The organism is [Brevibacterium] flavum, from assembly GCF_019317305.1.
Classification (GTDB): domain Bacteria; phylum Actinomycetota; class Actinomycetes; order Mycobacteriales; family Mycobacteriaceae; genus Corynebacterium; species Corynebacterium glutamicum.
On sequence record NZ_CP079240.1, the window covers coordinates 3,276,612 to 3,362,281 of the forward strand.

Annotated in this window: 79 protein-coding genes and 1 pseudogene (1 of these 80 only partly in view); 41 read left to right on the top strand and 39 right to left on the bottom strand. The window is 54.4% G+C overall.

Annotated features, from left to right (window positions below):
* A protein-coding gene (locus tag KW808_RS15805; protein ID WP_004567933.1) for a YbaN family protein crosses the window boundary here: on the top strand, positions 1-423 show its 3' portion. It extends 9 nt beyond the left edge of the window; the window shows 423 of its 432 coding nt (coding positions 10-432); its start codon lies beyond the left edge, outside the window; the stop codon is at positions 421-423.
* On the opposite strand, the gene KW808_RS15810 is transcribed toward KW808_RS15805, so the two are convergent.
* The 5 genes from KW808_RS15810 to KW808_RS15830 all read right to left on the bottom strand — a co-directional run bounded on the left by KW808_RS15810 (position 356) and on the right by KW808_RS15830 (position 4,952).
* Positions 356-721: a HigA family addiction module antitoxin gene (locus KW808_RS15810; RefSeq protein ID WP_011898106.1), complete on the bottom strand. Its 366-nt coding sequence runs from the start codon at positions 719-721 to the stop codon at positions 356-358. The genes KW808_RS15805 and KW808_RS15810 overlap by 68 nt on opposite strands.
* A 536-nt stretch (positions 722-1,257) precedes the next feature.
* Positions 1,258-1,983, bottom strand: a complete 726-nt coding sequence (gene nagL, locus KW808_RS15815; protein ID WP_004567935.1) for a mycothiol-dependent maleylpyruvate isomerase NagL — start codon at positions 1,981-1,983, stop codon at positions 1,258-1,260.
* Entirely contained in the window at positions 1,984-2,823 is an 840-nt protein-coding gene (locus tag KW808_RS15820) for a fumarylacetoacetate hydrolase family protein (protein WP_004567937.1), read from the bottom strand.
* A gap of 5 nt (positions 2,824-2,828) precedes the next feature.
* Positions 2,829-3,956 (bottom strand): cupin domain-containing protein, encoded by a 1,128-nt coding sequence (locus KW808_RS15825; protein WP_004567939.1) that lies wholly within the window; start codon positions 3,954-3,956, stop codon positions 2,829-2,831.
* A 219-nt stretch (positions 3,957-4,175) separates the two neighbouring features.
* Positions 4,176-4,952 (bottom strand): IclR family transcriptional regulator, encoded by a 777-nt coding sequence (locus KW808_RS15830; RefSeq protein WP_004567940.1) that lies wholly within the window; start codon positions 4,950-4,952, stop codon positions 4,176-4,178.
* Between the two features lie 64 nt (positions 4,953-5,016).
* On the opposite strand from KW808_RS15830, the gene KW808_RS15835 reads away from it, so the two are divergent.
* Positions 5,017-6,351, top strand: coding sequence for an MFS transporter (locus KW808_RS15835; RefSeq protein WP_034983387.1), 1,335 nt, complete (start codon positions 5,017-5,019; stop codon positions 6,349-6,351).
* A gap of 37 nt (positions 6,352-6,388) precedes the next feature.
* Complete coding sequence (locus KW808_RS15840) at positions 6,389-7,717, top strand: 3-hydroxybenzoate 6-hydroxylase (RefSeq protein ID WP_004567943.1); 1,329 nt, start codon at positions 6,389-6,391, stop codon at positions 7,715-7,717.
* A gap of 552 nt (positions 7,718-8,269) precedes the next feature.
* Here the strand turns inward: KW808_RS15840 and KW808_RS15845 are convergent.
* Positions 8,270-9,508: a dicarboxylate/amino acid:cation symporter gene (locus KW808_RS15845; RefSeq protein ID WP_004567945.1), complete on the bottom strand. Its 1,239-nt coding sequence runs from the start codon at positions 9,506-9,508 to the stop codon at positions 8,270-8,272.
* A 305-nt stretch (positions 9,509-9,813) separates the two neighbouring features.
* Between KW808_RS15845 and KW808_RS15850 the strand changes: the two genes are divergently transcribed.
* From KW808_RS15850 to trpA, 8 genes are all read left to right on the top strand, one after another.
* On the top strand, positions 9,814-10,326 hold the full coding sequence (locus KW808_RS15850; RefSeq protein WP_003855171.1) for an SdpI family protein: 513 nt from the start codon (positions 9,814-9,816) through the stop codon (positions 10,324-10,326).
* A 42-nt stretch (positions 10,327-10,368) separates the two neighbouring features.
* Positions 10,369-10,422: a trp operon leader peptide gene (gene trpL / locus KW808_RS15855; RefSeq protein ID WP_020948662.1), complete on the top strand. Its 54-nt coding sequence runs from the start codon at positions 10,369-10,371 to the stop codon at positions 10,420-10,422.
* Between the two features lie 198 nt (positions 10,423-10,620).
* Complete coding sequence (locus KW808_RS15860; protein WP_004567947.1) at positions 10,621-12,177, top strand: anthranilate synthase component 1; 1,557 nt, start codon at positions 10,621-10,623, stop codon at positions 12,175-12,177.
* Positions 12,174-12,800 (top strand): anthranilate synthase component II, encoded by a 627-nt coding sequence (locus tag KW808_RS15865; RefSeq protein ID WP_004567948.1) that lies wholly within the window; start codon positions 12,174-12,176, stop codon positions 12,798-12,800. Before KW808_RS15860 ends, KW808_RS15865 begins: the two co-directional genes overlap by 4 nt.
* An 18-nt stretch (positions 12,801-12,818) precedes the next feature.
* On the top strand, positions 12,819-13,865 hold the full coding sequence (gene trpD, locus KW808_RS15870; RefSeq protein ID WP_004567950.1) for an anthranilate phosphoribosyltransferase: 1,047 nt from the start codon (positions 12,819-12,821) through the stop codon (positions 13,863-13,865).
* The gene (trpCF, locus tag KW808_RS15875; RefSeq protein WP_004567952.1) at positions 13,858-15,282 is read left to right on the top strand and encodes a bifunctional indole-3-glycerol-phosphate synthase TrpC/phosphoribosylanthranilate isomerase TrpF; all 1,425 of its coding nucleotides are present in this window, start codon (positions 13,858-13,860) and stop codon (positions 15,280-15,282) included. The genes trpD and trpCF overlap by 8 nt, the downstream gene beginning before the upstream one ends.
* Positions 15,283-15,298: 16 nt before the next feature.
* A complete protein-coding gene (gene trpB / locus KW808_RS15880) occupies positions 15,299-16,552 on the top strand; it encodes a tryptophan synthase subunit beta (RefSeq protein ID WP_499652352.1) in 1,254 nt (417 codons plus the stop codon).
* Positions 16,549-17,391 carry a tryptophan synthase subunit alpha gene (gene trpA, locus KW808_RS15885; RefSeq protein WP_004567954.1) on the top strand — a complete coding sequence of 281 codons (843 nt, stop codon included), beginning with the start codon at positions 16,549-16,551 and terminating at the stop codon, positions 17,389-17,391. The genes trpB and trpA overlap by 4 nt, the downstream gene beginning before the upstream one ends.
* A gap of 135 nt (positions 17,392-17,526) precedes the next feature.
* Here trpA and ulaA read toward each other — a convergent pair.
* Both ulaA and KW808_RS15895 read right to left on the bottom strand, forming a co-directional pair.
* Positions 17,527-19,067 (bottom strand): annotated as a pseudogene (gene ulaA / locus KW808_RS15890) (PTS ascorbate transporter subunit IIC).
* A 24-nt stretch (positions 19,068-19,091) separates the two neighbouring features.
* Positions 19,092-19,904 (bottom strand): PTS sugar transporter subunit IIAB, encoded by an 813-nt coding sequence (locus tag KW808_RS15895; RefSeq protein ID WP_004567958.1) that lies wholly within the window; start codon positions 19,902-19,904, stop codon positions 19,092-19,094.
* 165 nt (positions 19,905-20,069) lie between these two features.
* On the opposite strand from KW808_RS15895, the gene KW808_RS15900 reads away from it, so the two are divergent.
* From KW808_RS15900 to KW808_RS15910, 3 genes are all read left to right on the top strand, one after another.
* A complete protein-coding gene (locus tag KW808_RS15900) occupies positions 20,070-20,978 on the top strand; it encodes an ABC transporter ATP-binding protein (protein WP_004567959.1) in 909 nt (302 codons plus the stop codon).
* Positions 20,975-22,561, top strand: coding sequence for an ABC transporter permease (locus KW808_RS15905; RefSeq protein ID WP_004567960.1), 1,587 nt, complete (start codon positions 20,975-20,977; stop codon positions 22,559-22,561). The genes KW808_RS15900 and KW808_RS15905 overlap by 4 nt, the downstream gene beginning before the upstream one ends.
* Positions 22,562-22,634: 73 nt before the next feature.
* The gene (locus KW808_RS15910; protein WP_003855195.1) at positions 22,635-22,985 is read left to right on the top strand and encodes a Rieske (2Fe-2S) protein; all 351 of its coding nucleotides are present in this window, start codon (positions 22,635-22,637) and stop codon (positions 22,983-22,985) included.
* A gap of 49 nt (positions 22,986-23,034) precedes the next feature.
* Here the strand turns inward: KW808_RS15910 and KW808_RS15915 are convergent, their stop codons facing one another.
* Entirely contained in the window at positions 23,035-24,147 is a 1,113-nt protein-coding gene (locus KW808_RS15915; protein WP_004567961.1) for an NADH:flavin oxidoreductase/NADH oxidase, read from the bottom strand.
* 302 nt (positions 24,148-24,449) lie between these two features.
* Between KW808_RS15915 and KW808_RS15920 the strand changes: the two genes are divergently transcribed.
* Positions 24,450-25,424 (top strand): bile acid:sodium symporter family protein, encoded by a 975-nt coding sequence (locus tag KW808_RS15920; protein ID WP_003855200.1) that lies wholly within the window; start codon positions 24,450-24,452, stop codon positions 25,422-25,424.
* Positions 25,425-25,607: 183 nt separating this feature from the next.
* The gene (locus KW808_RS15925; protein ID WP_004567963.1) at positions 25,608-26,384 is read left to right on the top strand and encodes a DUF1684 domain-containing protein; all 777 of its coding nucleotides are present in this window, start codon (positions 25,608-25,610) and stop codon (positions 26,382-26,384) included.
* Positions 26,385-26,399: 15 nt separating this feature from the next.
* On the opposite strand, the gene KW808_RS15930 is transcribed toward KW808_RS15925, so the two are convergent.
* Complete coding sequence (locus tag KW808_RS15930) at positions 26,400-26,738, bottom strand: ArsR/SmtB family transcription factor (RefSeq protein ID WP_004567965.1); 339 nt, start codon at positions 26,736-26,738, stop codon at positions 26,400-26,402.
* A 101-nt stretch (positions 26,739-26,839) separates the two neighbouring features.
* On the opposite strand from KW808_RS15930, the gene KW808_RS15935 reads away from it, so the two are divergent.
* The gene (locus KW808_RS15935) at positions 26,840-27,961 is read left to right on the top strand and encodes an NADH:flavin oxidoreductase/NADH oxidase (RefSeq protein ID WP_004567966.1); all 1,122 of its coding nucleotides are present in this window, start codon (positions 26,840-26,842) and stop codon (positions 27,959-27,961) included.
* Between the two features lie 12 nt (positions 27,962-27,973).
* Positions 27,974-28,624 carry an SDR family oxidoreductase gene (locus KW808_RS15940; RefSeq protein WP_004567968.1) on the top strand — a complete coding sequence of 217 codons (651 nt, stop codon included), beginning with the start codon at positions 27,974-27,976 and terminating at the stop codon, positions 28,622-28,624.
* A 54-nt stretch (positions 28,625-28,678) separates the two neighbouring features.
* On the opposite strand, the gene grtC is transcribed toward KW808_RS15940, so the two are convergent.
* The 3 genes from grtC to grtA form a co-directional block, all read right to left on the bottom strand.
* Positions 28,679-28,834 (bottom strand): type I toxin-antitoxin system antitoxin GrtC, encoded by a 156-nt coding sequence (grtC, locus tag KW808_RS15945; protein WP_004567969.1) that lies wholly within the window; start codon positions 28,832-28,834, stop codon positions 28,679-28,681.
* A 121-nt stretch (positions 28,835-28,955) separates the two neighbouring features.
* Positions 28,956-29,114: a type I toxin-antitoxin system antitoxin GrtB gene (grtB, locus tag KW808_RS15950; protein WP_004567970.1), complete on the bottom strand. Its 159-nt coding sequence runs from the start codon at positions 29,112-29,114 to the stop codon at positions 28,956-28,958.
* A gap of 231 nt (positions 29,115-29,345) precedes the next feature.
* A complete protein-coding gene (gene grtA / locus KW808_RS15955) occupies positions 29,346-29,516 on the bottom strand; it encodes a type I toxin-antitoxin system antitoxin GrtA (RefSeq protein ID WP_003855210.1) in 171 nt (56 codons plus the stop codon).
* Positions 29,517-29,943: 427 nt separating this feature from the next.
* Between grtA and KW808_RS15960 the strand changes: the two genes are divergently transcribed.
* Both KW808_RS15960 and tatA read left to right on the top strand, forming a co-directional pair.
* Entirely contained in the window at positions 29,944-30,699 is a 756-nt protein-coding gene (locus KW808_RS15960) for an SDR family oxidoreductase (RefSeq protein WP_004567972.1), read from the top strand.
* A 76-nt stretch (positions 30,700-30,775) separates the two neighbouring features.
* Positions 30,776-30,958, top strand: a complete 183-nt coding sequence (gene tatA / locus KW808_RS15965) for a Sec-independent protein translocase subunit TatA (RefSeq protein WP_003855212.1) — start codon at positions 30,776-30,778, stop codon at positions 30,956-30,958.
* A gap of 78 nt (positions 30,959-31,036) precedes the next feature.
* Here the strand turns inward: tatA and KW808_RS15970 are convergent, their stop codons facing one another.
* From KW808_RS15970 to KW808_RS15990, 5 genes are all read right to left on the bottom strand, one after another.
* A complete protein-coding gene (locus tag KW808_RS15970) occupies positions 31,037-32,563 on the bottom strand; it encodes a peptide MFS transporter (protein WP_003855213.1) in 1,527 nt (508 codons plus the stop codon).
* A 393-nt stretch (positions 32,564-32,956) separates the two neighbouring features.
* A complete protein-coding gene (locus KW808_RS15975; RefSeq protein WP_004567976.1) occupies positions 32,957-33,514 on the bottom strand; it encodes a TetR/AcrR family transcriptional regulator in 558 nt (185 codons plus the stop codon).
* Positions 33,515-33,683: 169 nt separating this feature from the next.
* A complete protein-coding gene (locus tag KW808_RS15980; RefSeq protein WP_004567977.1) occupies positions 33,684-34,589 on the bottom strand; it encodes a dioxygenase family protein in 906 nt (301 codons plus the stop codon).
* 26 nt (positions 34,590-34,615) lie between these two features.
* On the bottom strand, positions 34,616-35,707 hold the full coding sequence (locus tag KW808_RS15985; protein ID WP_004567978.1) for a maleylacetate reductase: 1,092 nt from the start codon (positions 35,705-35,707) through the stop codon (positions 34,616-34,618).
* 67 nt (positions 35,708-35,774) lie between these two features.
* Positions 35,775-37,301, bottom strand: a complete 1,527-nt coding sequence (locus KW808_RS15990) for a sugar porter family MFS transporter (protein WP_004567980.1) — start codon at positions 37,299-37,301, stop codon at positions 35,775-35,777.
* Positions 37,302-37,724: 423 nt separating this feature from the next.
* Between KW808_RS15990 and ihtR the strand changes: the two genes are divergently transcribed.
* The 6 genes from ihtR (at position 37,725) to KW808_RS16020 (ending at position 44,855) form a co-directional block, all read left to right on the top strand.
* A complete protein-coding gene (gene ihtR, locus KW808_RS15995) occupies positions 37,725-39,209 on the top strand; it encodes a transcriptional regulator IhtR (protein WP_004567981.1) in 1,485 nt (494 codons plus the stop codon).
* Positions 39,210-39,360: 151 nt separating this feature from the next.
* Positions 39,361-40,440 carry a Gfo/Idh/MocA family protein gene (locus KW808_RS16000; RefSeq protein ID WP_004567983.1) on the top strand — a complete coding sequence of 360 codons (1,080 nt, stop codon included), beginning with the start codon at positions 39,361-39,363 and terminating at the stop codon, positions 40,438-40,440.
* 12 nt (positions 40,441-40,452) lie between these two features.
* On the top strand, positions 40,453-41,334 hold the full coding sequence (locus KW808_RS16005; RefSeq protein WP_004567985.1) for a sugar phosphate isomerase/epimerase family protein: 882 nt from the start codon (positions 40,453-40,455) through the stop codon (positions 41,332-41,334).
* A 22-nt stretch (positions 41,335-41,356) separates the two neighbouring features.
* Positions 41,357-42,364 (top strand): inositol 2-dehydrogenase, encoded by a 1,008-nt coding sequence (iolG, locus tag KW808_RS16010; RefSeq protein WP_004567986.1) that lies wholly within the window; start codon positions 41,357-41,359, stop codon positions 42,362-42,364.
* Positions 42,365-42,398: 34 nt separating this feature from the next.
* Positions 42,399-43,484 carry a Gfo/Idh/MocA family protein gene (locus KW808_RS16015; RefSeq protein WP_004567988.1) on the top strand — a complete coding sequence of 362 codons (1,086 nt, stop codon included), beginning with the start codon at positions 42,399-42,401 and terminating at the stop codon, positions 43,482-43,484.
* 354 nt (positions 43,485-43,838) lie between these two features.
* Entirely contained in the window at positions 43,839-44,855 is a 1,017-nt protein-coding gene (locus KW808_RS16020) for a hypothetical protein (RefSeq protein WP_034983401.1), read from the top strand.
* Positions 44,856-44,934: 79 nt separating this feature from the next.
* On the opposite strand, the gene KW808_RS16025 is transcribed toward KW808_RS16020, so the two are convergent.
* The 3 genes from KW808_RS16025 to KW808_RS16035 all read right to left on the bottom strand — a co-directional run bounded on the left by KW808_RS16025 (position 44,935) and on the right by KW808_RS16035 (position 48,767).
* Positions 44,935-46,449: an MFS transporter gene (locus tag KW808_RS16025; protein ID WP_004567991.1), complete on the bottom strand. Its 1,515-nt coding sequence runs from the start codon at positions 46,447-46,449 to the stop codon at positions 44,935-44,937.
* A gap of 530 nt (positions 46,450-46,979) precedes the next feature.
* A complete protein-coding gene (locus tag KW808_RS16030) occupies positions 46,980-47,774 on the bottom strand; it encodes a hypothetical protein (RefSeq protein WP_144290598.1) in 795 nt (264 codons plus the stop codon).
* Positions 47,775-48,029: 255 nt separating this feature from the next.
* Entirely contained in the window at positions 48,030-48,767 is a 738-nt protein-coding gene (locus KW808_RS16035) for a slipin family protein (RefSeq protein ID WP_004567995.1), read from the bottom strand.
* A gap of 412 nt (positions 48,768-49,179) precedes the next feature.
* Between KW808_RS16035 and KW808_RS16040 the strand changes: the two genes are divergently transcribed.
* On the top strand, positions 49,180-49,500 hold the full coding sequence (locus tag KW808_RS16040; protein ID WP_004567997.1) for a nucleotide pyrophosphohydrolase: 321 nt from the start codon (positions 49,180-49,182) through the stop codon (positions 49,498-49,500).
* On the top strand, positions 49,487-51,232 hold the full coding sequence (locus KW808_RS16045) for a DUF2075 domain-containing protein (RefSeq protein ID WP_004567999.1): 1,746 nt from the start codon (positions 49,487-49,489) through the stop codon (positions 51,230-51,232). Before KW808_RS16040 ends, KW808_RS16045 begins: the two co-directional genes overlap by 14 nt.
* A 333-nt stretch (positions 51,233-51,565) precedes the next feature.
* On the opposite strand, the gene KW808_RS16050 is transcribed toward KW808_RS16045, so the two are convergent.
* Positions 51,566-52,594 (bottom strand): ABC transporter substrate-binding protein, encoded by a 1,029-nt coding sequence (locus KW808_RS16050; RefSeq protein ID WP_004568001.1) that lies wholly within the window; start codon positions 52,592-52,594, stop codon positions 51,566-51,568.
* Between the two features lie 176 nt (positions 52,595-52,770).
* Between KW808_RS16050 and KW808_RS16055 the strand changes: the two genes are divergently transcribed.
* The 3 genes from KW808_RS16055 to KW808_RS16065 all read left to right on the top strand — a co-directional run bounded on the left by KW808_RS16055 (position 52,771) and on the right by KW808_RS16065 (position 55,410).
* A complete protein-coding gene (locus KW808_RS16055) occupies positions 52,771-53,748 on the top strand; it encodes a zinc-binding dehydrogenase (protein WP_499652362.1) in 978 nt (325 codons plus the stop codon).
* A gap of 44 nt (positions 53,749-53,792) precedes the next feature.
* The gene (locus KW808_RS16060) at positions 53,793-54,179 is read left to right on the top strand and encodes a DUF1304 domain-containing protein (protein WP_004568004.1); all 387 of its coding nucleotides are present in this window, start codon (positions 53,793-53,795) and stop codon (positions 54,177-54,179) included.
* 196 nt (positions 54,180-54,375) lie between these two features.
* On the top strand, positions 54,376-55,410 hold the full coding sequence (locus tag KW808_RS16065) for an IS630 family transposase (protein ID WP_034983405.1): 1,035 nt from the start codon (positions 54,376-54,378) through the stop codon (positions 55,408-55,410).
* An 87-nt stretch (positions 55,411-55,497) separates the two neighbouring features.
* Here KW808_RS16065 and KW808_RS16070 read toward each other — a convergent pair whose 3' ends face one another.
* Together KW808_RS16070 and thiD are read right to left on the bottom strand one after the other, a co-directional pair.
* The gene (locus tag KW808_RS16070; RefSeq protein WP_074495354.1) at positions 55,498-55,707 is read right to left on the bottom strand and encodes a hypothetical protein; all 210 of its coding nucleotides are present in this window, start codon (positions 55,705-55,707) and stop codon (positions 55,498-55,500) included.
* Positions 55,708-55,802: 95 nt separating this feature from the next.
* On the bottom strand, positions 55,803-56,603 hold the full coding sequence (gene thiD / locus KW808_RS16075; protein WP_003860932.1) for a bifunctional hydroxymethylpyrimidine kinase/phosphomethylpyrimidine kinase: 801 nt from the start codon (positions 56,601-56,603) through the stop codon (positions 55,803-55,805).
* A 75-nt stretch (positions 56,604-56,678) separates the two neighbouring features.
* On the opposite strand from thiD, the gene KW808_RS16080 reads away from it, so the two are divergent.
* Positions 56,679-57,023, top strand: coding sequence for a hypothetical protein (locus KW808_RS16080; protein ID WP_003860935.1), 345 nt, complete (start codon positions 56,679-56,681; stop codon positions 57,021-57,023).
* Between the two features lie 109 nt (positions 57,024-57,132).
* Entirely contained in the window at positions 57,133-57,339 is a 207-nt protein-coding gene (locus KW808_RS16085; RefSeq protein ID WP_003860938.1) for a heavy-metal-associated domain-containing protein, read from the top strand.
* An 83-nt stretch (positions 57,340-57,422) separates the two neighbouring features.
* On the opposite strand, the gene KW808_RS16090 is transcribed toward KW808_RS16085, so the two are convergent.
* Entirely contained in the window at positions 57,423-58,724 is a 1,302-nt protein-coding gene (locus KW808_RS16090; RefSeq protein ID WP_003860939.1) for an MFS transporter, read from the bottom strand.
* A 419-nt stretch (positions 58,725-59,143) separates the two neighbouring features.
* Positions 59,144-59,875, bottom strand: a complete 732-nt coding sequence (locus tag KW808_RS16095) for an isochorismatase family protein (RefSeq protein ID WP_003860943.1) — start codon at positions 59,873-59,875, stop codon at positions 59,144-59,146.
* A gap of 464 nt (positions 59,876-60,339) precedes the next feature.
* Here KW808_RS16095 and KW808_RS16100 point away from each other — a divergent pair, with 464 nt between their 5' ends.
* Positions 60,340-64,182 carry a hydantoinase B/oxoprolinase family protein gene (locus KW808_RS16100; RefSeq protein ID WP_003860944.1) on the top strand — a complete coding sequence of 1,281 codons (3,843 nt, stop codon included), beginning with the start codon at positions 60,340-60,342 and terminating at the stop codon, positions 64,180-64,182.
* Between the two features lie 68 nt (positions 64,183-64,250).
* On the opposite strand, the gene KW808_RS16105 is transcribed toward KW808_RS16100, so the two are convergent.
* The 5 genes from KW808_RS16105 to KW808_RS16125 all read right to left on the bottom strand — a co-directional run bounded on the left by KW808_RS16105 (position 64,251) and on the right by KW808_RS16125 (position 68,373).
* Positions 64,251-65,000, bottom strand: coding sequence for an IclR family transcriptional regulator (locus KW808_RS16105; protein WP_003860946.1), 750 nt, complete (start codon positions 64,998-65,000; stop codon positions 64,251-64,253).
* Positions 65,001-65,236: 236 nt separating this feature from the next.
* On the bottom strand, positions 65,237-65,584 hold the full coding sequence (locus KW808_RS16110) for a branched-chain amino acid transporter permease (protein ID WP_003860950.1): 348 nt from the start codon (positions 65,582-65,584) through the stop codon (positions 65,237-65,239).
* Positions 65,577-66,290, bottom strand: coding sequence for an AzlC family ABC transporter permease (locus tag KW808_RS16115; protein WP_003860951.1), 714 nt, complete (start codon positions 66,288-66,290; stop codon positions 65,577-65,579). Before KW808_RS16115 ends, KW808_RS16110 begins: the two co-directional genes overlap by 8 nt.
* A complete protein-coding gene (locus tag KW808_RS16120; protein WP_003860953.1) occupies positions 66,291-66,896 on the bottom strand; it encodes a YqgE/AlgH family protein in 606 nt (201 codons plus the stop codon).
* Complete coding sequence (locus KW808_RS16125; protein WP_003860955.1) at positions 66,889-68,373, bottom strand: CCA tRNA nucleotidyltransferase; 1,485 nt, start codon at positions 68,371-68,373, stop codon at positions 66,889-66,891. Before KW808_RS16125 ends, KW808_RS16120 begins: the two co-directional genes overlap by 8 nt.
* A 427-nt stretch (positions 68,374-68,800) precedes the next feature.
* Between KW808_RS16125 and KW808_RS16130 the strand changes: the two genes are divergently transcribed.
* The 7 genes from KW808_RS16130 (at position 68,801) to KW808_RS16160 (ending at position 79,269) form a co-directional block, all read left to right on the top strand.
* Entirely contained in the window at positions 68,801-69,769 is a 969-nt protein-coding gene (locus tag KW808_RS16130; RefSeq protein ID WP_011015620.1) for an NUDIX hydrolase, read from the top strand.
* Positions 69,766-72,279, top strand: a complete 2,514-nt coding sequence (locus tag KW808_RS16135; protein WP_003860959.1) for a hypothetical protein — start codon at positions 69,766-69,768, stop codon at positions 72,277-72,279. The genes KW808_RS16130 and KW808_RS16135 overlap by 4 nt, the downstream gene beginning before the upstream one ends.
* A gap of 52 nt (positions 72,280-72,331) precedes the next feature.
* Positions 72,332-75,676, top strand: coding sequence for a lipid II flippase MurJ (locus KW808_RS16140; RefSeq protein WP_003860961.1), 3,345 nt, complete (start codon positions 72,332-72,334; stop codon positions 75,674-75,676).
* Positions 75,677-75,860: 184 nt separating this feature from the next.
* Positions 75,861-76,535, top strand: a complete 675-nt coding sequence (locus KW808_RS16145; protein WP_003860963.1) for a sigma-70 family RNA polymerase sigma factor — start codon at positions 75,861-75,863, stop codon at positions 76,533-76,535.
* 104 nt (positions 76,536-76,639) lie between these two features.
* A complete protein-coding gene (gene trxB, locus KW808_RS16150; RefSeq protein WP_003855300.1) occupies positions 76,640-77,593 on the top strand; it encodes a thioredoxin-disulfide reductase in 954 nt (317 codons plus the stop codon).
* Positions 77,594-77,678: 85 nt separating this feature from the next.
* Complete coding sequence (gene trxA, locus KW808_RS16155; protein ID WP_003860964.1) at positions 77,679-78,002, top strand: thioredoxin; 324 nt, start codon at positions 77,679-77,681, stop codon at positions 78,000-78,002.
* Between the two features lie 76 nt (positions 78,003-78,078).
* A complete protein-coding gene (locus KW808_RS16160) occupies positions 78,079-79,269 on the top strand; it encodes an N-acetylmuramoyl-L-alanine amidase (RefSeq protein ID WP_003860966.1) in 1,191 nt (396 codons plus the stop codon).
* Here KW808_RS16160 and KW808_RS16165 read toward each other — a convergent pair.
* From KW808_RS16165 to rpmH, 8 genes are all read right to left on the bottom strand, one after another.
* Complete coding sequence (locus KW808_RS16165) at positions 79,266-79,886, bottom strand: N-acetyltransferase (RefSeq protein WP_003860970.1); 621 nt, start codon at positions 79,884-79,886, stop codon at positions 79,266-79,268. The two genes, KW808_RS16160 and KW808_RS16165, sit on opposite strands and share 4 nt — an antisense overlap.
* A 16-nt stretch (positions 79,887-79,902) precedes the next feature.
* Positions 79,903-81,042: a ParB/RepB/Spo0J family partition protein gene (locus KW808_RS16170; RefSeq protein WP_003855307.1), complete on the bottom strand. Its 1,140-nt coding sequence runs from the start codon at positions 81,040-81,042 to the stop codon at positions 79,903-79,905.
* 59 nt (positions 81,043-81,101) lie between these two features.
* Positions 81,102-82,025 (bottom strand): ParA family protein, encoded by a 924-nt coding sequence (locus tag KW808_RS16175; protein ID WP_003855308.1) that lies wholly within the window; start codon positions 82,023-82,025, stop codon positions 81,102-81,104.
* A 105-nt stretch (positions 82,026-82,130) separates the two neighbouring features.
* Entirely contained in the window at positions 82,131-82,760 is a 630-nt protein-coding gene (gene rsmG / locus KW808_RS16180) for a 16S rRNA (guanine(527)-N(7))-methyltransferase RsmG (RefSeq protein WP_003855311.1), read from the bottom strand.
* A 188-nt stretch (positions 82,761-82,948) separates the two neighbouring features.
* Positions 82,949-83,902 (bottom strand): membrane protein insertase YidC, encoded by a 954-nt coding sequence (gene yidC, locus KW808_RS16185; protein ID WP_003860973.1) that lies wholly within the window; start codon positions 83,900-83,902, stop codon positions 82,949-82,951.
* Positions 83,903-83,957: 55 nt separating this feature from the next.
* Positions 83,958-84,257: a membrane protein insertion efficiency factor YidD gene (gene yidD / locus KW808_RS16190; RefSeq protein WP_003860975.1), complete on the bottom strand. Its 300-nt coding sequence runs from the start codon at positions 84,255-84,257 to the stop codon at positions 83,958-83,960.
* Positions 84,238-84,639, bottom strand: a complete 402-nt coding sequence (gene rnpA / locus KW808_RS16195; protein WP_003860977.1) for a ribonuclease P protein component — start codon at positions 84,637-84,639, stop codon at positions 84,238-84,240. The genes yidD and rnpA overlap by 20 nt, the downstream gene beginning before the upstream one ends.
* A 39-nt stretch (positions 84,640-84,678) precedes the next feature.
* Positions 84,679-84,822 carry a 50S ribosomal protein L34 gene (gene rpmH / locus KW808_RS16200; protein WP_003855320.1) on the bottom strand — a complete coding sequence of 48 codons (144 nt, stop codon included), beginning with the start codon at positions 84,820-84,822 and terminating at the stop codon, positions 84,679-84,681.
* Between the last annotated feature and the right edge of the window lie 848 nt (positions 84,823-85,670).

Below are 85,670 nucleotides of genomic sequence, written 5' to 3' on the forward strand. Positions count from 1 at the left end.
CCACTGCTTATCGCCGTCGGACTGCTCAGTCTTGTCTGCGGAGCAATCGGCGTTGTATTGCCAGTTATCCCCACGACTCCGTTTTTATTGTTGAGTGCTTTCTGTTTCGCACGCAGCTCAGAGCGGTTACACAACTACCTGATCTCGCACCGAATCTTTGGCGAGTACATCTCCAATTACTACAACCACGCGATGACCCCGAGGCATAAATTCCGCACACTTTTGACACTGTGGTGCGGAATCATCCTTTCCTGCATCCTCATCGGGGCAACCATTCCGTGGATCATTTTGCCGTTGATTGCCACCGGCGTGAGCATCCACATCATTCGTTTGAAGCCCCGACCAGAGGCGACTCCTACTGCGAGCTCTCCTGAAGCGGATTCAGGGTCCGAGCCACATTTTGCTGACGATCATAAGGCTTGATCGCTTCCAACAGCGTGCGCGTATCTAAATACGTCACCGACAGGTCGTAGTGGGTCTGCAAGTTGAGCCAAAACTGCGGATCGGGACCTAAATAAGCAGCTAAACGCAGTGCTGTGTCTGCTGTGATTGCACGTTTGCCGTGCACGATCTCATTAATCCTGCGTGGCGGCACTCCTATTGCCCGCGCCAAGCCGTTTTGGGACAGCCCCAAAGGCTCCATGAATTCCTCACGGAGGATCTCTCCCGGCATCACTGGCCGGTCATTGTTGTTGCGTTCGCCTGCGTCCTGCACCGGCATATCGCCCCCAGTCATTTTCTAGTTGAGATTCATTATCATAACGCTTGACAGTACAACTGTGTCGCATGGGGTACATTCAGCGTGTTAACTGCAAAATGACGCATTGCGTCATACCCTAAAATCACCTTCCCTACCCATGACGCAATACGTTATGAGTAAGGGAATCACGCCTTGGAACACCTAGTAGCGAAAGTGATTTTTACAGGTTTACATCCCGAAAACCGACCCAAAAAAATTCCGAGAAAATCCCATCCTTGATCCAGTCATGGATACGGCACCCCCCTTTTTTTAAGGTGCCTTTGAACAAGTTCCCGCCCGCGGTTTAAAATTCCCCAACCCAAAATTTTTTAGAAAAATAAGCCAAAAAGTAACCCCTCAGTTTCGCCCCTGCCACCCAAACAGAGACCAACCCACGCCAATAGTCATTTGATGGATCCCAAAGCCTTAAAACGCCAATGAAGGCCGATTTCAGTAAAAGAGATAAAAAATGACCACATTCCCGCACAGGAACATGGTCATTTAAGAATGTGTGGAAACTACAGCCAGCGCGGTGGCTCTGGAACCTCTCCAGTGGAAGAAGTGACTCCATCGGAACCGCGGCCAGCGGCGTAGCGAACAATGCCTGCAAGGCTGCCGGACACTACTACCTCGTCCTGCCCTGGGGCGGCGGGGTAGCGAGTGCTGGAGGGCTCGTCGAGAAGCACAAGTCCCTCGCCGGTTCCTTGGCTTGTCCACTTTTGTGTGATTTCTGCAGCTAAGGTGCGCAGGATGACCTCTGGGATGTCGCCAAAGGTTGCCACTGCACCGAGGTCAACTGCGTGGATCCAGACTTCGCGGGAACGCATCCACAATGTTTCACTAGCTGGGACAGTGCGTCCCTGAGCTGTCAGAACCTCGTGTGACCAAGCATCTTCAGACGTTTCACGCCAAGCCACGTCCAGGCGTGCGACGGAGTGTTCATGCAGGTTACGCAACGCATCGGGATTGAGCGTGGAACCGTAGGCAATTTCCTCGTTGCGCGCTTCTGGCGACACGTACATTGGGGTTTCCTCACCAGTATTTGCCCAGTGCATGAGGTTGCACAGTGCGATGGCGTTGTACGCCACGTGGGCAATGAGGTGGGAACGAGTCCACCCTTCTAGCAGGGAATGCTCGCCGAACTCAGCGTTGTCCACGAGGGAGAGCTGACGGGAGTAGTGGGATGTGCCCAACCTTGCCAGTGTCAGCCGCTCCTCCAGCGGAAGATCGTGGAAAGTTGTCATTTACTCAAACACCGTCTTGTTTTCAATGAAGCCGAGGCCCGCAATCTCAACCTTTACGGTTTCGCCGTCACCGATGTAGCGCTGTGGGTTACGTGCGTGGCCAACGCCGCCTGGGGTACCGGTGACAATGACGTCGCCAGCATCCAATGGGTAGATGTGGGTGATGTATTCGATGAGCTTTTCTGGGCTAAAGACCAGGTCATTGGTAGGGGTGGACTGTACCTTCTCGCCCTCGAGGTAGGTTGCCAGCTCGCCGCCGAACTCAAAAGAATCTGGGGTAGTCATCCAAGGCCCGAAGCCAGCGGACTTTTCCAAAGACTTGCCCTGGTGCCACTGTGGAGTCTTTGCAGGTGCTGCGTACTGGAAATCGCGGGTGGTGTAATCGTTCATCACTGCGTAGCCAGCGATGTACTCAGCAGCATCGGCCTGCTTGACACGGCGTGCGCGCTTGCCAATGATAACTGCCATCTCGCCTTCCCAGTCGAGAGCCTTGTTAGCCCACTCTGGAACGACAACATCATCGAAAGGTCCGATGAGCGCGTCAGGGAACTTAACAAAAAGGGTTGGGGTATCAGGGAGGTCGCGGCCCATTTCTTTAATGTGGTTGGCGTAGTTAAGGCCGACGCACACAATCTTCTTAGGTGCTGGAACTACTGCATCTAGCTCCTTGTTTTCAAAGGTCACAGCCTCACCAGCAGCGTTTTCTGCCAGCTCGCGCCAGTTGGATTCCTGGAGTAATTCACCGACGTTGGCAAAGCCCTCGATGGTGGTAGCGGTGTTTTCAGATTCAACACGAGCAGCAATGGTGGTGCCGTTGGTGCGGATTGTTGCAAGACGCATAAGTTCTAGATTCCTTCCGGAGTAAAAGTACGTGCGAGGTTAAGGGCCTCGAAAATTGGTGTATCAGAGAAGCAGAACAAGTCGACGCCGTCAGAGCCAGCGACGATATTCCACTTCTGCCACGACGGTACATTGATCACATCGCCGTGGTTAGCTTCAAAGGTTTTATCTCCAACATTGATTGTTGCGGAACCCTCAAATACCTGGAAGCAACGGTTTCCTACCTCGTGAATGGGGGTAGTGGATGCTCCTGGCCGCAGGCGGTGGAACTCTGCGCGGATGGTGGTCATGACATCGCCACCGGTAGTTGGGTTGGAAAAGCGAATCGCAGCATGTCCCGGCGCGACTGTTCCTGGGTATCCTGCTTCTTCCAATGCCAGCTGATCGTTGAGTGCTGCGTCGGTGTGCTCCCAGGCGTAGCGCCCAATTGGTGAGTAGGAAGTTTTTCCTGGGAAGGAGACTGGGCGAAGTCCTGGGTGGGCCCACAGGCGTTCTGAACGGGAGAGGTCTGGGGTGGATTCGTCAGTGAGTTTTTCGGTGCCATACTCAAAGAATCCGGTGTCCATTTGGTACGCAAATGGGATATCGAGCCCGTCTAGCCAGGCCATTGGCTCGGTAGCGATGTTGTGGTGGCCGTGGTAGTTCCAGCCTGGGGTAAGCAGGAAGTCGCCGCGTCGCATTGGTACTGGATCGCCGTTAACGACAGTCCACACGCCTTCGCCTTCGATAACAAAGCGGAATGCGTTTTGTGAGTGGCGGTGCTCTGGCGCGTTTTCACCTGGTGCGAGGTACTGAATCGCTGCCCACAGAGTAGGGGAGATGTAGGTATTGCCGTCTAAACCTGGGTTTGCCAGGCCAATGGCACGGCGTTCGCCACCGCGCCCAACTGGAACGAGTTCACCGGAGCGCTGCGCGAGCTTCAGGAGTTCCGCCCAATCCCACTTGTGTGCCACAGCTCGTGGTTCCGGGTGGTTTGGCATCAACCCACCGATTTGAGTCCACAGGGGCTTTAGATGCAGGTCATCCATGCGTTTGTACATGGTGTCCAGCTCTGCCTGCTCTTCTGGAGTTGCGGGTGGGACTTCTTGCTTGACGTGTTCAGTTGCGTAATCGTTTTTACCTGGGGCGCCCATTGTTGGAGTCCTCCTTTACGGATGTTGTAGATGCGTATGAAGGGTGTGATTGCCCTTGAGATAAGCAATCCCCAACACCTGCATACGTCTAGCCCTTGAAGTGTTTGTGACTTCGAACATATTGGTCTTTGAAAGGTGACTCAAGATAATTCCGCTATGTGGAATCTAAGTATTCCCCTCAGGAAACGGGGGTGTGACAGCTCTGAAAATTCCCCCCATTCACCCTTTTTCGGGCACTCGGTAATCAGCTAAAGCCTTGTTCAGATCCCGCATATGTCGTTCCAAAACCTGCACCGCCTTCGGATAGACCTCCCGGAACCGATTCGACGGCACAGCCACTGTAATTGCACCTAAAACATCACCCACATCGTTGAGTAAAGGCTCCGCAACTGCACTAACGTCCTGCTCAAAGAAGCCAAAGTTTGCGCCATGGCCTCGATCCCGGGTCCTGCGAAGACGCTTTCTTAAATTCTCAAATTCCTCATCGCCCAGGCTGGAATACAGTGCTCGAAGCTCCCGGGCTGACATCTCTGCAAGCATCACTAATCCACCTGAATTTTGGATGGCGGGCATGACTTGACCTCGGCGATTGCCCACGCGCACCGGCAGGGAACCTTCAACACTGTGAATAAAGTGAACGCTATCTCCCTGCAGAATCACCAAGTGGGTTGTTTCGCCAGTTTCCTTGCCGATTGATTCCATGTAGTGACTGCATTTTTTCGTCAAGTCAGCGCCAAGGCCTGGCTGCAGCGCGGAGGTCGCCAATGCAGAGCCTGGAAGGTAGGTGCGGGACTCGCTTCTGACTGCAAAACCCCGGTAGACCAGCATTGACATGGATCGATGAATGGTAGACGCGCCCACTCCAAGGGTTTCGGCGGCACCGGAAATGGTCAAACTTCCAGAGTCACGGAGCAGCAAAATGAGCTGCAATGCAATGTCGACAGAGCTTAGAAATTCTTTCGGGGGTAACCCCTGGGTGGGGGCGACGTTATCCATAATCACTCTTTCCAGATAGCGGAATCCCTTTGATTGTAACTTGCCTCACCTCGATTATGTGTTTATGACATCACACTCACCAGAATCGGGAGGACTTGTGACAGAGTCAACTCTCGGAGCATCGAATAGCTCCCAAACAATTGAAAACAAAGGCCTCACCATCTTGGGCATCAGCGGCCGACGCTTGGCTGCGGTGCTCATTGGCTGGTTTTTTGTCATTTTCGACGGCTACGACCTCATTGTGTACGGCACCGTCCAATCAGCCCTGGCTAAGGAGTGGAACTTAAGCTCTGCAACGCTGGGCACCATCGGCTCCACCGCGTTCTTTGGCATGGCGATCGGCGCTGTGTTCATTGGTCGACTGTCAGACCGTGTGGGCCGAAAAGCAGCGGTGATTGGATCCGTGCTGATTCTCTCTGTCTTCACCATGCTGTGTGCATTTGCTCCAAACCCATGGGTGTTCGGCGCTTTCCGTTTCATCGCAGGCCTAGGTCTGGGCGGCTTGGTGCCTTCAGTTAATGCGATGACCTCTGATTTGGTTCCACGTAAGACCATGTCAGCGTGGGCAACGGTGATGATGTCGGGCGTTCCCATTGGTGGTTCCATAGCGGCAGTGCTGGCACTTGTGGTTGTTCCTTCCTCAGAGGAGTGGGGCTGGCGCTTCATGTTCCTCATCGCGTTGATCCCACTGGTTGTCGGCCTGCCGATCGCCATGAAGGTCATTCCTTCCGATAAGGCCATCAAGGCGGATCACGAGAGTCGAGAAGGCCACGATGATCCCGCAGGTTTCAAGGATCTGCTTGTCGATCGCTACCGCTGGATCTCCATTTGGTTCGCGCTCGCCACATTTGTCACCCTGCTCGCGTGGTACGGCCTAGGCACATGGTTGCCTCGCCTCATGGAAACTGCAGGTTATGAGTTCGGCCATGCATTGATGTTCACCCTGGCCCTGAACCTCGGCGCAGTGATCGGATCCGTGGTTACAGCGTGGGCTGGCGATCGTTTCGGACCAATCCGTTCCGGTGTCATCGCTGCAGGTATCGCCGGTATTGCACTGCTCCTGCTGCTCACTTACCCGCCTGTCACCGCAGTTTATGTCATTCTCATTTTGGCTGGCGTGGGCACCCACGGCACTCAGATCCTCATCATTGCAGCTGTCGCCAACTTCTACCCAAGCAACCTGCGTGGCACGGCACTGGGCTGGGCGCTAGGTGTAGGTCGTATTGGTGCGGTTGTGGCCCCGCAGCTCGCTGGCCTGCTGCTCGCATGGAACTTGGGCGTGAACTCCAACTTCATCATGTTCGGCACCGCTGCGCTGCTCTCTGCGCTGGCTCTCAGCGTGTTGCTGCGCCTGCAAAAGACCTACAGCGTCACCCACAAAGTCGAAATCCAAGGCTAAACCCCCTTTTTCAACTCACAGTTAGGAAACTTCACCCATGTCTCTTCCACATTCTGATGAACTCCGCGGCCAAAAGATCATTATTTCCGGTGGCGGAATTGGTGGCGCAGCCGGAGCTCTTGCGCTTGCTTTGCGCGGCGCCGATGTCACTTTGTACGAACGCGCAGCTGAGTTCAAGGAGGTCGGCGCTGGCCTCCAGATCGGTCCGCACGGCTGGCGAATGCTGGAATCCTGGGGTCTGCTCGACCAAATTGTCGCGGCCGGCTACCTCCCAGAAGACATGCAGTTCCGCGACGCCGTCAACCGCGAAACCATCCTGACCATGCGTTTCGATGAGGAATTCCAGCAACACTACGGCGGTCGCTACCTGGTGATTCACCGCTCTGACCTGCTCAACATCCTGGTCACCAACGCCGAAGCAGCGGGCGCGAAGCTCCACAATGGCGTCCTGGTCACCGATTCCCGCACCGTCGACGGCGGTATCGAGGTTGACATCGAATCCTCCATCAACAAGGGCGAAGATAACAAGACTTTGCTTGTCGACGCCTTCCTCGCCTTCGACGGCATCCACTCGGTCATGCGCAAAAAGCTTGTCGACGACGCCCCCGTCGCCTCCTCCTACGTCGCCTACCGCGGCACCTCCAAGCTGGCAGAAGACGCCGAAATGAAGGACCTGAAATCCGTCATCGGCTACATCGGACCACACGTACACTTCATCCAATACCCACTGCGCGGCGGAGAACTCCTCAACCAGGTCGCCGTCTTTGAATCCCAGCGTTACCTCGATGGACGCACCGCCGGCGACATCCCAGAAGACTGGGGCAACCCCGAAGAATTAGACCGCGCCTACAACCACTGCGACCCCTTCATCCAGGACCGTCTGGACACCCTGTGGCGCAACAACTGGTGGCAAATGTCCGACCGCGAGCCTCTAGAGAACTGGCGTATCGGCCGCATGTTGCTGCTTGGCGACGCCGCCCACCCACCCCTCCAGTACCTCGCCTCAGGCGCGGTCATGGCCATGGAAGACGCCGAGGCTGTCGCCCTCTTCGCTGCCGACGCTGCGCGTGCTGGCAACCTCGATTGGGAAGAGGTACTCGCAGAGGTGGAAGCTGAACGCCGACCACGCTGCAGCCGCATCCAAACTGTTGGCCGTTTCTGGGGAGAGCTCTGGCATGTGGAAGGCACCGCACGTCTCATCCGCAACGAAGTTTTCCGCCAAGCAAACCGCAACGGCTGGTTCATCTACGCAGATTGGCTGTGGGGTTACGATGCATCCAAGCGTGCCCACATCGCCAACCCTGAGCTCGGCGAAATGCCACAAGCACTGAAGGAATGGCGATACGCCCTCCTCGAGCAGAACTAGAAGCCTCACCTGTTAAGGGAAAATTGTGTGCTTTTCCCAGGCAGGCTCTTTAATGTCGAGTTCTTAAGTTCGATTTCTTAACAGCGATTTCAGTCGGAAAACCGGGGAAAACCGAGCGAAATCGCTGTTGAGAAATTGAGCTTGAGGTATTGGAACCATGAACTCGACACCGTGAAATCGCAGTTAAGAAACAACCGCGAAATATGGGTGTTTAAGGCGTCGAGATTTCCATATGGGTGTGAGTCTAGGGAGAGCCAGTTAAGGCTCTTAGAAGCGATTCTGTGAGGTCAAACTTTTAGGGATCTCGGTCGTGAAATCACCCTTTTCGAGGCAGACCAGACAGGCGTGCCAAAACCTGGCGAAAATCCAGATTCTTGTCACGCCTGTCTGGTTTCCCCTTTTTAGCGGCCCGAACTGGCCCGAGATACGCCGAACTACGCCCGAACCACCGTTACACAGCCCCCCACGAACCCTCAAGACAGAGAAAATCGCACCAGCCGCATCGAGCTGGTGCGATCAAACCGCAGTAAAAACTACAGAAAATGCGGGTTTCTACTTGTGGTGTTCCACATCCGATGGAGTGATGTCGAAGGCAACGCGGTCGTCTTCTTCCATTTCATCTGGGGAAGTGGTGTGCAGCTGGCCCTTGGCGAATTTGTTCACGATGACTGCGATTGCGCCGTCGCCGGTGACGTTTGCTGCGGTGCCGAAGGAGTCAATCGCGATGTAGGCGGCGATCATGAGGGCGACTTGCTCGGTGTTGAATCCGAGCATGGAGGCCAGCATGCCGGTTGCTGCCATGATGGCTCCGCCGGGAACGCCTGGTGCGGCGATCATGGTGATGCCCAGCATGAGGAGGAATCCGATGGAGAGGCCGACGCCTACTTCCAAGTCGTACATGAAGACAACAGCGAAGGTGAAGAGGCCGATCTTCATCATCGATCCAGCTAGGTGGATGGTGGCGCACAGTGGGACAACAAAGCCTGCGACGTTGACATCAACATCGTTTTTCAGGGTCTGCTGGTAGGTCACTGGGATGGTTGCCGCTGAAGAGGAGGTGCCCAGTGCAGTGAAGTATGCAGGGAGCATGTTTTTGAACAGTTTCCATGGGTTCTTCTTGGATACTGCACCAGCGATAATGAACTGGATGGTTAGGAAGAGCAGGGTTCCCACGACGGCGAGAATCAGTACCTTGCCAAAGGCGGACATGATCTCCAGGAGGCCACCGTTCATGCCCATGCCGAGGAAGATGCCGAAGATGAAGAGTGGCAGCAGTGGGATGACAAAGGCGGTGATGGTCTTCATGACTACGCGCTCGAGGTCGCGGGTTACCTTGAACAGGGTGTCTGATTTAATTACAGCCATGCCCAGGCCGAGGCAGAATGCCAGCAGCAGTGCGGTCATCACTTCAAATGGTGGTGGCATCTCGATGTTGAAGTAGGGCTGGAGGGCACCTGTATCAAGGTCGATTTCGGTGACGCTTTGGTGGTCTTTCAGCAGCCATGGGTAGAGCGCTTGGGATGCTCCGTAGGCGATCAGACCGGAGAAGACGGTGGACGCGTAGGCGATTGCTGCAACAATGCCGAGCCATTTGCCAGCGCCTCGGCCGAGCCCTGCGATAGCGGGGGCGATGAGGGAGAAGATCAGCACTGGGATGAAGAAGCCCAGAAAGTTGCTGAATAGGCCGTTGAAGGTGGTGAAGATCTCAGCGAGCCACACCGGGAAGAAGAGGCTGCAGATGATTCCGAGGATGATGGCAACGATCACTCGGAACAGCAGCGACGAGCTCATGCTCTTTATGTCCATGGTTGTTCCTTATTTCTAATCAGGTGCTGTCTGAGCAATGCTCGGCAGCGCGTGATGGAATTTTGTGTGCGGCTTGGAAGTGACGGGTCACAAGGACAGCTCGTGTAGACCCTGCCTGGAGCCTTGACAAACTCCACCAAACAACTGCGACGTGTGTCAGATTACTGCAGGCTTGTGGTCAAACCTAGTTCTTTGGGGCGGAGCATCATACCTTTTAATGTCAGGATCGTGCAGTGAAGAATTCAGGATGAATTACTCGCTGGAATATTGGTGGGGATAGAGTTGTTGTTATGACGGTGATCGGAATTATTCTTGGTAGCCTTTTTGGCGTTCTTGCAGTCCTTCTCATCGTGGTTGGTGCTTTGGGGTGGGCGGCTAAGCTCCCTGGCAACCCGGTTGTGGGCATTCGTGTCCCTGAGGTGCGTAAATCCCAAGAATTGTGGGATATGGCGCACCGTGTCGCTGGCCCGTTGTGGGTGCTGTCGGGAGTTTCCTTTGTTATTGCCTCGCTAGTTGCGTTTGTGGCTTCTGGTTGGATGTGGCTGGTCGTGGCATTGGGTGTTGTCGCTGCCATCGTGTTCATTGGCATGGGTGCGGGTATGGCTGCGCATACTGTTGCGATGGTTGACGCGAAGCGCAGTCGCGAAACCCCGCAGGCGCCTGTTTCCGCTGAAATTGAAGAGGCCGGTGGTGTGACTATTACCTCGCCGATTATTAACAAAACTCCGCTGAATGCCCCCAAGATTGACTTGGATGCAGTGCGTAGAGCTGCGGAAACTACGCAAGAACCCAAAAATGATTAATAATTGAGACAAGCTTCCCACTATGTGATAAAGTCCCATTTTGTGAATAACTCTTGTCTCAGTCAAAGCACCCAGTGGTGGTGGCGCGCTAACTAAGCGAGCCTGACACCTCAAGTTGTTTTCACTTTGATGAATTTTTTAAGGCTCGTACTTCGTTCGACGAAGAAGCGGGCCTTTTGTGGTTTTTAGCCCACAACCGGCAAGCCCTGGATCGAATGAAGCTCGCAGCGAGTAATTATTTGATGTTTCCCAGAAAGGCTTCAGCCCCACAATGATTTCCTCGGTAGGTGCCCCATGAGCACGAATCCCCATGTTTTCTCCCTAGATGTCCGCTATCACGAGGATGCTTCTGCGTTGTTTGCCCACTTGGGTGGCACAACCGCAGATGATGCAGCCCTGTTGGAAAGCGCTGATATCACCACCAAGAATGGTATTTCTTCCCTCGCGGTGTTGAAGAGTTCGGTGCGCATTACGTGCACGGGCAACACGGTGGTAACGCAGCCACTGACGGACTCGGGTAGGGCAGTGGTCGCACGCCTGACACAGCAGCTTTCCCAGTACAACACCGCAGAGAATACTTTTAGCTTCCCGGCCTCCGATGCTGTTGATGAGCGCGAGCGCCTCACCGCACCAAGCACCATCGAAGTGCTGCGCAAGTTGCAGTTCGAGTCCGGCTACAGCGACGCGTCCCTGCCACTGCTCATGGGCGGTTTCGCCTTTGATTTCTTAGAAACCTTTGAAACGCTCCCCGCTGTCGAGGAGAGCGTCAACACTTACCCCGATTACCAGTTCGTCCTCGCGGAAATCGTCCTGGACATCAATCACCAGGACCAGACCGCCAAACTCACCGGCGTCTCCAACACCCCAGGCGAGCTCGAGGCCGAGCTCAACAAGCTTTCATTGCTTATCGACGCCGCCCTCCCCGCAACCGAACACGCCTACCAAACCACCCCTCACGACGGCGACACTCTTCGCGTTGTGGCTGATATTCCCGATGCTCAGTTCCGCACCCAGATCAATGAGCTGAAAGAAAACATTTACAACGGTGACATCTACCAAGTTGTCCCGGCGCGCACTTTCACCGCACCATGTCCTGATGCATTCGCTGCTTATCTGCAGCTGCGTGCCACCAACCCGTCGCCGTACATGTTCTATATCCGTGGCCTCAACGAAGGCCGCTCCTATGAACTTTTTGGCGCATCCCCTGAGTCCAACCTCAAGTTCACCGCTGCTAACCGTGAGCTGCAGCTGTACCCAATCGCAGGTACCCGCCCCCGTGGACTCAACCCAGATGGCTCCATCAACGATGAGCTAGATATCCGCAATGAGTTGGATATGCGCACTGATGCCAAAGAGATCGCGGAGCACACCATGCTTGTCGATCTCGCCCGCAACGACCTGGCCCGCGTCTCGGTCCCAGCGTCGCGCCGGGTTGCGGATCTTTTGCAGGTGGATCGCTATTCCCGCGTGATGCACTTGGTGTCCCGTGTGACGGCGACGTTGGACCCAGAGCTTGATGCTTTGGACGCCTATCGGGCGTGCATGAATATGGGCACGTTGACCGGCGCTCCGAAGTTGCGCGCTATGGAGCTGTTGCGCGGCGTCGAAAAGCGCAGGCGTGGTTCTTATGGTGGGGCAGTGGGGTACCTGCGCGGCGATGGCGATATGGATAATTGCATTGTTATTCGTTCGGCGTTTGTCCAGGATGGTGTGGCTGCTGTGCAGGCTGGTGCGGGTGTGGTCCGCGATTCTAATCCTCAATCTGAAGCCGATGAGACGTTGCACAAGGCGTATGCCGTGTTGAATGCCATTGCGCTTGCTGCTGGTTCCACTTTGGAGGTCATCCGATGACACACGTTGTTCTCATTGATAATCACGATTCTTTTGTCTACAACCTGGTGGATGCGTTCGCTGTGGCCGGTTATAAGTGCACGGTGTTCCGCAATACGGTGCCAGTTGAAACCATTTTGGCAGCCAACCCGGACCTGATCTGCCTTTCACCTGGACCTGGTTACCCTGCCGATGCGGGCAACATGATGGCGCTGATCGAGCGCACACTCGGCCAGATTCCTTTACTGGGTATTTGCCTCGGCTACCAGGCACTCATCGAATACCACGGCGGCAAGGTTGAGCCTTGTGGCCCTGTGCACGGCACCACCGACAACATGATCCTTACTGATGCAGGTGTGCAGAGCCCTGTTTTTGCAGGTCTTGCCACTGATGTTGAGCCTGATCATCCAGAAATCCCAGGCCGCAAGGTTCCAATTGGCCGTTATCACTCACTGGGCTGCGTGGTTGCCCCAGACGGTATTGAATCACTGGGCACCTGTTCCTCGGAGATTGGTGATGTCATCATGGCGGCACGCACCACCGATGGAAAGGCCATTGGCCTGCAGTTTCACCCTGAGTCAGTGCTGAGCCCAACGGGTCCTATCATTTTGTCCCGCTGTGTCGAACAGCTTCTCGCGAACTAATAAAAAAGGATTTGATTCATGACTTCTCCAGCAACACTGAAAGTTCTCAACGCCTACTTGGATAACCCCACTCCAACCCTGGAGGAGGCAATTGAGGTGTTCACCCCGCTGACTGTGGGTGAATACGATGACGTGCACATCGCAGCGCTGCTTGCCACCATCCGTACTCGCGGTGAGCAGTTCGCTGATATTGCCGGCGCTGCCAAGGCATTCCTCGCGGCGGCTCGTCCGTTCCCGATTACTGGCGCAGGTTTGCTAGATTCCGCTGGTACTGGTGGCGACGGTGCCAACACCATCAACATCACCACCGGCGCTTCCCTGATCGCAGCATCCGGTGGAGTGAAGCTGGCTAAGCACGGCAACCGTTCAGTGAGCTCCAAGTCCGGTTCCGCCGATGTGCTGGAGGCGCTGAATATTCCTTTGGGCCTTGATGTGGATCGTGCTGTGAAGTGGTTCGAAGCGTCCAACTTCACCTTCCTGTTCGCACCTGCGTACAACCCTGCGATTGCGCATGTGCAGCCGGTTCGCCAGGCGCTGAAGTTCCCCACCATCTTCAACACGCTTGGACCATTGCTGTCCCCGGCGCGCCCGGAGCGTCAGATCATGGGCGTGGCCAATGCCAATCATGGACAGCTCATCGCTGAGGTCTTCCGCGAGCTGGGCCGTACACGCGCGCTTGTTGTGCATGGCGCAGGCACCGATGAGATCGCAGTCCACGGCACCACCTTGGTGTGGGAGCTTAAAGAAGACGGCACCATCGAGCATTACACCATCGAGCCTGAGGACCTTGGCCTTGGCCGCTACACCCTTGAGGATCTCGTGGGTGGCCTCGGCACTGAGAACGCCGAAGCTATGCGCGCTACTTTCGCGGGCACCGGCCCTGATGCACACCGTGATGCGTTGGCTGCGTCCGCAGGTGCGATGTTCTACCTCAACGGCGATGTCGACTCCTTGAAGGATGGTGCACAAAAGGCGCTTTCCTTGCTTGCCGACGGCACCACCCAGGCATGGTTGGCCAAGCACGAAGAGATCGATTACTCAGAAAAGGAGTCTTCCAATGACTAGTAATAATCTGCCCACGGTGTTGGAAAGCATCGTGGAGGGTCGTCGCGGACACCTGGAGGAAATTCGCGCTCGCATCGCTCACGTGGATGTGGATGCGCTTCCAAAATCCACCCGTTCTCTGTTCGATTCCCTCAACCAGGGTAGGGGAGGGGCGCGTTTCATCATGGAGTGCAAGTCCGCATCGCCTTCTTTGGGAATGATTCGTGAGCACTACCAGCCGGGTGAAATCGCTCGCGTGTACTCTCGCTACGCCAGCGGCATTTCCGTGCTGTGCGAGCCGGATCGTTTTGGTGGCGATTACGATCACCTCGCTACCGTTGCCGCTACCTCTCATCTTCCGGTGCTGTGCAAAGACTTCATCATTGATCCTGTCCAGGTACACGCGGCGCGTTACTTTGGTGCTGATGCCATCCTGCTCATGCTCTCTGTGCTTGATGATGAAGAGTACGCAGCACTCGCTGCCGAGGCTGCGCGTTTTGATCTGGATATCCTCACCGAGGTTATTGATGAGGAGGAAGTCGCCCGCGCCATCAAGCTGGGTGCGAAGATCTTTGGCGTCAACCACCGCAACCTGCATGATCTGTCCATTGATTTGGATCGTTCACGTCGCCTGTCCAAGCTCATTCCAGCAGATGCCGTGCTCGTGTCTGAGTCTGGCGTGCGCGATACCGAAACCGTCCGCCAGCTAGGTGGGCACTCCAATGCATTCCTCGTTGGCTCCCAGCTGACCAGCCAGGAAAACGTCGATCTGGCAGCCCGCGAATTGGTCTACGGCCCCAACAAAGTCTGCGGACTCACCTCACCAAGTGCAGCACAAACCGCTCGCGCAGCGGGTGCTGTCTACGGCGGGCTCATCTTCGAAGAGGCATCGCCACGCAATGTTTCACGTGAAACATCGCAAAAAATCATCGCCGCAGAGCCCAACCTGCGCTACGTCGCGGTCAGCCGTCGCACCTCCGGGTACAAGGATTTTCTTGTCGACGGCATCTTCGCCGTACAAATCCACGCCCCACTGCAGGACAGCGTCGAAGCAGAAAAGGCATTGATCGCCGCCGTTCGTGAAGAGGTTGGACCGCAGGTCCAGGTCTGGCGCGCGATCTCGATGTCCAGCCCCTTGGGGGCTGAAGTGGCAGCTGCGGTGGAGGGTGACGTCGATAAGCTAATTCTTGATGCCCATGAAGGTGGCAGCGGGGAAGTATTCGACTGGGCTACGGTGCCGGCCGCTGTGAAGGCAAAGTCTTTGCTCGCGGGAGGCATCTCTCCGGACAACGCTGCGCAGGCACTCGCTGTGGGCTGCGCAGGTTTGGACATCAACTCTGGCGTGGAATACCCCGCCGGTGCAGGCACGTGGGCTGGGGCGAAAGACGCCGGCGCGCTGCTGAAAATTTTCGCGACCATCTCCACATTCCATTATTAAAGGTTTAAATAGGATCATGACTGAAAAAGAAAACTTGGGCGGCTCCACGCTGCTGCCTGCATACTTCGGTGAATTCGGCGGCCAGTTCGTCGCGGAATCCCTCCTGCCTGCTCTCGACCAGCTGGAGAAGGCCTTCGTTGACGCGACCAACAGCCCAGAGTTCCGCGAAGAACTCGGCGGCTACCTCCGCGATTATCTTGGCCGCCCAACCCCGCTGACCGAATGCTCCAACCTGCCACTCGCAGGCGAAGGCAAAGGCTTTGCGCGGATCTTCCTCAAGCGCGAAGACCTCGTCCACGGCGGTGCACACAAAACTAACCAGGTGATCGGCCAGGTGCTGCTTGCCAAGCGCATGGGCAAAACCCGCATCATCGCAGAGACCGGCGCAGGCCAGCACGGCACCGCCACCGCTCTCGCATGTGCGCTCATGGGCCTCGAGTGCGTTGTCTACATGGGCGCCAAGGACGTTGCCCGCCAGCAGCCCAACGTCTACCGCATGCAGCTGCACGGCGCGAAGGTCATCCCCGTGGAATCTGGTTCCGGCACCCTGAAGGACGCCGTGAATGAAGCGCTGCGCGATTGGACCGCAACCTTCCACGAGTCCCACTACCTTCTCGGCACCGCCGCCGGCCCGCACCCATTCCCAACCATCGTGCGTGAATTCCACAAGGTGATCTCTGAGGAAGCCAAGGCACAGATGCTAGAGCGCACCGGCAAGCTTCCCGACGTTGTGGTCGCCTGTGTCGGTGGTGGCTCCAACGCCATCGGCATGTTCGCAGACTTCATTGACGATGAAGGTGTAGAGCTCGTCGGCGCTGAGCCAGCCGGTGAAGGCCTCGACTCCGGCAAGCACGGCGCAACCATCACCAACGGTCAGATCGGCATCCTGCACGGCACCCGTTCCTACCTGATGCGCAACTCCGACGGCCAAGTGGAAGAGTCCTACTCCATCTCCGCCGGACTTGATTACCCAGGCGTCGGCCCACAGCACGCACACCTGCACGCCACCGGCCGCGCCACCTACGTTGGTATCACCGACGCCGAAGCCCTCCAAGCATTCCAGTACCTCGCCCGCTACGAAGGCATCATCCCCGCACTGGAATCCTCACACGCGTTCACCTACGCACTCAAGCGCGCCAAGACCGCCGAAGAGGAAGGCCAGAACTTAACCATCCTCGTCTCCCTATCCGGCCGTGGCGACAAGGACGTTGACCACGTGCGCCGCACCCTCGAAGAAAATCCAGAACTGATCCTGAAGGACAACCGATGAGCCGTTACGACGATCTTTTTGCACGCCTCGACACGGCAGGGGAGGGCGCCTTTGTTCCCTTCATCATGCTGAGCGACCCTTCACCAGAGGAGGCTTTCCAGATCATCTCCACAGCAATCGAAGCTGGCGCAGATGCACTGGAACTTGGCGTACCTTTCTCCGACCCAGTTGCCGATGGCCCCACCGTCGCGGAATCCCACCTCCGCGCACTCGACGGCGGCGCCACCGTAGACAGCGCACTCGAGCAGATCAAGCGCGTGCGCGCAGCCTACCCAGAGGTTCCCATCGGAATGCTCATCTACGGCAACGTTCCTTTCACCCGTGGCTTGGATCGCTTCTACCAAGAGTTCGCTGAAGCTGGCGCAGACTCCATCCTCCTGCCAGACGTCCCAGTCCGCGAAGGCGCACCGTTTTCTGCAGCAGCTGCAGCAGCCGGAATTGATCCCATTTACATCGCTCCGGCCAACGCCAGCGAGAAAACCCTCGAGGGTGTCTCCGCCGCATCAAAGGGCTACATCTACGCCATCTCCCGCGACGGCGTCACCGGCACCGAACGTGAATCATCCACCGACGGCCTGTCCGCAGTGGTGGACAACATCAAGAAATTTGATGGCGCACCCATCCTCTTGGGCTTCGGCATCTCATCCCCTCAGCACGTGGCAGACGCAATTGCAGCGGGTGCTTCCGGTGCGATCACGGGTTCCGCGATCACCAAGATCATTGCTTCCCACTGCGAAGGTGAGCACCCGAACCCGTCCACCATTCGAGATATGGACGGTTTGAAGAAGGATCTCACTGAGTTCATCTCTGCGATGAAGGCAGCGACCAAGAAGGTTTAGACCTTTAAATGTGGCAATGTTTCACGTGAAACATTCTGAGAGAATGTAGAAACATCAAAGAAGCCGCCTCCTAGCTCTCGGGCTGGGAGGCGGCTTCTTTGTTTGCGGTTCAGGAAATCTCAGGTTTTGGAGATCTTAGCTTCGAGCCGGTGGGGTAGGAGCGCCCGCCGGAGGAGCAATCTTAGGGTAGGTCCGAGCCCCAGCCGTTGGAGTGGCATCAGCTTCCGCCTTCTCCACGCGCTCACGGTTGGGAGCTGGATCCCAGTGCCCATTCACGACGCGCTTCTGGAAGACCATCGCGCCACCCAGAAGAACCGCTGCGATGATGAGCAACAAGATGAGCCCGCCAACACCTTCCACCTTGGCTGCAGAACCAACAACGATTCCGAACCAACCAAAGTCCGCATCACCGAAAGTGGTGTTCTCTGACCCGAAGGAACCAAGCACACCAAGCAGGAAAGCAGGGAGGAAGGTAATCAGAAGACCGTTGGCAAAGGCACCAAATACTGCTCCTCGACGACCACCCGTGGCATTACCGTAAACGCCCGCCGCGCCACCAGTGAAGAAGTGGGGGACCAAACCAGGCAGAATCAACGCGACACCAAAAGCTGGGTTCAGCCACGATGCAAGAACAGTCAGGCCAACCAAGCCACCGACGAAGGAAGACAAGAAACCGATAAGAACGGCGTTCTGCGCGTAGGGGAACACGATCGGTGCATCCAATGCGGGGATAGCTCCGGGAACAACCTTCGCAGCAATACCTTGGAATGCGGGGACCAGTTCACCAAGAATGGTGCGGACACCAAAGAGAATCACGGCAACTGCAACGCCGAACTGCAGACCTTGAGTGAAGGACTGCATGATGTAGTTGCCTACGTTGGTGGCGCCATTGGGGAATGCAGTGAAGGCTTCTTGTTCTCCTGCGCGCACCAGGAACAAAATAGCCAAAATGATGTACATGATCGCCATGGACAGAGCTGTAGAAACCATGGAGTCGCGGAGGAAGCGCAAGCCTTCCGGAACCTTCATATCCTCAGTGGAAGGGCTGGCCTTCTTGCCCTTGCCACCGACCAGTCGGCCGACTGCACCGGCAGCAACATAACCTGCGGTGCCGAAGTGTCCAATGGCAATGGAATCATCGCCAGTGATTCGGCGAGTCCACGGATGCGCGAACGCAGGCAACGACACCATGAGAATACCGAGCAAGAGAGCACCCACACCCACCACAATCCACGCATCAAATCCGGCGGTGGCCAAGATGATGGTGAGCATGGTGGACATGAACAGCACGTGGTGTCCGGTGAGGAAGACATAACGCAGGTTGGTGAAACGAGCCAACACCAAAGAGATGGCGAAGCCCAGAATCATCAGCCACGCCACCTGCGCGCCGTATTCAGCCTGTGCGATTCCGGCGATGGCTTCATTCGTTGGGACAACACCACGCATGCCTGTGGCACCCATGATCATCGCACCCAGTGGCTCCAGGGAGGCAGTGACCAACGTGGCACCCGCACCAATGAGCAAAAAGCCCAACGTTGCTTTGATTGCTCCACCGATAACCTGACCGACGGAACGCCCATGGCACCCAATCCCACGGCAGTGATGATACCGATGAGGAAAGCCGGAACCGCAAGGATTTCATTAACGAGGAAAAGAGGAATGGTTAACCAGTCCATAATGTTTTCGTCCTTTTAAAGTAGTTAGATGTCGTAGCGTTCACGAAGCGCAGCATCGATTTCATCGGTGCTCGTGAAGTCATTGATCACGTGAACCGGGATTCCAACATCACCCAACGTGCGGGCGATTTCACCAGAGGTCATGATGAGATCAGCTTCCTTGGCTTTGCCCTTGGCGGAGATAGTGTCGGTTGCCTCCACCGTCATGTATGGACCCCAACCCCAGGTGTCGAAAACTTGCTCAAGGGTGTTTTTGAGGAAGAGGGAGGTACCCAAGCCGTTGCCACAGACGGTGAGGATCTTGTCGTGGGTTGTGGATTGGACTGAGGCTGCAGGAGCGTCAGTGGGTGTTACAGCAGGCGCCACAGCAGGAGCCTTCTGCTTCACCGGCGCTGCTGCCTTCTCTAAGATTGCTTGAATCTCCTCGGGACTTTGTGCCTCGTCGAGATCCTTTCGGTATTTTCCTAAAGCTTTAGCCAATGCCGCCATCGCTTGGGTATGTGCGGTGGCATCTTTGGCAGCGAGAGCAACGATGAGATTGACGGGATCATTCTTACTGTGACCGAAGGAAACAGGGGAGGCCAGGCGCACCCACGACATAGCGGTCTCGTGTACTGCTCTGCTGGGGCGGGCGTGCGCGAAAGCGAAACCTGGAGCGACCACAATGTAGGGGCCTTTTTCTTCCACGCTGGCGATCATGGCATCGGTGTAGGCGGAATCAATGCTGTTTGTCTTTTCTAGGAGTACACCTGCGGCGCGGATGCCTTCACGCCAATCGGTGACCGTGCGGTCGAGTTCTATGCGTTCTGCCTTTAGCAGATCTTTGAGTACAAACATAAGTAGATGTTAATTCACTGCATGTTGATTCGGATAGGGTCAAACATAAAGCCACACTTGCTAGATCTCCGTACGCCCCACGAAGACACCTCGAAGTTCCCACGCGAGATGTTTCACGTGAAACATCTGCTGATTTTTGTCTCCAAGTGGAGTTGAATGAGAGTTATGAACACTCCGGCAGTTCAGGTTCAAAATCTAAGTTTGAGTTTTGGCTCGTTCACAGCCGTCAACGGCCTCAGCCTCACAGTGGAGCAGGGGAGCATTCACGGCTTCCTCGGCCCCAACGGGGCAGGAAAGTCAACAACCATCAGGGCACTCATTGGAGTGCTAAAACCCCAAACAGGTTCAGTCGCTATTCTCGGCCAAGATCCTGTTGCTCACCCCGATGTCCTTCGAAGAGTTGGTTACGTTCCAGGAGATGCCACACTGTGGGACAACCTCACTGGGGCGGAAGTTTTCAGGGCACTCGAATCACTCCGCAAGACTCCATCCAACCGAGCTCTTGAAAACGAGCTTATCGATGCCTTCCAATTGGATCCCTCGAAGAAGATCCGCGAATACTCGACAGGTAACAGAAGGAAAGTCAGTCTCATCGCGGCGCTCAGTCATGAGCCCGAGCTCCTCATCGTTGACGAGCCCACCGCAGGCTTGGATCCCATCATGGAGCAAGTCTTTGTCACCTATGTCCGCAAGGCACGAACCAACGGCGCGTCCGTGTTACTCAGCAGCCACATTCTCAGTGAGGTGGAGCAGCTGTGTGATTACGTCACGGTCCTTAAAGAGGGACGAGCAGTTGCGTCCAATGAGGTGAGCTATCTGAGGAAGATCTCCGCTCACCGCATTACTGCCACGATTCCGGCGGTACCTCAACACCTTGCTGGCAGGGGAGAAGTGGATTTCGATGCTGGCCATCTCAGCATCACCTGCGATGCCTCCGAGGTTCCCGATATTTTGCGCATCATCATCGACGCTGGCGGCCAGGACATCATCAGCACCGCGGCGTCGCTGGAGGAGATCTTCTTGCGTCACTATGGAGAAACCGTGAGTGGTTCAGAAAGCAAGGCATCACAATGATCCGTCTTAATCTACGTCTTCGTCGGATGCTCATTCTGTGGTGGCTGCTTGGCATCTGGGTATTTCTCATCATCACCCCGCCGTCATATGTTGCCACCTATCCGGACCTTGCGAGCCGTGGGCCGGTTGTCTCAAGTGTGCAAAATAATGTGGGCACTCAAGCAATGTATGGCCATCTTCCATCGCCTGGCACCATTGGGCAATTAAGCGCCTGGGAAACTGGAGCATGGTTATGCGTGTTGTCGTCGGTGATGATGGTTTTGCTGTTTAGCTCGCTTCATCGCAAACCTGAAAGCTCGGGTCTCGTCGAGTATGTGTATGCCTCGGGGCGCAGCGGTTCTTCCCGTTTCGGCGCGGCGATCGCCACAGGCACGATTGTGTCTGTCCTCAACGGTGCGGTGTGCGCCTTCATCCTGCTCGCTTTTCGATATCTAAGCATTGATGAAATCACGGTCGCTGGCAGCATAGCGTTCGGCGTAACCATCACTCTCACCATGCTCGCTACCATGGCCATCACGAGTATTTTACAGAGCTTGTGGGGGAGGGGAACCAACTTCAACCGCCTTGGCCTCCTCAGCGTGGGTGCCGCATTTTTGATCAGAATGTTCGCTGACACATCGTCGTCAAGCTGGGCAACTCACCTCAACTGGGTGTCACCGCAGGGCTGGCGCACAGTGATCGCACCCTTCACGGAAGACAGTTGGCTGAAGGCTTTGGTCTTGGCCATCGTGTGCGCGGCGCTCATCGGCGTTGCATTTACCCTCGATTCCCGGCGCCCCTTCGATGAAAGCCTGCTTCACCTTCGAGGTTCGAAGCGCTACCGCGAGCGAAAAATCCGAAGCCTGTACAGCCTGAACATGGTGCTTCACAGAGGAAATCTGATCACTTGGTCGATCGTCATCGGCTTGGTTCTGCTGATTTTCCTTCCCCTCATCGACTCACTCCTGCCGTCGCTGCAAGACGATGCCGCGACGATGCAAGCCGTCGAAGCCTTCTTGCCAGCGGGCGAATTGCAGATCACCTTCATCGTCTACGTCTTCCAAATCGCGTCTATTCTGCTCAGCATCGCAGTGGTCTTGCCCGTCATCGGGTTCATCGGCCAAGAGCGCGAAGGCCTCATCGACGCGGTCCGCAGCACGGGCGTGCGCCGCTGGTCGCCCCTATGGGGCTGCGTTCAAGCATGCTTATCGACGCTAACCTCCTGCACCATTTTCGCCATTCTATGTGCTCTCCTGGGTTTGTATCTCCAACCGTCGACAGTGGAAGACGGGACCTCCCTCATGGTGCTTTCCGGCCTCTCAATTGCCGTCCATGCACTGTTCTTCCTAGGAATCGCAATCGCAGTAGCGGGACTTGCACCGCGCGTCATCCACCTTGCCTGGCTCCCCATTATTGCGGCGTCGGTAGTGACTCTCCTCGGCCCATTGTTCTCACTCACCGAGCAGCAAATGGAATTCTCGCCACTGACACATTCATGGGCAAACTCCGATGAAGCAGTGTGGCCGTTGCTCACATTCGCGATTATTGGTGTCGCTCTTGGGGGAGTAGGCCTACTTGGGGCGCAGCGAAGGAACCTACTTTAGCAACTGGCCAAATAAGATTCTCTGGACGATACTAGGCATTATGACTCAACCAGCCCCCATGTGTAGCCGCCGCATGTTTCTTCTTGGAACAGCAACAACCTTCGCAGGTGCTTTTCTTGCAGCCTGTGGTACTGAACCAGATCAGGAGGTAGCGGCTACTGAAGTCCCCGTCGGAAGCTCTGTCATCTTGGGTTCCGTAATCATTGCGCAGCCAACCGAAGGCAACTTCGTGGCTTACTCTTCTGCATGCCCACACCAGGGATCACGCATCACCAAGGTAGAGGGAGACACTGTTATTTGCACGAACCATAAGTCAGTCTTCAACATTTCCGATGGTTCAGTTGTGTCCGGCCCAGCCCAGAACGGACTCACCAGCGCTAATCTCAAGCAGGACGGCGACACTCTGAGCGCGTCCGTGCAGTAGAAAAACAGACAAAAAATGGCGATGTTTCACGTGAAACATCGCCATTTTTCTACCACGCACCTCGCGCATAGGAAGGTGGGTAGGGGATCTCATCGCGAGTTTTCCCCAGTTCATGCGCAGCAAATAGTGGCCAGGAAGGGTAGCGGAGGGCAGCTCGACCCAGCGAAATAATGTCCGCATCTCCACGATCAAGATGCCCCTGCGCCTGACCCACATGAGTAATTAATCCAACCGCGGAGGTAGGGATACCCACCTCTTGCTTCACACGACGAGCAAATTTCACTTGATAGCTGGGCTCCACAGGGATTGTCGCAGGTACTGCACCTCCGGTGGAAATATCGACTGCATCCACACCCAGCTTTTTCAGATCTGACACAAGCGAGACGGTTTGATCGTCATCCCACGAAGGTTCATCATCAATCCAGTCCGTGGCAGAGATCCGGGCAATCAGTGGCATCGAGTCAGGAATCACTGCACGGATCGCCTGGGCTACTTCCCTAAAAAGTCGAGTGCGATTCTCAAACGAACCTCCATAAATATCAGTACGTTTATTTGCGAGGGGAGTGAGGAACTGATGCAACAGGTAACCGTGGGCACCATGGACCTCCACAGCATCAAACCCTGCACGCACCGCGCGCTCTGCAGCAGCAGCGAAATCCTGAATAACCTTTTCAATACCTTCGCGGGTCAATTCGGTCGGATCTGCAAGCCCCGGCTGAGCGACAGCACTAGGTCCAAAGGTTTCCCATCCACCCTCGTCAACTGATTGAGTACCAGTAGGGAAGTTAGGAAGGGCCGGATATGTGCTCGCTTTGCGGCCTGCATGGTTAAGTTGCACACCGATCAGTCCACCTTGAGCGTGGACAAAATTTGTAATTCTCTCCCATGCCTCAACTTGGGCCTCATTCCATAGGCCAGTGCAACGCGATGAGATTCTTCCCTCTGGACTAATGCCGGTGGATTCCGCGATGAGGAGTCCGAAGCCGCCAACAGCTCGGGCTCCGTAATGCACGAGGTGCCAATCAAGTGGAACCCCATCGAGGTTATTGGCTTGGTACTGGCACATGGGCGCGAGCCACATCCTATTGGGAATTTCTAATCCACGGATTGCAATGGGAGTAAGGAGGGAAGTCATGGTGTCGAGAATAGTCCAAAAATCCACAATCCTTGCGCTGATTCATCCACACAGGAAATCAATTGATTAACGACACAGTGACGAAACTAAATAGAACGATAAAATTAATGGGTTAATCCCACTATTTCATTTCAAGTAACTTGATTCGCTGAGCATCAGGGGAACCAATATTGGGTTCACCTAAAACTGCTGGTCATTTCCAACGCCCATGCCCCCACGCGATGTCTTCTCACAGTACCACCCACAAGCCACAAGCAGAGCATGCAGGTGGGCGTCTAAAGCCAAATTTTTCCCGGTGTTTGAGGCGATTGCACCGTACACTAATGTGCATGCTTGAACGCCTCAAACGCTTAGATCCGCTCATTGTCCTCATTGTGCTGGCTGTCATTGTGGCGATCATCATTCCAGTTCGCGGGGTTGCTGCGGATTGGTTTGATGTCGCCGTCAAGATTGCCATTGCGCTGCTGTTTTTTCTTTATGGTGCCCGCCTATCCACCCAAGAGGCGCTGAATGGTCTGAAGCACTGGAGGCTTCACCTGACTATTTTGGCGATCACCTTCGGAATATTCCCACTTATCGGCATTGGGCTCGAGCCGATGACTGCATTTGTGTCGGAAGATATTTATCGGGGAATTTTGTTCCTCACGCTCGTTCCGTCCACCGTGCAGTCATCGGTGGCGTTTACCTCGATCGCTAAAGGCAACGTAGCTGGTGCGATTGTGTCGGCATCGCTCTCCAACCTTGCGGGTGTTTTCCTCACTCCGCTGCTGGTCATGCTCGTCATGTCTGCGGGCGGGGGAGTTCACGTGGATTCCCAGGTCTTCCTCGACATTGCGATTCAGCTTCTGCTGCCGTTCATCCTCGGCCAGGTATGTAGGCGTTGGGTGAAGAATTTTGCGGCCAACAAAGCAACAAAAATCGTGGACCGCGGCTCGATCGCGATGGTCGTGTACTCCGCGTTTTCTGCCGGCATGGTGGCTGGCATTTGGTCCACTGTGAGCGTTCTAGAGATTATCTACCTCATTGTTTTCGCTATTCTGCTGGTGATGGCCATGCTGTGGTTCACGCTGTTCATGGCTACACGCCTTGGATTTAATCGGGCAGATTCCATCGCTATTCAGTTCTGCGGAACCAAGAAATCCCTGGCCACAGGCCTCCCAATGGCGGCAGTCATCTTCGGTGGCGCCAATATCGGCCTGCTCATCTTGCCGTTGATGATCTTCCACCAAGTCCAGCTGATGATTTGTGCATGGCTTGCAGCTCGTTATGGTCGTGATGCGCAGGAACAGAAAGCCAACGCCTAAAAGTCCTCAATAGCTAGCCAAGCTGGTCAAGCAATGAAAGTGGTCACCTTCCGGGGGCCACTTTTTTGCATTCGAGGCAGTTCGGGCCGGTGTGAATAAAACACCTTCCCCAAATAGACAGCATGGTCTAGATTAGCTTGAAACGAAAGCGTACATTCGCAGCAGCTAACGGAAAGCACACTCATGACTCACACTCTGCAGGCAACTAATCCCCTTGATCAAACCGCTTGGCACGCTTGGCATTTTTCCCGAAACAAAGAGGCTATCAGCCGCACTGGCGCCACCAGCCTGAGCGCCACTGAGTGGATTAGCGCCACCACACTCAAAGACGCACACACTTTTCCTTCACTTCCCGGGCGATGGTATCAACGAGGCGGCGGGGTAGTGGGAGCACATTTACCACCAGCTTTCGCAACAACTGGAACGGTGCAACTGCGCCCCGGTGAGCTCTTGATAGCGGAAGATTTCACCCTCACCGTCATTGAACGGCTTGGACAGTTTGCACTTCAGATTTTTGATGCACGCAATCCGAAGCGTTTTGAATTCCACTCCATCGCAGCTTTCCCACCGTCCGAGGAATGGCGGATTGAGGCTCGCTTCTTCCCGGAACCTGACACTGTTAACACCGCTGCAGCTGATGGAGTTATCGTTGCCACGCCTACTGCGGGTTGGGTGCACTTTTTGAAGGGCCGTCTGGATTACCGTCTTCGCGTAACCGTTCAGAAAAATAATCTACGGGCACTATTTAGCGACAATTCCTCGACGTTGGGCGTGTATCAGCATCGTTTTGTCGACATCCCACGCCCTGATGCCGAGGGAAACACCATCATTGATTTCAACCGCGCTTATCTTCCCCCAAAGGCATTGAACCGAAAGTTCCTGTGCCCATCGCCCAGCCTGAACAACCACCTCAATCTCACCGTGGAGGCAGGGGAGAAGTGGGTGGTTGCTGGAGGATAATACTTGCTAACCGTCCTAAACGGGCAAGTCAGCTGCGTTGCGCTCTTCCACTTCCGCTCGCATGACAGAAGTCAGCAGTCCCGGAAAACGCGCTTCCATATCTTCGCTGCGCAGCGCACTTAGAATGGCAGTTCCTTCATAGCGCTGAGTAATCAGACCCGCCTCACGGAGTACGCGGAAGTGGTGCGTTGAGGTGGATTTAGATACTGGAAGCTCGAAGGCAACACATGCCTGATCATTATGTCCGCACGACAGCTGCGACAGGATTTGTCGCCTAATAGGATCCGACAGCGCAGACATAATGGCAGTTAAATTCATCTCGGCCAAAGATGGATGTTCCAATTTGCGGGCCATGACACCCTCCAAATGATCTCATAAAACAGTATTGAATTTAGGTACGACTCTAATCGTACCTTGCCCTTAAGCCAAGCTAGTTGTACGATCAAACTCGTTGTATGGCAAACGTCGTACTAGTCGATCGAATGGAGCCTTTGGTGTCCAAGCTGTTTACCCCAATTCAAATCCGCGACATCACCATCCCCAACCGCGTGTGGATGTCACCGATGTGCACCTACTCTGCAGCCACCGGTTCAGGTCTTCCCACCGATTTTCACCAGGCTCATTACGCAGCTCGCGCAGCAGGTGGTGTCGGATTAGTCATGGTTGAAGCAACTGGAGTGAGCCCCGTAGCTCCCATCTCCCCAGTCGACCTTGGACTTTGGAGCCATGACCAAATTGAACCATTCTCCCGAGTGACAGCAGCTATTCGCGCCGGTGGGGCAGTACCGGCCGTTCAATTAGCCCATGCTGGCCGCAAGGCATCCACCGATGCTCCGTGGAATGGTGGCGGATATGTTGGACCAGAAACCAATGGATGGGAGACTGTCGGCCCCAGCCCTCTGGCATTCCCAGGTTTGCCTGCTCCGCGCGAGCTGACGGTTTCAGAAATCCAAGAGGTTGTGCAGCAGTTCGCTGGCGCCGCCGTTCGTGCCGACCAGGCTGGTTTTGATGTCGTGGAAATTCACGCAGCACACGGCTACCTTTTGCATAACTTCCTTTCTCCGATCTCCAACAAGCGCACCGATTCATACGGCGGATCTTTAGAAAACCGCGCTCGCATCGTGCTCGAAGTCATTGATGCAATCCGCGCAGTGTGGCCAAAGGAAAAGCCTGTATTCATGCGCATTTCCACCACCGACTGGGTGGAGGAAAACCCACAGGATGATCGCGAGTCCTGGACGCTAAGCCAAAGCAGGCAGCTGGCTTTGTGGGCATCCGAGCGCGGAGTTGATTTGATCGATGCCTCTTCTGGCGGCCTCGACATCGTCCCCATTCCGCATGACCGCGATTACCAAACCGCGAAGGCCGCAGATCTTCACGCAAGTACCGGAGTGACAGTCGCTGCTGTGGGGCGCATTGATGACGCCCAAACTGCGCACAGTTTGGTTGATTCTGGCGATGTCAATGCAGTTTTCCTCGGCCGTCCACTGCTCAAGGATCCTTCCTGGGCAAACCAAGCAGCCCTCGCGCTAGGTGAGGAACCCAGGTATGTTCGCCAATACGACTACGTACTTTAAAGGAGTGTTGACATGAAGGTTTTCATCATCGGCGCTGCGGGTGGCATCGGCAATCGACTTTCCAGCCTGCTTCACGCCAGGGGAGATGCAGTTAGCGGCATGCACCGCAATCCTGAGCAGGCCTCAAAAATCACAGACACTGGGGCAACTGCCGTACTCGGGGATCTCATCCACAACAGCACGGAGGAGCTTGCGGAGCTTTTCTGCGGTCACAATGCCATCGTATTTTCTGCAGGCGCCCACGGAACAGGGCAAGAAAATACCACGCTTATCGACGGCGCCGGCCTCCGTAAAGCCGCCGACGCTGCCAGCGCGGCCAACGTTTCACGCTTCATCTTGGTCTCTGCGTTTCCGGAATCCTCCCGCGGGGAGAACACCACCGAGAACTTTGAGCACTATATGAAGGTGAAGAAGTCCGCCGATGTCTACCTCAGTCACACTGACCTGGACTGGGTTATTGTCCGACCAGGCGTGCTTCAAGATGAGGCAGGGGATGGTTTAGTCACTGCTGGCTTAGCGATTAATTACGGCAATGTTGCTCGCGATAATGTCGCAGCGTTCATTGATGAAGCTCTGCATCAACCGCAGTTGTCGCAGATCATTGTTGAACTCACCGACGGTTCAACTCCGGTGGCGGAAGCCGTAGAACGCCTCATCAAGTAAAGACGAAAAGAGGGAGAATGTTTCACGTGAAACATTCTCCCTCTTTAGCTACTTCTAGGAAGAGAGTGAAGAAGTGTAGTGCTGTGGCTCGACTGCTTCAGGTCGCGCCCATCCCTGGAAGTGCTGGAACTGCTCTTGGATCTGAGCGCCCCACTGTGCTGGCTTGAAGTTCTGTGCGATGTCAGTGAAGTGCTGGATCTGATCAAACATAGTGATTTCCTTTGCTGAGGTTGAATAAGTTCGGGGAGTAAAAACAGCTGCGCTGCGATTCTCAAGGGGAGTAGGGCTCCTCGGTCAATGTTTCACGTGAAACATTGACCTTAAAGAGCGACTAGGAGCTGAGGGAGAAAGCACTCTTGGCTGGCTCTACAGTTTCGGTGTTAAACCAATTCTGGAAGTGCTGCTGGAACTGCTCGTGAATCTGGACACCCCACTGTGCGCCCTGGAAGTTCTGTGCAATGTCGGTGAACTGCTGGAACTGATCAAACATGGTGATCTCCTTAAAGTGATTGTTGTAAAGAAGCAAAAACGTCTGTTGTAAAAGGTTTAAAAAAGCTTGAGGTATCGCTAGACTTGCCACGATGAGGCTTTACCTCCAACCGCAGCCCTCCCAGAACATCGGTTACCGATGGCGTCTCTCTGGCAGCTGAGTTGGCAGCAAAGCTAATCATTCCGGATCGCATTGGGGGATGTTTCACTTGAAGCGTCCCCTCATGTGTTCTTAGGAAGAGAGGGAAGAGGTACGCTCCGGCAGGGGAGCAGCCTCAGGGCGAACCCACTGCTGAATCTGCTGAGGGAAGTGCTGCTGGAACTGCTCCTGAATTTGAGTGCCCCACTGTGCAGGCTGGAAGTTTTGTGCAATGTCAGTGAAGTGCTGAATCTGATCGAACATGTTGAACTCCTTTTAAGTGGTTGAGTGAGATTTAGGAAGAAAGAACGACTGCAGAGAAGATGTCGGAAACGCTTCCCAGGACAGTGTTGAAGATGTTGACGATGTATCCCATGAAAAGAACTCGCTTTCTCGTGTACTTGCAAGGTGTGCCAGCGACGGTGTGTTCCGTTGCTGTGATTTGAAGTTAACACCGAAAAAATTTTTCCTACAAGCAGCGGTCAGACCAAGTTTCAACTCCGTGACCTGCACAAATGCAAAAATACTGAAGTTTATGGGAATTCCCCCATCACCATGATCTAGCTGCAGAAATGGCATATCACCATGGCTAACCAACAAAGGTCATCTCAACCGGCTTAAGAAAATTCTGCCAGCTTTCTGCTGATTGAATCGTGCCAGCTCAGGGCACATCTCACCTAAAGTAAACACCATGAAATCAATCTTCATTTCCGGTGCGGCGAACGGAATTGGCAAAGCTGTGGCGTTGAAATTTCTTCACGAAGGTTGGCTCGTTGGAGCCTACGACATCGCGGAAATCACCTATTCACACCCCAATCTTCGCTGGGGCTACCTCAATGTTCGACAGTCCGAGTCGTGGGACAAAGCCCTAGAAGACTTTGCGACGCACACCGGAGGCACCATCGATGTGGTGGACAATAATGCCGGCGTGATTATTGAGGGACCGCTGCAGGACGCAGAGGAGGGGAGCGTCGACAAGCTTCTTGCAATCAACGTCAATGGCGTGACTCTTGGTGCCCGCGCCGCTCATCCTTATTTGGCGCGCACGCCGGGCGCCCAGTTGTTAAACATGTCCTCGGCGTCGGCGGTGTACGGGCAGCCCCAGATCGCGGTGTATTCGGCTTCGAAGTTTTACGTCGCAGGTCTTACTGAGGCGCTGAATTTGGAGTGGCGGAAAGACGATATTCGCGTGGTCGATGTTTGGCCTTTGTGGGCGAAAACCGATTTGGTGAACGGCGTGAAGGCTAAGTCACTGAAGCGTTTGGGCGTCCGGATCACTCCGGAACAGGTGGCACAGGCGGTATGGGATGCGGTGCATCCGAAATCTCGGTGGGCGAAGGGAAAGGTGCATCACGGGGTGTCAAAGTTGGATAAGGCGCTGTATCTCATGAAATCTCTGTCGCCTGATCGGGTAGCGATGTGTTTTGCGCGACTAATCGCCGGATAAATGAATTGATTATTTTAGGCTCCCAGGGATTAAGTCTAGGGTGGAATGCAGAAATATTTCCTACGGAAGGTCCGTTATGACGCCTGCAGGTCCAGCACAATTACTCATTGTTGCTCTTGTAGTAATTGTCCTCTTTGGTTCCAATAAGTTGCCTGATGTTGCTCGGTCCGTTGGCCGTTCGATGCGCATTTTCAAATCTGAGATCAAAGAGATGAACAAGGATCAGATCGAAAGCTCCGATCAGACCTTGAAGAACTAAGGTTCCTCGCATCTAAAAACCGCCTGCCTTCTCTGTTTAGAGAAGGCACGCGGTTTTTATTTTGAGTCTTTGTGAGGCCTATCGGACGTCGATGAACTTCTTCAGTACCCAGCCCTTGGCTGCAATGACGATTGCACCAAGAACGATGGCTGCAACGCCAACGGTAATGAAGAAGACCTTTTCAGATCCTGCATCGGTTGGATCGTAGTAACCACCCAGGGTGCCGGACAGGGACGTACCCATGGAGACAGCCATCAGCCACACGGCGAACATGCGGGACTGGAATGCCTCGGGTGCGACCTTGGTTGCAAGTGAGTTGCCGACAGGGGAGAGCAGAAGCTCAGCGATGGTGAAGAGGAAGTAGACCCAAATGATCAGTGCCATTGGGGTAGAGTTCTCTGCACCGCCGGCGAACGGCAGGAAGAAGAACAGCGCGCAACCAATGACAATGTTGGCGACACCGAACTTCACTGCAGTAGACCACTGCTTTGCTCCGAGTTTTGTCCACAAGGTGGCAAAGATTCCGGAGAAGATGATGATGAAGATTGGGTTGAAGGAGTTGATCAATCCTGGAGGAAGATCAATGCCGAAGAAGTTACGGTCCAGGCGGGTGTCGGAGTAAACCGCGAGGACGGTGAACTGGGTTTGGAAGATCGCGAAGAAAAGCACGCCACCGATGAACATTGGGATGAATCCCAACAAGCGGGACTTTTCCGCTGCGGTGGTCAGTGGGGAAACGTACATCTGAGCAAGCAGAGCAATAGCCGCAATCAGTGCGATCGCTGCGGTGATGTTGGACAGCCATTCCAGCTTGATGATGCCCGTTGCGATGAGAGCGACAACTGCTGCGACAACCACGACTGCGCCGATAATCCAGCGCGCATATTCATTCTTAGGCAGTGGGTTAGGAACAGTATGCCCTGCCGCACCGATGGTGGTTTTACGCATCGCCACGTATTGGATGAGACCCAAAGCCATGCCGACTGCGGCGATACCGAAGCCCCAGTGGAATCCTCCCCATCCCCACAGAGCGTTGGTGATCAGCGGGCCAAAGAGGCCACCGAGGTTGACGCCCATGTAGAAGATGGAGAAGCCTGCGTCTCGACGCGTGTCCGTGCGTGAGTACAGCTGGCCCAGCACAACCTGCGCTGCCGTCTTCACGCCACCTGAGCCAAGGCCGATGAGGACCAAGCCGATGGACAGTCCCGTATATCCTGGAATCAAGGCCAGGGCAATGTGGCCCAGCATGACGATGATCGCGGAGTAGAAGAGTGTGCGTTCAGAGCCCAATACTCGGTCTGCAATGAACGAAGCCACGAGGGAGGTCATGTAGACGAAGCCGCCGTAGGCGCCCACAATGGACAGTGCAGCTGTCTGATTCATACCAAGTCCGCCATCGGTGACGGAGTAGTACAGATAGAAAGCAAGGATGGACTGCATGCCGTAGAAGCTGAATCGCTCCCACATCTCCACGCCGAAGAGGTTTGCCAGCCCCCAAGGCTGGCCGAAGAATTTCTTTTCGCGGTGAGTTTCCGCCACTTCAGACCCTAGGTGGGGGTCGGAAGGTTCAGGACTCACACCGTCTTGAGTTGTGTCGGTGTTCATAACTTCTATGATCCTCCACCTAAAAGGACAACTCCAATTAGGCACCCAACGATCCCGCAACTGAAACACAGTTGAAAATAGCTAGAGGCTTAAGTTGATCACAGGGGATTGAACGGCAAATGAGGGAAATGTTTCACGTGAAACATTGAAAGAAGTCAGATACGGCTTCACAATTCCCTAAATCCCACAAATGCCCCTCGCTTGAAAAGCACTTTCGGACACCATGTGCTCAAAAAGGAACAAAATGGGGGTAAAGAAGTGTGCGCGAAGAATATTAAGCGTTCCACAATCTCCAGCGCGACCACCCAAACAGGCTGCACGCCATCAGTGGACTTCCACACAAACGGCCCCCAATTTGAAATAATTCACAAATAGGGGATTGGGGCGCATTGCCTATTGGAAAACTGCCAACCATTGGCGAGCCACAGCCAACTGTAGCAATTCCTCATCAACATCTTGCCCTCGGACATAGAGGAAGTAAAAGTTTCTATCCATGCTCATCAAACTAGCCAGGAACTGAACTCGACGCTCTTCATTCTCAACCAATTCGGGCACCGATTGGCTCAACCTCTGCATCATTGAAAGCCACTCATCGGCCACCGCAGCATCTTCGACCATCGCTTGTTCCATCGCCCCGAACACTTTGGCATTCGCTTTCCACATCTCCGTCATGGAGTCCAGCCATCTAAGAATGGACTCCAAAGTGTGTTCAGAGAGATCAAAAACTTTTAGGACAGGGGTGCGGACCGCGGGTTCAAGTTCCCGCATTTTAGCCATCATGAGATCGGGCTTGTTACGGAAATGAAGGTAAAGGTTTGCCCGGCTACCACCCGCTGCCTGAGCGATCTGATTCATGGAGGTGGAACCATAACCGTGCTCCAAGAAGAGTTCGTGGGCTACATCGATAAACCTTTGACGGGTCTCTGCGGCCTTGAGATCTTTCAGATTCATTGGTGTTGCTCTTCTTGTTGAGGGACGGGCTCTGATCAGTGTAGAACAACGCAATCGTTTTCGGTTCGCTTCGCCTGTGAATTGATGGAGATCGGTCTGGAATCCAAAGAATGCCAATGTTTCACGTGAAACATTGGCATTCTGGAGGGTTGCGTCGAAAAGCGAAATCCTACGCGCCCGGCGCGAGCACGATGTCGAAGCGCGTGCGCGCCCACGTTTGATCGCCGAGATCCCGACCATCTGGGGTAGGAGTGCCTGGCGCCTGCTCCTCAAACTTCTTGATCAACGAGTCCTTGACTCCGAAGACGGAATCGCCGATTTCTAGCTGCGGATCACCCTCAACGAAAATGTGAGTGACCAAGGTGCGCAATTCAGGAGCGGTCACCATGAAGTGAAGGTGGGCGCAGCGCACCGGCGAACGACCAACCGCCTTGAGCATGTTGCCCACGGGGCCATCGTGGGGGATTGGATAAGGAACCGGAGTCAGACCCCAGAAGCGGTAATCGCCATTGGCGTCGGTGTGCATATACGCGCGACCCGCCATGCGCTCATCGGCATATTGGACATCGTAGAGTCCATCTTCATCGCACTCCCACACCTCGATACGAGCATTCGGAACGGGATTGCCTTCAGTGTCGGTGACGGTTCCTTCAATCCACGCTGCCTGCCCCTGGGCGCCGCCGGCGATATCTCCACCCAGCTCAACCTCAGGAGCGTCATCGAGGAAGAATGGACCAAAGACTGTAGCTTCCGTTGAGTTTTCATACGCTTCGTTGTTCACCGCGATGGTCTGCATCGAGGCGCCCAAGGTATCGGAAAGCAACACAAACTCTTGGCGCTTGTCATCAGTAATGTGGCCAACCGCTGTGAGGAAATCAATGGCGTAATTCCACTCATCCTCGGTGAGGCGCACATCCCGGATGAAATCGTGCAGATGCACAACCAGCGATTCCATCAGCTGCTTGAGGCGCGGGTTTTCACACGCATCAAAAGACTGGAGGACACGGTTCACCAGATCTTCTTCAACAGCCTTTTGCTGCACGTTGATGTTGTGGTCTGCGGTGGTGGTTGTCATGATTTTCTCCTTGAAAAATCGCCGGGTTAGTTGCTGAGTACTGCGCTAAGAACTGCCGGATCCTCACCGTTGAGTGCTGCTTCGAGCAATCTGCTGAGGTTTTCCCGGGTCACTGGGCGAGGATTGTTGGCGGGAACTTTCTCCAACGTGACGTCCACTGCCTCAGCAATTCCTGAAGCCTCGAAGCCGTAGTCGGAAAGTCGTTTTGGTGCGTTCACTGCCAAGCGGAGGCGTTGCAGGCCTTCTAGTGCGGTGTCAGTTCCAAAGGCTGCGGCTGCGCGGCGTTCAGCTTCTGGTGCGTCGCCTGCGTTGAATGCCAAAACATACGGCAGGACGGTTGCGTGGGTTTGGGCGTGGGGGAGGTTGAAGGTGCCTCCCAAGGTGTGGCAGATTTTGTGGTGCAGTCCGGAGCCTGCGGAGGCGAAGGATACTGCTGCGAGGTAGGCGCCGTAGAGGGCTTCGTCGCGTCCTTCGATGCTGTGCGGGTTCGCAACAATTTTCGGCAGTCCCTGGTTGAGTGCGCGGATTCCTTCGGCTGCAAGCGCTGCGTTGATGGGATCGGCGTTGGGCCCCCACAAAGAATCAATGCAGTGCGCCAGGCCGTTGAGTCCGGATGCCACGGACATCTCCACTGGAAGCGACATGGTGAGTTCGGAATCGTAAATGACTGTTTCGGGGAGCACCTTCAGATCAACACCGGTTGTTTTGCGCGCTGCTTCCGTCAGACCCCACACGTTGGTTGCTTCCGATCCTGCGTAGGTGGTGGGGATCGCGACGATGGGCAGGGCAGTGGTCATGGCAATTGCTTTGGCCAAACCTATGGTGGATCCGCCGCCAACACACACCAGCAGATCAATCTCATTGTCGGTTGCCACTGCACGCGCACGTTCGGCTACTTCGATGGGCACGTGCATGACAACTTCGTCGTGCCAGATCGCCACCTCAATTTCTGAGGCCACCTTATGGGCGATCGACATTTCTCGTTCACCCGCAATGACCATGACCTTGGCTGAGCCGCGGCGTTCAACTTCCTGCTTTAAGAATGCACTGGACTTGCCATATCCAAACATGACTTTCTGTGGGAGGGTGTCGTGGTTGAATGCGAGTGAGTTGTTCACGGAAAGATTCACTTTCTAAAAGGTGTGGTGGTTTTTAAAGAACTAGCCATCGAGATCGGAGGAGGGTTTAAGCCTTCTTGAAGATCTGGCCGGTGAATGCTGCGTGGTCGAGTTCTTCAAGTGAGCGGCCACGGGTTTCAGGAACAAACTTGGTGACGAACGCCAGGGCAATGACTCCGACGACTGCGAAGATAAGGAAGGAGAAGGTGATACCCACGCCGGAGACCAGAGCCGGGAAGAACAACGCTAGGACGCCATTGATGCCCCAACCGCAGAATACCGAGATACCGGTGCCGATACCCTTCATTCGGACTGGGAAGATTTCCGCCAGCCACACCCACACTGCAACGTTGAGGAAAGTCTGCATGGAGAGCACGAACCCAACAACAAGGATCATGATGGCGAATGGTCGAATGGAGTTACCTTCTGGAAGGAGAGTGCCAGCAGCTGCGATCAAAAGGTGGAAGGTGGTGGTCAGTGACAGGCCGATGATGAAGGTGGTGCGGCGATCCAGGCGGTCCATGTTGCGCAGTGCGATCAGTCCACCGATGACGGCAACGGCACCGAAAGCAATGTTGGCAACCACAGCCATTTCTGCGCTCATGCCGGATTCCTCGAGGACGCGGGTTCCGTAGTACATGATGGCGTTGATGCCGGTGAGCTGCTGGGCAACTGCAACACCGATGCCGGCGATGAGCAGACGAACCAGCCATTTGTTGCTGAGGACTTCGCCGATGGACATGTGGGTGTGCTTGCTAGAAACCTGGCCTGAAGCCTGGCCAGAAGACTGCTTAACACCAGGAAGTGCCGCATTGTTTTCAGAGTGCACCGCGATGATTTCATCCATTTCGGCTTTCGCGCGCTCAGGGGTACGGACGGTCTCCATGACGCGGCGGGCGTCGTCGTAACGCCCCTGGTTGACCAGCCAGCGTGGTGATTCCGGCATCCGCAGCATGCCGAGGAAGAGGGCGACGGCAGGGAGGGCACAGACGGCGAACATGATGCGCCAGATTCCATCAATAACTCCGTGTAGGGTGACCGCGATAAGCGCGTTGATCACGAAGGCAAGCAGCTGGCCGGTGACGATAGCAAGCTCGTTTCGGCCGGTCAGGGAGCCGCGGATTTCTAGTGGTGCGAGTTCAGCGAGGTACACCGGAACTACTGTGGAGGCGCCGCCAACCGCGAGACCCAACATGATGCGCCCGGTGACCAAGGCGGCAAATCCTGGTCCGTAGAACTGCCCCAGCTCACCGGCAGGGGAGAATACGACGAGGATTGATCCGAGGAAGAACAGCACGGACAAAGTGATAATTGCTTTTCGACGCCCGATTTCGTCCGAGATACGCCCAGCGAACAGCGCGCCAAAGGCTGCAGCGAAAACCAGTGAACTGATGACAACGCCGAGTTGCAGCACGTTGAGTCCGAGTTCTTGTGCCATGTGGCCTTCGGCGCCGTTGGCGACACCGGTGTCATAGCCGAAGAGGAGTCCGCCGAGACAGGCGACGAGGGAGATTTGTCCAAGTCGACGCGCTGGTCGGCCTGCTGTTGGTGCTGTAGTGGCCGATGTACTTGATGTGGCCTTGATGTCCGTCATGTTGTGTCCTTTTATCTTTGATGAAGTCACAATTGTTGCTATATGCAGCTCTTAACCGATCCAGAAAGCAGAGTTATGGAAAAGGGTTTGGAGCATTTAGCCCTGTGCACTTGTAAAGCTTGTTCAAACGACTTAAAACAACCGGGAAGGTGGCCGGCCTACGCTTTTAGGAGAAGGAGGGACGAAGGTGTGAGTCCCATTTCCTCGCTAGTTCAATGATTCTGGTTCTTTCATTGGGGTTGCCCCCGATTTCGAACTATCATCTACCGGACATCTTGTTCGTAAGATAAGCTTTTGTCAAGACTTTTTGTGTTGTGGGTTACTTTTCGTCGATATAGTTACCCAAGACAACCTGTTTAGCCGCCACAAAACACCCCATGCGGGGGCAAAATCAAAAACAACCTTTAGAAAAACGGATCAAATATGCAAACCATTCAGCTACTCACCAAAGCAGGACTTTTAGTAGACGCACTTTCGGCAGGGCCAAATACTCATTCTGAGCTGGCAAAACAGTTAAATGAGCCGAGATCGTCGATCTATCGAATAACGTCTTCGTTAGAGGAAGTCGGGTACGTCAACATCACCAGCAGTGGCTTACTTGGGCTTGGCGTAAACATCCTCCACCTGGGCGAAAGTGCCGTTGACGCCCTGCTTAACAGAACTTTATTGCGGGAAAAATTAGGCTGGCTCCGCGATCAGCTGGGCATGACCGCTTTCTTTTGCACCCTCCAAGATGACCGCATCATCAGTCTGGATTGGCAGGAGGGCGCAGATATTGATCTGATTTACCTCGCCCCTGGCCGCACGCTCCCGTCCCAAAAAGGTGCAGTCTCCCATGTTCTCCAGGGCAAAGACCTGCGCAAAGGGTGGAGTATTGATCACGGCGAGCTCACCGTTGGAGTGTCATCCTTAGCTGTCGCGGTGAAAAACGCTAACGGCGACGTCTTAGGTGCAGTGGCGGTAGCTGGGCTAAGTGCAAGCGTTGAGAGCAAAATCGACACCATCCGGGACACGTTGAAGGAAACTGCGTGCGCAATCGCAAACATGCCGCCAGCCAAAACGCAGGAATTCGATCCATCACGAATCAAGGAACCCAATTCACCTTCGGTGATCACCAAAGCGGCAACGCTCATGGATGTCCTCCGCACTGAAGGGCCCACCAACTCCGCTCGCCTAGCCGAGGTGCTGGGGGAGCCGATCAGTTCGGTGTACAGAATGCTCCACACCTTAACCGCGATCGGGTGGGTTGAGCAGGACGGAAAGCGCGGCTCCTATCGCGTTGGCCTAGCCATGCTCACACTTGCCGAATCGCAATTGCGCCATATGGATCTCCGCAAGATCGCCGCACTGACCATGCGGAAAATTCACGCACTCACTGGTGAAACCACATTTTTGTGTGTCCGCCACGGCATTCGCGCGGTGTGCATCGAGCGAGTTGATGGCGATCGCGTGAATAGTCGAGTTCTCCAATTGGGAACCTCGCTGCCCCTTCATGTCGGTGCCGCACCGCGCGCGCTTCTCGCTTTTGAGGGACGCCGGGCCTGGGAAACGTATGCCACAAACTTAGGATTCGAGGGCCACAACTGGTCTAAAGGTCCGTCCAGGGCCGAGCTGTTCCAGCACTTGGATGAGGACCGTGACAAGGGATTTTGCCTGGTAGACAATGAAATTACTCCCGGAATCGCTGCTGTGGGAGCACCCATTTACAACCACCGTGGTGAAGTCGTGGCAAGCCTGTCCATGAGTGGCCTGCGGGACGGCATCCTCAGCGATACCGCCGACTACTCGGCCGTGGAACTAATCCTGCAGGGGTCTGCGGAGATTTCCCAAGCGCTGGGAGCGACCATTGAGCACAACGGGGGCAACCAAAAACTACCCCAGGTAACCCCTCTGAGCATTGTGGTTTAAGCAATTCATTGACGTTCAAAGTGATGCGTGTCATGATTGAGACACTTGTCCGGTAGGTGAGTCTTCGTGAGATACCCCGGCCAGTCATACAGTTCAACCAAGCTCCACCACCCAGATAAAAACCTGCGGGTTGCGTTTTAGGAGAATTCCCATGAGTGATCAAAAAATTGTTGTTGGCCTGCTAGGCATCACCCACCCGCATGCGTCGGCGCGGGTGCGTGCCCTCCGTGAAATTGATGGGGTAGAGGTCGTCGCCGCCGCGGATACTGATTCCCGCCTCCAGTACTTCACCGACAAATATGATGTTGAACCCCGCGAGATCGATGACGTCCTGAACGACGATCGCATCAACGCCATCATGGTTCACTCCAAGAGCAAGGACATGGTCCCTCACGCCAAGCGTGCGCTCGCGGCCGGAAAATCCGTCGTCGTAGAGAAGCCCGGCGGGGGAACAGTGGCGGATCTTGAGGAGCTCCTGGCCCTCAAAGAAGCTGCCGATCCTCAGCGAATCGTGCAGGTCGGGTACAACGTCCGCCTGTCTGAATCGGTTCAGAGATTAAAAGAGCTTCTCGACGCCGGCCTCATCGGCGAAGTCGTCAGCGTGCAAGCACGCGGCGCCGCAAAAGTAGGTGAGCACATCACCGAGCACCTCAACCAACCCGCAGACATGGGCGGTGTGTTGTGGATTCTTGGCTGCCACATGCTCGACGCTTTGGTGGAAGTCTTCGGAGCTCCAGAATCCGTGAACGCCCGAGTACATAAGACCGCAAAGCTCTCTGACGACACCAGCCGCGAAGACTCAGCCTCCGCACTGCTGTACTACCCAGATTTCTCCGTCAGCTTCAGCTTCGACGGCCACGATGATCTGGAGTGGTTCGAAAGTTCCCGCCTCACGGTCTATGGAACCAAGGGAATGATCGAAGCCGGAATCCTCCCTCAGACACTGCGCGTATACCTCAATGAATCCAGTCAAGGATGGCCACAGGGTTGGACCGAGTGGACCCAGAGCTACTTCACCCCACCGTTTGCTCGCACAGAATCCAACAAATTCTCAGAGCTTCCAGAGCTAGAAAACATCAGCAACTTCCGCACAGAAATGCAGGGGTGGGTGAATTCCATTCGCACTGGATCCCGCAATGTGGCGCCAGTTGAGGATGCTCTCACAGTCGCTCGCATTGTCAGTGCATGCTACGAATCCGACAACAACCAGGGCATTTCCGTAAACATCTAAGAGGAGCACTCCATGAAACCACAACTTATTGCATCTTGCTGGACCAGCGCGGGAGACGCCGCACCCGATCGTGACGATCTCAGCAGCCCAGTAGCAATCGATGAGCGCATCGCTCTAGTCGCTGAAACCGGTTGGGCAGGCATTGGGCTTGTCCACGCCGATCTCATCAAAGCACGCGACACCATTGGCTACGAGGAATTGCGCCGACGCATCCACGCTGCAGGAATTGAAATCATTGAGGTGGAGTTCCTCAATGGTTGGTGGGCGACTGGTGCGGAACGCCAAGAGTCCGATGCCGTTCGTGCGGATCTGTTTGCTGCGGCGCAAGCTCTTGGTTCCCCACACATTAAGGTCGGAGCAGGAGAGGGCACCAATGGTGTGGTTCCCATTGCTCACATGGCCAGTGCGTTTACTGATCTCGCTGCGGAAGCTGAAGCTCATGGCGTCAAGCTCGCGTTGGAAGCAACTCCGTTTTCTCACCTGAAGACCATCTACGACGCGCTGGAAGTTGTCAGCCATTCCGATAGCCCGTCGGCTGGACTCATGGTTGATATCTGGCACACCGCGAAAATCGGAATCCCCAACGATGAACTGTGGCGCAACATTCCACTGTCCAAGGTCAACGCAGTGGAGGTTGATGATGGTTTCATTGACACCCCAATTGATCTTTTCGATGATTCCACCAACCGCCGCGCGTACTGCGGTGAGGGCGAATTTGATCCCGCAAGCTTCATCCGTGGCGCCATCGACGCCGGTTGGAGTGGTGCATATGGTGTGGAAATTATTTCCGCAGAGCACCGAAGCCTCCCGGTGAAAGAAGGGCTGCAACGCGCTTTTGACACTACCATCGCAGCGTTTGAACAAGCTGCTCGTCTCGCCCCCTCCACTAACTGATCTTTGAAAGGCTGAAAAACTCATGACTCTTCGTATCGCCCTTTTCGGCGCTGGCCGCATCGGTCACGTCCACGCTGCCAACATTGCTGCAAACCCTGATCTTGAACTCGTTGTTATCGCCGATCCTTTCATTGAAGGCGCACAGCGTTTGGCAGAAGCCAATGGGGCAGAAGCGGTTGCATCACCAGATAAGGTGTTCGCCCGCGATGATATTGATGGCATCGTGATCGGTTCACCAACCAGCACCCACGTTGATCTGATCACCCGCGCCGTGGAACGTGGAATTCCTGCACTGTGCGAAAAACCCATTGATTTAGACATTGAAATGGTGCGTGCCTGCAAAGAGAAGATCGGCGACGGCGCTTCCAAGGTGATGCTGGGGTTTAACCGACGCTTCGATCCTTCTTTCGCTGCCATCAATGCGCGAGTGGCAAACCAGGAGATCGGCAACCTGGAGCAGTTGGTGATCATCAGCCGCGATCCAGCGCCCGCACCGAAGGACTACATCGCAGGTTCCGGTGGAATCTTCCGTGATATGACCATCCACGATCTGGATATGGCGCGTTTCTTTGTGCCCAATATCGTGGAAGTGACTGCAACCGGCGCCAATGTTTTCAGCCAGGAAATCGCGGAGTTCAATGACTACGACCAGGTTATCGTCACCCTTCGTGGCTCAAAGGGCGAGTTGATCAACATCGTGAACTCCCGCCACTGCTCCTACGGCTACGACCAGCGACTTGAGGCTTTCGGCTCTGAGGGCATGCTCGCCGCCGACAACATCAGGCCCACCACGGTGCGCAAGCACAATGCGGAAAGCACCGAGCAGGCAGATCCGATTTTCAACTTCTTCCTCGAGCGCTACGACGCCGCTTACAAGGCAGAGCTCGCAACTTTTGCTCAAGGAATCCGCGACGGCCAAGGCTTCTCACCAAACTTCGAGGACGGCGTCATCGCCCTTGAACTAGCGAATGCATGCCTCGAATCAGCTCAAACCGGCCGCACCGTCACCCTCAACCCTGCCAACGTTTAGTCAACGTCTAGTTAATGCCTAAGGAGAAAACCTCATGAAAAACATCACCATCGGAATGGTCGGCGTCGGCCGTATTGGCCGCATGCACGTCACCAACATGCTTGCCGTTGCTGAAACTTTGAAGGAACGCGACCTCAATATTGAGATCGTGCTCGCAGACGCAATGCCCGGTTTTGCGGAGCAGGTGGGCGCGGACATGGGCGTGAAGGCGGCGGCAAGCGTCGATAAGCTTATTGAGGACGGGGTGGATGCCCTTTTCATTGCCACCAGCACCGCTGGCCACGTCGATGTTTTGCGCAAGGGCATCGCGGCAAAGCTGCCGATGTTCTGCGAGAAGCCGATCGCGTCGGATGTGCCTGAGTCGCTGGACATCATCCGCGAAATTGATGCGGCTGGCGCGACGGTTCAGGTCGGCCACCAGCGCCGTTTTGACCTCGGTTACCAGGAAGCTAAACGACGCCTAGATGCAGGCGACCTCGGCTGGCTTCATTCGCTCAAGGCCGTATCGAGCGATGCGTTTCCGCCACCGGTGTCCTACTGCGCTACCTCTGGTGGGCTTTTCCGCGATGTGTCGCTGCACGATTTCGACATCCTTCGCTGGCTGACCGGCCAGGATATTGTCGAGGTGTACGCCAAGGGCAGCAACAACGGCGACCCGGAAATCGGCGCAGTCGGTGACATCGATACCGGAGCGGCCCTACTCACGCTTGCCGACGGCACCCTCGCCACCGCCATCGCCACTCGTTACAACGGTGCAGGCCACGACGTTCGCCTCGATGTTATGGGCTCTAAAGATTCCGCGATCGTTGGCCTGGATGAAAAGTCTGCGTTCGCTTCTGCGGAGGAGGGCATCGATTTCCCAACCGGTGAATCGCACCCAACGTTTGCCGAGCGCTTCGCCGACGCATACAAGAATGAGTGCATTGCGTTCGTGGAGTTGATCCTGGGAGAGCGGGAAAACCCTTGTACCCCTGCAGACGCTGTGGCTGCGGCGATTGTTGCCGATGCAGCTCAGCTGTCGCTGGTCACTGGCGAGCCAGTGAAGATTCCTACTGTGCGGGAAATTCTTGAAGGTTCTGCGCAGCCAGTTGAGGTGCGTGCGCTGGTTCCATCAGCCTAAGATTCAGGCACCCCAAAACACCGCAGAGGTAAAAGTAGGTAGAAAGACGCTCCGCATCCCGTTGAATGTGGAGCGTTTTTCATTGTTTCACGTGAAACATTACCTTTTGAACGCAGTAGTTCGGAGGTGCTGGAGGATTTATTTCCAATGTTTCACGTGAAACATTGGGGGTTTTATACATAATTAAGAAAAATTGACTTAAACCAAAACTTTTTAATCATCGGGGTTATAGTAACTTCAGCCAATCAACAAACCTTCTACTTTTGAAGCCTTGGAGCACTTATGAACTCTGCCCGAACCCAGTCCCGAGCAACTTTCCTAAGGAAGCTCCTACCCATCACATGCAGCCTTTCCTTGGTCCTGGTAGGGTGCAGCAGCACTGTAGAGTCCACGACCACTGAAGTAGCAAGCTCCACTGAAACTTCATCACAGATTTCACCCACCACTCCCGTCAGAACCACCGAAGCAGCGCTGCCTGAAGATCCAAGCGCAAACGCCGTGGAAGAATACGCCCAGATTCTTGCCAACCCAAGCATTTACCCTGTGAGTGAAGCGGCGCAGTATGTCCCCAATGGCACTTATTCCTACGCACTTGTTGAGGCAACTTCAGATTCCACCCCAGATCTATTGCTTCGAGTAAACAGCGCAGAGTACTCACCAGTTTTGGTTTTCACCTTTGACGAAAATACACAAACAGCTACCCAAGCAGAAGGAGTGTTCATTGACGGAGCCTCCGGAGTGGGAGGAGATCGATCGAGGATCCGGGCATCAAATTCAGGAATCGGAATCTATCAAGTTGATTGGAATTCCTTGCGGGAAATAGCCCAGAGCACACTGTATGGAATTCAAGGAAACACACTTACCAAGATCTCAGCGCCTGAAGAATTCATCTTCGCTAATTCAATGCCTGACCATCATGAAATTTCATGGATCAGCGTCAACGATCTTTCCGGCCTGTCAACCGTACAGACTGGTGGGGCCAGCATTCAACAAGCAGTCCCAACTCCCGTTCAACAGCCTGCGTCAAACCTGCACTACTTCTCTGGTGTAGTAACGATGCAGACCGCCGGCGAACTCATGCGAGGTGAACGAACTCCCAATGGTGAGCCTGCCACTGATCTCTATCTCGTACTGGTCCTTGATTCCCCAATTGAAATCACAGCACGAAACGCAGCTACAGATCCTCAGACTCGTACCATTTCCGAAGTCAGCCTCGGCCGATACATCCCCGCTGATGGTGACAATGATTGGATAGGCTACCTCGACACCCACATGGAAATCACTGCAACAACGGATCAGGTCTGGTTCCCAACCGACACCGGTCTACCTCTTGGAATGCTTCGTCTAGCGGACTACAAAAGCATCTCATAAACCGACGCAGCACTCGTCGATAAGCGCTTTTCGACGCCCCCAGCCACCAAAAAAGCCCGCCTTGCAGCGGGCTTTACGGTTATGCGTTTTGCTTTTCGGGTTCTGCGGTTTCCGAATCAGTAAACGGCATGTGGGTGAGATCGATATTTGGATCCTCGTCCTGGTTCTTCACGATCTCCACGGCCTCAGACTTGGTTTCCACAGTTGGGAATGAACCAAGCAGCGGCTTCTGTGAAGACTCAGTCATGAACAGCAGAGCCACACCTGCGATTGCAGAGAAGAACATGATGTAGAGCGCTGGAACGATATCAAGGCCAGTCTTCTGCAGCAGGAACTGGGTAATCAGCGGGGTTGTACCACCGAACAACGACACGGAAATGTTGTAGGAAATACCCATTCCGGAGAATCGTGACGCGGTTGGGAACAGCGCTGGCAGGGCAGATGCGGACAGTGCCACATACAAACCGGTTGGAATAGCAACCATGGACAGTGCAATCAGCACGGCGCCGATGGTTCCGGTGTTCATGATCAAGAAGGCAGGAACCATCAAGATCAGTGTTGCCGCAACAGCGGTTGCATACACAGGCTTACGGCCCACGCGGTCACTCCACATACCAACAAATGGCAGCAGCAGGGACATAACAACCAGAATCGGCACGGTCACAGCGGCAGCGGATGCGGAGTGCAGACCGATCTGCTCCTCCAGGTACACAGGCATGTAACTGGTCAGGGCGTAACCAGCAGTGTTGGTAGCTGCCACAATCGCAATACCAATCAGCAGTGGACGCCAGTGGTGGCGGATAACACCCGTCAGGCCCAGGCGTGCATAAGGATCTTCAGTGTCCTTCTCAACAACTGCATTAGGCTCGTCCTGGTTGTTCTCAAACGCAGGGGTCTCAGGGATACGAGTACGCAGGTACACCGCAATGATGCCCAGCGGGATCGCGGTCAGGAAAGGAATACGCCAACCGAAATCCTCCATGGCAGTTGCGCCATAGAAGTGAGTGGTCACCCAGGTAGTAATCGCCACGACGGAAGCACCCGTGGCAAAGCCCAGGTAGGAACCCATATCTAGGAAAGCTCCGAAGAAACCTCGTCGACGATCCGGCGCAAACTCAGCAACATAGGTGGTCGCACCAGCATATTCACCACCAGTCGAAAATCCCTGCACCATCTTCAACAGGTACAAAAGCACCAAAGCCCAAGCGCCTATCGACGCCGCCGTCGGCAGCAAGCCAATCAGCGCCGTAGACACGGCCATCATGGCCATGGTTACGTACAGAACCTTCTGGCGGCCAACCTTATCGCCAAGCGGACCCAGAACCAGGCCACCAAGCGGGCGAACTAAATAAGACACCGCGAAACCAAACATCACGGCCAACAACTGCCATTCTTGCGGCAGGCCTTGGGTAAATACTGCGGTCATCGTGACCGTCAAATAACCATAAATTCCGAAGTCGTACCACTCCATGAAGTTACCCACCACAGTGCCTTTAATGGCAGGGCGGATCTTCTTTGGGGGGACTACGTTTACATCTTCAACCGTTAATCGTGGTTCGTCTTTGATTTTCTTTTTTGAGCGAATCGGGCTCACGAGTAAAACCTCTCGTCATATCTTATGAGTGCATAACGGAATGTTTGTTTGTAGATGATCATCATCCAACGCACCCCTGGGCGGTGTTAACTTCTTCCTGTAAGACTCCTTAAAGCTTTGCCTATAAAAGGGAAGTGAAAACACCACCTCTCTTTTCAACATGAATCGACCTTAGTAAGGTTCGGGGTGAAAAGTCAGATCATTTTCAAGTCTGGGAGCTGGAAGAATGCAAAAAGACCCCACACTCATGCAGGTGAGCGGGGGTGGGTTACAAATTGGTCACATTTCCAGATCTGTCTGAAAAATCAATAAATTCAGGCTCTTCACGGCCTGTGTGGGGAAGTTTTCTTATATTTTTCTTGGGAAAGTTACTGTTTTCGGTGCCGTGGAGGGCACCGAAAAAGTGCTATCAAAACCACAACTCAAGGTTAAATCTTTGAGAACGCCTACGCTTAATAACAGTACGGATTACTTACGCAGAGCGAATAAATCGCCACAAAGGAGTTAGATTTCCTCAGATTTATTTACCACTAAGGCCTTGGTCGCATCATAAGAGTACGACGCACACGGTCCAACTTTTCCAAGTCTTGGGCAGCACCAGGAGAGACAGCATCAAGCAAAAGGCTTGCATCTTCAAGTCTGCGTAGATGTTCCACTTCGAAGGTTTGTTCATGATGGCTGATACGGTTTCGAAGTCTCCTCAATCTTTCCAGTGCATATCCGACTGCATAACCTTCTTTAACTTCTCTAGGCAGATCCACGGGATATTGACCCTCCCATGCGACTAATGTTTCCTCACCCAAGTTTGGAAACCCTTTAGATATGCCATGTATCCATAGGTTCTCATGCTTATTGAAACCTGATGACCGCTTATCATTCTTTTCTGGCACAGTAAGCGGGAAGAGATGAACAATGTTTCCAAAATCTAGTTGAGAAACTTTGTCATCAAGACTTATCGGAGCTTTATAACGTGGGTGAACAGGGTGGCGCCTAATCGAAGCCTGCTCTGCCCGATATTGAGCATTTTTAGCGGACAATTTAACCAGAGAAGATAACGGCTGAGCTGCATCATCAAGCCAGTTTTCCGTCTTTCCTCGACTCATATTCCAGTCACGTAATGCCATGTCAACTGAATTTCTAACAACAGCCTCAACATAAGCTAATGTTTCATACCACGCTGAGCTCAAAGCCACTTGCCACACGTATAGCGACACCACTGCAGAATCTGTAACTAGGGTGGAAGCTTCGACCAAGCCTCTACGCCATTCAGTTTCGTAGGAAGCCAGACGTGCGGGATGCATTGCACCAACAAGACTATGGGGCATGTCAATAATGCTACAACGAAATGCGAAAGCCCCGCATTTCTGCGGGGCTTTCGCGCTATTAACGAACAGTTCTTGTCTGCCGTTGTTCAAACCTTAAGTGTAGTGCAGCTGCGACCACCTTGCAAGGTAGTCCTACACCTAAATATTCATCCTTTGACCTGTACCAGCCACCGTGTTTATCTAGGTATAAATTTTTAGATTATCTAGGAGAATCTACCCATTTCGGTGCCGTGGAGGGCACCGAATTCAGTAACTTTACGCCTTGGAATCGCCCTCACGAACTTCAATTGTGGATCCCGGTGGGAGAGCTTCAAGCATCCGAATTTTGGCAAGAATTGGATTCTGCTCCAACACTTTCGCGCTTGCCAGACGAGCACGAGTGGTTTTCACTTCATTGCGTGCACGTTCCAGATCAGTTTCGGCTTGAATTTTCGCAACGATCGATTCCTGCAGCGCTCCCGAGTACTCCCGGGGAAGATTCATATCCTTCAACAAAATAGAAGAGACTTCCACGCCCACATTCCTCGCAGCAGCTTGGGCAGCCACCAAAACAGGCTCTAAATCAATGCGCACACCGATGAAATCCTCCAAAGGCATAGCGACAACCATTTCCCGCAACGCGATCTGAGCTGCCAAGTAAATCTCTTCATCTGGGTTCTGCGAATCCGCCACGAACTTCACTGGATCAATCGTGGCAGCAGTGAGAGCCATAGTGATGGTTACAGCCATCGCATCCGCTGTTGGAATTGATTGCGGATGGATCTGAATCAGTCGCCTGCGCAAATCTACCTGTCGGAACTGATCCCCAGGGCGGGAAAACTCACGCCCCTTTAACCTTGAGATCTCACCATCACGTTGCCGCAGCACAGCAAAACCAACTTGCGGAACAGGGGAGCGCAACGCTGAACTCTGCCACTCCGGTGCGAATCCTTCCTGGCCAGGCGCATACATTGACCAACCCATACCCGCCGAACGTGAACGAAAAATGCCCATGCAATCACCTACGAAAGCGTCTCTAGCGAGTCGCCGCCACTGGGTCTAGCAGCAGCGGGGTTTCGGTGCGTCCCCTGAACTTGTAAGCAGAACAGGATCGGGCCGAACCACAAGCCATCACCAGAAAAATCCAGTAGACGGCGACTCTATGTCAGAAAGGAGTATGGGACTCGAACCCAATTAGCCCGTCGGGCTGTGCCACAATGCGGTCCACATCAGTTCAATCGGAAACACCCCGGAAATCCGGAAGCATCCTGCAACCAATAAATGTGGTGCGTTCGCCAGGGTAGTGAAATTACACAAACGATGCGGAGCTAACGGGATTCGAACCTGTGAGAGCATCCAGGGGTATAGGCTCAACAGTTTCAGTATTCCCTGATCAGAGTCACTTTCCTTGTTAATATAATCAGCTATGAATACGGAACAGGTTCTGTCGCAGCTTCAAGAGTTTGCCAAGGCACGCGACTGGGGACAATTTCATACCCCAGAGAATCTGGCCAAAAGCATCAGCATCGAAGCCGCCGAGTTACTTGAGTGCTTTCAGTGGAGTGGTGACTTCAATGAAAAGGAAGTCCGACACGAACTCGCTGATGTCCTCACTTATTGTTATTTCCTCGCCATGAAACTGGATGTAAATCCAAACGACATCGTCATGGAGAAACTTCAGATAACTCAAGAAAAGTACCCCGTCGAGCAGGCATATGGAAAGGCCGATAAATATGACCAGCTTTGAAATTCAGCGATTCGATTTTGATGAATCTTTACTCAACTCGGCATCTACTGAACAACGGCTTCAAAACTGGCCTGTGGTTTATGTTCTGAACCGTCCAGCGCAAAAAGCTCGCGGTTTGGGTCGGATTTACATTGGTGAATCTCGAAGCTTTAGAAACCGTATGAAACAACACTTGGACGGCAAGAAAGAGCATGATTTAAAAGCTGTACGAGTTGTTCTGGATGACACGTTCAACAAATCTGTCTGCCTTGATCTTGAATCTTTCCTGATCAGCCTCGCTTTTGGTGATGGGCGAAATGAAGTCCTCAACCGAAACATGGGCATTTCAGATGCAGATTACTTCGGCCGTGCCACCTATCGCGATACGTTCCGAGAAATTTTTGAGGAGCTGCGAAACGAGGGTCTTTTTCAACGGTCAATTCCAGAGATCGTTAACTCCGAACTTTTTAAACTCTCCCCGTTCAAGGCGCTCAACAATGACCAAGCAATCGCGGTCATGGATATTCTCGAAGGCTTAAGCGAAGATTTAGCCTCTGACGCAGAGCCCGGCCAGTTCACCTTTGTGCAAGGATCACCAGGCACAGGTAAGACCGTTGTGGCTGTCTACCTGATGAAACTGCTCAAGGACATTTCAGATTTTCGTGACGGTGAAGACATCGACGGCGATGAAATGTTCTCCGAGTTCTTCCTCGAAGGAACCAGAGAGCGATTCAAAGATCTCAAAATCGGCATCATCGTCCCTCAGCAGGCCCTTCGAAAATCACTCGAAAGAGTTTTTGCCACCACCCCAGGCTTGAGCAAAACAATGGTGCTGTCCGCCTTCACCGCAGCCGATTCACCAGAACAATTCGATGTCCTCATCGTCGATGAAGCCCACCGTCTCAACCAATACTCGGCGCAATCAGTGCCAGCACTTACAAAAAGATTTAACGAAACCAACAAAGCGCTTTTCGACGGACAAAAACCTCATGCTTCCCAACTCGATTGGCTGAAGAAAAAGTCACGTCATGTCATCATGATGCTCGATTTGGAGCAGTCAGTCCGCCCCAATGACTTACCCCAAGAAGAGTTCCAAGAAATTCTGGATCAAACACCCCAGAGCAGGAAATACCGCCTCCACACTCAAATGCGCAGCCTGGGTGGCGAAGACTACATCGACTACGTGAAGAAAGTGTTTTCTAAACTTCCACCGACAGAGAAACTCACCTTCAAGGATTATGATCTTGAAATTATCGATTCTCCTTCCGAGTTTGTAGAGACCATCAAGCAGCACGATAGGGAAGTCGGACTGTCACGAGTCGTTGCTGGTTACGCATGGAAATGGGCCAGTCAAAAGAACAAGTCTGCATACGACATCGATCTTGGAGATGGAGTGCAGATCCAGTGGAATTCCAAGGTAGTAGATTGGGTGAATTCCAAAAATGCGGTCAACGAGGCTGGTTCTATTCACACGATTCAGGGCTATGACCTCAACTATGCCGGAGTCATTATTGGTAGAGATCTGCAATACACACCTGAGCGTGGCCTCTTTGTTGATAAGAGCCAATATTTCGATGCCAAGGGCAAAACCAACAACAAAATGCGTGGTCAAACAACCACCGAAGAAGACCTCTTCAAGTACATCACCAACATTTACACTGTGCTTCTCACACGAGGAATGAAGGGAACATACCTCCACATCGTTGATGATGGTTTACGGGAGTACTTAGGACGGTATTTCTCCGTTCGCTGAATGGGACAGAATACAGTCGTCACAGCTTTACGTGTAAAAGGAAAGGCCCCGATCATTTGTGCATTGTCTATAGAGACAAGAGGCCTGACCGGGGATCTATCATCACTCATGGTAGTCCAGAAATGCGATGAAGCAACGACTAAAAAGGCAAAAAGATCCAGCCCACTCCCAACATTGACGTCGGGGCGGGCTGAACGATTGAGAAAAGGCTAGCACACACAATAAGTGAAACCCCTCACCGAAGCATTGGCGAGGGGGAGGGGGACGTCGATAAGCAATTAAGCGCGGCACAAACTGCAAGGCGCTGACCAGCTCAATTGCGGGGTGCAGGGGCTAGGATCCGAGGATGTTTTCGATGTCGTCGAGCACTTCATTGGCGCCGAGAGGACCCAATCCCATGAACCAGCTCTCGTCATTGACCTCCAGGGCATGACCTTCTTGGACGGCGGGGAGGTTGTGCCATAGCTCGTTGGACAAAATGTTGTCTTGTTCGGTGGCCTCGGGCTTGCCGTAGGTGGAGTAGAAAATCCAGTCGCCGTTGGCGTCGGCGATGTTTTCGGGGGAGATCTCCACGGCAAGATCGTCGATATTTTGGATCTCTGGGCGGGAAAGCCCCAGGTCCTTAAGGATTACACCGATGAAGGAGAGGTTTCCGTACAGGCGGGTGCGGCCGGGCATGAAGCGGACGAGTGAGATTTCTGGGCTGCCGTCGATGGTCTCGCGGACTGCATCGACGTGGGTTTGGTACTCGTTGAGAACTTCGACGGCTTCGTTCTCGAGACCGAGCGCGTCGGCGGTGAGGAGGAAGTTTTCCTTCCAGGGGAATCCGGGGCGAATACTCAGCACGGTTGGTGCGATTTGGGAGAGCTGATCGTAGGATTCGTCGACGCGCAGCTTGCTGCCCAGAATCAGGTCAGGCTTGAGGGCGGCGATGGCTTCGAAATTGAGCTCACTCGTGGTGCCCACAGTTTGTACGTCTGCCAGCTGATCTTCGAGGTAAGCGGGCTGGCTGGAGGCGTCTTTCGGACTGGCGATGCCGACGGGAGTCACGCCGAGGCTCAAGACCTGGTCGATTTCACCGCTGTCGAGAACCACGACTCGTTGTGGCTGCTGCTCAAGGGTAGTTTCGCCGCGTGAATGCACAACGGTGCGGGGGAATTGGCCTGGTTCGGCGTCGCTTCCCAGAGCGGCGGTGGCGGAATCCGCTGTAGAAAATAGGCGGCCGCCGACAGCTACATCGTCGCTGGTGCTTGTGGCTTCATCACTGGCCGTGGAACATCCTGCGATACCCAAAGCCAAAACGGTACCCACGATAACTGCGCTGCGTGAAAGCGACCTGAAGGTCGTTCGAATAGATTGCATTAGGCTATCCTAACGCAGCTTCTTAACCTATTACCAGTCTTTGGCCATAACTTTCTACGGTTAAAAAGTTGCATTGACCAGCAAGTTTACCGCTCGGTCGTCACGGGAAATGGAAAAAGTACGCTTGGTGTTCATATAGCGAACCCATTTTCTATTGCGATGAGAGGAACACCACCATGCGCGCAATCACTCACAACACTTTCGACGACCCCGCCGACGTCCTACAGGTTACCGAGAAGGAAATTCCCACTCCCGGCCCAGGTCAGGCACGTATTCGAGTGACGCTAGCAACCATCCACAACCACGATCTATGGACCGTGAAGGGCTCTTACGGCTTCGTCCCAGACCTGCCAGCCGCCGCAGGCACCGAGGCAGTCGGCATCGTCGACGCCCTAGGCGAGGGCGTCGAAGGTTTGCAGGTCGGTCAGCGTGTTGCGTCCGGCACCAGCTTTGGCATCTGGGCGGAGTACGCGCTTGTCGACGCCTCCGGCCTCATTCCCGTACCAGAGCAGCTCTCCGACGAAAGTGCAGCTCAGCTCGTCGCAATGCCTTTCAGCGCCATCAGCCTTCTTGATTTCCTGGATATGAAACCAGGGGAGTGGCTGATCCAAAACTCCGCAAACGGTGCCGTCGGCCGCATGCTCGCACAGCTGGCAGAATCCCGTGGCATCCATGTCGTTGGCCTCGTCCGCCGTGACGCCGGTGTCCAAGAACTCGCTGCTCAGAACATCAGTGGCGTCGTTTCCACTGAGACCCCAGGCTGGGAAAAGCAGGTCGAAGAAATCACCGGTGGCGCAAGCATCGCCGTCGCACTTGATTCCGTGGGTGGATCCTCCGCAGCTGACCTGGTGAAACTGCTTGGCGAAGGCGGCACCCTCGTCTCCTTCGGCGCCATGGGCAACCCAATCATGGAAATCCCATCCGGCCCCGTCATCTTCAAGCACATCACCGTCAAGGGCTTCTGGGGAAGCAAAGTCAGCCGTGAGATGCCCGCAGAGAAGAAAACCCAGTTGTTCGGCGAGCTCATTGCCCGCATACTTGATGGAACATTGACCCTTCCAGTTGATTCCACCTTTGATGCTGCGGACATCGTATCGGCTGTGCGCGCTTCCAGCGAGCCTGGTCGTGCCGGAAAAGTGCTCATTCGTTTCTAAACGTTTAAGGCCTAATTTGGGCCCCTGATTCTAAAGGATCTCGCATGATCATTATCGGAGCAGTTTTCGCCATCCTCGCAGCTCTACTGCATGTTTTCATCTTTTACATGGAATCATTCGCATGGACTAGTGAGAAAGCACGTGGAGTTTTCGGCACCACCGAAACCGAAGCTGAAAACACCAAAGAGATGGCCTACAACCAAGGCTTCTACAACTTCTTCCTGGCAGTAGTTGCCGGTGTGGGTGTTGCGTTCCTCTTCGCTGGTTCGACTGGGATCGGCGCTACCCTCGCACTCGCTGGCACCGGTTCCATGCTGGCCGCTGCTGCTGTATTGGCCTTGAGCTCACCTGACAAGCGGGGAGCAGCCTTCAAGCAGGGCGCATTCCCACTGCTCGCAGTGGTGTTCCTTGTGATTGGACTGCTGGTTTAAGCGTTTTTAAAGATCGCCATTTGCCCCGGTTATCACTTTTGTGAAGGCCGGGGCATTTTTGTGTTTTCTTCTACAGAATTTCTCCGTCAATGAGCCAGCCCAATGCTCTGTAGCTATAGCTCTCCCAAAACAAAAGCTTCCTGATTAGCGTGTTTGACCACTGATCCACCTCGCCGGGGTTGTTGACTTTTCAACTATGGTCGCAGCCCCGAAAATTGCCCTCACCGACGAGGAAATCACCATCCTCAAAAGCTACAAACGCTCCCGATTCAGCCTCGTCCAACACAAGGCAGAAGCACTCCTACTGCTCAACGGCAACATCGACATTAACTTCATCGCAGACTTTTTAGACCGCCGACCCTCGACCGTGACAACGTGGGCGAAAGACTACCAACGCATCAGAATGGCCAGCCTCTACACCGGCCACGCAGCCAACACGAATGCATCCAAACTCACCCTCACACAACGCCATGAGATAGCCACAGTGTTATCCACACCGCCCTCTGCACAGGATATCCCCGCCCAGTTCTGGACCGTGCCACACTTAAAAGACTGGATAACCAGCCAGTTTGATGTCATCTACGACTCTGACACCACCTACCACCTGTTACTTCGCCACGCGGGCCTAAGCTTTAAATATCCCCAGGTCTTCGATAAACGCCGCGGCAGTGACGCAGAAATCAACGCCCGGATGTCCCAGATCCGTGACGAGATCGCAGAAGCACTTAATGATCCAGGCCAGGTGGTTTTTGCTGCTGATGAAGTCCGCATCGAACATGAAGCAGAAGTACGCAAAGCTTGGGTACACATAGGCCAGCCCACCACCTTAAGTGTGGATCGTGTGCGTCAGGCCCAGTCCTATATTGGGTTTTTATCCCAGACCACCGGTGAGGTGGATCTATTGCGGTTGGAGTGGCAAAACACTGAAACCATCATCGAGGCACTCACCACCTTAGTGGGCAGGCATCCAGGGAAAAAGATCACCGTGGTGTGGGATAACGCGAGGTGGCATAGGTCGAAGAAACTCCGCGAGCATCTTGGGGAGGGCAATGCGTTGGCCAACGTGCACCTGGTGTGGTTGCCACCGTATGCCCCGGATCATAATCCGATTGAGAAGGTGTGGAATGAGGCGAAAGCAGCGATCAGTAACCGGCAGCGGCTCGTGTTTGAAGACACGGTGGTGGGGTTCGAGACATTTATCGGTTCATCGACTTTTTCCTACCGGATCTGACTTGCTGGGTGAAGCTTTTGTTTTGAGAGAGCTATATCAAGTATTTCTGATTCTTCTGCGCTCAATAAACCTGCATTGTAGTTTTTCCTACCGGATCTGACTTGCTGGGTGAAGCTTTTGTTTTGAGAGAGCTATATCAAGTATTTCTGATTCTTCTGCGCTCAATAAACCTGCATTGTAGAGACGATGCATCTGTTCCAGATTAAAGGGGCGCATGCGTTCAGGTAGTTCTTGACGTTCAGCCCGGAGTTCCGCTGTTGTATACATTTTGAAAACCGGAGTTGAATTTTCAGGCATAACTAATCCTAACAATATTAGGACTGTTTGAACTCCAATAGAAAAGCTCCCTCTATGCGGCTTCTTAGCGCGCAAAAGGGAGCTTGTTTTGTTTTCTACTTGTTGTCTTCTGCCAACCACACAGAGGTAAACGGTGCGTTGGATGCGACAGCGTCCTTCACTGCACGGGTGACTACGCGCTTAGCGGTGGTCACTGCATCAACGACAGAGTTGCCCTTGGCCAGTTCTGCGGTGATGACAGCTGCGAAGGTGCAGCCAGCACCGGAAACGCGCTCTTCACCAATCTTTGGTTCAGAGAAGACGTGGTAGGAGGATCCGTCGAAAAGCACATCCACGGCGTTCTCGCCGGGGAAGTCCATGCCACCCTTGACGACTACGTACTGGGGACCCTGCTCGTGAATGAGGCGAGCAGCCTCCTTGAGGTCCTCGACGGTCTCAAGCTTCTCAAGGCCGGAGAGGGTGGAAGCCTCGAAGTTATTTGGAGTAACCACGGTTGCCTGAGGCAGTACCTTGGCGCGCAAAGCGGTATCGGTATCAAGCGCTGCGCCGGGCTCCTGACCCTTACAGATCAGCACTGGGTCAAGCACAACATGCTTGAACTTGTTTTCCTCCAACGCGGTAGCCACGGTATCGATGGTTGCCGGGGTGCCCAGCATGCCAATCTTGACCACGTCTAGATCGTGAGCTGCAGTAGCAGCCTCAATCTGATTGGCGATAACCTGCGCGTCAACCGGCACAAAACGGTGATTCCAATTGTCCTTGGGATCAAAGGCTACGAGGCAAGTGATTGCCCCGATGCCATAAACGTTAAGGTGCTGGAAGGTCTTAAGGTCGACCTGGATGCCGGCGCCACCGGTTGCTTCTGAACCTGCAATAACAAATGCGTAATTAACCACACTTAAAACTTAGTCCTATGGGCTTAGGAACTTGGCATTCGCTTGGAAAAATTTTCAGCCGTACCCTATAGAGCTATGAGCAAAATAATTCACGTACGTACTGAAATTGAAATTCCCGGAAACCCTTCAGCCATTCACATCGCTGAAATGCAAGAGCTAATTCATACCACTCCTGGTGCACCTGCCATGTGCAAAATGCTGCGCATTATGGAGCTAGCAGGATCCAAGAGTGGAGAGACTGTTACCGGTGCCGGCACTCTAGACGGCAAGACTTTTGGATTAGCTAATGAGCCAAATGAATTTGTGCCACACCCAGATACCTACGCAGACTTCCCCGATATCGAGGCGAAGGTCATTAGCGCAGAAGAGTTCGAGGGCTTGTGGGTGGAGGCGCTAACTAAATTCCCTGAGCTGGGTTAATTATCCAAGTTGTAGATTTTCTAATGTATTAGCACCAAACCTTGCCCTCATACCCCATAGGGGTATAGCCTTATGGGAGAGAATACTTTACCTGAAAGGGGCCAGTGACATGGCATTAAAGAACTACACCGTTGAGGGCATGACCTGCGCACACTGCGTGGCATCGGTAACTGAAGAGGTAAGCGAAGTTAATGGCGTTAGCGCTGTTGACGTCACTCTAGAATCCGGAAACGTCGCTGTCAGTGGCGAAGGTTTCAGCGACGCAGAGATCCAGGCTGCTGTAGAGGAAGCCGGCTACAAGATCGTTGCCTCCTAAAGCACCCAAAAACATTTAAAAACCTGCCTCTTCACCATTTTATACGTGGTGAAGAGGCAGGTTTTTTCGTCAAAAAGCGTGGTTTAACCCTGCTTGACCATCACCTTTGGTGCCTTAATGGCCGGGGTTGAGGTGACAAAAACTGGGGAGGTTTCAGGAATGAAGCGGGACGCGGTGAAGGCGAAGAGCGCAATGATGATCATGTATACCGCAGGGGCCAGCGGACTGCCGGTCCAGGAGACCAATGCGGTGGAGATAAATGGAGCTGAGCCGCCGAAGATTGCGTAAGTGACGTTGTAAGTAATGCCGGCGGAAGTACCGCGGGTGACCTCTTGGAAGACCTCGGCCATCATTACTGAGGTAACGCAGTTAGCCGTAACCGCGCCGATTCCAAGCATTACCTGCGCAATCAAAGAAGCAGTCAAAGTACCTTGACCTGCAATGATGTAGGCCGGGATCGCCATAATTACTGTGCTTAAGGTAGCGAAAGCCATGACGTTCCGGCGGGGGAATTTATCAATTGCGCGGCCAACAAATGGGGCCGCAATTGCTGCCATGCTGAGAGCGATGATGTTTCCAGCCAGCACTAACGTGCCCTCCAGTCCGACGGTGCTGCGCAGGAAAGTGGTCATGTACGTGGTGAAAATGTAGAAACTCAGGCCGGTGCAAGAGATAAAGCCACCTACCCGCAACATCATCTTCCACTCAGTACGCAATGCCTGCTTAATAGGAGCTTCAGGGCGTTCAGATGCGGGGCGTACATTTTCCTGGGCACCGGTGCGGATCCACCAGCCGATAAGCCCTAGTGGCACGGCCATCAGGAATGGAATGCGCCAGCCCCATGCAACCATTGCTTCTTTACCGATGCTGAATTCAATGGCCCATACCAAGGCTGCTGCAATTGCGAAGGAAAAGAAGGTTGCCATAGACAATTTTGAGCCATGCGTGGCACGCTTTTTGGGATCTACGTTTTCAATCAAGTACGTTGCCGCGCCGGAATATTCACCACCCGCAGTGAATCCCTGCAGGCAGCGGGCCAAAGTAAGCAAAATTGGTGCGAAAATGCCGATGGTTTCCGGAGAGGGGATTAGTCCAATAAGTCCGGTGGAAAATGTCATTAACAAAACAGTGATGGCAAGTACTTTACGGCGCCCAATGCGGTCTGAAAGCGAACCGAAAAACACGCCCCCCAAAGGCCTAAGTGCAAAAGCCACCGCAAAAACTGCGAAAGTTTCCAAAAGTGCGGTTACGCCGGAGGAATTGGGGAAGAACACAGCTGCCAAAGTGGTAGCTAAGAAGCCGTAAATGGCAAAGTCGAACCATTCCACAACAGTGCCCACGGTTGCCGCGAGCGAAGCTGAACTGGCCTTTTTAGATTCATACATGAGGGGCTCCTCTTTAGGGTTTTTGCTGCACCGGCTTAAGCAGGTTTGAGCCGGTCTAGGCAGCAGGATTTTTACCACTGGTGGGGATATTTGATGGTTGTGCACAATGGTGCGGTTTCCTGCAGGGACTGCGGGACTACCGGAACTGCCAGCACTGCCAGCACTGCGGGAAACCGCACCGCAAAAAGGGGATTTGGAGCTGTTTGTGAGGGATTTGGTCACTTTTGAGACTGGAAAAGTGACCAAATCCGCACAATTCATCTCAGTTAGAGGGGTTGTGGTGTATCTACAGGTCGCGGGACTTTTCGCGACATTTTTCACGCAGCAAAACCAACCGCAACCAGCACCTTTATAGACCACAAATCCCCGGTGCGCTAGTGGGCGAACCGGGGGAACAAGTGGTGGGGTAGAAGGGCTAATTAAACCAGTGCTGGGGTACCGGTGAGGGCATCCTTGAAGGTTGGCTGCTGCTCGTTGAAGTCTGGAAGAGAGTTAAGGTAAGCCACGATGTCCTCGGTGTTTTCTACATCGCCGAACTTTGCATCCATGTCGAAGAGGTTCCAAGCAACTACACCGGCGACGCGGTCGCCAACAGCTTCGCGGGCGATAATTGGGCGGAAGCCTGCAGCGATTGCGTCTTCAGCGGAGTGGCGGACACAACCTGCTGCAGTAACACCGGTCAAGATGACGGTGTCTACATGAGCTGCGGTAAGGATCTGTGCCAGGTTGGTGCCAGCGAATCCGGAAGCACGCTTCTTGGTGATAACAATCTCACCCTCAGCTGGCTCGAGACGGGAGTCAATCTGTACTGCTTCGGAGCCTACAGCCAAGGTCTCTAGCGGGATCTTGTGAACCCAGAGGCCCATGTCGTTTGGCTTTTCAATGTCAGTTACTTCATAAGCAGTGGTGGTGTAGATAACTGGGATGCCCTTGGCACGAGCAGCCTCGGAAAGTGACTGGCAAGCAGGGATGATGGTGTCCATGTTTTCGCAGGTGAAAGCGTGGCCTTCGCGGGTCCAAGCGTTTGCCATATCGATGTGGACGATTGCTGGGCGGGAGCCATAACCGACACGGCGCTGGAATCCGCGCTTCTGGTATTCAGCGGAGTTCTCTTCAAAAGCCTGGGTCAGAAGATCGTTGAGGTTCGACATGGTAATGAGCTCCTTTTAGAAAGCGGTGTGGGGTTGTGGATGGGCCGGCGGGTTGCGGTGGATTTGCAGTTAAAGTGTCTTGCTCTTCTGTTGGCAACACCGTTGGCGTAGTTGCAACAATATGGCCAAGCAATAAAGCGCGCAAGCCCTTTTGAAAACTTTTCGATAGAGCAATAGAAATTTCCCAGCCCAAAAGGTGATTTAGCTGCATAAAGTACATACCCGCTGGTCAACCCCCCGGGGGTGATTTTCTATCGTGTGATAGGTTTAATTCTGTTGCGCTATAGAAAAAGCGTCGGAGACCGACTATGTTCAGAAATGCAACAACGTTCTACGAGTTGGAACAGTGTTGTTAACGCAACAGAAAATCAAGCTCACGGAGACTACACACTGTCGTTACGGGGAATTTCCCCACCGGCAGCACCAAAAGAGCACCAAAAGAGCACCACAAGAAAGGCACGGCCATGAAGCGAATTGGAATTGACGTCGGTGGCACTTTTACCGATGTGTACTTGGATCTTGACGGCAACGTAACTGTGGAAAAAGTACCTTCCACCCCAGATGATCCCGGTCGCGCTGTTATTGAGGGCATTTCCGCCATCTGTAAAAAGGCCAATGTGCAGGTCAGTGACATTGATGAAATCGTGCACGGAACTACTGTTGCCACCAACATCGCACTCACTGGCAAAGGTGCCCAGGTGGGACTAATTACCACCGAGGGTTTCCGCGATATTCTCCACATTGCTCGTCACAAAAAGCCTTTGAACTTCTCCCTCCAGCAGGAACTGCCGTGGCAGGCCCGCCCATTGGTTAAGCGTCGCAATCGCCTCACCATTAAAGAGCGAATTAGTGTTCCAGATGGGGAAGTAGTCACGCCAATTAATGAGGATGAGGTGCGCGAACAGGTCCGCATTCTGGTTAATCGTGGTGTTGAAGCAATTGCAGTGTGCTTGCTGCACTCCTATCTCAACCCCGAACATGAACAGATAGTCGCACGCATTATTAAAGAGGAAGCCCCAGACGTTTATCTCTCCGTCTCCTCTGACGTAGTTCCGCTCTACCGCGAATATGAGCGTTTCTCCACCACTGCGCTTAATGCTTTTGTGGGACCTTCCGTTAGCCGTTACCTTTCCCGCTTGCACGAAGCTACTGGTGATCTCGGATTCCGCCATGAAATCCAGATCATGCAGTCTTCAGGCGGCATGACTCCTATCTCCACCGCAGCTCAGCGCCCCGTTACCCTCATGATGTCCGGCCCGGTTGGTGGCCTAATAGGAGGCATTTGGTCCGCTGGCCTCTCCGGCTTTGATTCCACCATCACCCTCGACATCGGCGGTACTTCTGCCGATATTGGTGTGGCTGTCGGCGGCAAGCTGCGCATGAAGCACCTGCTAGATACCAGTATCGGAGGTTACCAGGCCATGGTGCCAATGGTTGATATCGATACCATTGGCGCAGGTGGTGGCTCTATTTCTTATGTCGATGAAGGTGGCGTTTTCCGCGTCGGCCCGGATTCCGCCGGTGCGCGCCCCGGCCCTGCGTGTTATGGCCACGGCGGCACTTTACCTACTTCCACCGACGCCCAAATGGTGCTCGGTCGTCTGCGTGCAGACCGCGGCCTCGCCTCCGGCGACTGGAAACTAGACCGCGAGGCAGCGGAAGCGGCCTTCGCCCCCTTAGCCGAAAAATTGGGCCTCACCATTACCCAAGCTGCCGAAGGTGCGCTGCAGTTGCAGCGTTTTGAAATGGCCCAGGCCGTAGAGCGTAACTCCACCGCCCGCGGTTATGACCCCCGCGATTTTGCACTGGTCGCCGCTGGCGGAGCAGGCCCCCTGTTTAGCTGTGAGCTCGCCGCCGAGCTGGAAATCCCAACCGTTATTATCCCTGCTCACCCTGGCATTGTGGCCGCAACTGGCCTGCTTGCCACCGACCGCATCGTGGAAGAAGTGGCCACCGCGCGCCACCTACTCACCTCCACCACCGCACCGGTAGGCGTCGAAAAGCAATATCAGGAACTGGAAGCGCAGGCGCTGGCCAACCTTGAGAGCCAGGGCACCGCGATGCGCCTGGCAGATTGTCGCTACCCAGGTCAGGGCTATGAGGTGCGCTTTGAGGTTCCAGAAACCGCGCTTGTCGACGCCGCCATGCCCGAGTTTATTGAGGCTTTCCACCGCGCCCACGAGCACGAATACGGTCACCGTTTTGATTCTGACACCATCGAGCTGGTTAATATTCGCGTCCGCGCATCTCAGCCTTCTCCTGAGCTACCTGCTCCTGGTGTAACCGGCGCTGGCTCCCTAGAAAACGCCCTGGTTGGACATGGGGTGGTGTGTTTTGAGGGTGAAGATGTGCGCACTGCCTTCTATGATCGCGACCTGCTGCCGGCAGGTACCCAGATCACGGGCCCTGCAATTATCGAGCAATACGACACCACCACTGTGGTTCCACCACGCTTTGAGGTTTCCGTACGTGAAGATGGCAACCTGGTTATCGCCGTACCACTGCAGCAAAAAGCCGCAGATAGTGAGGATTTAGCTGCACCAATCCTCATGCGTGTGATCGGCGGCGCAATCAACTCCACGGCCAAGGAAATGGCTACCGTGATGCTGCGCATGGCTTATTCCTCTATCATCCGTGAATCCGAGGACTTGGGCGCCGGTATCTTCGATGCCGATGGCAACACCTTGGCCGAATCCGATACCACCCCAATGTTTATGGGATCTATGCCCAAGATCGTCAAGGGTGTTATTGGAATGCTTGATGGTGACATCCAAGAAGGCGATGTCATTTTGCATAATGACCCTTATGCCGGAGCAACCCACTCCCCAGACGTTGCCGTAGTTGTACCGATCTTTGACAAGGGTGATTTGGTGGCCTGGGCCGGAGCTTCCGGCCAGCTGCTTGATATCGGCGGTGCCCACGCTGGCCTCATGGTTGATATTTCCGACGCCCAATCCGAAGGCCAGATCTTCCGCGCCCTCAAGATTGTCAAGGCCGGCGAACGCCAAGATCAGCTGCTAAACCAAATCCTCTCTAACACCCGCACCCCAAAGTCCAATGCCGGTGACCTCGAAGCAATGATGGCGGCCTGTGAACTAGCCCGCCACCGCTTCCTCACCATCATCGATAAGTACGGTCGCACCGCAGTGCAGGATTCCTGCTCCCAGTGGCTGGATTACTCCGAGAAGATGATGCGCTCTCGTATCGCCGCGCTACCTGATGGTGAATACACCACCGATACCGGCTGGCTCGATGATGATGGCCGCAACCATGGCGTGAAACTGCCAATCCAAGTCAAGGTAATCATCGAAGGCGACACCATCACCTACGATCTCACCGGTTCCTCACTGCAGGTTCCCACAGCCTATAACTGCGCCTTTGAAGGCACCACTGTTTCCGCCTTCTCCTTCATCACCCGCATGATCTTCCTGGATGAAGCCACCTCCGAGGTTCACGTTCCCCAAAACGAAGGCATGCTGCGCCCTATTAATGTCATCGCACCAAAGGGCACCATCTTCAACCCGAATTACCCAGCAGCCACCTTCGCCCGCTTCAACCAGGTACAGCGCGCAGTAGACCTCGCCTTGAAGGCACTGGCCCCCATCATGCCTGGTCAGGTCACCGCCGGTAACTCCGCGCACCTACACTTTGTGTCCTACTCCGGTTGGGATCCACAAGCTTCCGAGTACTGGGTCTACCTGGAGTGCGATGAAGGTGCCTACGGCGGACGCCCAGAATCTGATGGTCCTGACGCAGTAGCCAACCTTATCGACAACACCCGCAACAACCCCATCGAAGAACTCGAATGGCGCTTCCCAATGATGGTGGAACGCTATGAACTCCGCGATGACCCAGCAGCACCCGGCGAGCACCGCGGTGGCATCGGCATTGTCCGTACCTCCCGCTTCCTGGTGGAAACCGAAGTCACCTGTGAAGGCGACCGCCACGATGGTGACAAGCCATGGGGCATCTTCGGCGGCCACGAAGGAAAGAACGCTTCTATCGTCCGCAACCCTGGCACCGACACTGCAGAGAACTGGCCTTCCAAGGTCACCGCTGCAAAACTCGGCGCCGGCGATACCCTCCAAATCACCGTCCCCTCCGGCGGTGGATATGGCGACCCAGTCAAGCGCAACCCACAAGCAGTATGTGATGACGTCATGGATGGCTTCAGCACCCTGGAGCAGGCCGAAACCATTTACCGTGTGGCATTGCGCGGAAATATGATCGACGGCTTCGAGGTAGATGAAGAAGGTACCCGCGAACTCCGCGATAGTGAACTAGCAATCCGCGAATTAGTTGGCTAAAACCCGCTAAAGGAGGAGGCTGTGGCTTGAGAGAAGATCTCAAGTCACAGCCTCCTTTTTTGGTATTTTTAACTGCCCAGGCGTCGGGAAATCTGCTCGGCCGTAGCAACTGCGCGCTTTGGCAGATCCTGCGCCATCGCTGGAGTCACCCTAAACCGTGGCACGGAAATTAATACCGCACCCACACAATCCCCGCGGAAATCCTTAATAGGGCTGGCAACCGACCACTCTTCGGGATCGGTATCGCCATCATTAGTGGCATAACCACGTTTAATGATCTCCGCATAGGTGGCATCAAACTCATCGGCAAATTGCTCATAGTCCGGGTTCAGCTGCGTACGCTGAGCCTGATCAACCTCCGCCAAAAACACCTGCACCGAGGCCGAACGCGGACGCGCAATACGAGTACCAATCGGCGTAATGTGCTTGACCAAACGTGGCGAATCCACATGGTCAACCACAATGCCTTCGCGTCCAGTCCACGCAACCAGGGCACAGCTCTCATTTGTTGCTTCACTAACGGCCTGGATGAGATCACCACCAGCCCGCGGCAAATCCATACGCGCAAGCAAAGGGCCTGCCAATGCAACAAGTCCCACACCCAGGCGGAACTTCCTGCTGGCACCATCTTGTTCCACCAGCTGATATTCCTCCAGCGTGGAGAGCACTCGCGAAACTGTCGATTTATGCAGCTGCGTTTGTGCTGCAATTTCCGTGACGCCTCGCAAACCGCGTGCTGCCGAAAGCACCTCTAAGATATTGAGTCCATTGGCCAAGGCCGAAATCGAACCGCGTTTATTTGCCGATGCTTCTTCCATGGAGAACTCCCTACACTAATTTCGCTTTTTGCAACTAATATGCGCAATTTTTCGTGCGACACGTGGTTTTGTTTCACTCTACGCAACAGTGATTCATAAGTGAAGGTAGTCTGTGCTGCTTGCACAGGGAAGTCCCAAACTTTGAACACATTCACCACACAAAAGGGCAAAATTCAGCAGGCTGCGGTGTATCCCCAGCTCGCTGGAACCGCCGAGCCCACGCAGCACCCCGCAACCTAAAAAACCACATTCACCAACAACATATAGGCCAAAGTGCCGCCCACAATGGACAATCCTGCGGAACCACGCCACCAGTGCAGCAGCGCGGTAAAAGCAATCGCCACTAAGGAAGCAAAAATGCCGCCAGGCGCACTGGACTGGCTAAAAAGTGTGTAAATGACCAGCACCAACATCACACCCACTGGCATCGTATTGCCCAGCACTGCCATGAGCTGATTGTTTTTGATTTTCCGCATGGCCACAAAGGGGAAAAGGCGCAGCAGCATAGTAATCACGGCAACCGGAATGAGCACCGCGACAATATCGATAAGTCCCACTCCTGGTGGGAGGCCATAATTACTCATCGCGGGCCCGCAATTCTAGGGCTGCATCAACGCGCGGGAAGCGGAAGCGCAGCAACAATATAACAAAATATGCCGTTAGTGCCAGCACCAGCATTTGGGCCGGTGCTAAAAATCCCGCAGCTACTGCCAGCACCAATGCGCTCAAAGGCAGTGAATAATCTTTGTTGTTTTTAAAAGCTTCCCAGGCCAACACCACAAAAAGCGCGGTGAGTGCAAAGTCCATGCCCTTAATTCCGGCAGGTAGTACTTGGCCAGCCACTGCACCAATGATGCCGGGGATAACCCACAGCGCCTGGCACAGAACCTGAATGGTCAGGGTGCGCGTGCCACTGATTTCCCCTGGTGGGCGGGCTGACACGATGGCGTAGGACTCGTCGGTAAGCGCGTAGGTTGAGTACGCGATCCCCACCTTGGACTTGATGGTGTGGCGTGGGAAGGTGAGCCCGTAGAAAATGTGGCGGAAGTTCACCATGAAACCCGCAACGGCGGCCGAGATCGGACCAATCCCGGCGGTGACCATGCCGATCGCCAAAAATTCCATCGAACCCGCATAAATCACAATGGAGAAAATCGGCGTCCACCACCAGGCGAAACCGGTTTGCACCATCAATAGCCCGAAGGCCAGACCCAGCGGAATCAGACCCAAGCCCACAGCAAGGGTTTCTGAGATTCCGCCCCGGATTTCCTTTAGCGTCTCTGCACTCATCTAATTATCTGAAGGGTCCGACGGAAACGTGGAATACAACGGCAAAGGCATTGCTTGTCGACGCATCACGTCGCCCCAAATATCGACGCGGCCCGGCGCGATAATGTCCGACGGCAACGCAGGTGTGACAAACCAATCACCCTGCTCGATTTCCTCGTTGAGCTGGCCCGGAGCCCACTCCGCATAGCCCGCAAAAAAGCGCATGCCTTCAAGATCGTCGGCCACATCTTCAGGTGCAGAACGCAGATCGACGTGAACCAGACGGTTGGCGAGCTTGTTGAAGCTGGTGGAATTTTCAATATCCACGCCCGGCTTGGTCACGCCCAAACCAACCACAGCCTGCTGGCTCAACGGCCCACCGATGTACAGTGCCTGTGGCTTCGAGGTGAGGTCCACCCACTCGGGCAACACATTGGCCACAGCAACATCGGAACGTGAAGAAATGTTCACACCAAAAGTGGTGGCAGGAGAGTGCTCGATGATCAACACGATGCTGCGCTCAAAATCCTCCGACGCCATATCGGGCGCAGCCACCAACAACATGCCTGGAGCTACCTCATTGCGCTCCATCGCGTTAAACAACCTGTCGGCATAAAAATCACTCATTGTTTTCTCCTTCCCACCAGCTCTTCAGCTCTGCGATGGCAACTTCACGATCCAAAGGACCGCGCTCCAAACGAAGCTCCTTCAAAAACGCCCACGCCTTACCCACTTCAGGTCCGGCTTGGATGTTCAGAATCTCCATGATCTCATTGCCATCCAAATCTGGGCGCACCCTGGCAAGATCTTCCTTTGCGGCGATCTCCGCGATGCGCTCTTCCAAATGATCGTAGGTGGCTTGCAGTCGTGCTGCCTTCCTTTTATTTCTTGTGGTGCAATCAGCACGCACTAACTTGTGCAAACGTGGCAGCAATTCACCCGCATCTGTGGCATACCTACGCACTGCAGAATCCGTCCACTGGCCTTCGCTGAAACCATGGAAACGCATGTGCAGGAACACCAACTGCCCGACATCGCCGACCATTTGCTTTGAGTACTTCAGCTTGCGCATCCGTCGCCTCACCAGCTTGGCGCCAACTACCTCATGCTGATGGAAGCTCACGCGGCCTTCCTCATTGAAGTCACGAGTATCTGGCTTACCGCAATCATGAAGCAGTGCAGCCCAACGAAGCACCAGGTCAGGGCCATCTTCTTCCTGATCAATTGCTTGGCGCATCACCTGCAACGAGTGCGCGTACACATCCTTGTGCTGCATGTGTTCATCTTGAGTCATCTGCATCGCAGGGATCTCCGGATAAATAATCTGCGCGATACCGGACTCCACCATGAGGTCAATCCCAGCTTCAGGGTTTTTGCCAAGGATCATTTTGTCCAACTCAACCTGCATGCGTTCCACAGTGATCCGAGTAATCTGCTGCGCCATTTCAGTCATGGCGGTAATAACTCGTGGTGCAAGGGTGAAATTCAGTTGGGAAACAAAGCGGGCAGCGCGCAGCATTCGCAGAGGATCATCATTGAATGATTGTTCCGGAGTAGCTGGGGTATCCAAAGTGTGGGTAATTAGATCTTCCAAGCCACCCACTGGATCGTGGAAAGTTAATTCACCATCGGCTTGGATCTCCACAGCCATGGCGTTGACCTTGAAATCGCGCCTAATCAGATCGTCTTCCAAGGTGTCACCGAAGGTCACCTCAGGGTTGCGGGAGTTTCCGTCATAGAGATCAGAACGGAATGTCGTGATTTCGATCTGCTGACCATGCTTTTCTGCAGAAAGGGTGCCAAACGCAATTCCGGTATCCCACACCACATCGGCGTAATCATCCAGGATCGCCTTTGTCTCCTCAGGGCGTGCCGACGTGGTGAAATCAAGGTCATGCCCCAACTCACCTAAGAAAGCATCCCTCACGGAACCGCCCACCAAATATAGGGAGTGTCCCTTGCTGGAAAATGCTGCCGCTAGGGGCACAAGGATGTCTGAAAGCTCACCAATTGCCTGGTGAGCACGCGCCATTAAAGCAAGGCGGTCTACTTCCTGGTCCACTTTCTGTGGGGGAACTTGGTTCTGAGCATCCTGGGAATTCACGAATCTGAGTCTACCCAGTAGAAGTGTGGGCAAAAACTGCTCTAAATGTGAAATTAGAATAAATTTTCGTACTTTGCACCGTAGGAGCCCGTTTAAGGCCCCGCACCCAAAGAACGGGTAAAAGGGTGCATCAGTACAGGTTAACTCGTTAGAAAGCCACACAGCGAGTCGGGTTTTAAGGGCCATTTTTAGCAATTGCAAGGATCCACCACAAATCAGTAAATCGAACGTATTTGTGGTGGATTTTCGCGCGTTGAGGGCTTAAAAATGCAAGGTTCCACCACAGAATCGCAAAAATTCGGGATTTGTGGTGGGGATTTGCATCTGAGCAGCCGACACGGCGCCGAACCCCTCACTACGCGAGTCAATTAACCCCCGGGCGGTTCATTAATACCGAATACCCACCTCTCACGATACGATTGGTTGAATGAGTGACTTGAAACCCGAGGGGACTACTAGCGGAGCGCCTAAACGCAGGCGCCGCCGCCGTTCTCGCCGTCCTTCAGGTCAGAACCAAAACCCAAACCAAAACAGGCAGGGCCAACAGGGGCAGCAAACCCAAAATCAGCCCCAAGCCCAGCCACAAAGCCAACAGGCCCAACCCCAAAAGCAGAACCAGCAGGGCCAAAATCAGGGCCAAGCTTCTGAGAAAACCTCTCAGAGGCCAAAACGCCGTCGGTCCCGCAGGAACCCGAAGAGCAACAACACCCAACAACACAGCCAAAACAGTCAAAACAACCAGAACAGCCAAAACTCCCAGCAAAACACCCAAACCCAAACCTCTCAGTCGAACAAGCAGAAGTCTCAGGACAACCGCAGGGGTAAGGGTCGTAGGTCTCCAACCAGGAGGCGTTCCAACACGAGGGTGAATCAGGCGTGGCAGCAGTCCCGTTTGGTTACTTCTGATGAGACTTCCGCAGGTGGTCTCGTGGTGTCAGGTTTGGCTGAGGCGGTCAACGCTAACAATGAGGTTGATCTGTCGAAGATTTATGTTGCGTTGATTGGTCGTCTTGATCGTCGTGGTCGTTTGTTGTGGTCGATGCCGAAGGGCCATGTTGAGCCTGGTGAGGATAAGGCTGCGACTGCTGAGCGTGAGGTGTGGGAGGAGACCGGCATCCACGGTGAGGTGTTCACTGAGTTGGGTGTGATTGATTATTGGTTCGTTTCGGAAGGGAAGCGGATCCATAAGACGGTGCATCATCATTTGTTGCGTTATGTTGATGGCGATTTGAATGATGAGGATCCAGAAGTCACTGAGGTGGCGTGGATTCCGGCGAATCAGTTGATTGAGCATTTGGCTTTTGCGGATGAGCGGAAGTTGGCTAGGCAGGCGCATGATTTGTTGCCTGAGTTTGCTTTGAAGGAAAAGGCGGAGGGAAGGTCCACCCCAAGGTGATTCCGAACCCCAACCCGAACCCCAAAGCCAAAGCTCTTCGCCTCGTTTCAGCGCTGACCGCCATCACTGTGGTGGGTTTTAGCGCTTCACCTGTTCTTGCGTTGCCGATTCCGTTGGATCCTTCTGATCCGGCGGTGTCGGAGTTGTGGGTGAATCCGAATGCGCGGGCTGATGATGAGCTTTCTGGTGTGGATGTAGAGATCTCGGATTTTGTCATGCCGGATAGCAATCTAACTGTGCAGGTGGGGGAGTCTTTTAAGGCGCAGGTTCGGGTGACTAATCGTTCGTCGGAGACGTTGAGCAATATTACGTTGCAGGCGCGTCGTGCGGAGGCGTCGTTTGATATGGCGAGTGCTCGGGTGGCGGCGACGGATAATAATTATGGCTACTTCGGCGCGATGGTGACTCTTGATGATGAGTTGGAGCCGGGGGAGAGTGTTGAGACTGAGGTGGAGATTTCTACCGATAGTTTGTCGATTTCTCAGCTGGGTTCTTATCCGACGATGTTGGCGTTGTCGGGGCAGCTTGATGGGGTGGCGCAGCATTTGGATTCGCAGCGTTTCCTTCTGCCAGTCCTCAGCGATACAACTGATACAGAAGACACCGCCACCCCCACGACGATGATTTACCCGATATCAGCCCAGACGAATGTGTTGGGTGGTGAGACTGGCGAGGCGCCGGAAGAGCCGCCTTTGCTGGTCAGTTCCGACGCGCTTGCGGGCGAGTTGGAGGAGGGCGGTCGTTTGCAAAAGCTTATCGACGCCTACCTCCAGTCTTCACCCGCCGTGCAGCAAGCCACGTGCCTTGCTATTGATCCGCAGCTTCTTGATGTGGTGGATCGCATGACCGGCGGTTACACCGTGACCGATACTCGTCCCAGTACGGTGCGGCAGAATCAGCGGCTTCGTGAGTTGTGGACTGCCGATAATCAACCCACCAATGGTGTCACGGGCACGGGTGCGGAAAACGCTGCCATTTTCTTGGAGAAACTCCGACAGGCCACAGCCACCTCGTGCACCGTGGCGTTGCCGTGGGCGAATGCTGATCTAAATGCAGTGAGCCAAACCGGTAATCAGTGGTTGATGCGCGAGGCGCTACAGCGAGGTGTCACCACCTTTGAAGAAGTGTTGGGTGTTATTCCGGAATCCAATGTGGTGATTCCTGGAAATGGTTTTGTGGAGCCCTCCACCGTGGGTGATCTCGGATGGGCGGAAGTAACGCTTAATCCGGATCAGGCGTGGGAGGTGCAGTCAGAGGAGTTGGTTGCTGCCCCTGATGCCACGGAGCAAAGCGCATTGGATAACCCTAAGCCAACGCCAGGCACGGTGACGCCGCCTACCCCTACCTCCACGGTGTCCGTGTTGGTTTCTGATAACACGGTGTGGCGCACAACGAGCGCGGATCGGTTCCACTCTTTGGCTCCAGGAATAACTGGGGTGTCGTATCAGGGATCGTTATCGGCAACCTTGGCTACCTTGGGACAAAACCCTGAGACTGTGGGCTATTCCAATCCGGATTCGCGTTATGACTACGCCATGGATTCTGAGAGCGCCCGCAATCTCACCGGCCAGGCGGCGCTGCGATTGACGGTGGACAACGGCGATGAAGACTCTCCCGTGTTGATCATGCCGAGCGCGGTGCTGGGCGCCGAAGACGGCGCGATGTTGCTTGAGACCACCGGGGCTTTGCTTGCCGACGGCTCCGCCCGACCTTTTTCCCTGCAGCAATATGTCACTGCCAATGCGGAACAAAGAAATACTTTGGCCGCAGCAACAACTCCACCGGATGACACTGCTTTTGGTGCACCCTACGACGATCCTGCGTCATTGACGGAAACCGAAATTCTGCGAACCACTCAGCAGGCGGAGTACATCGATGATCTCACTGGCATCATGTCCAATGATCCCAGCATTGCACTGACCCGCTATGGGTTTACAGCACCGCTGCGGCAAGATCTGTTGCGCGCGTTGAGTATCAGTGAGCGTCGTTCGTTAGCTCGCCATACCCAGGCAACCTCTGATGCCGATAAATTACTTAATCGCAACCGCGACACTCTGCAGAAGCTGCGTAGCTCTGTGGCGTTGCTGCCACCGGGAAATGTGTATACCCGAACCTCGGAATCGTCTCCGTTGTTGATTGTGGCGCAAAATGGTTTGCCGTTGCCCGCGGAGACTCAGATTTTGTATTCCGGAAATCAGGATGCGCACATCAATACTCCCGGTGTGGTTCGTATTCCGGCGCAGGGTTCCATCACCTTGCAAATGACTGCGGATTTGCCCGATGACAATCTGCGCACGGATCTCACGTTGTGGTTGGCATCCCCAGATGGGGCCACCATTAGTGAACCTGTGGAAATTACTGTCCAGCCTCGCCCGAATTTGGGCACCACGCTGTTTTTCGTGGCAGCGGGCATTCTGGCAGTAGGAGGGTTGTTGTTTATACGGAAGAAACGAAACGTCGAAAAGCGCTCGCCCGGTACGGGATCGCCCAAACCGCCACCAACCCACTAACGTATCGCATAGTTATTTTCGCCGTGCTCGCCGTTAAGGCGCGCACTCGTACATGAATGGTCAACAAGTGAGTTCTTCGCTTTCGAATAATTCGGAGCAGTCCGGCCTGCGTGGCAGGATCGTTGCTCCAGCACCGCCGGCGCCTGTGCCCGAGGCGCGCAAGAAGGCTGTCGCACGCACGGATGGTGATCGCTCGAGTTTGAAAAACTCGCCTACGGCATCCGCCACCCAGGCAGCCCAGACGCGTCCAGCAGAACCGGAACCAGAAAAGCACACCTCCGATTCTGATGTGGTGCGCTCGACTGGCTCCATGGCAATAGCCACGCTGCTGAGTCGTATCACCGGTTTCCTGCGCACCGTGATGATTGGTGCGGCGCTGTCGCCGGCTATCGCGTCGGCGTTCAACACTGCCAACACGCTGCCCAACCTGATCACTGAGATCGTGTTGGGTGCGGTGCTGACATCGCTGGTTATTCCGGTGCTTACCCGCGCGGAAAAAGAAGACGCCGACGGCGGTTCCGGGTTCTTCAGGCGGCTGCTCACCCTGTCGGTGACGCTGCTGGGTGGTGTCACCATCCTGTCGATTATCGGCGCGCCACTGCTGACACGGATGATGCTGTCCTCTGAGGGACAAGTCAACGTGGTCATGTCCACGGCCTTTGCGTATTGGCTGCTGCCACAGATTTTCTTCTACGGCCTGTTTGCCCTGTTCATGGCTGTGTTGAACACCCGTGAAGTGTTCAAACCCGGCGCGTGGGCACCTGTTGTCAACAATGTGATCACCTTGACCGTGCTGGGCGTGTACATGGTGCTGCCTGCGCGTTTGCACCCGCATGAGCAGGTGGGCATTTTTGATCCGCAGATCGTTTTCCTCGGCGTGGGCACCACCCTTGGTGTGGTTGCACAGTGTCTAATCATGATTCCGTACCTGCGTCGCGCGGGCATTGATATGCGCCCTCTGTGGGGTATCGATGCGCGTTTGAAGCAATTCGGTGGCATGGCGATGGCGATCATCGTGTACGTGGCAATCTCCCAGTTCGGTTACATCATCACCACTCGTATTGCCTCACTGGCAGATGATGCTGCACCGTTTATTTATCAGCAACACTGGATGTTGTTGCAGGTTCCTTATGGCATCATCGGCGTCACCTTGCTCACCGCGATTATGCCGCGACTGTCCCGCAACGCCGCGGACGGCGACGATAGGGCAGTGGTCTCTGACCTTCAGTTGGGTTCCAAACTGACCTTCATTGCATTGATCCCGATCGTGGTGTTTTTCACTGCCTTCGGTGTCCCTATTGCCAATGGCCTTTTTGCCTACGGCCAATTCGATGCCAACGCCGCTAACATCCTTGGTTGGACGTTGAGCTTCTCTGCTTTCACGTTGATTCCTTACGCTTTGGTGCTGCTGCATTTGCGTGTGTTTTATGCGCGTGAAGAGGTCTGGACCCCAACCTTCATCATCGCCGGCATCACCGCCACCAAGGTCGTGCTGTCCTTTCTGGCACCGCTGCTGTCAAGCTCCCCAGAGCGGGTGGTGGTGCTTCTTGGTGCGGCCAACGGCTTCAGTTTTGTCACTGGCGCGGTCATCGGCGCGTATCTGTTGCGCAAGAAACTCGGCCTGTTGGGTATGCGCTCTTTGGCTAAAACCTCCCTGTGGGCGTTGGGCTCCGCCGCAGTCGGTGCGGCAGCAGCGTGGGCTTTGGGATGGCTTATCCAAGCAGTCATGGGCGATTTCCTGTTGGGCACTTTAAGCTCTGTGGGCTACTTGCTGTACCTCGCTGTGTTGGGTGTCTTCTTCATCTTCGTCACCGGCATCGTGTTGTCACGTTCTGGTTTGCCGGAGGTCCAAAACTTGGGCCAAGCGCTGACCCGCATCCCAGGTTTGAGCCGGTTTATTCGCCCGAATACCAAGATCTCTTTGGATGTCGGCGAAGTCTCCGAGCAGGATTTCTCCACCCAGCTGGTCGCGCCAAGCGAGTTCGCAGCAACCCCTGTTCCGCCACCAATGTCCGCCGGTATTGTCCGCGGACCTCGCCTGGTTCCCGGCGCCCCAGTCGGCGACGGTCGCTTCCGCTTGCTTGCCGATCACGGCGGCGTCCAGGGTGCACGTTTCTGGCAGGCCCGCGAGATCGCCACCGGCAAGGAAGTCGCGCTGATCTTCGTGGATACTTCCGGCAACGCCCCATTTGCGCCACTGTCTTCGGCAGCCGCAGCGGGCATCGCCTACGAGGTGCAGCGCCGCACCAAGAAGCTGGCCAGCTTGGGCAGCTTGGCGGTGGCCCCCAATATCTACTCCGAGGCGTACCGCAACGGTTGCCTCATTGTGGCCGATTGGGTGCCTGGCTCCAGCTTGAGCGCCGTCGCGGAATCCGGCGCTGATCCCCGCGCCGCCGCGTTCGCGCTCGCAGAACTAACCGAGACCATCGGCGAGGCCCACAAGATGGGTATCCCAGCCGGTCTGGACAACAAGTCCCGCATCCGCATCAACACCGACGGCCATGCCGTCCTCGCCTTCCCGGCGATTTTGCCCGATGCCTCAGAGCTCCGCGACGCCAAGTCCCTGGCCTCGGCCGCCGAGATGCTTATCGACGCGCCCCTCGCTCCCAGCGACGTCAAGGCAATGGTCACTGAAGCCCAGGGGCTAGCTACAGAAGACAATCCCGATTACGCATCACTTGCCATGGCGATGCGCACCTGCGGACTGTTCACCGAGGAACCAACCCACCTTGTGGTGAAGAAGGAAAAGACACCAAAGCCTGCGACACGTGATGGTTTCGGTGCCTCCGACTACACCGTCAAGGGCATGGCAGCCATCGCCGCTGTGGTGATCATCTTGGTCTCCCTGGTGGCTGCCGGTACCGCGTTCCTCACCAGCTTCTTCGGCAGCAGCACCAACGAACAATCCCCATTGGCTTCTGTTGAAGCCACCACTTCTGCAACACCAGAACCTGTGGGGCCACCGGTCTACCTGGATCTGGATCAAGCCCGCACGTGGGATGACGGTGCAGGAACAGATGTCACCGACGTCACCGACGGTAACACCTCCACCGCATGGACCTCCACCGGCGGCGACGGCCTCCTAGTTGACCTGTCCACGCCTGCCCGCCTCGACCGCGTCATCTTGACCACCGGCACCGGCTCTGACAGCAACGTGACCTCGACCATGAAGATCTACGCATTCAACGACGCCTCACCACACTCCCTGTCGGAAGGCATCGAGATCGGCACCGTGGATTATTCCGGCCGCAGTCTCAGCCACAGCATCCGCGATTCCTCCAAGCTTCCGGGTCAGGTGGAATCCGTGGTGATTCTGGTCGATGAGGTTCATTCCTCACAAACCTCAGACACCAATCCACAGATGCAGATCGCTGAAGTACAACTCGTTGGTTGGTAAATTACGCGTTTGTGATTGACCCCCATTAAGGTGCGCCCGCCCTCAGTTTCACTAACTGAAAGCGGGCGTTTTCAATTTATACATAGCTTCAGCTCACAGGTATTTTCCAGAAAGAAGAGCCCTCAAAGTATGTAGCACCTCAGCGACACCTCCCACTTGAGTGGGCGCCGAGAAGTATCTCTCAATGGAAAATCTGCCCATACTAAGCCGCATAAGGGATACGGGGTGTGTCCCTCAACCTGCGGGGGATCTTATGACAGTGCTGCCTAAAAACCATGACCTAAGCGATACCCAACTCGTCAAACAGTTTGTATCTGGCGATTCCAGGGCATTTTCCACCATCATTCACCGCCACGAACGACATATGATGCAGGCAGCCAGAAAATACGGGCGGAAACCAGAAGACGCCCAAGACATTCTCCAAGAAGCTCTCTTTCGCGCCAGCCGAAACATGCACCTTTATAGAGCAGAAGCAGCTCTCGGCACGTGGCTCCACAAACTTGTCCTGAATAGCGGCTTCGATTGGGCTACCCACCGCTCCCAAGTAGAATTCCCCATCCTTAACGAACCAACAATCGATTTAGAAAAAGATCCTCGCCTAGCCACCGACCCCTTGGGCTACCTCGATGTCGCCATGACAATTCGATCCGCCATCGACCAATTACACCCCGATCAACGCATCGCCTTAATACTTGTCGACCTCGGCGGCTACACCGTAGAAGATGTGGCCGAAATCGAAGGAATCAAAGTAGGTACCGTTAAATCACGCCGAGGGCGCGCACGCAAAGCGTTGCGCGCCCTTTTACATGCAGATTTCTTCGGGCCCGAAGATGGCTCCATACAGTGCGAAAGCAACTGATGGAAGTTTTTCAAAGTGTCTGACGTTGAAAACGGTGAGTTCACAACTAGGGTGAATGGTGCACGTGATGCTGCACTTTTACGTTTACTACTTTGAGGGAAACAATGTCTGAAGAACAATCTGCCGTAGCACCAAAGATTCATGATGTCGCCATCATCGGCTCCGGTCCAGCTGGCTATACCGCAGCAGTATATGCAGCCCGCGCTGACCTCAACCCCATCATGTTCGAGGGCTATGAATACGGTGGATCTTTGATGACCACTACTGACGTGGAAAACTTCCCAGGCTTTGAAAAGGGAATCCTGGGCCCAGAGCTCATGGAAAACATGCGCGCTCAGGCCGAGCGTTTCGGCACCGACATGCACATGGAGCTTGTCGACCGCGTTGATCTCACCGGTGACATCAAGAAGCTGTGGGTCGGCGACGACGAGTACCACGCGCGTGCTGTCATCTTGTCCATGGGTTCTGCACCTCGCTACTTGGGTGTGAAGGGCGAGCAGGAACTGCTCGGCCGTGGCGTTTCTGCATGTGCAACCTGCGATGGTTTCTTCTTCCGCGATCAGGATATCGCCGTGATCGGTGGTGGCGACTCCGCGATGGAGGAAGCAACCTTCCTCACCAAGTTCGCTCGCAGTGTCACCATCGTGCACCGCCGCGAAGAGTTCCGCGCCAGCGCCATCATGCTGGAGCGTGCTCAGAAGAACGAGAAGATTCGCTTCGTCACCAACAAGACTGTCGAAGAGGTCATTGAGGCAGATGGCAAGGTCAGCGGCCTGAAGCTCAATGACACCGTCACTGGTGAAGATTCCGTCTTGGATGTCACCGCCATGTTCGTTGCCATCGGCCATGATCCACGCTCTGAAATCCTCGCAGGTCAGGTCGAGGTTGATCCTTCCAACTACGTTTTGGTTCAGGAGCCTTCCACCCGCACCAACCTTGACGGTGTTTTCGCTGCTGGCGACCTGGTGGACAGCCACTACCAGCAGGCCATCACCGCAGCTGGTTCCGGTTGCCGCGCAGCTATCGATGCAGAGCATTACCTAGCTTCTCTGGCCTAATTCACAGTTAGCCTTAAACCAAACCATGTACCAATGAATGTCGGGATTCCCCAGGAGTCCCGTCATTGTTAATTTAGGAGAAACCATGAGCAATGTTGTTGCAGTAACCGAGCAGACCTTCAAGTCCACCATCATCGATTCCGACAAGCCAGTCATCGTTGACTTCTGGGCAGAATGGTGTGGCCCCTGCAAGAAGCTCAGCCCCATCATTGAGGAAATCGCAGGCGAGTACGGCGACAAGGCAGTCGTTGCCAGCGTCGACGTCGATGCAGAGCGTGCCTTGGGTGCCATGTTCCAGATTATGTCGATTCCTTCGGTTCTCATTTTCAAAAATGGTGCAAAAGTCGAGGAATTTGTCGGTCTGCGCCCCAAGAACGAAATTGTGGAAAAACTAGAGAAGCACCTCTAACTGGTATTCTTACTGCAGTCACGTGGATGAACTATATCCATTGATAATTTTGAACATGAATGATGGAAGGAGCAGGGTGTCTAAAGTCCTGAGAGTTGGCGATCGCAGCCCGCGCGTGGCAGAAGTGCGCACTACGCTCGCTCGCCTCGGTGTGATTGAAGGCTATTCCAGGGAGATGTCTGCAAAGACAGAATCCCAGAAGTTCCACGAAGAAGAGACGCTTTTCGACGAAGAACTCAGCCTCAGCATCAAGTCATTCCAGCAAGCTCGAGGAGTCGTTCCCTCCGGGCTTATTGACGACCCCACCCTGCGCGCAATCCGCGAAGCCTCCTACACCCTGGGAACCCGCGTGCTGGCCTACCAGCCCGGCAACCAGCTTGTTGGTGACGACGTTGTAGAAATCCAATCCCATCTCCAAGAGCTCGGCTTCTACGCCGACCGTGTGGATGGACATTTTGGCGAGCTCACACACAAAGCTGTGATGAACTACCAACTCAACTACGGCATGCAGGTAGACGGCATCTGTGGTCCTGACACCATCCGAGCACTGTCCCGACTGGGTCTGCGCATCAAGGGTGGCTCTGCTCAAGCCATCCGTGAGCGCGAACGCATGCGCAATGCAGGCCCACGTCTTGCTGGCAAGCGTGTGGTCATTGATCCTGCGCTTGGGGGCTCCAACAAGGGTCAGATCGTGAAAGGCCCCTACGGTGAGATCTCTGAGGAAGAAATCCTCTGGGATTTGGCCACCCGCCTGGAAGGTCGCATGATCGCAACAGGCATGGAAACCATCCTGTCGCGCCCGCACATGGATGATCCCAGCAGCCGTGATCGCGCGTCGATCGCGAATGCTTTCGGCGCTGACCTCATGCTGAGCCTGCACTGCGATTCCTACCCGAATGAAAAAGCTAACGGCGTGGCCAGCTTCTACTTCGGTTCGGAAAACGGCACCAACTCCTTGACCGGTGAAACGCTCTCCGCGTACATCCAAAAAGAGATCGTTGCCCGCACCCCGCTGAACAACTGTGGCAGCCATGCCCGTACCTGGGATCTGCTGCGCCTCACGCGCATGCCCATGGTGGAAGTTGTCACCGGTTACCTCACCAACCCCGATGACCTGGCAGTTCTGACTGATCCACAAATGCGTGATCACATTGCCGAAGCCATCGTTGTCGCCGTCAAGCGCCTGTACCTCCTTGATGAGGAAGCACAGCCCGAGACCGGAACCTTCAAGTTCTCTGAGCTGTTGCAATCAGAGCAGGCTGGCTAAATCGCGCCCATCTCTTGAAGGAGTCGCTGGGCATCCTTAGCTGTGAGCAGCACCGTTGCGGGTGGTAATTCCATCCGCAGACGGGGTAACACGGGATGGTCAGCAACCACTTCGAAACCGGCTGATTCTAACGCCTCCACATCAATCAGGCCGATTTCTAAACGCCTAGCTGCGATCGCATCCGCTTCTGTGTTTTCCGAGCGGTATCCAAACGCCTCAACGGCTGGGTAGTCGCGCCGAATTAGTTCCATGAGGGAGGCGTCGAGAAGCGCCGATTCCATGCCCGTGCCCCGGAAAACCTCGTCGATGAACAGGCTGCTGATGATCGCAGCGTCGCTAGACACCGGTGCCGTAGGCAGCGCCTTCGCGCCTGGGGCGGCATCGCACTCGCAGAAAATGACCGACGCCAACGCCGGAGTTCCATTGCGGTAACCAATGTTGAAACCGCAGGATTCATACTCCAGCAGCGTGGTGGACAGCCAGGCTTCCTTCTCAAACACCGGATCAGCTTTAGCTGCAACCTCAGGTGCGAGCTCCCAAAACACCGACTTGCGGGCCTGGGGGTGCAGGAAATCTATGTGTTCCTGCACGATCGGGAAAAGGGAAGCCTGGAGCATGGCGCCAAACTTAAAATTATTGGCCCTGGATCAAGGACATGATGCGCTCGAAATCATCCTTGTCGCCGAATTCCACCACGAGCTTGCCCTTCTTCTTACCCATCATCACCGAGACCTTGGTATCCAAATTATCCGCCAAGGACTCAGCCGCACGGGTAAAAACCTCAGGAGTTGCAGCCTTTTCGCGTGGCTTCTTCTCCTCATCCTGATCACCACGGTTGTGTAGCAGCACCAATTCCTCGGTAGCACGCACAGATAGGCCCTCAGCGATGATTCGGGTCGCCAGGGTGTCCTGAGCATCCTCGCCGGCCTTGAGCCCCAGCAATGCGCGTGCATGGCCTGCAGACAGCACACCGGCTGCCACCTTGGTCTGCACGTTGACTGGAAGGCCCAGCAGACGAATCATATTGGTGATTACCGGACGGGAACGGCCCAGCTTATCGGCCAGCTCTGCCTGGGTGACACCGAACTCCTCCAGCAACTGCTGGTAGGCGGCTGCCTCTTCCAAAGGATTCAGCTGCACCCTGTGGATATTTTCCAAAAGGGCGTCGCGCAGCATCGCGCTGTCTTCAGTTTCACGGACAATCGCCGGGATAACCTCAAGGCCAGCTCGCTTGGATGCACGCCAACGACGCTCACCCATGATGAGCTCATAGCCATCCTCGGACCTGCGCACCACGATCGGCTGCATGAGGCCGAACTCGCTGATCGAATGCACCAACTCATCAAGTGCCTGCGGATCAAACTCATGGCGAGGCTGCTGCGGGTTGGGGCGGATCTGCTCGATCGGGATCTCAAGGTAGGATGCGCCGAACTCAGACTGCTGTGCTGGCTGTGCCTGCGGCGCTTCCTGCTGTGCTGACTGCGTTGGAGCAGGAGCTGCTGGCTCTGGAACTACCTCTGGCTTTGTGGCCTCAGTGTGTTGTGGAGCGGCCTGCGCAGGAGCCTCAGGTGCAGGAGCTGCTGGTGTGGACTCACGCTTGGGAGCTGCAGCAGTACGCGCACCCACGGTACCGCCCAAAATGATGTCAGCCGCACCGCCACCAAGACCTGGGGAATTACTTGGTCCTGAGGGAATAAGTGCGGCCAGACCGCGCCCCAGACCGCCCTTACGCTTTTCCGTCTGGGACTTGTCGGAACCCTTGTTCTGAGCCATCGCTCTTAGACGCACCTTTCGTACAGCACAACAATTAACGTATTCAAAGAAGTTTACTGCTATTTCGCAGGTTTTAGGCCGATCGGACCGGATTCATCGCTAGGCAAGTAATCGCCACGAGTGGCCAATTCTTTAGCAGCATCCAAATACGCCATGGCGCCCCTGGAACCTGGATCATATTCAATGACAGTCTGCCCATAGCCAGGAGCTTCAGACACCTTCACTGAACGTGGAATCTTGTTACCCAACACCACGTCACCGAAGTGATCATTAACCTCTGTGGCCACCTGTTCTGCGAGGTTGGTGCGGGCGTCATACATGGTCAGCAAGATCGCGGAAATATGCAGCTGGCGGTTCAGGTGCTGACGCAACATAGTGATGTTGTTCAGTAGCTGGCCCACGCCCTCCAGAGCGTAGTACTCACACTGGATCGGAATGAGCACTTCATTCACCGCGGTCATGGCGTTAATGGTGAGCAGACCCAACGATGGTGGGCAGTCAATGATCATGTAATCAAAATCGTGCTTGTCAATGAACTCACGGCCCAACGCATCTGCCAGGCGGTATTCGCGGCGGACCAAGCTGACCAATTCAATTTCTGCGCCAGCAAGATCCAGGGTTGCTGGAATACAGAAGAGGTTTTCATTAGCTGTGGAAGGCTGCATTGCTTCATCAGCAGTGCATTCACCGATCAGTAGTTCATAAGATGACAAGGTGCCAGAGCGGTGCTCGACACCCAACGCTGTCGACGCATTTCCCTGCGGATCCAAATCCACGACGAGAACTTTAAGCCCATGAATTGCCAAAGACGCAGCCAAATTCACCGTGGAGGTGGTTTTACCAACGCCGCCTTTTTGGTTGGCGATGGTAATTAGGCGTGGTTCTTTAGGTTTCGGCAACGTCAGGGAGTTGGGTGTCATCACCTGAGCTGCACGACGCGCCGCCGCAGCAATTGGTGTGTCTTCCCAAGTAGTGTCTTCCATCGACGTCAACCATCCCTATCTTCCTGTGCATGCGAATTCTTCATGCACACGTCATCGATTCCACATTAGTGCTTAACGCTGTACCCATTCCACCAAAGTGGATGGTTACTTTTCCCTGCGGATTGAAATAAGTGTTGTGGGCTCGCTCAACAGCGCCTCACCCACGGTATAAACCTTAATGTCAGTGCCGCCAGCCTTGCGGATTTCCTTGGCGTCACGCTCAATTTCTTCCTCAACGCTGGAGCCTTTCATGGCCACCATGCGTCCACCGATTTTCACCAGCGGCAACGACCAGGTCGCTAGCTTGCCCAGTGGAGCAACAGCTCGGGAGGTGACAATATCGACCAATCCGACCTGCTTGCGCACCACTTTTTCCTCAGCACGACCACGAATGACGGTGACATTGTCCAAGTTCAGGGCTTCTTTTACCTCGTTGAGGTACACAGAACGCTTGAGCAATGGCTCAATGAGAGTGATGTTGAGATCTGGGCGTGCGATAGCAAGAGGAATTCCTGGCAGTCCCGCACCAGAACCAATGTCTGCAACTGAGATGCCCTCATCCATAGCTTCGCCGATGACACCACAGTTTAGAATGTGGCGATCCCACAGGCGGGGAACTTCTCGGGGGCCGATGAATCCACGGACGGATCCATCTGTTGCCAAAGATTCATGATATGCAATGGCTTTTTCGAGGTTGTCCCCGAAAATTTCAGCGGCTGCTGGAGGCGTGGTCATGAAAAAAGTCCCCTTCGGGCAAGATATCGAGCGGTACAACACTCAACTATAACGACTCAACTTAAGAAGCTTGAGTGTTGGCTGCCGAATGGTGCTTTTTAGCGTCGACAAGCGCTTAAAATGGCGCGCTGCAGGCAGCAAAAAACCGCCAGCCCTTAGTGCGTGGGCTGGCGGTTTTTAGTGAAGTTTTACTTCTTACGCTTCTTGGGGTTTTCTGGCTTCACGCCAGGCTTCGGAGCGGTAGTGCGCTTTGCTGCGCGCTTTTCCTCCTCCTCAGCTGCTTCCTCAGCGTCCATCTTGCCGAAGATGTAGCGCTGCTGGAAGAAGGTCCACACGTTGTTGGCCATCATGTAGACAAGAAGACCGATGGTCCAGATGAAGCCGGTGAACAAAATGGTTGCTGGCATGAACCAGAGCATCATCTTGTTCATCATCTGCATCTGCATAGCCATCTGATCGCTGGAAGCGACCTGCTGCTTGCCGGCTGCCTTGCGAGCTTCCTGGCGGTTGACGGACAGACGCGCGTTCATGTGAGTTGCCACGACAATGATCAAAATCATTGGAGCTGCAACCAACGCGATGTTGAGGCGGGAGACATCCAGGCCAAGGAACGCGTCGAACGCGTCAGCAGGCATGGTGATGTAGGACGACAGTGGCGCACCGAACAGGTCTGCACGCAGGAAGGACTGAACCTCGTCGACACCGAAGATGTAGTTCGGGGTGTTCGCGTTTTGCTCAACGGTCATTTCCAGCTGGCCAACGCCAGAACCGGTGCGGTTGAAGGAGCGCAGCACGTGGAACAGACCCAGGAACACTGGGATCTGCACCAACATTGGCAAACAGCCCGCGATGGGGTTAACGCCCACTTCTTTTTGAAGTTTGCGGGTCTCCTCCATCATCTTCTGCTGGTCATTTTTGTACTTCTCGCGGATGGCCTGCATCTTTGGAGCCATGTCTTGCATCTTGCGCTGTGAACGCATGGTGTTGACCATCGGCTTGACCAGAACCATACGCACGGTGAAGGTCAAGAACATGATCGACAAGGCCCAGGTAATTCCGGAATCTGGGCTCAGCACAAAGCTGAACGCTTTATGCCAGAACCACAGAATGGCCGAAATTGGCCAATAAATGAAATTGAGCACTGTGAGTCGAAACTCCTTGGGATTAATAGGGACTATGTACTTGTTGGCAGGACTTCTATGTCACCGTTTCGGTGGACCAAAATCCATGGTTCGGCACCGGGTCGAATCCACCCGGATGCCAGGGCCCACATTTGGACAACCTTGCAGCGGAGAGAATAGTTCCCTTAAAAGCCCCATGAACTGAGACGGCTTTCAATGCATAGGTGCTGCAAACTGGATCAAAACGACAGGTGGAACCTATCTTAAGACCCGAAAGATACTTTTGGTAGAAGCGAACAGCAGAAGCTGCCGTCTTCGCCGGAATACTTTTCGGTTCTGGGATGTCGAAAGGATCATCACTTGTTGGTGCGCACACGGCTAGCTTTCCCCAACCCGTAGCGGATGTCTCGTTCAAGTTCCGCCGAGGTTGCATTCCCAGCCCCCGCCAACGCGCGGATCACCACGTGATGAGTGGGGGAGAGTAGCTCTGGTGATTTTTCTGCAATGCTTGCACAGATATGACGAAGCCGTCGGGAGGTGCGGTGACGAACCACCGCATTTCCGACGGCCTTAGAAACGACAAGGCCGAACCGCGGACCACCGAATGAGGCGACTTCGCCCTGTTTTTCGGTGCCATCCAACGATTCGGCACTATCCCACAGGTGCACAACGACAGTTTTACTGCCAGCGCGACGCCCTTTCCTCATCACCGTGCGAAATTGCATGGAAGAGTTCAGCTTATGTTGCGCTGGAAGCACTGTTGCTTACACCTTATTTATTGTGGTGACGCTAAAAAATTACGCGGTCAGCTTTGCGCGACCCTTGCGACGACGAGCCGCAACAATTGCACGACCTGCACGGGTACGCATACGAAGACGGAAACCGTGAACACGTGCACGACGACGGTTGTTCGGCTGGAACGTCCGCTTGCCCTTTGCCATGTGAAACACTCCTAAATATTTTGTTGACGGATCACCGGACACACCGGTTCTAGTGGACAAAGTGCGCGAAGATTTCCGCGCTAGCCCTATACCGGGGGAACGGATCACCCAACGTTGGATGATTTTTTTTGAGATTGCAGATTCGTGAATGAAACCGCAGCAACGCTTTATGGAAAGTGTTGCTCTCAAGCACATTCGTTGCGCCTGGAAACTTGACCAAGAGGTTTGGACAAAGATCCGGGAGTCACACGATGTGACAGACTGGTTTAGCTTACGGGAAAACGACCTGCGAAAACAAATCTGTCCTTTGGCAATTCGGCGGGGGCACCCGTAATTACAAAGCTGGCATTAAACACTGGTGAGAGGGCATATCGCCCGTCCAAACGCTTTTCGACGCCGCCCTCCGGCAAACTCCACTCGGCAAAGAATTCACAGGGGTTGGACATGTGGATTGAACTGCGGGTAACAATGAAAATTGCACACAGCATCAACAGCCTGTGAAAACTTCAACCTGTGGATAACACCTAATGTTCACCTTGAGATCAAGGGAAACATTCAAATAACTGCAGGTGAGAGCGAATTTGAGGTTGATGCACATTTTCCACAGGTAGTGCGCTATCCTGTGGATAAACGTTTTTGGGAAAAGTTATCCACAGCTGTGGACAACATTGTGGAAACAATGGTTATGGGCGTTTTTCGATGTGAATGGAGCTGTAGAAACATCGAGAACGCCCACGTGGATAACAAAGCGGAATTTTGCCCTGCTTTTTAGCTTCTCCGCCACCCTTCATCCACGGCTGAATAAAATTATTTTTCGATAGTTTCGCCAAAAGGAGATACCTAACATA

Coding starts and splice junctions, on each gene's coding strand:
- KW808_RS16070 (WP_074495354.1), bottom strand. CDS start 55,707: ATGCCTGAAAATTCAACTCCGGTTTTCAAAATGTATACAACAGCGGAA.
- trxA (WP_003860964.1), top strand. CDS start 77,679: ATGAGCAATGTTGTTGCAGTAACCGAGCAGACCTTCAAGTCCACCATC.
- KW808_RS15940 (WP_004567968.1), top strand. CDS start 27,974: ATGAAGGTTTTCATCATCGGCGCTGCGGGTGGCATCGGCAATCGACTT.
- KW808_RS16065 (WP_034983405.1), top strand. CDS start 54,376: ATGGTCGCAGCCCCGAAAATTGCCCTCACCGACGAGGAAATCACCATC.
- KW808_RS15920 (WP_003855200.1), top strand. CDS start 24,450: ATGCTTGAACGCCTCAAACGCTTAGATCCGCTCATTGTCCTCATTGTG.
- KW808_RS16095 (WP_003860943.1), bottom strand. CDS start 59,875: ATGTCGAACCTCAACGATCTTCTGACCCAGGCTTTTGAAGAGAACTCC.
- grtC (WP_004567969.1), bottom strand. CDS start 28,834: ATGTTTGATCAGATCCAGCACTTCACTGACATCGCACAGAACTTCAAG.
- KW808_RS16005 (WP_004567985.1), top strand. CDS start 40,453: ATGAAACCACAACTTATTGCATCTTGCTGGACCAGCGCGGGAGACGCC.
- trpA (WP_004567954.1), top strand. CDS start 16,549: ATGAGCCGTTACGACGATCTTTTTGCACGCCTCGACACGGCAGGGGAG.
- KW808_RS16110 (WP_003860950.1), bottom strand. CDS start 65,584: ATGAGTAATTATGGCCTCCCACCAGGAGTGGGACTTATCGATATTGTC.
- KW808_RS16035 (WP_004567995.1), bottom strand. CDS start 48,767: ATGGGCATTTTTCGTTCACGTTCGGCGGGTATGGGTTGGTCAATGTAT.
- KW808_RS16060 (WP_004568004.1), top strand. CDS start 53,793: ATGATCATTATCGGAGCAGTTTTCGCCATCCTCGCAGCTCTACTGCAT.
- KW808_RS15830 (WP_004567940.1), bottom strand. CDS start 4,952: ATGGATAACGTCGCCCCCACCCAGGGGTTACCCCCGAAAGAATTTCTA.
- grtA (WP_003855210.1), bottom strand. CDS start 29,516: ATGTTCGATCAGATTCAGCACTTCACTGACATTGCACAAAACTTCCAG.
- KW808_RS15840 (WP_004567943.1), top strand. CDS start 6,389: ATGTCTCTTCCACATTCTGATGAACTCCGCGGCCAAAAGATCATTATT.
- KW808_RS16145 (WP_003860963.1), top strand. CDS start 75,861: ATGGAAAATCTGCCCATACTAAGCCGCATAAGGGATACGGGGTGTGTC.
- KW808_RS15935 (WP_004567966.1), top strand. CDS start 26,840: ATGGCAAACGTCGTACTAGTCGATCGAATGGAGCCTTTGGTGTCCAAG.
- KW808_RS15820 (WP_004567937.1), bottom strand. CDS start 2,823: ATGCGTCTTGCAACAATCCGCACCAACGGCACCACCATTGCTGCTCGT.
- KW808_RS15895 (WP_004567958.1), bottom strand. CDS start 19,904: ATGTTTGTACTCAAAGATCTGCTAAAGGCAGAACGCATAGAACTCGAC.
- rpmH (WP_003855320.1), bottom strand. CDS start 84,822: ATGGCAAAGGGCAAGCGGACGTTCCAGCCGAACAACCGTCGTCGTGCA.
- KW808_RS16120 (WP_003860953.1), bottom strand. CDS start 66,896: ATGAGTGATTTTTATGCCGACAGGTTGTTTAACGCGATGGAGCGCAAT.
- KW808_RS16140 (WP_003860961.1), top strand. CDS start 72,332: ATGAATGGTCAACAAGTGAGTTCTTCGCTTTCGAATAATTCGGAGCAG.
- KW808_RS15900 (WP_004567959.1), top strand. CDS start 20,070: ATGAACACTCCGGCAGTTCAGGTTCAAAATCTAAGTTTGAGTTTTGGC.
- trpCF (WP_004567952.1), top strand. CDS start 13,858: ATGACTAGTAATAATCTGCCCACGGTGTTGGAAAGCATCGTGGAGGGT.
- KW808_RS16015 (WP_004567988.1), top strand. CDS start 42,399: ATGAAAAACATCACCATCGGAATGGTCGGCGTCGGCCGTATTGGCCGC.
- KW808_RS15835 (WP_034983387.1), top strand. CDS start 5,017: ATGACATCACACTCACCAGAATCGGGAGGACTTGTGACAGAGTCAACT.
- tatA (WP_003855212.1), top strand. CDS start 30,776: ATGACGCCTGCAGGTCCAGCACAATTACTCATTGTTGCTCTTGTAGTA.
- KW808_RS16085 (WP_003860938.1), top strand. CDS start 57,133: ATGGCATTAAAGAACTACACCGTTGAGGGCATGACCTGCGCACACTGC.
- nagL (WP_004567935.1), bottom strand. CDS start 1,983: ATGACAACTTTCCACGATCTTCCGCTGGAGGAGCGGCTGACACTGGCA.
- KW808_RS16175 (WP_003855308.1), bottom strand. CDS start 82,025: ATGGAAGACACTACTTGGGAAGACACACCAATTGCTGCGGCGGCGCGT.
- KW808_RS15860 (WP_004567947.1), top strand. CDS start 10,621: ATGAGCACGAATCCCCATGTTTTCTCCCTAGATGTCCGCTATCACGAG.
- KW808_RS16100 (WP_003860944.1), top strand. CDS start 60,340: ATGAAGCGAATTGGAATTGACGTCGGTGGCACTTTTACCGATGTGTAC.
- KW808_RS16050 (WP_004568001.1), bottom strand. CDS start 52,594: ATGCAATCTATTCGAACGACCTTCAGGTCGCTTTCACGCAGCGCAGTT.
- KW808_RS15975 (WP_004567976.1), bottom strand. CDS start 33,514: ATGAATCTGAAAGATCTCAAGGCCGCAGAGACCCGTCAAAGGTTTATC.
- KW808_RS16040 (WP_004567997.1), top strand. CDS start 49,180: ATGAATACGGAACAGGTTCTGTCGCAGCTTCAAGAGTTTGCCAAGGCA.
- KW808_RS16045 (WP_004567999.1), top strand. CDS start 49,487: ATGACCAGCTTTGAAATTCAGCGATTCGATTTTGATGAATCTTTACTC.
- KW808_RS16055 (WP_499652362.1), top strand. CDS start 52,771: ATGCGCGCAATCACTCACAACACTTTCGACGACCCCGCCGACGTCCTA.
- iolG (WP_004567986.1), top strand. CDS start 41,357: ATGACTCTTCGTATCGCCCTTTTCGGCGCTGGCCGCATCGGTCACGTC.
- KW808_RS15910 (WP_003855195.1), top strand. CDS start 22,635: ATGTTTCTTCTTGGAACAGCAACAACCTTCGCAGGTGCTTTTCTTGCA.
- KW808_RS16000 (WP_004567983.1), top strand. CDS start 39,361: ATGAGTGATCAAAAAATTGTTGTTGGCCTGCTAGGCATCACCCACCCG.
- KW808_RS15865 (WP_004567948.1), top strand. CDS start 12,174: ATGACACACGTTGTTCTCATTGATAATCACGATTCTTTTGTCTACAAC.
- KW808_RS15990 (WP_004567980.1), bottom strand. CDS start 37,301: ATGACGGACATCAAGGCCACATCAAGTACATCGGCCACTACAGCACCA.
- KW808_RS16030 (WP_144290598.1), bottom strand. CDS start 47,774: ATGCCCCATAGTCTTGTTGGTGCAATGCATCCCGCACGTCTGGCTTCC.
- KW808_RS16080 (WP_003860935.1), top strand. CDS start 56,679: ATGAGCAAAATAATTCACGTACGTACTGAAATTGAAATTCCCGGAAAC.
- KW808_RS16105 (WP_003860946.1), bottom strand. CDS start 65,000: ATGGAAGAAGCATCGGCAAATAAACGCGGTTCGATTTCGGCCTTGGCC.
- KW808_RS16115 (WP_003860951.1), bottom strand. CDS start 66,290: ATGAGTGCAGAGACGCTAAAGGAAATCCGGGGCGGAATCTCAGAAACC.
- KW808_RS16170 (WP_003855307.1), bottom strand. CDS start 81,042: ATGGCTCAGAACAAGGGTTCCGACAAGTCCCAGACGGAAAAGCGTAAG.
- KW808_RS16165 (WP_003860970.1), bottom strand. CDS start 79,886: ATGCTCCAGGCTTCCCTTTTCCCGATCGTGCAGGAACACATAGATTTC.
- trxB (WP_003855300.1), top strand. CDS start 76,640: ATGTCTGAAGAACAATCTGCCGTAGCACCAAAGATTCATGATGTCGCC.
- KW808_RS15930 (WP_004567965.1), bottom strand. CDS start 26,738: ATGGCCCGCAAATTGGAACATCCATCTTTGGCCGAGATGAATTTAACT.
- KW808_RS15810 (WP_011898106.1), bottom strand. CDS start 721: ATGCCGGTGCAGGACGCAGGCGAACGCAACAACAATGACCGGCCAGTG.
- KW808_RS16130 (WP_011015620.1), top strand. CDS start 68,801: ATGAGTGACTTGAAACCCGAGGGGACTACTAGCGGAGCGCCTAAACGC.
- rsmG (WP_003855311.1), bottom strand. CDS start 82,760: ATGACCACGCCTCCAGCAGCCGCTGAAATTTTCGGGGACAACCTCGAA.
- KW808_RS15980 (WP_004567977.1), bottom strand. CDS start 34,589: ATGACAACCACCACCGCAGACCACAACATCAACGTGCAGCAAAAGGCT.
- grtB (WP_004567970.1), bottom strand. CDS start 29,114: ATGTTTGATCAGTTCCAGCAGTTCACCGACATTGCACAGAACTTCCAG.
- trpD (WP_004567950.1), top strand. CDS start 12,819: ATGACTTCTCCAGCAACACTGAAAGTTCTCAACGCCTACTTGGATAAC.
- trpB (WP_499652352.1), top strand. CDS start 15,299: ATGACTGAAAAAGAAAACTTGGGCGGCTCCACGCTGCTGCCTGCATAC.
- KW808_RS15970 (WP_003855213.1), bottom strand. CDS start 32,563: ATGAACACCGACACAACTCAAGACGGTGTGAGTCCTGAACCTTCCGAC.
- KW808_RS15850 (WP_003855171.1), top strand. CDS start 9,814: ATGACGGTGATCGGAATTATTCTTGGTAGCCTTTTTGGCGTTCTTGCA.
- ihtR (WP_004567981.1), top strand. CDS start 37,725: ATGCAAACCATTCAGCTACTCACCAAAGCAGGACTTTTAGTAGACGCA.
- KW808_RS16090 (WP_003860939.1), bottom strand. CDS start 58,724: ATGTATGAATCTAAAAAGGCCAGTTCAGCTTCGCTCGCGGCAACCGTG.
- KW808_RS15845 (WP_004567945.1), bottom strand. CDS start 9,508: ATGAGCTCGTCGCTGCTGTTCCGAGTGATCGTTGCCATCATCCTCGGA.
- KW808_RS15825 (WP_004567939.1), bottom strand. CDS start 3,956: ATGGGCGCCCCAGGTAAAAACGATTACGCAACTGAACACGTCAAGCAA.
- KW808_RS15960 (WP_004567972.1), top strand. CDS start 29,944: ATGAAATCAATCTTCATTTCCGGTGCGGCGAACGGAATTGGCAAAGCT.
- KW808_RS15925 (WP_004567963.1), top strand. CDS start 25,608: ATGACTCACACTCTGCAGGCAACTAATCCCCTTGATCAAACCGCTTGG.
- KW808_RS15905 (WP_004567960.1), top strand. CDS start 20,975: ATGATCCGTCTTAATCTACGTCTTCGTCGGATGCTCATTCTGTGGTGG.